Origin of the sequence: Streptomyces sp. NPDC001851, assembly GCF_040297165.1 — a bacterium.
In the GTDB taxonomy this organism is placed as follows: domain Bacteria; phylum Actinomycetota; class Actinomycetes; order Streptomycetales; family Streptomycetaceae; genus Streptomyces.
Genome location: NZ_JBEOYR010000022.1, coordinates 1 through 113,633 on the forward strand (window position 1 = coordinate 1; position 113,633 = coordinate 113,633).

General features: G+C 72.1%; 103 protein-coding genes and 4 pseudogenes (1 of these 107 running past the window's edge). 53 read left to right on the forward strand and 54 right to left on the reverse strand.

Features of this window, described 5'->3' with window-relative positions:
- Positions 1–57 precede the first annotated feature (57 nt).
- Positions 58–636: a TetR/AcrR family transcriptional regulator gene (locus tag ABT171_RS28760; RefSeq protein ID WP_351248766.1), complete on the reverse strand. Its 579-nt coding sequence runs from the start codon at positions 634–636 to the stop codon at positions 58–60.
- Positions 637–854: 218 nt separating this feature from the next.
- On the opposite strand from ABT171_RS28760, the gene ABT171_RS28765 reads away from it, so the two are divergent.
- From ABT171_RS28765 to ABT171_RS28785, 5 genes are read left to right on the forward strand one after another with little or no spacing between them, the layout of a single operon-like run.
- Entirely contained in the window at positions 855–1,436 is a 582-nt protein-coding gene (locus ABT171_RS28765) for a 2Fe-2S iron-sulfur cluster-binding protein (protein ID WP_351248768.1), read from the forward strand.
- Positions 1,433–2,425 carry an FAD binding domain-containing protein gene (locus ABT171_RS28770; protein ID WP_351248770.1) on the forward strand — a complete coding sequence of 331 codons (993 nt, stop codon included), beginning with the start codon at positions 1,433–1,435 and terminating at the stop codon, positions 2,423–2,425. Before ABT171_RS28765 ends, ABT171_RS28770 begins: the two co-directional genes overlap by 4 nt.
- A complete protein-coding gene (locus ABT171_RS28775) occupies positions 2,422–4,560 on the forward strand; it encodes a xanthine dehydrogenase family protein molybdopterin-binding subunit (protein WP_351248772.1) in 2,139 nt (712 codons plus the stop codon). Before ABT171_RS28770 ends, ABT171_RS28775 begins: the two co-directional genes overlap by 4 nt.
- On the forward strand, positions 4,553–5,716 hold the full coding sequence (locus ABT171_RS28780) for an XdhC family protein (protein WP_351248774.1): 1,164 nt from the start codon (positions 4,553–4,555) through the stop codon (positions 5,714–5,716). The genes ABT171_RS28775 and ABT171_RS28780 overlap by 8 nt, the downstream gene beginning before the upstream one ends.
- Before the next feature lie 34 nt (positions 5,717–5,750).
- Positions 5,751–6,992, forward strand: coding sequence for an FAD-dependent oxidoreductase (locus tag ABT171_RS28785; RefSeq protein WP_351248776.1), 1,242 nt, complete (start codon positions 5,751–5,753; stop codon positions 6,990–6,992).
- Positions 6,993–7,124: 132 nt separating this feature from the next.
- On the opposite strand, the gene ABT171_RS28790 is transcribed toward ABT171_RS28785, so the two are convergent.
- Positions 7,125–7,340: a hypothetical protein gene (locus tag ABT171_RS28790; RefSeq protein WP_351248778.1), complete on the reverse strand. Its 216-nt coding sequence runs from the start codon at positions 7,338–7,340 to the stop codon at positions 7,125–7,127.
- Positions 7,341–7,438: 98 nt separating this feature from the next.
- Positions 7,439–7,681, reverse strand: coding sequence for a hypothetical protein (locus tag ABT171_RS28795; RefSeq protein WP_351248780.1), 243 nt, complete (start codon positions 7,679–7,681; stop codon positions 7,439–7,441).
- Between the two features lie 245 nt (positions 7,682–7,926).
- Between ABT171_RS28795 and ABT171_RS28800 the strand changes: the two genes are divergently transcribed.
- The 4 genes from ABT171_RS28800 (at position 7,927) to ABT171_RS28815 (ending at position 13,709) form a co-directional block, all read left to right on the forward strand.
- Positions 7,927–8,325 carry an effector-associated constant component EACC1 gene (locus ABT171_RS28800; RefSeq protein WP_351248782.1) on the forward strand — a complete coding sequence of 133 codons (399 nt, stop codon included), beginning with the start codon at positions 7,927–7,929 and terminating at the stop codon, positions 8,323–8,325.
- On the forward strand, positions 8,312–12,799 hold the full coding sequence (locus ABT171_RS28805; protein WP_351248784.1) for a caspase, EACC1-associated type: 4,488 nt from the start codon (positions 8,312–8,314) through the stop codon (positions 12,797–12,799). The genes ABT171_RS28800 and ABT171_RS28805 overlap by 14 nt, the downstream gene beginning before the upstream one ends.
- A 53-nt stretch (positions 12,800–12,852) precedes the next feature.
- On the forward strand, positions 12,853–13,332 hold the full coding sequence (locus ABT171_RS28810) for an HIT family protein (RefSeq protein ID WP_351248786.1): 480 nt from the start codon (positions 12,853–12,855) through the stop codon (positions 13,330–13,332).
- 95 nt (positions 13,333–13,427) lie between these two features.
- Complete coding sequence (locus tag ABT171_RS28815; protein ID WP_351248788.1) at positions 13,428–13,709, forward strand: hypothetical protein; 282 nt, start codon at positions 13,428–13,430, stop codon at positions 13,707–13,709.
- 99 nt (positions 13,710–13,808) lie between these two features.
- Here the strand turns inward: ABT171_RS28815 and ABT171_RS28820 are convergent, their stop codons facing one another.
- The 3 genes from ABT171_RS28820 to ABT171_RS28830 all read right to left on the reverse strand — a co-directional run bounded on the left by ABT171_RS28820 (position 13,809) and on the right by ABT171_RS28830 (position 18,405).
- Positions 13,809–13,964: a DUF6131 family protein gene (locus tag ABT171_RS28820; protein WP_351248790.1), complete on the reverse strand. Its 156-nt coding sequence runs from the start codon at positions 13,962–13,964 to the stop codon at positions 13,809–13,811.
- A 62-nt stretch (positions 13,965–14,026) separates the two neighbouring features.
- A complete protein-coding gene (locus ABT171_RS28825) occupies positions 14,027–16,501 on the reverse strand; it encodes a SpoIIE family protein phosphatase (RefSeq protein WP_351248792.1) in 2,475 nt (824 codons plus the stop codon).
- 125 nt (positions 16,502–16,626) lie between these two features.
- Positions 16,627–18,405, reverse strand: a complete 1,779-nt coding sequence (locus ABT171_RS28830) for a glycoside hydrolase family 15 protein (RefSeq protein ID WP_351248794.1) — start codon at positions 18,403–18,405, stop codon at positions 16,627–16,629.
- 132 nt (positions 18,406–18,537) lie between these two features.
- On the opposite strand from ABT171_RS28830, the pseudogene ABT171_RS28835 reads away from it, so the two are divergent.
- The 3 genes and pseudogenes from ABT171_RS28835 to ABT171_RS28845 form a co-directional block, all read left to right on the forward strand.
- A pseudogene (locus ABT171_RS28835) lies at positions 18,538–18,991 on the forward strand (alpha-hydroxy-acid oxidizing protein); the annotation flags it as partial.
- 213 nt (positions 18,992–19,204) lie between these two features.
- Positions 19,205–19,924, forward strand: a complete 720-nt coding sequence (locus ABT171_RS28840; protein WP_351248796.1) for an FAD binding domain-containing protein — start codon at positions 19,205–19,207, stop codon at positions 19,922–19,924.
- A 239-nt stretch (positions 19,925–20,163) separates the two neighbouring features.
- A complete protein-coding gene (locus ABT171_RS28845; protein ID WP_351248798.1) occupies positions 20,164–21,315 on the forward strand; it encodes a carboxylate-amine ligase in 1,152 nt (383 codons plus the stop codon).
- A 151-nt stretch (positions 21,316–21,466) separates the two neighbouring features.
- On the opposite strand, the gene ABT171_RS28850 is transcribed toward ABT171_RS28845, so the two are convergent.
- From ABT171_RS28850 to ABT171_RS28860, 3 genes and pseudogenes are all read right to left on the reverse strand, one after another.
- Positions 21,467–22,402, reverse strand: coding sequence for an MSCRAMM family protein (locus ABT171_RS28850; protein WP_351248800.1), 936 nt, complete (start codon positions 22,400–22,402; stop codon positions 21,467–21,469).
- Positions 22,403–22,799: 397 nt separating this feature from the next.
- Positions 22,800–24,128: pseudogene (locus ABT171_RS28855) on the reverse strand (MDR family MFS transporter); the annotation flags it as partial.
- Between the two features lie 198 nt (positions 24,129–24,326).
- A complete protein-coding gene (locus tag ABT171_RS28860; RefSeq protein WP_351248802.1) occupies positions 24,327–24,701 on the reverse strand; it encodes a VOC family protein in 375 nt (124 codons plus the stop codon).
- Between the two features lie 456 nt (positions 24,702–25,157).
- On the opposite strand from ABT171_RS28860, the gene ABT171_RS28865 reads away from it, so the two are divergent.
- Positions 25,158–25,478, forward strand: coding sequence for a hypothetical protein (locus ABT171_RS28865; RefSeq protein ID WP_351248804.1), 321 nt, complete (start codon positions 25,158–25,160; stop codon positions 25,476–25,478).
- Positions 25,479–25,520: 42 nt separating this feature from the next.
- Here ABT171_RS28865 and ABT171_RS28870 read toward each other — a convergent pair whose 3' ends face one another.
- The 3 genes from ABT171_RS28870 to ABT171_RS28880 all read right to left on the reverse strand — a co-directional run bounded on the left by ABT171_RS28870 (position 25,521) and on the right by ABT171_RS28880 (position 27,825).
- Positions 25,521–26,210: a GAF and ANTAR domain-containing protein gene (locus tag ABT171_RS28870; RefSeq protein ID WP_351249020.1), complete on the reverse strand. Its 690-nt coding sequence runs from the start codon at positions 26,208–26,210 to the stop codon at positions 25,521–25,523.
- 195 nt (positions 26,211–26,405) lie between these two features.
- Complete coding sequence (locus tag ABT171_RS28875; protein WP_351248806.1) at positions 26,406–26,627, reverse strand: ferredoxin; 222 nt, start codon at positions 26,625–26,627, stop codon at positions 26,406–26,408.
- A gap of 7 nt (positions 26,628–26,634) precedes the next feature.
- Positions 26,635–27,825, reverse strand: a complete 1,191-nt coding sequence (locus ABT171_RS28880; RefSeq protein ID WP_351248808.1) for a cytochrome P450 — start codon at positions 27,823–27,825, stop codon at positions 26,635–26,637.
- A gap of 141 nt (positions 27,826–27,966) precedes the next feature.
- On the opposite strand from ABT171_RS28880, the gene ABT171_RS28885 reads away from it, so the two are divergent.
- The 8 genes from ABT171_RS28885 to ABT171_RS28920 all read left to right on the forward strand — a co-directional run bounded on the left by ABT171_RS28885 (position 27,967) and on the right by ABT171_RS28920 (position 37,973).
- Positions 27,967–28,635 (forward strand): TetR/AcrR family transcriptional regulator, encoded by a 669-nt coding sequence (locus ABT171_RS28885; RefSeq protein WP_503077107.1) that lies wholly within the window; start codon positions 27,967–27,969, stop codon positions 28,633–28,635.
- Between the two features lie 367 nt (positions 28,636–29,002).
- Positions 29,003–31,729 carry a phosphoenolpyruvate synthase gene (locus ABT171_RS28890; protein ID WP_351248810.1) on the forward strand — a complete coding sequence of 909 codons (2,727 nt, stop codon included), beginning with the start codon at positions 29,003–29,005 and terminating at the stop codon, positions 31,727–31,729.
- Positions 31,726–33,396, forward strand: a complete 1,671-nt coding sequence (locus ABT171_RS28895) for a hypothetical protein (protein ID WP_351248812.1) — start codon at positions 31,726–31,728, stop codon at positions 33,394–33,396. Before ABT171_RS28890 ends, ABT171_RS28895 begins: the two co-directional genes overlap by 4 nt.
- 37 nt (positions 33,397–33,433) lie before the next feature.
- The gene (locus ABT171_RS28900; protein WP_351248814.1) at positions 33,434–34,528 is read left to right on the forward strand and encodes an SDR family oxidoreductase; all 1,095 of its coding nucleotides are present in this window, start codon (positions 33,434–33,436) and stop codon (positions 34,526–34,528) included.
- On the forward strand, positions 34,525–35,448 hold the full coding sequence (locus tag ABT171_RS28905) for a nucleoside-diphosphate kinase (RefSeq protein WP_351248816.1): 924 nt from the start codon (positions 34,525–34,527) through the stop codon (positions 35,446–35,448). Before ABT171_RS28900 ends, ABT171_RS28905 begins: the two co-directional genes overlap by 4 nt.
- A gap of 10 nt (positions 35,449–35,458) precedes the next feature.
- Positions 35,459–36,442, forward strand: a complete 984-nt coding sequence (locus ABT171_RS28910) for a ScbA/BarX family gamma-butyrolactone biosynthesis protein (RefSeq protein WP_351248818.1) — start codon at positions 35,459–35,461, stop codon at positions 36,440–36,442.
- A complete protein-coding gene (locus ABT171_RS28915; protein ID WP_351248820.1) occupies positions 36,439–37,332 on the forward strand; it encodes a UbiA prenyltransferase family protein in 894 nt (297 codons plus the stop codon). The genes ABT171_RS28910 and ABT171_RS28915 overlap by 4 nt, the downstream gene beginning before the upstream one ends.
- On the forward strand, positions 37,329–37,973 hold the full coding sequence (locus ABT171_RS28920) for a nitroreductase family protein (protein WP_351248822.1): 645 nt from the start codon (positions 37,329–37,331) through the stop codon (positions 37,971–37,973). Before ABT171_RS28915 ends, ABT171_RS28920 begins: the two co-directional genes overlap by 4 nt.
- 25 nt (positions 37,974–37,998) lie before the next feature.
- On the opposite strand, the gene ABT171_RS28925 is transcribed toward ABT171_RS28920, so the two are convergent.
- The gene (locus ABT171_RS28925) at positions 37,999–39,060 is read right to left on the reverse strand and encodes a LacI family DNA-binding transcriptional regulator (RefSeq protein WP_351248824.1); all 1,062 of its coding nucleotides are present in this window, start codon (positions 39,058–39,060) and stop codon (positions 37,999–38,001) included.
- Positions 39,061–39,304: 244 nt separating this feature from the next.
- On the opposite strand from ABT171_RS28925, the gene ABT171_RS28930 reads away from it, so the two are divergent.
- The 4 genes from ABT171_RS28930 to ABT171_RS28945 are packed head-to-tail and all read left to right on the forward strand — an operon-like array spanning position 39,305 to position 44,238.
- The gene (locus ABT171_RS28930) at positions 39,305–40,606 is read left to right on the forward strand and encodes an ABC transporter substrate-binding protein (RefSeq protein WP_351248826.1); all 1,302 of its coding nucleotides are present in this window, start codon (positions 39,305–39,307) and stop codon (positions 40,604–40,606) included.
- Between the two features lie 10 nt (positions 40,607–40,616).
- Entirely contained in the window at positions 40,617–41,693 is a 1,077-nt protein-coding gene (locus tag ABT171_RS28935) for a carbohydrate ABC transporter permease (protein ID WP_351248828.1), read from the forward strand.
- Entirely contained in the window at positions 41,690–42,523 is an 834-nt protein-coding gene (locus ABT171_RS28940) for a carbohydrate ABC transporter permease (protein WP_351248830.1), read from the forward strand. The genes ABT171_RS28935 and ABT171_RS28940 overlap by 4 nt, the downstream gene beginning before the upstream one ends.
- Before the next feature lie 41 nt (positions 42,524–42,564).
- Complete coding sequence (locus tag ABT171_RS28945) at positions 42,565–44,238, forward strand: glycoside hydrolase family 13 protein (protein WP_351248832.1); 1,674 nt, start codon at positions 42,565–42,567, stop codon at positions 44,236–44,238.
- Between the two features lie 12 nt (positions 44,239–44,250).
- Here ABT171_RS28945 and ABT171_RS28950 read toward each other — a convergent pair whose 3' ends face one another.
- Genes ABT171_RS28950 through ABT171_RS28960 form a run of 3 tightly spaced genes read right to left on the reverse strand, consistent with a single transcriptional unit; the run spans position 44,251 to position 47,447 of the window.
- Positions 44,251–45,273, reverse strand: coding sequence for a TolB family protein (locus ABT171_RS28950; protein ID WP_351248834.1), 1,023 nt, complete (start codon positions 45,271–45,273; stop codon positions 44,251–44,253).
- A gap of 23 nt (positions 45,274–45,296) precedes the next feature.
- A complete protein-coding gene (locus ABT171_RS28955) occupies positions 45,297–46,556 on the reverse strand; it encodes an MFS transporter (RefSeq protein WP_351248835.1) in 1,260 nt (419 codons plus the stop codon).
- Positions 46,557–46,583: 27 nt separating this feature from the next.
- Positions 46,584–47,447 carry a glycosyltransferase family 2 protein gene (locus ABT171_RS28960; protein WP_351248837.1) on the reverse strand — a complete coding sequence of 288 codons (864 nt, stop codon included), beginning with the start codon at positions 47,445–47,447 and terminating at the stop codon, positions 46,584–46,586.
- 308 nt (positions 47,448–47,755) lie between these two features.
- Between ABT171_RS28960 and ABT171_RS28965 the strand changes: the two genes are divergently transcribed.
- The 8 genes from ABT171_RS28965 to ABT171_RS29000 are packed head-to-tail and all read left to right on the forward strand — an operon-like array spanning position 47,756 to position 58,850.
- Positions 47,756–49,162, forward strand: coding sequence for an exopolysaccharide biosynthesis polyprenyl glycosylphosphotransferase (locus tag ABT171_RS28965; RefSeq protein ID WP_351248839.1), 1,407 nt, complete (start codon positions 47,756–47,758; stop codon positions 49,160–49,162).
- Between the two features lie 23 nt (positions 49,163–49,185).
- Positions 49,186–50,241, forward strand: a complete 1,056-nt coding sequence (locus ABT171_RS28970) for a Gfo/Idh/MocA family protein (RefSeq protein ID WP_351248841.1) — start codon at positions 49,186–49,188, stop codon at positions 50,239–50,241.
- A 30-nt stretch (positions 50,242–50,271) separates the two neighbouring features.
- Positions 50,272–51,246 (forward strand): NAD-dependent epimerase/dehydratase family protein, encoded by a 975-nt coding sequence (locus tag ABT171_RS28975; protein ID WP_351248843.1) that lies wholly within the window; start codon positions 50,272–50,274, stop codon positions 51,244–51,246.
- On the forward strand, positions 51,243–52,382 hold the full coding sequence (locus tag ABT171_RS28980) for a DegT/DnrJ/EryC1/StrS family aminotransferase (protein ID WP_351248845.1): 1,140 nt from the start codon (positions 51,243–51,245) through the stop codon (positions 52,380–52,382). Before ABT171_RS28975 ends, ABT171_RS28980 begins: the two co-directional genes overlap by 4 nt.
- Entirely contained in the window at positions 52,379–53,068 is a 690-nt protein-coding gene (locus ABT171_RS28985; RefSeq protein ID WP_351248847.1) for an acetyltransferase, read from the forward strand. The genes ABT171_RS28980 and ABT171_RS28985 overlap by 4 nt, the downstream gene beginning before the upstream one ends.
- A complete protein-coding gene (locus ABT171_RS28990) occupies positions 53,065–54,192 on the forward strand; it encodes a DegT/DnrJ/EryC1/StrS family aminotransferase (RefSeq protein WP_351248849.1) in 1,128 nt (375 codons plus the stop codon). The genes ABT171_RS28985 and ABT171_RS28990 overlap by 4 nt, the downstream gene beginning before the upstream one ends.
- A 3-nt stretch (positions 54,193–54,195) precedes the next feature.
- Positions 54,196–57,807: a DUF4082 domain-containing protein gene (locus ABT171_RS28995; protein ID WP_351248851.1), complete on the forward strand. Its 3,612-nt coding sequence runs from the start codon at positions 54,196–54,198 to the stop codon at positions 57,805–57,807.
- Entirely contained in the window at positions 57,804–58,850 is a 1,047-nt protein-coding gene (locus ABT171_RS29000; protein ID WP_351248853.1) for a glycosyltransferase family 2 protein, read from the forward strand. The genes ABT171_RS28995 and ABT171_RS29000 overlap by 4 nt, the downstream gene beginning before the upstream one ends.
- A gap of 17 nt (positions 58,851–58,867) precedes the next feature.
- Here the strand turns inward: ABT171_RS29000 and ABT171_RS29005 are convergent, their stop codons facing one another.
- A complete protein-coding gene (locus ABT171_RS29005) occupies positions 58,868–59,524 on the reverse strand; it encodes a hypothetical protein (protein WP_351248854.1) in 657 nt (218 codons plus the stop codon).
- 70 nt (positions 59,525–59,594) lie between these two features.
- Between ABT171_RS29005 and ABT171_RS29010 the strand changes: the two genes are divergently transcribed.
- Both ABT171_RS29010 and ABT171_RS29015 read left to right on the forward strand, forming a co-directional pair.
- Positions 59,595–61,610, forward strand: coding sequence for an O-antigen ligase family protein (locus tag ABT171_RS29010; protein WP_351248856.1), 2,016 nt, complete (start codon positions 59,595–59,597; stop codon positions 61,608–61,610).
- Positions 61,607–62,506, forward strand: a complete 900-nt coding sequence (locus ABT171_RS29015) for a glycosyltransferase family 2 protein (RefSeq protein ID WP_351248858.1) — start codon at positions 61,607–61,609, stop codon at positions 62,504–62,506. Before ABT171_RS29010 ends, ABT171_RS29015 begins: the two co-directional genes overlap by 4 nt.
- A gap of 3 nt (positions 62,507–62,509) precedes the next feature.
- On the opposite strand, the gene ABT171_RS29020 is transcribed toward ABT171_RS29015, so the two are convergent.
- From ABT171_RS29020 to ABT171_RS29080, 13 genes are all read right to left on the reverse strand, one after another.
- Positions 62,510–63,301: a glycosyltransferase family 2 protein gene (locus tag ABT171_RS29020; RefSeq protein ID WP_351248860.1), complete on the reverse strand. Its 792-nt coding sequence runs from the start codon at positions 63,299–63,301 to the stop codon at positions 62,510–62,512.
- Positions 63,302–63,312: 11 nt separating this feature from the next.
- Positions 63,313–64,254 carry a hypothetical protein gene (locus tag ABT171_RS29025; protein WP_351248862.1) on the reverse strand — a complete coding sequence of 314 codons (942 nt, stop codon included), beginning with the start codon at positions 64,252–64,254 and terminating at the stop codon, positions 63,313–63,315.
- On the reverse strand, positions 64,251–65,738 hold the full coding sequence (locus ABT171_RS29030; protein WP_351248864.1) for an oligosaccharide flippase family protein: 1,488 nt from the start codon (positions 65,736–65,738) through the stop codon (positions 64,251–64,253). The genes ABT171_RS29025 and ABT171_RS29030 overlap by 4 nt, the downstream gene beginning before the upstream one ends.
- Positions 65,701–66,471 carry a YveK family protein gene (locus ABT171_RS29035; RefSeq protein ID WP_351248866.1) on the reverse strand — a complete coding sequence of 257 codons (771 nt, stop codon included), beginning with the start codon at positions 66,469–66,471 and terminating at the stop codon, positions 65,701–65,703. The genes ABT171_RS29030 and ABT171_RS29035 overlap by 38 nt, the downstream gene beginning before the upstream one ends.
- Before the next feature lie 51 nt (positions 66,472–66,522).
- Positions 66,523–67,638 (reverse strand): non-hydrolyzing UDP-N-acetylglucosamine 2-epimerase, encoded by a 1,116-nt coding sequence (gene wecB, locus ABT171_RS29040; protein WP_351248868.1) that lies wholly within the window; start codon positions 67,636–67,638, stop codon positions 66,523–66,525.
- Between the two features lie 3 nt (positions 67,639–67,641).
- Complete coding sequence (locus ABT171_RS29045) at positions 67,642–68,901, reverse strand: nucleotide sugar dehydrogenase (RefSeq protein WP_351248870.1); 1,260 nt, start codon at positions 68,899–68,901, stop codon at positions 67,642–67,644.
- A complete protein-coding gene (locus ABT171_RS29050; protein ID WP_351248872.1) occupies positions 68,901–69,671 on the reverse strand; it encodes a WecB/TagA/CpsF family glycosyltransferase in 771 nt (256 codons plus the stop codon). The genes ABT171_RS29045 and ABT171_RS29050 overlap by 1 nt, the downstream gene beginning before the upstream one ends.
- Positions 69,668–70,840 (reverse strand): hypothetical protein, encoded by a 1,173-nt coding sequence (locus ABT171_RS29055; RefSeq protein ID WP_351248874.1) that lies wholly within the window; start codon positions 70,838–70,840, stop codon positions 69,668–69,670. The genes ABT171_RS29050 and ABT171_RS29055 overlap by 4 nt, the downstream gene beginning before the upstream one ends.
- A 266-nt stretch (positions 70,841–71,106) precedes the next feature.
- Positions 71,107–71,706 carry an acyltransferase gene (locus ABT171_RS29060; protein WP_351248876.1) on the reverse strand — a complete coding sequence of 200 codons (600 nt, stop codon included), beginning with the start codon at positions 71,704–71,706 and terminating at the stop codon, positions 71,107–71,109.
- The gene (rfbD, locus tag ABT171_RS29065) at positions 71,703–72,596 is read right to left on the reverse strand and encodes a dTDP-4-dehydrorhamnose reductase (RefSeq protein ID WP_351248878.1); all 894 of its coding nucleotides are present in this window, start codon (positions 72,594–72,596) and stop codon (positions 71,703–71,705) included. The genes ABT171_RS29060 and rfbD overlap by 4 nt, the downstream gene beginning before the upstream one ends.
- Positions 72,597–72,646: 50 nt before the next feature.
- A complete protein-coding gene (gene rfbB / locus ABT171_RS29070; protein WP_351248880.1) occupies positions 72,647–73,705 on the reverse strand; it encodes a dTDP-glucose 4,6-dehydratase in 1,059 nt (352 codons plus the stop codon).
- Positions 73,702–74,769 carry a glucose-1-phosphate thymidylyltransferase gene (locus ABT171_RS29075; protein ID WP_351248882.1) on the reverse strand — a complete coding sequence of 356 codons (1,068 nt, stop codon included), beginning with the start codon at positions 74,767–74,769 and terminating at the stop codon, positions 73,702–73,704. The genes rfbB and ABT171_RS29075 overlap by 4 nt, the downstream gene beginning before the upstream one ends.
- 126 nt (positions 74,770–74,895) lie before the next feature.
- Positions 74,896–75,483 (reverse strand): TetR/AcrR family transcriptional regulator, encoded by a 588-nt coding sequence (locus tag ABT171_RS29080; protein ID WP_351248884.1) that lies wholly within the window; start codon positions 75,481–75,483, stop codon positions 74,896–74,898.
- Here ABT171_RS29080 and ABT171_RS29085 point away from each other — a divergent pair.
- Complete coding sequence (locus tag ABT171_RS29085; protein ID WP_351248885.1) at positions 75,434–76,168, forward strand: SDR family oxidoreductase; 735 nt, start codon at positions 75,434–75,436, stop codon at positions 76,166–76,168. The genes ABT171_RS29080 and ABT171_RS29085 overlap by 50 nt on opposite strands.
- 224 nt (positions 76,169–76,392) lie before the next feature.
- Here the strand turns inward: ABT171_RS29085 and ABT171_RS29090 are convergent, their stop codons facing one another.
- Together ABT171_RS29090 and ABT171_RS29095 are read right to left on the reverse strand one after the other, a co-directional pair.
- A complete protein-coding gene (locus tag ABT171_RS29090; protein WP_351248887.1) occupies positions 76,393–78,789 on the reverse strand; it encodes a glycoside hydrolase family 65 protein in 2,397 nt (798 codons plus the stop codon).
- Complete coding sequence (locus ABT171_RS29095; RefSeq protein ID WP_351248889.1) at positions 78,786–79,529, reverse strand: HAD family hydrolase; 744 nt, start codon at positions 79,527–79,529, stop codon at positions 78,786–78,788. The genes ABT171_RS29090 and ABT171_RS29095 overlap by 4 nt, the downstream gene beginning before the upstream one ends.
- Before the next feature lie 143 nt (positions 79,530–79,672).
- Between ABT171_RS29095 and ABT171_RS29100 the strand changes: the two genes are divergently transcribed.
- Positions 79,673–80,008, forward strand: a complete 336-nt coding sequence (locus ABT171_RS29100; RefSeq protein WP_351248891.1) for a hypothetical protein — start codon at positions 79,673–79,675, stop codon at positions 80,006–80,008.
- A 627-nt stretch (positions 80,009–80,635) separates the two neighbouring features.
- Here ABT171_RS29100 and ABT171_RS29105 read toward each other — a convergent pair.
- The gene (locus tag ABT171_RS29105; protein ID WP_503077109.1) at positions 80,636–81,115 is read right to left on the reverse strand and encodes a MarR family winged helix-turn-helix transcriptional regulator; all 480 of its coding nucleotides are present in this window, start codon (positions 81,113–81,115) and stop codon (positions 80,636–80,638) included.
- Positions 81,116–81,298: 183 nt separating this feature from the next.
- Between ABT171_RS29105 and ABT171_RS29110 the strand changes: the two genes are divergently transcribed.
- The 4 genes from ABT171_RS29110 (at position 81,299) to ABT171_RS29125 (ending at position 84,949) form a co-directional block, all read left to right on the forward strand.
- A complete protein-coding gene (locus ABT171_RS29110; protein WP_351248892.1) occupies positions 81,299–82,411 on the forward strand; it encodes an NAD(P)/FAD-dependent oxidoreductase in 1,113 nt (370 codons plus the stop codon).
- Between the two features lie 5 nt (positions 82,412–82,416).
- Complete coding sequence (locus ABT171_RS29115; protein WP_351248894.1) at positions 82,417–83,409, forward strand: aldo/keto reductase; 993 nt, start codon at positions 82,417–82,419, stop codon at positions 83,407–83,409.
- A gap of 65 nt (positions 83,410–83,474) precedes the next feature.
- Entirely contained in the window at positions 83,475–84,419 is a 945-nt protein-coding gene (locus ABT171_RS29120; protein WP_351248896.1) for an LLM class flavin-dependent oxidoreductase, read from the forward strand.
- A 398-nt stretch (positions 84,420–84,817) separates the two neighbouring features.
- Positions 84,818–84,949, forward strand: coding sequence for a hypothetical protein (locus ABT171_RS29125; RefSeq protein WP_351248898.1), 132 nt, complete (start codon positions 84,818–84,820; stop codon positions 84,947–84,949).
- Between the two features lie 164 nt (positions 84,950–85,113).
- On the opposite strand, the gene ABT171_RS29130 is transcribed toward ABT171_RS29125, so the two are convergent.
- Positions 85,114–85,692: a TetR/AcrR family transcriptional regulator gene (locus ABT171_RS29130; protein WP_351248900.1), complete on the reverse strand. Its 579-nt coding sequence runs from the start codon at positions 85,690–85,692 to the stop codon at positions 85,114–85,116.
- Between the two features lie 90 nt (positions 85,693–85,782).
- On the opposite strand from ABT171_RS29130, the gene ABT171_RS29135 reads away from it, so the two are divergent.
- A complete protein-coding gene (locus ABT171_RS29135; protein ID WP_351248902.1) occupies positions 85,783–86,229 on the forward strand; it encodes an anthrone oxygenase family protein in 447 nt (148 codons plus the stop codon).
- Positions 86,230–86,332: 103 nt separating this feature from the next.
- On the opposite strand, the pseudogene ABT171_RS29140 reads toward ABT171_RS29135, so the two are convergent.
- The 4 genes and pseudogenes from ABT171_RS29140 to ABT171_RS29155 all read right to left on the reverse strand — a co-directional run bounded on the left by ABT171_RS29140 (position 86,333) and on the right by ABT171_RS29155 (position 90,801).
- Positions 86,333–87,083, reverse strand: a pseudogene (locus ABT171_RS29140) (leucine zipper domain-containing protein).
- Positions 87,084–87,146: 63 nt separating this feature from the next.
- On the reverse strand, positions 87,147–88,391 hold the full coding sequence (locus ABT171_RS29145) for an LmeA family phospholipid-binding protein (protein WP_351248904.1): 1,245 nt from the start codon (positions 88,389–88,391) through the stop codon (positions 87,147–87,149).
- 71 nt (positions 88,392–88,462) lie between these two features.
- Positions 88,463–89,989 (reverse strand): glycerol kinase GlpK, encoded by a 1,527-nt coding sequence (glpK, locus tag ABT171_RS29150; protein WP_351248906.1) that lies wholly within the window; start codon positions 89,987–89,989, stop codon positions 88,463–88,465.
- 44 nt (positions 89,990–90,033) lie between these two features.
- Positions 90,034–90,801 (reverse strand): IclR family transcriptional regulator, encoded by a 768-nt coding sequence (locus tag ABT171_RS29155; protein ID WP_351248908.1) that lies wholly within the window; start codon positions 90,799–90,801, stop codon positions 90,034–90,036.
- A gap of 196 nt (positions 90,802–90,997) precedes the next feature.
- Here ABT171_RS29155 and ABT171_RS29160 point away from each other — a divergent pair, with 196 nt between their 5' ends.
- Complete coding sequence (locus tag ABT171_RS29160; RefSeq protein ID WP_351248910.1) at positions 90,998–91,423, forward strand: ATP-binding protein; 426 nt, start codon at positions 90,998–91,000, stop codon at positions 91,421–91,423.
- A gap of 40 nt (positions 91,424–91,463) precedes the next feature.
- Here ABT171_RS29160 and ABT171_RS29165 read toward each other — a convergent pair whose 3' ends face one another.
- Entirely contained in the window at positions 91,464–92,669 is a 1,206-nt protein-coding gene (locus ABT171_RS29165) for a PP2C family protein-serine/threonine phosphatase (protein ID WP_503077110.1), read from the reverse strand.
- Positions 92,670–92,778: 109 nt separating this feature from the next.
- Positions 92,779–93,537 (reverse strand): IclR family transcriptional regulator, encoded by a 759-nt coding sequence (locus tag ABT171_RS29170; protein ID WP_351248912.1) that lies wholly within the window; start codon positions 93,535–93,537, stop codon positions 92,779–92,781.
- 175 nt (positions 93,538–93,712) lie between these two features.
- On the opposite strand from ABT171_RS29170, the gene ABT171_RS29175 reads away from it, so the two are divergent.
- Both ABT171_RS29175 and ABT171_RS29180 read left to right on the forward strand, forming a co-directional pair.
- A complete protein-coding gene (locus ABT171_RS29175) occupies positions 93,713–93,976 on the forward strand; it encodes a hypothetical protein (RefSeq protein WP_351248914.1) in 264 nt (87 codons plus the stop codon).
- Between the two features lie 177 nt (positions 93,977–94,153).
- Complete coding sequence (locus ABT171_RS29180) at positions 94,154–94,711, forward strand: DoxX family protein (RefSeq protein WP_351248916.1); 558 nt, start codon at positions 94,154–94,156, stop codon at positions 94,709–94,711.
- Here the strand turns inward: ABT171_RS29180 and ABT171_RS29185 are convergent.
- From ABT171_RS29185 to ABT171_RS29230, 9 genes are all read right to left on the reverse strand, one after another.
- A complete protein-coding gene (locus tag ABT171_RS29185; RefSeq protein WP_351248918.1) occupies positions 94,695–95,645 on the reverse strand; it encodes an NAD-dependent epimerase/dehydratase family protein in 951 nt (316 codons plus the stop codon). The two genes, ABT171_RS29180 and ABT171_RS29185, sit on opposite strands and share 17 nt — an antisense overlap.
- A complete protein-coding gene (locus ABT171_RS29190) occupies positions 95,642–96,781 on the reverse strand; it encodes a cytochrome P450 (RefSeq protein WP_351248920.1) in 1,140 nt (379 codons plus the stop codon). Before ABT171_RS29190 ends, ABT171_RS29185 begins: the two co-directional genes overlap by 4 nt.
- A complete protein-coding gene (locus ABT171_RS29195; RefSeq protein WP_351248922.1) occupies positions 96,778–97,539 on the reverse strand; it encodes a glycosyltransferase in 762 nt (253 codons plus the stop codon). The genes ABT171_RS29190 and ABT171_RS29195 overlap by 4 nt, the downstream gene beginning before the upstream one ends.
- Positions 97,536–99,014: a class I adenylate-forming enzyme family protein gene (locus tag ABT171_RS29200; RefSeq protein WP_351248924.1), complete on the reverse strand. Its 1,479-nt coding sequence runs from the start codon at positions 99,012–99,014 to the stop codon at positions 97,536–97,538. Before ABT171_RS29200 ends, ABT171_RS29195 begins: the two co-directional genes overlap by 4 nt.
- Positions 99,014–99,754 carry a glycosyltransferase family A protein gene (locus ABT171_RS29205; RefSeq protein ID WP_351248926.1) on the reverse strand — a complete coding sequence of 247 codons (741 nt, stop codon included), beginning with the start codon at positions 99,752–99,754 and terminating at the stop codon, positions 99,014–99,016. The genes ABT171_RS29200 and ABT171_RS29205 overlap by 1 nt, the downstream gene beginning before the upstream one ends.
- A complete protein-coding gene (locus tag ABT171_RS29210; protein ID WP_351248928.1) occupies positions 99,751–100,779 on the reverse strand; it encodes a 3-oxoacyl-ACP synthase III family protein in 1,029 nt (342 codons plus the stop codon). Before ABT171_RS29210 ends, ABT171_RS29205 begins: the two co-directional genes overlap by 4 nt.
- A 151-nt stretch (positions 100,780–100,930) precedes the next feature.
- The gene (locus tag ABT171_RS29215) at positions 100,931–101,221 is read right to left on the reverse strand and encodes a hypothetical protein (RefSeq protein ID WP_351248930.1); all 291 of its coding nucleotides are present in this window, start codon (positions 101,219–101,221) and stop codon (positions 100,931–100,933) included.
- A 936-nt stretch (positions 101,222–102,157) separates the two neighbouring features.
- Positions 102,158–102,865: a hypothetical protein gene (locus ABT171_RS29225; protein ID WP_351248932.1), complete on the reverse strand. Its 708-nt coding sequence runs from the start codon at positions 102,863–102,865 to the stop codon at positions 102,158–102,160.
- 416 nt (positions 102,866–103,281) lie between these two features.
- Positions 103,282–103,710: a hypothetical protein gene (locus ABT171_RS29230; RefSeq protein ID WP_351248934.1), complete on the reverse strand. Its 429-nt coding sequence runs from the start codon at positions 103,708–103,710 to the stop codon at positions 103,282–103,284.
- 133 nt (positions 103,711–103,843) lie between these two features.
- Between ABT171_RS29230 and ABT171_RS29235 the strand changes: the two are divergent.
- Positions 103,844–104,030: pseudogene (locus ABT171_RS29235) on the forward strand (phosphoketolase family protein); the annotation flags it as partial.
- A 40-nt stretch (positions 104,031–104,070) separates the two neighbouring features.
- Here the strand turns inward: ABT171_RS29235 and ABT171_RS29240 are convergent.
- The 3 genes from ABT171_RS29240 to ABT171_RS29250 form a co-directional block, all read right to left on the reverse strand.
- Positions 104,071–104,694: a histidine phosphatase family protein gene (locus tag ABT171_RS29240; protein WP_351248936.1), complete on the reverse strand. Its 624-nt coding sequence runs from the start codon at positions 104,692–104,694 to the stop codon at positions 104,071–104,073.
- A gap of 72 nt (positions 104,695–104,766) precedes the next feature.
- Positions 104,767–105,456, reverse strand: a complete 690-nt coding sequence (locus ABT171_RS29245; RefSeq protein WP_351248938.1) for a response regulator — start codon at positions 105,454–105,456, stop codon at positions 104,767–104,769.
- A 29-nt stretch (positions 105,457–105,485) separates the two neighbouring features.
- Positions 105,486–106,778: a sensor histidine kinase gene (locus ABT171_RS29250; protein ID WP_351248940.1), complete on the reverse strand. Its 1,293-nt coding sequence runs from the start codon at positions 106,776–106,778 to the stop codon at positions 105,486–105,488.
- Positions 106,779–107,061: 283 nt separating this feature from the next.
- Here ABT171_RS29250 and ABT171_RS29255 point away from each other — a divergent pair, with 283 nt between their 5' ends.
- The 5 genes from ABT171_RS29255 to ABT171_RS29275 all read left to right on the forward strand — a co-directional run bounded on the left by ABT171_RS29255 (position 107,062) and on the right by ABT171_RS29275 (position 110,392).
- Positions 107,062–107,490, forward strand: a complete 429-nt coding sequence (locus ABT171_RS29255; protein WP_351248942.1) for a DUF2690 domain-containing protein — start codon at positions 107,062–107,064, stop codon at positions 107,488–107,490.
- Positions 107,491–107,543: 53 nt separating this feature from the next.
- Entirely contained in the window at positions 107,544–108,404 is an 861-nt protein-coding gene (locus ABT171_RS29260; RefSeq protein ID WP_351248944.1) for an ATP-grasp domain-containing protein, read from the forward strand.
- A 309-nt stretch (positions 108,405–108,713) separates the two neighbouring features.
- The gene (locus ABT171_RS29265; RefSeq protein WP_351248946.1) at positions 108,714–109,247 is read left to right on the forward strand and encodes a transglycosylase SLT domain-containing protein; all 534 of its coding nucleotides are present in this window, start codon (positions 108,714–108,716) and stop codon (positions 109,245–109,247) included.
- Positions 109,248–109,337: 90 nt separating this feature from the next.
- Positions 109,338–109,775, forward strand: a complete 438-nt coding sequence (locus ABT171_RS29270) for a PPOX class F420-dependent oxidoreductase (protein WP_351248948.1) — start codon at positions 109,338–109,340, stop codon at positions 109,773–109,775.
- 107 nt (positions 109,776–109,882) lie between these two features.
- Positions 109,883–110,392: a DinB family protein gene (locus ABT171_RS29275; RefSeq protein WP_351248950.1), complete on the forward strand. Its 510-nt coding sequence runs from the start codon at positions 109,883–109,885 to the stop codon at positions 110,390–110,392.
- Positions 110,393–110,422: 30 nt separating this feature from the next.
- Here ABT171_RS29275 and ABT171_RS29280 read toward each other — a convergent pair whose 3' ends face one another.
- A complete protein-coding gene (locus ABT171_RS29280) occupies positions 110,423–111,613 on the reverse strand; it encodes a glycosyl hydrolase family 28-related protein (protein WP_351248952.1) in 1,191 nt (396 codons plus the stop codon).
- A 169-nt stretch (positions 111,614–111,782) separates the two neighbouring features.
- Between ABT171_RS29280 and ABT171_RS29285 the strand changes: the two genes are divergently transcribed.
- Entirely contained in the window at positions 111,783–112,490 is a 708-nt protein-coding gene (locus ABT171_RS29285; protein ID WP_351248954.1) for an SGNH/GDSL hydrolase family protein, read from the forward strand.
- Between the two features lie 140 nt (positions 112,491–112,630).
- On the opposite strand, the gene ABT171_RS29290 is transcribed toward ABT171_RS29285, so the two are convergent.
- Entirely contained in the window at positions 112,631–113,326 is a 696-nt protein-coding gene (locus ABT171_RS29290; RefSeq protein WP_351248956.1) for a GntR family transcriptional regulator, read from the reverse strand.
- Between the two features lie 95 nt (positions 113,327–113,421).
- On the opposite strand from ABT171_RS29290, the gene glyA reads away from it, so the two are divergent.
- A protein-coding gene (glyA, locus tag ABT171_RS29295) for a serine hydroxymethyltransferase (RefSeq protein ID WP_351248958.1) crosses the window boundary here: on the forward strand, positions 113,422–113,633 show its beginning. It continues 1,093 nt past the right edge of the window; 212 of the gene's 1,305 nt are visible here — the first part of the coding sequence; it begins with the start codon at positions 113,422–113,424; the stop codon falls past the right edge of the window.

The following is a 113,633-nucleotide window of genomic DNA, read 5'->3' on the forward strand; positions in this document are numbered from 1 at the left end:
GCCGCGCGGCGCTCCCCGCCCGCCCCGTCCGTCCGGCCGTGGTCGGCGGAGCCGCCCTCAGGCGCCGGGCGCCCCCGTGCGCAGACCGTCCATGACCAGGTCGAGGAGCCGGGTGGCGCGGGTCCGCCAGTCGTCGTGCGGATCGAGCTGCCACAGGCCCGCGATGGCGAGGAGGAAGTCGTCCCCGGTGACCCCGGGCCGGATGGTGCCCGCCGCGTCGTTGGCGCGCAGCAGGAGTTCCGCCGCGGCCGTCACCGGTGTGGGGGGCGGCTTCCCGGGGCCGCCCGGCGCGCTCGTGGCCTGCCGGATCGCCTCGGCCAGTCCGGCCTTGGTCATGGCGAACTCGGAGAGCCGGTCCATCCACGCCCGCAGGGCCTCCTCGGGTGGCCGGGTGCGCAGCAGATGGGCCGCGGCGTCGGCGACCTGCTGCATCTCGTGGCGGTAGATCTCCAGGACGAGCGATTCCCGGTTGGGGAAGTTCCGGTAGAAGGTGCCCTGTCCGACACCCGCCTTCTTGGCGATCGCGCTGAGCGGGGCGTCCGCGCAGCGCGACAGTTCGGTGACCGCCACTTCCAGGATGCGCTCGCGGTTGCGCTGTGCGTCCGAGCGCCGGGGTGATTCCTTGTGCTGCGGCACTCGTCCTCCTCAAGGGTCGTGGCCGAACCTCGCCCTTGCTAAGCGGACAGTTGTCCGCTACGTTTCCCAGGTACCGGACAGATGTCCGGTTGCGTCCACCATAGCCGCGGACGCCGTCCTACGGCAGTCGCCGGCCCCACGGTTCCGCCCCCGCACCCCGCGCACGTACCGCAACGGGACCGCTCCCGACCTCCCTGGAAACGCGAAAGAAGCAGCTCATGGCCTCATCGACGTCCAGTGTCATCACCCTGAAGATCAACGGCGAGAAGCACACACTGCCCGTCGACCACCGCACCACCCTGCTCGACGCACTCCGCGAACGCCTCGACCTGACCGGCACCAAAAAAGGCTGTGACCAGGGGCAATGTGGTGCCTGTACGGTCCTGCTGGACGGGCGCCGCGCCGTCGCCTGCCTGCAACTGGCCGTGGCGGCCGAGGGCCGTGAGATCACCACCATCGAAGGCGTGGCCGACGGCGACCGGCTGCACCCCGTCCAGCAGGCCTTCCTCGATCTGGACGGTTTCCAGTGCGGTTACTGCACGCCGGGGCAGATCTGTTCGGCGATCGGGGTGATCGAGGAACACGCGGCGGGCTGGCCGAGCGCCGCCACCGCCGACGTCCGGCCCGAAGCGGGACCACCACCTCTGACAGCCGACGAGATCCGGGAGCGGATGAGCGGCAACCTGTGCCGCTGCGGCGCGTACGTGTCCATCGTGGAGGCGGTGGCCCGGGCCGCCGGAGAAGCGGCGGACCGGGGACGTACCGCCCCCGTGACGGGTGCGGAAGAGGTGGCGGCATGAAGGAGTTCGCCTATCAGCGGGCGTCCGACGTCGCCGGCGCCGTCGCGCTGCTCGGTGCCGATCCCGACACCCGCTTCCTCGGCGGCGGCACCAACCTCGTCGACCTCATGAAGACCGGCGTCGAGCGGCCCGCCCGGCTCATCGACATCCGCGAACTCCCGCTCGACAGCGTCGAGTCGACGCCGGAGGGCGGTCTGCGCATCGGCGCCACCGTCACCAACGGCGACCTGGCCGCCCACCCCGAGGTCCGGCGCCGCTACCCGGCGCTGGCCCAGGCGGTGCTGGCCGGCGCGTCCGGGCAACTGCGCAACATGGCCACGGTCGGCGGGAACCTGCTGCAGCGCACCCGCTGCGGCTACTTCACCGACGTCACCAAGCCCTGCAACAAGCGTGTCCCCGGCAGCGGTTGCCCCGCGATCGAGGGCGAGCACCACAACCACGCGATCCTGGGCGCGTCCGGCCACTGTGCGGCCGTACACCCCTCGGACATGGCCGTGGCCCTGACCGCCTTCGACGCCGTCGTCCACTTCGAAACGGCCGACGGGCCGGGGGAGTCGCCGCTCACCGCGTTCTACCTGCCCGTCGGTGACACCCCGCACCGCGAGACCGCCCTGCCGCACGGCGCCCTGATCACCGGCGTATCGCTGCCGCCCGCCCCGGTGGCCGCCCGCTCCCGCTACCGCAAGGTGCGCGAGCGTGCCTCGTACGCGTTCGCGATCGGCTCGGTCGCCGCCGCGCTCGACGTCCGGGACGGTGTCGTCCGCGACGCGCGCCTGGCCTTCGGCGCCGTCGCCTCACGTCCGTGGCGGGCCGTCGCCGCCGAAGGCGTGCTGACCGGTGCGACGGCCGACGCCGCGACCTACGCCGCCGCGGCGGACGCCGAACTGGCGGCGGCCCGGCCGCTGCCGCACAACGGATACAAGGTGGACCTCATGCGCAACCTCGTCGTGGCCGTCCTGTCCGAACTCGCCGAGGAGGCCGCCCGATGACCACCGTCACCACCGGAACACGTGCCCACGCGCCGTCCGTCGGCACCGCCCGCACCCGCGTGGAGGGCAGGGACAAGGTCACCGGAGCGGCGCGCTACGCGGGCGAGGTGCCCTTCGCCGACCTGGCACACGGCTGGCTGGTGCTGTCCACGGTCGCCCGCGGCCGTATCCGGGGCCTCGACACCGACCCGGTCCTCGCCATGCCGGGTGTCCTCGCCGTGCTGGACCACCGCAACGCCCCGCGCGTCGAGACCGACTACACCGGCCTGATGGGCACGCGTCCGGACCCGACCTGCGCGGTCTTCCAGCACGACCGCGTGCCCCATCTGGGCTGGCCGGTGGCGCTGGTCGTCGCCGAGACGTCCGAGCAGGCCAGGGAGGCCGCGGAATCACTCGTCGTGCACTACGAGCAGGAGCCGCACGACACCGACTTCACGGGCGAGCGCACGGACGCCCACCCGGTGGACGGGCACATGCCCGCCCTGACGGAGAAGGGCGACCTCGGCGCCGCACTGGCCTCCTCGGCCGTCGTCCTGGACGCCGAGTACACCACGCCCGAAGAGCACCACAATCCGATGGAACCGCACGCGGCGACCGCCCGCTGGGAGGGCGGTCGGCTGGAGGTGATCGACTCCAACCAGGGCGCCACCTGGGTCGTCGGCGAACTCGCCAGCCTCTTCTCGCTCGATCCGGCCTCGGTGCGCGTGCGCTCCGAACACGTCGGCGGCGGCTTCGGCAGCAAGGGCGTGCGCGCCCACCAGGTGGCCGCCGTGATGGCCGCGACCGTCCTGCAGCGCCCGGTACGGGTGGTGCTGACCCGCCGTCAGATGTTCTCGCTGGCCGGCTACCGCAGCCCCACCGTCCAGCGCGTCCGGCTCGGCGCCGACGCCGACGGACGGCTGCGCGCACTGGAGCACCGCTCGGTCAGCGTCACCTCCACGGTGCACACGTTCGTCGAACCGAGCGCCGGGGTGGCCCGGGTGATGTACGACGCCGACGCCCACCACACCGCCAACCGCGTCGTACGGCTCGACGTGCCGTCCCCGACCTGGATGCGCGCCCCGGGCGAGGCGCCCGGGTCCTTCGCGCTGGAGGCGGCGCTCGACGAACTCGCCGAGCAGTGCGGGATCGACCCCATCGAGCTGCGCCTGCGCAACGAACCCGACAAGGGCCCGGTGTCCGGCCTGCCGTTCGCCGGCCGCAATCTGGCCGCCTGCTTCCGGGAGGGCGCCCGCCGGTTCGGCTGGGCGGACCGTGACCCGCGCCCCGGGCAGCGCCGGGACGGCCGCTGGCTGCTCGGCACGGGTACGGCGGCGGCCTCCTTCCCCTCGGGCGCCGCACCGTCCACCGCGACGGCGACCGCGCACCCGGACGGCACCTTCACCGTCCGGATCTCCGCGGCCGACATCGGCACCGGGGCCCGTACCGCCCTCACCCTGGTCGCCGCGGACGCCCTCCGGGTGCCGCCGGAGCGCGTCCGGGTGCGCATCGGCGACAGCGACTTCGGACCGGCGATGATCGCGGGCGGTTCCATGGGCACCCGCTCCTGGTCCTGGGCCGTCACGGCCGCGGCCGGTGAACTGCGCGAACGGCTGGCGCTCGGCGCCGGCATCCCCGCGGAGGGCATCACGGTACGGTCCGACACCACCGCCGCCATCGGCGCCCTCGCCCCCGCCGAACGGCACTCGTTCGGGGCGCAGTTCGCCGAGGTCGCCGTGGACGCGGCCACCGGCGAGGTGCGGGTGCGGCGCATGCTCGGCGTCTTCGCGGCGGGCCGGATCGTCAACCCGCTCACCGCACGCAACCAGCTGCGGGGCGGCATGATCTGGGGCATCTCCATGGCCCTGCACGAGGAGGCCGTCCGGGACCGCGCCTCGGGCGGCCACATCGGCGCCGACCTGGCGGGTTACCACGTGGCGACGCACGCCGACGTACCGCACATCGACGCGGACTGGATCGAGGACACCGACCCGAACGACCCGGTCGGGATCAAGGGCATCGGCGAGATCGGCATCGTCGGCGCCGCGGCCGCCGTCGCCAACGCGGTCTGGCACGCGACCGGCGTACGCCACCGCAGCCTGCCCATCCGCCCCGACCGGATCCTGTCGGCCACCGCGGGGGCGCCGGATGCTTGACCTCGCCGAGGAGCTGCACCGCTGGATCGCGGAGGGCCGGGAGTTCGCCGTCGCCACCGTGGTGGCGGTCGGCGGCAGCGCGCCCCGCGGTCCCGGCGCCGCCCTCGCCGTCGACCGCGCGGGCACCGTCATCGGCTCGGTCTCCGGCGGCTGCGTCGAGGGCGCGGTGTACGACCTGTGCCTCGCATCGCTGCGGACCGGCGAGGGCGTGCTCGAACGGTTCGGCTACAGCGACGAGGACGCCTTCGCCGTGGGACTGACCTGCGGCGGGACGATCGACGTGCTGGTCACACCCGTGGCCGCACAGGCCGGGTCGGTCCTGGCGTCGGCCCTGGCGGCCGCCGCGCGGAAGGAGCCGGTGGCCCTCGCCCGGGTCGCCCGAGGCCCGGCCGAACTCCTCGGGAACGCCCTGCTGGTCGGACCCGACGGCACCTTCGAGGGCGGCCTCGGCGGCCATCCGGACCTGGACCGGACGGCGGCGGACGAGGCCCGGGCCCTGCTGGAGGCGGGCCGCACCGGCACGGTGGACGTCTCGGTGGGCGGAGCCGGCGGCGGGTCCTCCCGGACGGAGTCCGGGGGAGGTGCCCACTGCCCCGGCGGCCTCACGCTGCTGGTCGAGTCGAACGTGCCGCCACCCCGCATGATCGTCTTCGGTGCGATCGACTTCGCGGCGGCGCTGGCCCGGGCCGGAAAGTTCCTCGGCTACCACGTGACCGTGTGCGACGCCCGTCCCGTCTTCGCCACCCGGGCCCGGTTCCCCGACGCCGACGAGGTGGTGGTCGACTGGCCGCACCGCTATCTGCGGCACACCGGCACCGACGCCCGTACGGTCCTGTGCGTGCTCACCCACGACGCGAAGTTCGACGTGCCCCTGCTGAAGGAGGCCCTGCGCAGGCCGGCGGCGTTCATCGGCGCGATGGGATCACGCCGCACGCACGAGGACCGCAACCGGCGGCTGCGGGCGGAAGGCGTGACCGAACGGGAACTGGCCCGGCTGCGCTCACCGGTCGGCCTCGATCTGGGCGCCCGGACGCCGGAGGAGACCGCGCTGTCGATCGTGGCCGAGATCGTCGCCGCGCGGCGGGGCGGCACGGGCGTTCCCCTCACCGGCTCCGGCACCCCGATCCACCGCGGGAGTATAGTATTCAGCAGGTGATGAATTAAATTCTCTCGTGAAGGGCAGGACTGCCATGGAACAGAGAGAACGGACCACCTGCTGCGTGGTGGGCGGCGGCCCCGCGGGCATGGTGCTCGCCCTGCTGCTGGCCCGGGCCGGCGTCGAGGTGACGGTCCTGGAGAAGCACGGCGACTTCCTGCGTGACTTCCGCGGCGACACCGTCCACCCCTCCACGCTGGCGCTGCTGGACGACCTGGGCCTGGGCGAGCGCTTCGCCCGGCTGCCGCAGCGCCGCGTGCGCACCGTCCAGCTGCCGGTCGGAGCCGGCCGGCAGGCGGTCACGGTCGCGGACCTCACGGTGCTGCGCGGTCCCTACAACTACGTGGCGATGGTCCCCCAGTGGGACCTGCTGGACCTGCTCGCGGACGAGGCCCGGCGCGAGCCGTCCTTCCAGCTGCGCATGGACACCGAGGCGACCGGCTTCCTGATCGAATCCGGGCGGGTGACCGGAGTGCGCTACCGCACCTCCGACGGCCGCACCGGCGAGCTGCGCGCCGTCCTCACCGTCGCCTGCGACGGCCGGGGATCACTGGCCCGCGCCCGGCCGGAACTGGGACTGCACGGCTTCGCCTGCCCGATGGACGCCTGGTGGTTCCGGCTGCCGCGCAAGGAGAGCGACCCGCAAGGACTCGTCGGCGCCGCCGGTGACCGCTTCCTGACCGCCATGATCGACCGCGGCGACTACTGGCAGTGCGCCGGACTCATCCCCAAGGGCACGAACGCCCAGCGCCGCGCCGCCGGCCTCGACCGCTTCCTGGCCGAGTTCGCCGCCGCTGCTCCATGGATGGCCGACCGCGTGCACGCCGTGCACTCGTGGGACGAGGTCAAACTGCTCGATGTGCGCCTGGACCGGCTGCGCCGCTGGCACCGCCCCGGCCTGCTGTGCATCGGCGACGCCGCACACGCGATGTCCCCGGTCTTCGGCATCGGCATCAACCTCGCGGTGCAGGACGCCGTGGCCGCCGCCCGCCATCTCGCCGAGCCGCTGCGCCGGGGAACCGTGGGCCTGCGCGACGTGCGCGGGGTGCAGCGCCGCCGCCGTCCCACCACGGTCGCCACCCAGGCCCTCCAGCGCACGGCCCACGCCCGCTTCATCGCTCCCGTCCTGCAGGGCCGGCCGCCCCTCGGGAGCGCGGACCGGGCCCGGCGCGTCGCGCGCCTGCTCGCCCAGTCGCGGTGGCTCCGCCGGCTCCCCGCGTACTTCGTCGCCTACGGCGCGCTCCGGGAACGCCCGCCCGCCGCGGCCGTCCGGTAGCGGGGCGGCCAGGAGCCCCCGGCCTCCGGGGCAACGACCGTTCCGGGGACGGTACTTGACGCCACTCAGCGGCGGCGTCCGGACCAGGGGAGCGGCACCGGGGAGTCCCTGGAGTCCCTTGTCCCCGGGGTGCTAGCCGGCCCCGCGGTCCAGGACGCGGCGGGCCGCCTCGGCCTCGGCGGCCGGCGGGGACAGCTCGTCGAGCGTGTCGAGCTCGTCATCCGCTTCCAGTTCCCGTTCCCAGGCCGCCGCGAGCCTCTCCTGCTCCTGGCGCGGCTTGGCGCCGATCGCCTCCCGGTGATTCGGGTCGAGGGCTGCCAGGAAGCGCCCTACCGGATCCGTCGGCATGCCGTTCTCCTTGTCGCACGGAGGGGTGCCACTCTGGGCCAGTATGGCCGAATATGCGCGGGTCGGCCGCCCGAATCCGCCGGGGATCGCTCTGCCGGCTACTCGACGGCCGGGTCCTCCTGGGCGTGCTGTACCGCCTTCTTCACGGCCTGCTCCACCTCCGGCCGGCCGGCCCCGGTGGCCGCGGCGTGCGCGGTGATGGCCGCCTGCACCGCCTCGGACGCCTCGCGCCAGCGGCGCACCTGTGCGTCGTACTCGTCACCGGTCAGGCCCGCGAGTTTCGCGCGCTCCACCTCGGCGGATCGTTCCAGCTTGATCAACTCATCGGGGACCTCTGTCACGGGGACGGATCCTAAACGGCGGGTGCGCCGCGTCGGCGCGAGGACTTACCGGCCGATCGGGTAGAGCCGACCGGTCGGCCTTCTCGCCCGGAGGATTCGGCCGGGTACGGGCGCGGCACCGGGCATGCGTCCGGTACGGGATCCCAGGGTGCGGGTCCGCGTCAAGTCACACCAATCGCTCCACTGAGCACCGGTCCCTCTGCCAGGATGACCACGTAGGGGAGCAGGGCCGACGGGAGGACTGCGTGGACGAGCGGTTAGTGGTCGAGGTCGCCGGTGACCGGGCCGCGGATGAGCTTCGGTCGCTGCGTGACTGGCTGGTCGCCGAGGAGGAACTGCGCGGCCGGGTACGGCTGGAGCTGTCTCCGCCGGCGCCGGGTGCGCTGGGCTCGCTGGTGGCGGCACTGACGGTCGCGCTCGGCCCCGGTGGCGTGGCGACGGCCGCCGCGAGCGTACTGATCTCCTGGCTGCGCCGGCGTACCGGCGATGTCTCGGTCAAGGTCGTCCGGCCGGACGGCACGGCGGCGGAGTTCAGCGCCAGCAACGTCCACGGCCTGGACGCGGCGGAGATTCAGCGGATCACCGCCGAACTCTCCCGTTCCCTCGACCCCGCCGGCGACCGGGAAACCGATGACGCAGGCTGAGCCGCCCGGCGCATCCCTGGCGACCGGGCTCGGCTCGCCCGGATCACGCGCCCTGCTCATCGGCACCGGACGTCACCTCCCCGGCTCTCAACTCCCCGACGTGCCCGCGGTGTCGGCCACCATCCGGGAGCTCGGCCGCACCCTGGTCGACACCTGCGGGCTGCGGCCGGAGAACCTCCTCCCGCCGCTCCTCGATCCGAAGGACCCGATCGAGTTCGGCAACGCCGTCGTCACGGCCGCCAGGCAGGCCGAGGACGTCCTCCTGCTCTACTACGTCGGCCACGGACTGGTCAGCCCGGGCAACGAGCTCTATCTGGCCACGGCCGCGACGGACGACCTGGCCGAGGGGCTGGCGTTCAAGGCACTGCCGTACCAGGCGGTGCGCGACGCGTTCAGCAACTGCCGGGCGCGCTCCATCATCGTGGTCCTGGACTGCTGCTTCGCCGGACGCGCCCACGGATCCTTCGGTACGGCGGCGACCGACGCGTTCGCTCTGGCCTCGCTCAGCGGCAGCTATGTGCTGGCTTCCGCCTCGCGGGACGAACAGGCGCTGGCGCTGCCGGACGAGCCGTACACGGCGTTCACCGGAGAGCTGCTGCGCTTTCTGCGCGAGGGTGACCCGGGCGGCCCGCCGGGACTCACCATCGAGGGCGCCTACCGGCATCTGCGCCGCGTCCTGCCGCTGCGGCACCTGCCCGCACCGGAGCGGCACCTCAGCGGCCGGGCCGGAGACCTGGTGCTGGCGGCCAACCCGGCCGCCGCGCCCCGGCACGCCCCGCCGGCCACCCATGCACCGTCCGAGCAGCCCGGCGAACCGATCTGCCCGTATCCGGGCCTCGACCCGTTCACCGCCGACGACGCCAGGTTCTTCTTCGGCCGGGCCCAGACCACCGCCGAGTTGCTCACGAGGCTCGCCGACTGGGCGCAGGACGACGGGCCGGTCGCACTGGTGGGGCTGTCCGGCGCGGGGAAGTCCTCGCTGCTGCGCGCGGGCCTGCTGCCCGCCGTCAAGCGCGGCGAACTCCCGGTGCCCGGCGCCGGTACCTGGCCGCAGTTCGTCCTCACCCCCGGCGAGCACCCACTGGACAGCCTGGCCGGTCAGCTGGCCCGCCCGACCGGGTGCACGAAGGCCGAGCTGATCGCCGAGCTGCGCGCTGATCCGACCCGCTCGGCCGACCTGATGCGCCGCGCCCTGCGCCGGTGGAGCGGCGGCCAGGACGTACCGGGCGGCCGGCTGCTGCTCGTGGTGGACCAGTTCGAGGAGGTGTTCACCGCCTGCCAGGACGAGCAGGAGCGGCGGGACTTCATCAGCGCGCTCCGCTCGGCCGCGACGGGCGACGCCGCCGCCGGCGCACCGGCCCTGGTCGTGCTCGGCATCCGTGCGGACTTCTACGCCTCCTGTCTGGCGCACCCCGGGTTGGCCGACGTGCTCAAGCACCGTCAGTTCCCGGTCGAGCCCATGACGCCGGAGCAGCTGCGCGAGGCGATCGAGAAGCCCGCCGAACTGGCCGGGCTGGAGCTCGAAAGCGGCCTGGTCAACACGCTGTTGCGGGATCTGCGCGCCGACCGCGAGTTCGCCGGCGGCACCCTCCCGCTGCTCGCCTACGCGCTCTGGCTGACCTGGGGCCGCCGCGAGGGCCGCACCCTGACCCTCGCCGGGTACGGCGCGACCGGCGGCATCTGGGACGCGATCACCCGACAGGCCGACCGCACCTACGACAGCCTGACCCCGGACGCCCGGCGGGCCGCCGAACTGATGCTGCTCCGGATGGTCCGGATCAGCGAGAGCACCGAGGACACCCGTCGGCGGCTCGATCTCACCGACCTGCTGGCCCAACGCCCGCCGGACGAAGCCGCCGCCATCGCCGCCGCCCGCGACGCGCTGGCCGGCGCGCGCCTGATCACCGTCGACGGCGACAGCGCCCAGATCGCGCACGAGGCGCTGCTGCGCGCCTGGGACCGGCTGCGCGGCTGGATCGACACCAGCCGTGCCGGTCTGCTGGTCCAGCAGAAACTCCTCGACGCGGCCGAGTCCTGGGAGAGGGACGGGCGCGACCCGAGCGGTCTGTACCGCGGCAGCCAGCTGGAGCTCGTCCGCGACCAGTTCGGCGACACCGGCAGTCACGGGGGCCACGACGGCCAACTCGGGGAACTCGCATCCGAGTTCTTCGCCGCCAGCGTGCGCGCCGACCGGCGGCGCCGCCGCATACGCACGGGCACAGCCGTCACGCTGGTCCTCCTGCTGGTGGCATCACTGATCGCGACCGGCTTCGCCGTCAAGGGCCGCGAACAAGCACAGGCCCAGCAGCGCGCGGCGATCGCCGAGGCGCTGGTGCGCGACGCGGACTCCGCCCGGGCCAACAATCCCAGACTGGCCCTCCAACTGGGCATCGCGGCCGACCGCCTGCACCACACCCCCGCGACCACCGCGAACCTCCTCAGCAGCCTGTTCACGCCGTACGCCAGCACCCTCACGGGCCACAGCGGCGCGGTGGCCGGTGCCGCGTTCACGCCCGCCGGGCGGACCCTGGCCACCGCGAGCCAGGACGGCACCGTCATGCTGTGGGACACCAGTTCCCCGCAGCACCCCCGGAAACTCAGCCGGCTGCAGGGCCCCAACTACGGCGTGTATGCCGTGGCGTTCAGTCCGGACGGGCATGTCCTCGCGGCCGGTGGCAGCGACCGAGCCGGGCTCACCGTACAGATGTGGGACGTGAGCTCTCCGGGACGACCACGCCGGCTCGGCGGGCCGTTGACCGGTCCGGTCAACGTCGACACGCTGGCCTTCACGCCCGACGGACGCACCCTGGCAGCCGGCACACCGGACGGCAAGGTCTGGCTCTGGGACACCGGCGATCCCGGACACACCCACCGGCTCGGACAGCCCTTGACACTCCGGAACACGGACGTGTCGGCGCTGGCGTTCCGGCCCGACGGGCACCTGCTCGCGGCCGGCGACCTCGACGGCACCGCGGCGCTGTGGGACATCACCGACCGCACTCACCCCCAGCGGCTCAAGAACCCGATCAGCCACCCGGACGGGGTGACCGCTCTCGGCTTCACCCCCGACGGACGTACGCTCGTCACCGGCGGCGGAGACGGAAAGGCCAACCTCTGGAACGCCGGTGATCCGGGCCACCCCACCTGGGTGAGCCAGATGTCCGTCGGAGACGCCCCCGTGAAGGCACTGAACGTGTTCCGGCACCAGATCGACGTGGCACTGGCCGACCATTACACGACCGTGTGGAACACCTCGCGGCCCGCCGCTCCCCGTATGATCAACAGTGCCGTCGCCGGGGCGTCCAACTGGACCCAGGCCGTGGCGTTCGCCCCGCACGGCGACCTGCTCGCCACCGGCAGCGCCGACAACACGGTGATCTTGTGGCACGGCAAGAGCGACAACGGAAGCGTTCCGCTCTCCGCCCGTGTCGGAGGCATGGGTGGTGTGCAGTCCATGGCGCTGCGCCCGGACGGCCACGCGGTGGCCACGGGCGGCGTGGACGGCAAGGTGACGCTGTGGGACCTGGCCGACCCGAAGCATCCCCACGGAGTCACAAGCAAGACCGTGCGCCACACGGCAAGCGTGTTCGGGATGGCCTTCAGCCCCGACGGACGCATCCTGGCCAGCGGCAGCCTGGACCACACCGTGATCCTGTGGGACGCCGGTGACCCGCACCATCTCCGCAAGATCACCCAGTTCACCGCCGACAACCGCGGAGTCGACGGGCTGGCCTTCAGCCCCGTCGGACACACCCTCGCCACCGTGGGCGGGGATGCCGCGATCATGCTCTGGGACACATCGGATCCCTCCCGTCCACAGCCCATCGGCCGGCCGATCACGGGCCACCGCGCAGGTGTGGACGCGGTCGCCTTCAGCCCCGACGGACACACCCTGGCCACCGGGAGCTGGGACGGCACGGCCAGACTGTGGGACATCGACGACCTGGCCCGGCCGCATCCCCTGGGCAAGCCGCTCGCCGGCCACACCAACTGGGTGTCCTCCGTGGCCTTCAGCCCGGACGGCCACACCCTGGCCACCGGCAGCCTGGACTCCAGCATCATCCTGTGGGACGTCAAGGACCCGGCCAACGCCCAGCACGTCGGCCAGCCGCTCGTCCAGCACACCAGCTGGGTCCTCGGGCTGGCCTTCGGCCCTGACGGCCACACCCTGGTGTCCGGCAGTGCCGACCATACAGCGATCCTGTGGGACGTCACCGATCCCGTCCACCCCTACGACCTCGGCGTGGTCGGCAGCAACCACACCGACTCGGTCACCTCCGTGGCGATCAGCGCCGACAACAAGACGCTGCTGACCGCGTCCGCGGACGGCATCGTCAACCTGAACAGCCTGGCGAAGCTCAACGACGCGCGTACCCACGCCCGTGACCTCGCCTGCGCCCGGGCGGGTGCCGGGCTGAGCGCCGAGGACTGGGCTCGTTACGTCCACGTGCTCGCGCACCAGCACACCTGCTGACGGTGCGTACGAGGCCGGGGAGCTCCTCGACCGGGTTGTGTAGGTTATGGATCATGGACGATGACTGGCGGTCGGATCGGATCGGCGCCGCGCTGCGGGGCGAGAACCCGACGGTGCTGCGACGGCTTGAGTCGGGGTTCGCGGCGATCGGCGACGTGCAGTTCCTGCCGGGTTACTCGGTCCTGCTCGTGGACGAACCGGGAGTGCAACGGTTGTCCGACCTGCCCCGGGCCGAGCGGCTGGCGTTTCTGTCCGCCATGGACCGGCTCGGAGAGGCGGTCGAGCGGGCCTGCCGGCGTCTGGACCCCGCCTTCCGCCGGGTCAACCTGGAGATCCTGGGCAATACGGACCCGTTCCTGCACGCGCACGTGTGGCCGCGGTTCGAGTGGGAGCCGCCCGAGTTGGTGGGCAAGCCGGTGTGGCTGTATCCGCCCGACCGGTGGCGGGACGAGCAGTTCCGGCTCGGTCCGCGGCATGATGTGCTGCGGGAGACGATCGGCAGCGAACTGGACCGGCTGGGGCACAACGCGTGACAGCGGTACCGCGGGCGGAACCCCGCTGCGGGATCACCCGATGGAACGAGAAGCACCGCCGTGACATGCGGCTGTCCGGGGTCGTTGACCAGGCTATGAAGAAGATCACCGCGCTCGCCGCGCTCACCGTGGCCGGTTTCTCCCTCGCCACCCCGGCCCACGCCGACGAAGACGGCAGCCACCCCAACCACGGTCGCATCAACGTCGCCGGCCGGCCGTTGAACGCCGACAACATCTGCAAGCAGGCACTCGGGCTCGTGGGCATCGCCGCACCGTGGATCGGTGACCCGGGGCAGGACGCCTGTGCCGACCGTGAGCACACCGGCCGTGTCCGCGACGGGAACGTGGAGTCCGGCTCTCCCTCCGGTCTGGAGTGAACGCCGAACGGTAGCCGCCGCTGCGGAGGGCCCGCCCGCGAGGTTCAGCGGGAATCTCGCGGGCGGGACCGCGGTGGGCAGCCGGGCAGGGCTGGATGCCTACCAGTAGTGCCGTCGGCCGGCGACCGCGTGCCCCATCGAGCCGAGGATCCAGAGGATCGCGCCGATGACCACGAGGATGATCCCGATGGTCCACAGGATCGACAGACCCGTGATGAATCCGACGACGAGCAGGATGATACCGAGGGCGATCATGACGCGCCTCCTGTTGGTGAACCGCTCTTATCCTTGCGGGTGCCCCGAAGCGGGCGGTGTCATCATGCGCGGGCCGGAAATCTACGGGAGATGTCGCTCGGCAGCTGCTGCTCCGCCCAGATGGTCTTGCCCGCGGCGGTGTACCGCGTGCCCCAGCGCTGGGCGACCTGCGCGACCAGGAAGAGACCGCGCCCTCCCTCGTCCGTGCTGAGGGCACGGCGCAGGTGCGGAGAGGTGCTGCTGGCGTCCGACACCTCACAGATGAGAGCCCGTTCGTGGATCAGACGCAGACCGATCGGCCCGCAGGCGTGCGTGATGGCGTTGGTGATGAGCTCGCTCACGATCAGCTCGGTGGTGAAGGCGATGTCCTCCAGACCCCAGGCGGCCAACTGACGGGCGGCGTTGTCGCGGGCCTCGTGCACCGCCCGGGGATCGGCGGGCACCTCCCAGGAGGCCACGCGGTCGGGGTCCAGGGCACGCGTCCGGGCGATGAGGAAGGCGACGTCGTCGTGCGGATGGTCCGGCAGCAGGATGCGGACCATCGTGTCGCAGATCTCCTCCAGCGGCCGGTCGGGGTGGGCCAGGGCGAAGCAGAGCCGCTCGAAACCGACGTCGACATCGCGGTCCGAGGCCTCGATCAGGCCGTCGGTGTAGAGGGCGACGACGCTGCCCTCCTCCAGTTCCATTTCGGCCGACTCGAAGGGCAGACCGCCCAGTCCCAGCGGGGGACCGGCGGGGATGTCGGGCAGTTCGACCGGTTCGCTGAGGTGGGCGATGGCGGGCGTGGGGTGCCCGGCCCGCGCCACGCTGAGCTTCCGCGAGACCGGGTCGTAGACCGCGTAGACGCAGGTCGCGCCGATCACCACCGGCCCGTCCGTGGCCGCCTCCGCCTCGTCCGCCAGGCGCACGACGAGGTCGTCGAGGCGGGCGAGCAGCTCGTCGGGGGGCAGGTCCAGGTCGGCGAGTGTCTGTACGGCCGCACGCAGCCGGCCCATGCTGGCCGCCGCGTGGATCCCGTGGCCGACGACGTCCCCGACGACCAGGGCGACGCGGGCGCCGGACAGCGGGATGACATCGAACCAGTCGCCGCCCACGCCGGCCTCGGCATCGGTCGGCAGATAGCGGTAGGCGACCTCGACGGCACAGTGATCGGGCAGATCGGGCGGCAGAAGACTGGTCTGCAGGGCGAGGGCCGCGTGGTGCTCACGGACGAAGCGCCGGGCGTTGTCCACGCACACCGCGGCCCGCGCCACCAGCTCCTCCACGAGCAGCAGATCGTCCTCGTCGAACGGGTTGGGGTTCTCCCAGCGCAGGAGCGTGACCACGCCCATGGTCACGCCCCGGGCCCGGAGCGGCACCACCAGGTGCGTGTGCACACCGAGGGAGACGATCTTGGCCAGGCGCTCCGCATCACCGGCCAGCCACCATGTCGTCGGTTCCAGTACCGGATCGAGGATCGGCCGGCCCGTGGCCAGGCACCGTCGTTGCGGAGAGATGGCCGGGTACCCGGTGGGCTCCCCGATGGGAACGATCGCCTCCGGGACCTCCTCGCGGATCGACCGGTGCACCGCCCGCTGGAGCGTGCCCCCGGCGACTGGTCCAGGCGTGAGATCCCTGGCCGCTAGGACGCCCTGGAAGAGGTCGATCGCCACGAATTCGGCGAGCTGCGGTACGAGGACCTCGGCCAGTTCCTGCACCGTGCGGTCGAGGTCCAGGGTGGTGCCGATGCGCTGTGCCGCCTCGTTGACCAGGGCGAGCCGCTCACGCGCCCGGTCCTGGGCGGTGAAGTCGACGGCGGTGTGACACACCCCCAGGGTCCGGCCGCCGACGTCCCGCAGCGGGAACGACGAGCGGAGCCTGAGATGACCCTGCGCGTTCCTGCGGGACCTGCCGTGCGGGGGAGGCACATGCTCGACCGCGGGCGTCACCCGGCCCGACAGCAGGGCCTGGCGCGCCTGCCAGTCCACGGCCGACGGCACCTGCCCCGGCCCGGACGGCACCTGTTCCGGTCCAGGGGGCGCGGCGACGCGGTCGGACCCGGGCTGGGCCGGCATGCCCTCCATGGCGACCAGCGCCTGGTTCACCCACTGGAAGCGCAGCTCACTGTCGAGGACGGCGATGCCGATCGGTGACTCCTCCAGCAGGCCGCGCACCACTGCCTGATCGAGTTCCCACCGGTGCGCGTCGGAGACCTCGCAGGCCACGGCGAGCCAGGCGGAACCCTGCTCCGCGCTCAGCGGACACGCCCGCAGGGCCAGCTCGACCGGGTGGCCCGCACGGTGACGCGCGGTGATCCGGCCCTCCCAGCCCTGGCCGACCCGCTGCGCCGCGGACAGCGCGGACGCCGGCGAGTCCTCGGCCTTGAGCACGGAGGCCGCGGGCCGCCCCAGCACACTGGCCGCCGGATATCCGAGGAGGTCCTCCGCCCGCTGACTCCAGTAGCGGATCAGGCCGTGTCCGTCCACGAGGGCGACGGCGGCAGAGGTGATGCCGAACGGATCGTCCTGGTGCTTGTTGTTCAGATCCCTCAGACCCATGGTGTCGGCCGCATCCGCAGGCTGGTTTTACACACCACGGTCTCACACGGACCGGGGTGTGTCTCCGCGCGTTGCCCGCGAGGGAGCCCGATCAGCGACACGGCAGGCATCCCCGGGCCCCTGTCTCAGAGCGGAAGCGTCGCGGCGTCGTTGAGGCGGACCGCGCACTCCAGCAGGAGGGCGTGGACGAAGGCCTGGGGCAGGTTGCCGCGCAGCTGGCGCTGACGCACGTCGTACTCCTCCGCGAACAGTCCCGACGGCCCGCAGGCCGCCCGGGTCCGTTCGAACCAGCGCAGCGCGCCGGCGCGGTCACCGAGGTGGTCGGTGGCCAGCGCCATGGTGAACCCGCACAGCAGGAACGCCCCTTCGGCCTCGCCCAGCGGGATTCCCTGGTGGACGAAGCGGTAGAGGTACCCGTCATCGGCCAGCTGCTCCTCGATGAAGCGGCGGGTGATCGCGTTGCTCGGGTCGTCGGCCGGCGGGAAGCCGCGGGCCAGCGGCGTCAGCAGGGCGGCTTCCGGTCCGTCGTCGTCGGCGGCCCGCCGCCACCGGCCGTCTGCGCGCAGGCAGCGGCGCCGGGTCTCGGCGAAGACCGCCTCGGCGAGGTCGGCGCACCGCTGTCCCGTCCGCCCCGGCAGCACCGCGGCCACGCGCCGCAGACCGCAGACCACACTCAGCCGGGACTGGGTCCACCACCGTTCGTCCAGTTCCCACAGCCCTGCGTCGGGCCGCCGCCAGTTGCGTTCCACCGCCCGGACGGCGACCGTGACCGCCTGCTCGGCCTCGGGGGTGAGCCGGTCGTGGTGAGCGGCGGCGGCGAACAGCTGGAGCGCCTCTCCGAACGCGTCCAGCTGGAACTGATCGGCCGCACGGTTCCCGATCCGGTCCTGGCCTCCCGGATAGCCGGGAAGCGGAAGCCCTCTCTCCTCCGGTACGGGCCCGCCGTCGACGGTGTACGCCGGGTGCAGCCCGTCACCGTCGGCGAGCATGCGCTCGGCGGTGAAGCGCACCGCGGTGTCGAGCAGGTCGTGCGGCCCGTGTGCGGCGACCGCGAGACCGGCGTAGCTCTGGTCGCGCAGCCAGGCGTACCGGTAGTCGTAGCTGCGGCCGGTGTTCGCGCGCTCCGGCAACGAGGTGGTGACGGCCGCGACCATACCGCCGGACGAACTCGTCAGGCCGCGCAGGACGGCGTAGGCGTGCCGGGCGTCACGCGGTGCGGCCAGGCCGGAGCAGTCGGGCACGGCCCGCCGCCACGCCTCCTCCGTCCGCGCCCACAGCCGGTCCGCGTCCAGCCGGGCGGTGCTCTCCTTCTCCGACAGCTCCAGGACCAGGTCGTGCTGCTCGCCCTTGCGTAGACGGAAGTCACCCCGCAGGACGGACCCGGCCTCGCACGCGGCCCCCCGCGCCCCGCGGAGCCGCAGCCGCAGACCGTCGGCGTACCCGGTCCACACGTCGCCGTCCAGGCGAAGGCCGCGCATCCCGCCCGCGCCGAAACCCGGACGCGGATCGAGGGTCATCCGCAGGCGCGCCTCACCCTCTTCGACGCGCATCCGGCGCAACAGCACAGGACGGTCCACGCAGGCCGGCATCGCGAGCGCGTCGCGGCACTCGATCACCGCGTCGGCGGTCACCCACCGGCTGACCCGGATCAGCGTGCCGTCCTCGTAGTAGCCACCCGACACGTGCCAGCGGTCCGCCGGTTCGACGCCGAAGTACCCCCCGCCGCCGATCAGGGCGGAGAACACCGCGTCACTGTGCCAGCGGGGAGCGCACAGCCACACGATCCGGCCCTCCGGATCCACCACGGCACCGCGTTCCCCGTCGGCGAGGACGGCGTAGGCCCGCAGCACCCACGGCGGGACGTCGTGCGGCCCATGTGCCGGCTTGTCCGCTGAGTCACCCATGGATCTGCGGTTTTCCCGACCGCCGCGCCGGGAAACGCCCACTGGGCCGGCGGAGGGCCGGGCACGGCCTGCCTTGCGCTGCCCGCAGGGTCGGCGAGCGGCCTCCGATGCGGCGTCGTAGACGAGGAGCCCTTCGGCAACCCGCTCACCTGGGCCGATCTGCCCTGGCTGCGGTCGATGACCGACCTGCCGCTGATTCTGAAGGGCATCTGCCACCCCGACGACGCCCGCCGCGCCGGGGACGCCGGCGCGGACGGCATCTACTGCTCCAACCACGGCGGAGGTCAGGCCAACGGCGGACTCCAGCGCTGCACTGCCTGCCCGGCGTCGTCGAGGCCGCCGGCGACCTGCCGGTCCTGTTCGACTCCGGCATCCGCTCCGGCGCCGACATCGTCAAGGCCCTGGCCCTGGGCGCGACCGCCGTCGGCATCGGCCGCCCCTACGCCTACGGCCTGGCACCGACGGCACCGACGGCATCGTCCACGTCCTGCGCCGCCTGCTCGCGGAGGCCGACCTCCTCATGGCCGTCGACGGCTATCCCACCCTGGCCGACCTCACCCCCGACGCCCTCCGCCGCATCCGCTGACCCGGGACGGTCCGTTCGCCCCCGACGTCCGGTTCGGCGGGGGCCTGGAGACCCCGGCCACCGGGCGGTGCGGTCCGTGCGGCGCACGGCGTGCTCGTGTGAGCCCTGTACGCGCCCCCGGCCGGGCGAGAAGACTTCCTTGGCGGTGGGCGGTTGGCCAGAACACCACCCACCGATCGGGGTCCGAGTTCTCCGGAAGGCAGGTCGGCTGCTGTGCTGTTGAGGCTGCCCACATCCGTGTCCGAAGCCCAGGAGTGCCTGGCCGAGGGGGCCGTTCCGGTCGGCGGGGCGACCCTCGTCTGGGCCACCTGGCAGCGGGACGGGTTCCCCGGACTGGCCATGTCCCTGCGGGAGTTGCCGGAGGCCAACGTACTGGGGCGGGAGACGGTGGGCGGCGCCGTGGTGCTGCACCGGATCGACGACCGGGTACCGGACGTGCTCCGCCTGGCCGCGGCCATGGTGGGCACCGGGGCCGTGCGGCGGACGGCGACGGTCGGCGGCAACGTCGTCGGCAGTACCCTGCGCTGTCTGCTGCCCGCGGCGCTCGTGCTGGACGCCCGGGCGACCGTGCTGGAATCCGACGGCGTCCGGGAGACGGACCTGGCCGAGCTGGTGGCCAAGCGTCCCGTCCTCGTCAGCCTGCGCTGGCGTGCACCGGTCGCCTCCGCGTACCACAAGCCGTCCGGCGAGACAGGCGGACCGCCACCCCTAGTCGTCGCCTCGGCCGTCCACGCCGGCAACGGCGGCCACCGCCTGCGGGTCGCCGTCCGGGACGGCCATGAGGTGCTCACCGGCGCCGTTTCGTGCGGCACCGATGCCGCGGACACCGTGCAGGCGCTGAGCGAGACCGCCCTCGGCGACCTGCCGGCCTCCGCCTGGCAGGCCGTCCGCGCACAGGTCACCGGCCTGCTCGGCGATCGTGGCACGGACTGAGGGGACGGACGGGCGACCGCTCCGCCCCTCGCCGGCTGCTCCGTCGTACCGCACCTCCCGCCGAACGCGCGGTGTATGTGTCCTGAGGGTGGCTTGGCAATCGCTTGCAGCGGCCTCGGCCGAAGGCGCAGCATGACGGTTCCCACCCGTTGTCGAGCTCGGGCGCACAGCCCGCGACGAGTGATGCCGGTGTCCCGTGTCTCCCGAAGGGGATGGACGTGCCAGAGCCACTTGATGCCATGACCCCGGTTACCGCCGGCGGGCCCGCGTTCCCGCCGGAGGCGACCGCACCGCCGACGGTCGGTGTGGAGGAGGAGTTCGTCCTGGCCGACCGGCACAGCAGGTCGGCTGTGTACAGGTCCCTGTCCGTCGTGCCTGCCGCCCGCACGCACCTCGGCGTGCCGCACGCCACCCCCGAACTCTCGCAGTCCCAGCTGGAGACCGTCAGCGCGGTGTGTCGTACGGCAGCCGAACTGGAGGCGGAGATCCTGCGATTACGCGCGGGTGCGGCCGTCGCGGCCGCCGAGTACGACTGCCTGCTGGTGCCCAGCGGCACGGCGGTCCTCGGCCGCACCGGGCCACCACCCCTGCTCGACCAGCCGCGCTACCTCGCCCTCGCCCGCCGCTTCGGGCCCCTGGTCCAGGAACAGGGCGTCAACGCCTGCCACGTGCACGTCGGCGTCACCGACCGGGAAGAAGCCGTGGAGGCGGTCAACCACCTGCGCGGCTGGATGCCCCTGCTGCTGGCCCTCACCGTGAACTCCCCCTACAGCGCCGGGTCGGACACCGGATACGCGAGCTGGCGCTCCATGGTCTGGAGCCGGTGGCCCGCTGCGGGGCCGCCCCCCTATCTGCGGGGCGCGGCCCACTACGCACGGGTCGTCGACCAACTGGTGGCCACCGGAGCGGCGATGGACTCGGGCATGATCTACTGGCATGTCCGGCCCTCGGCGCATCTTCCCACCATCGAGGTACGCATCGCGGACGTGATGCCCGACGCCGCGATCACCACCGCGTACGCCCTGCTCGTCCGCGGCCTCGTCGGGCACGCCGTCGAGGCGGCACGCGCCGGCGAATACGCGCCGGAGGTCCCCGACCTGCTGCTGCGGGCGGCATGCTGGCAGGCCGCCCGGCACGGTCCGACCGGCACCCTGCCCGCCACCCACACCCGCGACTGCGCGACCACGCCCGTCGGGCGGCTGGTCGAGGAGCTGTGGAAACGGGTCGAGCCGCACCTCAGCCGGTACGGCGACGACCAGTGCGTCGGCGACTGGCTGAGCGATGTCCAGCTCAACGGGCCCGGCTCCGCCCGTCAGCGGCGTGTCGCGGAACAGTACGGAGGCCGCCTGGAGGCCGTGGTGGACGACCTCGCTGTCGGGCTTCCCGGATGACGAGGTCGTCGTAGCCTTCGAAGCCGAACCGCCCCTGTGGATCACGGAAGCAGTCGCGTTACCGGCACATGAGGCCCAGGTCCCGCGGGTCGGCCCCGCGTCGGCCCCTGGGCCTCACCCACCCGTGTCATCACGCCCGCCCCGCTGTGAGCTACCGGGGCGAGTCCTCGTGGGACAGTTCCAGGTCGTGGTCGGTGACGCCGCCCGCGTCCACGCGCAGGGACGCGGCGACCGGTGCGTAGCCGCTGGCGATGACGGTGTACTCGCCGCCAGTGAGGTCGGTGAACCCGTAGGCGCCGTCGGGGCCGGTGACCGCCGTGCCGACCACGTTCCCGGCCGCGTCCAGCAGGGTGACCTTGGCGTCGGCGAGCACCCCGCCGGCAGCGGCGCTGACCACACCACTGAGCCGGGCGCCGGGGTCGAGGCGGACGTCGTGCGGCTCCGTCGCTCGCGGGGTGACCTCGACCGGGAGGGCGGCAGGGCGGTGTCCGGGCGCGTTCACCGCGAGGGTGTAGCTGCCGGGGGCCAGGTCGGCGAGCACGAAGGCGCCGTCGGCGGCCGAGGTGCCGGAGGAGACGACCTCACCGCGTACGTCGGTGGCGACGAGCAGGGCACCTGGCAGCGGGTGTCCGTCGACGGCGTCCCGGACGGATCCGGTGAGGGCGGCGCCGCCGCTCAGCGCGAGGTCGCACCGGACGTCCTCGTCGCCGACGAGGACCGTGACGGCCTGCGGCTGCCGCGCTCCGGCGGCGCCGATCAGCACGTAGGTGCCGGGGCGCGGGACGCCCACCGCGTAGCTTCCGTCCTCGCCGGTGGCGGCGCGGTCGAGCTGCCGCCCCTCGATGTCGATCAAGGTGATCACGGCCTGCGGCACCGGCACGCCGGAGCCGTCCAGCACCCGGCCGCGGACGGCGTACGACGGGGCGCCGTGCACGGGTTCGCCCCCCCTCGGCAAAGCCTCCGCCCACGGGCTCGGTCCGGGCGGCGGAACCGGTGACGGCGGCCTCGGCGGGGGCCTGGACGCCACCGGCGACGGCCGCCGCAGGGTCAGCCGCCGACGGGCCGGTCGCCGGGCCGGGCCGCACATCCCGGCCGGGCCCCGCGGCCGGGCCGCCGTTCTCCTCGGCGGCCTGCGCCTCCAGGCCGGAGACCTTGCGCAGCGGCACCTCCTTGGTCCACAGCGCGACCAGGAAGGCCAGCACCGTCACGGCCGCCGCGATCAGGAACACCAGTTGCATCGAGTCGGTGAAGCCGACCTTGAACGGCTGGGCCAGGCGCGGGTCGAGTCGCTGGATGAACGAGGAGTCGTTCAGCACACCCGAGCCGCTCCCGCCGCCCGCCCCGGGGTGCTTGAGCATCTCCAGCACCGGGGCGTTCGCGGGGTCGGAACGTACGGCCGGGTCATGGAGCGCGGCCTGGAAGCCGGGCGTCTCGGACGCGGCCCGGAAGGCCGAGCCGATCTTGTCGCCGACGGTGCTGAACAGCACCGAGAGGAAGACCGCGGTACCGGCGGTGCCGCCCATCTGCCGGAAGAAGGTGGCCGACGCGGTCGCCACACCCATGTCCTTGGGTTCCACGGCGTTCTGTACGGCCAGCGTCAGGATCTGCATGCAGCCGCTGAGGCCGATGCCGAACAGCGCCATGTAGGCCATGGTCTCGGGCAGCGCGGTGTTCCACTGCACCCGGTAGTGGAACAGCAGCATGGCGGCGATGATCAGCGCGGTGCCGACGATCGGGAAGACCTTGTACTTGCCGGTCTGCTGGATGATGCGTCCCACCACGATGGTCCCGGCGATCATGCCGACCATCAAGGGCAGCATCAGCAGGCCGGACCTGGTCGGGCTGACGCCCTTCACGATCTGCAGGTACAGCGGGACCATCATCATTCCGCCGAACATGCCCATGCCGATGAGCACGGACAGCAGGCTCATCTTGCTGAACACCGGGCTGCGGAACAGCCGCATCGGGATCAGGGCCTCCTCGCCCATGGCCCGCTCGACGAAGACCCACACCACCAGGCCGACCACACCGACCGCGTAGCAGACACACGCCTTGGTGGACGTCCAGCCCCAGTCCTGGCCCTGCTCGGCCACGAGCAGCAGCGGCACCACGCCGACGGCGATGGTGAGCGCGCCCCACCAGTCGATGCGGTGCTCGCGCCGGGTGTGCGGGAGGTTCAGCACCTTGGCGACGACGAACAGGGCGATGATGCCGACCGGCACATTGACCAGGAACACCCAGCGCCAGCCGGCGATGGCCAGGATGCTGCTGCGGCCCGCCAGGAAACCGCCGATCAGCGGGCCGAGCACGCTGGAGGAGCCGAACATCGCGAGCATGTAGCCCTGGTACCGGGCCCGTTCGCGGGGCGGCACGATGTCACCGATGATCGCCAGCGCGAGTGACATCAGACCGCCCGCGCCGATGCCCTGGAAGGCCCGGAACGCGGCCAGCTCGGTCATCGAGGTGGCGAACGAGCAGGCCGCCGATCCGACGATGAAGATACTGATGGCTGCCAGGAAGAAGGGCTTGCGCCCGTAGAGGTCGGACAGCTTCCCGTACAGCGGTGTGCTGATGGTGGACGTGATCAGATACGCGGTGGTGACCCACGCCTGCGAGCTGAGTCCGTGCAGATCGTCGGCGATCGTGCGGATCGAGGTGCTGACGATGGTCTGGTCGAGCGCCGCGAGGAACATCCCCAGCATCAGGCCGCTGAGGATCGTCATGATCTGGCGGTGCGTCAGTCGGCCGGCCGGCGGGGCCGGCGGGGATATCGCGGCGGCTTCCCCGCGGGGCGGGGACGCGGGCGTGGTCATGCGTGCAGATCTCCTTGCCTGGCCCCGCCACCCGTGCACTGCCCGGCCGGGAGGCGACCCGTGTCGCTCATCACTCACTATCCGTTGCTTGCGGCTACCAAGTGAGTCTAGATCCCGGCGGCAGGAGGGTGCATCACGCTTCCCGGACCCGGCAGGGAGCCGATGTCCGGGAAGCGCCACGGGAACCGGCGGCGCCGGCTACAGATACGGGCGGGTGATCAGCTCGATCGCATGCCCGGCCGGGTCCTTGAAGTACACCCCTCGGCCCCCGTGCTCGTTGTTGATCTCGCCCGGGCGCTGCATCCGGGGATCGGCCCAGTGCTCGACGCCGCGCTCGCGCAGCCGCCGGTACGCCCGGTCGAACAGCTCGTCGTCGACCAGGAACGCGTAGTGCTGCATCTGGATCTCCACCGGCGGCTCGGCGAACTGGAGCAGCACGCCGTCGGTGAGCTGGATGTTGGTGAACGGGCCCCAGGACGGCGCTTCCGGAAGTTCCAGGAGCTCCCGGAAGAACCGGGCCGACTCACGGCGGTCCTTGGAGGCGATGATGGTGTGGTTGAACGTGACTGTCATGCGGCTGACCTCGCTGTTGTTCGACACGGGCTACGGACTCGCGGTGCACGAGCGCGAGGAGGTCCACGTGCCGAACCGAGGGGGTGCGTTCCGCGCACCCGCCGTGCGATCAGTCTTCCACCGGAAGACCCGTCCGTGTGTGGCGTATCGCCGGTCCGGTGTTCACGTCGGAGGACGTTACTCGATCCGGCAGGCTGTGCCAACCAAGAAAAGCGCGGACGGGTACGCCGCGAGTCGTAGCAAGTCCGGCCCGGAGAAGGGTCCGTGGGCCCGCTCCAGGTACCGCTGGACTACAGCCGCCCCGACGGCAGGACGACCAAGCCGGCCGTCTTCCCACGGCGTTCACCCGCTGGACGACGTGGACCGCCCAGCGCGACCACACCCACGGACTCGGCAACATCCCGGCCAAGATGAAGAAGACGCTCTGCCGCACAGCCGCCGGCCGGCAAGACCTCCGTGGCCTTCTGGACCGCGGTCTGCGGCGACACCGCGGGCTGGCCACGCGATCCCGAGCAGTACCGGCGTGACGCCATGCGGGACAACCACGTCGGTGTGCTCACGGTCCGGAACCAGTGGGACTCCCCGCCCCCCCTGGCCGACGGCGTCTACTCGGCAGCCCCACGCGCCTGCGCCGACCGCACCGTCAACGCCTGCCTGGGCAACGGCAGGCTTCCCGCCCGGGACGTCACCCGCGAGCCGTCCGGGCGCCGGAGCCCCGGCGTGACCTCCCGCATCGTGCCCGCGCCGCCGCACACACCGCGGTCACCCCGCTGCTGACCCGGCCGGCAGAGCCGGTGTCGTGGCCGGCTCTGCCCGCGGTCACGACAGACTGCCCCGCTCGCACACCCGGCGGGCGACCTCCCGGAGCTTGATGTTGTTCTCCTGGGAGTAACGGCGCAGCACGTCGAACGCCTGCTCTTCGGTGAGGTGGTGGCTCCCCATGAGAATGCCCATCGCCTCGCCGATCGTGTGGCGGGTGGCGACGGCATGCTCCATCTGGGCGTGCGTGCGGGCGCTGGAGAACGCGACCGCCGCATGCGAGGCCAGCAGCCAGCCGGCCAGTTCACTGGCCTCCGTGAAGGCGCCGGGCCTGCGCGAGTAGAGGTTCAGCGAGCCCAGTTCCTCGTCCTCGGTGTACAGCAGGAACCCCATCATGCTGCCCACCCCGAGTTGGTGGGCCATGGGGGCGAAGGCGGGCCAGCGGGGCTGCTCCCGGGTGAGGTCGGCGATACGGAAGACCGGCTCCCGCTCCCCGCTGCGCGCCGCGTCGAAGCACGGCCCCTCGGCCAGCCGCTCCTGCAGCCGGTCACTGTCGACGACGAGCTGCCGGGTGGGCGCGAGCGTCTGCACCTTCGCGCCGTGCAGCACCATGATGCCCGCCGCGTCGCAGCCCTCGACCAGCTCGGTGGCCGAGCCGGTGATCCGTTCCAGGGTGGCGCCGAGCGACTCCTGCGCCAGAAGATCCCGCGCCATCGACGCCATCTGCTGTGCGAACCGCGCCCAGTCCATCGTGTCCTCCGCCTCCCCGGTCGTCCCGGCCGGGCCGTCTCCCCAGCATTCCACGCACGCCTTGCCGCGCACGCGTGAGACATTCCGGCTCCCAGGACCCCTTCGGCCCGTATGTCGGCAGAACGGCTCACTGCCCGGGAGGGGGTGCCGCGCTTGCAGGTGGGACGGTACCGAGACGGGACTCGGCGCGGAGGTTCACTCGCGAGGGGCGATCGTCCTCCCGTCGGCGTCGCGGACGGTGATGGCCAGCATCGGGCAGATGTCGGCGGCCTCCAGAGCGCGGTCGTCGTCCCCCGCGATCCGCTCGCGCACGGGCCGGGCACGCTCGCCGTCGAGGGCGAACAGGTCCGGTGCGGCCCCGGCACACATCCCGGAGCCGATACAGCGGTCGGAGGCGATGTGCAGCTGCCAGCTCATGGCCGCCTCACCAGCCCACCGGCATGACGCGGGGCCCGCGTACCAGCATCTCGGTCTTCCAGGTGATGTCCCCGGCCACGTGCAGCCGGGGGAAGCGGGCCACCAGCGCGCCGATGGCCTCCTGCAGTTCGAGGCGGGCCAGGGGAGCCCCGAGGCAGTGGTGGACGCCGTGGCCGAAGCCCAGGTGCGCGTTGCCGCTCCGGGAGATGTCGAGCGTGCCGGCCGCGGTGAAGCGCAGCGCGTCCCGGTTGGCCGCGCCGATGGCGACCAGCACCGGTTCCCCGGCCCGCACCAGGGTTCCGCCGACCTCGACGTCCTCCCTGGCGTAGCGGGGCTGACCGGCGCCGCTGCCCAGCGGCACGAAGCGCAGCAGCTCCTCGATGGCGCTGGTGATGAGCGAGGGCTCGGCACGCAGGCGGGACAGCGCCTCCGGATGGTCGAGAAGGGTGAGTACGAAGTTCGGGATCTGGGTGGCGGTGGTCTCGTGGCCGGCGACGAGGATGCCGACGCACAGGTCGACGAGCTCCAGCTCGGACAGCCGGTCGCCGTGATCGCGCGCCTCGATCAGTGCCGTCATCAGGTCGTCCCGGGGCTGCTCACGATGGGCGGCGATCAGCTGGGCCATGTACGCCCGCAACTCGTCACGGTTGCGGTCGAACTCCTCGGCGGTGAGCGAGCTGGTGGACAGCGCCGCGTCGCTCCACGCGCGGAACCGCGGGCGGTCCTCCTCCGGTACCCCGAGGAGCCGGCAGATCACGGCGACCGGAATGGGCAGGGCGTAGCGGTCGACCAGGTCGGCCGGCGGCCCCGCCGCTTCCATCCGGTCCAGCAGCGTGGACGTCAGCTCCCTGATCTGCGGCCGGAGTTTCTCGACCTGGCGCACGGTGAAGGCTTTGGCCACCAGCGAGCGCAGCCGGGTGTGGTCGGGCGGATCCATGCTGAGGATCCCGCTGTCCCGCCTGCCCTCGGAGGCCCGCGGCTCGTCGTGTTCGAGGCTCAGGGCCCGGCTGAAGCGCTGGTCGCCCAGGACCAGCCGGGCGTCCGCGTAGCGGGTGGCGAGCCACGCCGGCTCCCCGTACGGCAGCTGGACGCGTAACAGCCCCGGCGTGTCACGGGCTCGTTCGTACGCGTCGGACAGGGCCAGGTCCCGGCTGGAGTTGAACGGATAGGCGAGGGGCGCGTGCTCCGTCTCCGTCACTGCTGTCTCCCTTGTGTAAGCACGTGCTTACAACGCTAGGAGGCACTCACCGAGCGGTCAACCACGCTAACCGGCCGTTACTCTGACGGCTCCTCGGCAGGTGCCCGGCGGGCTCACGGCGGACGGCAGAAGGAGCAGAGGGTGGACAGCAGCGAGCACACGCGGCAGCAGGACGGGTCCGGCGGCGGTCCCGTGAGCGAGGACGCCCCGCACCGCCCGCGTGACGCCCGTGGGACCCGCACGCGCATCCTGCACGCGGCCGGCGCGGTCTTCGCCGAGCGGGGATACGAGGCAGCGACCGTCCGTGACATCGCCGGACGCGCCGGGGTGAACCAGGCACTCATATTCCGCTACTTCGGCTCAAAACGAGCCCTGCTCACCGAGGTCATGGCCGAGGGGGGCAAGGAGCAGCTGATCAGCACGCCCGCGGACCGGCTGTTCGAGACCGCGCTGCGCGGTGTCCTGGCCGAAGGCGGCAAACCCGATGCGGACCGGCTGCTGGCCGTCTACCTGCGCTCCATCGGCAGCGCCGACGCTGCCCCGGACACCGTACGCGCCCTGGGGGAGGAGTACGCCGCCGCCCTCGCCGGCCTCTCCCGCGCCGACGACAGCGAGCTGCGCGCGCAACTCGCCATGGCCTGGCTGCTCGGCATCGGGCTGATGCGGGTCGTGGTCGGCCAGGAACCACTGGCGAGCGCGGAACCGGACGAGATCTGCGGCCATGTCCTCGCCGCACTCGAAGGACTCCTGCACGACGAGAACGTGCCCCGGGGCCGGGCAGGGGACCAACGGCCGGAGGGGCGCCGCTAGCCGGGATGCGCTTCGGGCGTCTGCCGTGGAGTATGTCGGCCGCGTCGCTGTCGGCGTTCATGCCCGCCACCTCGTATCCGGTCGTGCCGCGCTCCGGGCGGCGTCGACCCGGTGCCGGGAGCCGCGGTGTCGCGACGGCCGGATGCCCGCGCGGGATCCAGTCGTTCACGACGCGGGCGTGGAGGGTGAGCAGGCCGAGCTGTCACAGCGTGAACGGCGTGGACGGCCAGAAGATTGAAAATGTCACGACGTCCGGAATGCACCCGCGCCGGGCGCACCGAACGTTTTGACACGCCATGCTGTGAAACATTCGGGCGAGATCGCACAACGCGCACCGGTTGTGCAACACCCTTGAAAGGGAAACGAGTTGCCCCTGCACGTTCTCACAGCCTCCAGTGACCATGGCCTGATCGCCGAATGGGGCGGTGGAAAAGCCAAGAACCTGCACACCCTGACCAGGTCCGGATTTCAGATACCGCGCTGGTCCGTCCTCGGCCTGGACGTCTTCGCGGAATTCTGCCGCGGCAGCGGACTGGACGAGCACCTGGCGCGGCTGCTCGCCGACGGCCGGCAGGCGCAGGCCCGGCAGGTCGCCCAGGAGGCCGCCCGCCTGATCGAAGCCGCGCCGCTCGGCGCGCGCGTCACCGAGGCCATCGCCCTGGCCTACCGGCAGGCCGGCGGCGGTGCGGTGGCCGTCCGCTCGTCCGGCGCGGAGGAGGACGGCACCCGGCACTCCTTCGCCGGCCAGTTCGACAGCTTCCTCAACGTCCGGGGCCTGGACGACGTCACCGCCCATGTCCGCCGCTGCTGGGCCTCCGGCTTCTCCGAACGCTCCCTGCGCTACCGCGCCCAGCGGCGGCTGCCGCCCGGCACCGGTGGTGTCGCCGTCATCGTCCAGCGCATGGTGCCGGCCGAGCGCAGCGGCGTGCTCTTCACCGCCGACCCGGCGACCGGCCGTACCGACCGCCACGTGGTCAGTGCCGTCCACGGGCTCGGCGAGGGACTGGTCTCGGGCGCGGTCGACGCGGACACCGTCGTCCTGGACGCCGCCACCGGCCGGCCCCTCACCACGGTGATCGGCGGCAAGCAGGAGCGCCACGACGCCGGATCCGGACCCGGCTGCCGGGTGTCACCCGTCGCCGCCGAGGACCGCGCCGTACCGGCTCTGACCGCCGCCGACCTGGCCCTGCTGCAGGAGACCGGGCGCCGCGTCACCGCGCACTACGGCGCCCCGCAGGACATCGAGTGGGCCCTCGCCGAGGGCACCCTGTGGATCCTGCAGAGCCGCCCGGTCACCGCCCTGGCTCCCGCACCCGAGCCCGGCGGAGAACTGCGGATCTGGGACAACTCCAACATCATCGAGAGCTTCAGCGGCGTCGTCTCCCCCCTCACCTTCAGCTTCGCCGCCGACACCTACGCCAAGGTGTACGACGGCTACGCCCGCGCCCTGGGCGTGCGCGGCGAGCAGCTGCGCGAGGTGGGGGAGTGGACCCCGCACCTGCTCGGATACTTCCACGGCCGGGTCTACTACAACCTGCTCCACTGGTACCGCATGGTGCGCCTGGCTCCGCTGTACCCGCTCAACCGGCGCGTATTGGAGAAGTCCCTCGGGGTCGCCGAGAGCATTTCCGACGAGACCGCCGACGCATTGCATCCGTTCACCCCTCGTTCCGGGCTGCGCGGCCGGCTGTCGCGCCTGGGCCGCACGACCGTGTTCGCCTGGCGATTCCTCACCATCCGCAAATCCGTGGAGACCTTCCAGCGGGATTTCTACCGGGCGTACGCGATCTTCAACAATGTCGATTACGACACCCTCCCCGGCGACGAGACCTACCGCCGCTTTCGCCGGCTGCAGCGCGAACTCATCGGGAAATGGGGCCCGATGCAGGCCCTGGACGCCACCATCCTGCTCTCCGTGGGACTGCTGGCCCTGCTCACCCGCAGCTGGCTGCCGGACGCCCCCGAGTGGTTCACCTGGGCCGCCGCCGCCCCCGGCGGCACCGTGGAATCGGCCGAACCGGCGCGGGCGCTGCGCGAGCTGGCCGCCCGAGCACGCGCCGACCCCGGGATCCTGCACCTGCTGGAGCACACCTCCGACTCCGCGGCCCACCGGGCGCTGCACCAGGCCGGCCACACCCGGTTCCTGGCCGCAGTCGACGCCTACATCGCCGACTACGGCTATCGCAGCCCCGACGAACTCAAGCTGGAGGTCCCGGACCTGCACGAGAACCCGGCAGGACTCTTCGCGCTGCTGCGGGACGCGTTACCGGATACCGCGAACGGGGCCGCCACGGACCGGGGCCGCGAGGCCGACGCCTATCTCGACGAGCACCTGCGCGGCCCGCGCCGGCTGCTGTACGAGCGGGTGCGGGGCAAGGCCCGGGCGGCGCTCGCCGACCGGGAACGGCTCAGGTTCTGCCGCACCCGGGCCTTCGGCGCGGCCAAGCGCATGCTGCGCGCCCTGGGCCGCGACCTGGCGCGCACCGGTGCCCTCGATGCCTGGGACGACGTGTTCATGCTGCGCCTGGAGGAGATCGAAGCGGCCTACGAGGGCATGGCCGGCCACACCGAACTGCGTGAGCTGGTCGCGCTGCGCCGCAGGCGACTCGCCGCCGACACCGCCCTGCACGCGCCGTCCCGCTTCACCACCCACGGCGCCCCGTACTGGTCGGGCAACCTGGAGCGGGCCGGCTGGGCCGGCGGTCCCGCCGCCCGCAGCGGTGTCCGCGAGCTGCGCGGCACCCCCTGCGGACCCGGCGTCGCCGAAGAGACCGCCGTGGTCACCGACCACCCGCACGACATCGGGGGCGGCATCCTGGTCACCTACCGCACCGACCCCGGCTGGGTCGCGGCGCTGCCCTCGGCCGCCGCCCTCGTCATCGAACGCGGCAGCCCGCTCACCCATGTCGCCGTCGTCGCAAGGGAGTTGGGCATCCCGACCGTGGTCCAGGTCAAGGACGCCACCACCGAGATCCGCACCGGCACCCGGCTGCGCGTCGACGGCGCCGCCGGGACCGTCACCGTACTCGCCGACCCGCCCGACGACGACGCGACCGCCACCCGGAGCGGCCCCCGAACGGAGGCACACCCGTGATCCTCACCGAGGACCAACTGCAGGATCTGCTCGACAAGTCCCTCGCCGCACCTCCGGTCGGCGTCGAGTGGGCCGTGACCCTGGAGGGCTCGATCGCGGAAGGGTTCGGCAACCCCTCGTCCGACATCGACTTCCTGCTCGTGGCCCGCTGCGCGGAGGAGCCGCCGACCATGCCGTCACTGCTCTTCGTGGACGGCCGGCGGGTGGAGATCCGCACCCGGTCGGTACGGCAGCTCGCCGACCAGTTCCGCGCGGTGGAGCAGGCGGCCGCACGGCCCGGCCGGCTCTCCGAGGACCTCCTCAACCGCTGCCAGCGACTGCTGCACAGCCACCCGCTGCGCGGGCACGCCCTGGTCGAGGAGGTGAAGGCGCTGCTGCCCGTCGAACGCTTCCGGCGGATCACCGCCGACTGGTGGGCGCACCGGGCCCGCCAGTCCCTCCGGCAGGCGATGGCGCTGCTGTGCCTCGGCGAGAGCGACGAGGCGGTCGACTGGGCCCGCGCCGGACTCCTCCAGACCGTCAAGTCCTGGGCGGCCGGCCTGGGCGAGACCTACCTCGAACCCAAGTGGCTGCCGCTGCAACTGGACCGGACCGGCCGCACGGACGTACGCGACCGCTACTGGGAGCTGGAGGCGCTCACCCCCGCGTCCGGCGACGCGGACGCCGCCCGCGAGCATCTGGACGCCTGCCTCGCGTTCGCCGCGGATCTCGGGCTCACCGGTGCCCCCCGGCGCCCCGAGCGGCTCACCGTCGAACGGGTGGCCGGAGTGACCACCTGGCAGGCCGGCGCACGGGTGCACGTCATCCGCGGCCGGCGCGACGTGTTCGCCCTGGGCGACGACGCGGGTGCCGTCTGGCGCTCCCTCGTCCTGGGCCGGCCGCTGCCCCGCGTGCTGGCCACGGCCGCCGCCACCGGCGTCGCCGACCCCGGCCCGCTGCTCGCCGCCTTCCTGCGCTACGGGCTGGTCCGCCTCGCCTGGAAGGGCGGCGGCACCGTCACCCCCTCGCTGCCGCTCGCCGCCCCGCCCGGTCCCGTCACCCCGCCACCCGCCACCGCTCAGCCGCTGCTGTCGGTGCACGGCGCCGCCGTCCGCGGGCCCCGCGCCGTCGACCTGGTGCCGCTGCCCGCGGACCGGTTCGCCGCCGCGGCCATGGCGCTGGTGTGGTCCAACGTGGTCGTCGAGAACGCCGTCGAGGATCTGACCGGTGCCCTGCGACGAGGCCAGTGGCGAGTTGCCGCACTCACCGCCCGCCGCGCCGTACACGCCGCGCTGCGCGGCCTGTTCAGCGCCCACGGCGTCCATCCGCTGCCCCTCGACCCCGACCTCGTACGCCGCCTGGACCTGCTGCCCGCGGCCACCCGGCCGATCGGGGCACGCGCCGGCGAACTGCTGCGGCGCGCCGTCGACCCGGCGGCACACGGCGACAGCCTGCTCGCCGAGCTGCGCGCCTTCATCGCCCAGACCCGCGCTGCCGCGGGCGCCGACTCCTTCCCGCTCTCCTTCGACTCCGCGGACACCTGGCGCGCCACCCTCCAACTCGGCTACGACTGGCTGCGCATCGGCACCCACCTCGACGCGGAACTGCCCATCGAAGAGGCCCGCGACCTGCTGGCCGGCCACGGCACCCAGCCCCGCCCGGCCCTGCCCCGGCACCAGGCCCCGTGAGCCGCCCCACCCGACCTTCCGTCCGGAGGAGCCACCGATGTCCGACCCGATGACGGTGCTGGTGACCGGCGCCGGCGGTTTCGTGGGCGCGGAGGTGACCGCCCGGCTCACCGCCGAGGGCCACACCGTGCTGGCGCTGCTGCACCACACCCCCGACATCGTCCGCAACAACGGCAGAAAACTCACCCCCGGCCCGGGCACCCTGACCCGGATCACCGGCGACATCACCCGCCCCGGCCTCGGGATGACCGACGACGACCGGCGGCTCGCCGCCATCGCCGACCGGATCGTGCACTGCGCGGCCGTCACCGACTTCGGGCTGCCGGACGAACGCTACGACCGCATCAACGTCGTGGGCACCCGGCACGTCCTGGACCTCGCCCTCGCCGTGCGCACCCCGCTGGTGCACCTCAGCACCGCCTATGTGTGCGGGGAACGCGACGGCATGGCCCGCGAGGACGAACTCGACGTCGGCCAGCACCCCGGCAACGGCTACGAGAAGAGCAAGCTCACCGCCGAGACCATGGTCCGCACAGCCGCGTCGGACGGCCTGCCGGTGTCCGTGGTGCGCCCGAGCATCGTCACCGGCGCCACCCGCAGCGGCCGCGTCCGCGACTTCAAGACCATCTACCCCGTGCTCCGGATCCTCACCCAGGGCCTGGTACGGACCGTGCCCGGTCACTACGACGCCGTCCTCGACCTGGTCCCGGTCGACCGCGTCGCCGCCCTGGTCGCCGAGGCCGCCACCCGCACGAGGGACGCCGAGGGCCGCACCCTGCACGCCGTCGGCCACGAGCTGACCCTGCGGGACTTCTCCGACGTCCTCGCCGAATACCCCTGCTTCCAGGTGCCGCGCTTCGTCCCGCCGTCAGCGTTCTCCGCCGCGGCCCTGTCGGACCGCGAACGCGCCTACTACGACCGTGTCATCTCCCTGTACGACACCTACTTCCGGCGGCGCGTCCACTTCGACGACTCGCAGGCCGCGGCCTTCAGCAGCCGTCCGGCGCTCACCGGCGCACGGCCGTACCTGCGCCGCCTCCTCGACCACTGCCTCGCGACCGGCTATCTCGGCCCGGCCCCGCGCCGGGCGCGGGCCGCCGCGGTCCGACCCGACGGGAGCACCCACCGATGACCCCCGCCCACGCCGCGCACGGCATACCGGTGTCCGCGCTGCTGACCTGCCACCCCGCCAAAGCGCGGCTGTACGGCGCGGACACCTACTTCCAGGAGAGCCACGACCAGCTCGCCGCCCTCACCGACGACGTCACCGGGTTCGCCCACCGGCACGCCGCGCTGCTGCTGAAGCCGGACGCGGTGGTGGCCCGCAGGCTGGAGGCGGCCGTGGACTGGCTGGCCGCTCGGGGGTTCAGGATCGTCGGAGCGGCGGTCACCCGGTTGACCCGCACCATGATCCGCGCCCTGTGGTACTTCCAGTGGAACCTCGCCACGCCCTACCGCAGAAGGCTCGCCGCCCTGTTCCTGGAGGACGCGGACGCCCTCGTGCTGCTCGTCCGCCGCGACCACGACCGGGACATCCCCGCGTCGGTCGAACTCACCCGGCTCAAGGGGCCCACCGACCCCGACGCCCGTCGGCCGGGCCAACTGCGGCACCTCCTCGGCCGCCACAGCTACCTGCTGAACCTGGTGCACACCCCCGACGAGCCCGCCGACGTACTGCGCGAGCTGGCCGTCCACTTCGACGACACCGCACGCGACCACCTCTTCCGCTCCGCCCTCGCCGGCGAGGACCGCACCGCGGACGCCCTACGGCTGACCGGCCGGCTGTACGCGGCCACCAAGCCCCGGGACCTCGGCTTCGACCCCGCCGTCGAACGGCTGCGCGCCACCGTGTCCCGGCACCCGGGCACCGATCCGAGGGCGGCGCCGCGTCCGCTGCTGGAGACCGCGTGGCAGCACGGGATCGAAGTGGACCCCTGGGACACCGTCATCGTCGGCTCCAAGGTGCTCCCCATGCGGCAGCCCGGCCGCGTTCCCGTGCTCGACGGGGCCGACGCCGAAACCTGGCGCCGCCACCTGGACAGCCTGAAGTGAGGAGCGCTCCATGCGGTTCACCCGGACACTCGCCAAGGAACTGGTGCACCGGGCAGCGGTCGCCGAGGTCTTCCTGACCGACGCCGAGCGCACCGGCGAGGACGAGCTGCTGCTGGCCGCGCAACTGCCGCGCCGCCACGCCTACTACCACGACACCCTGGAGCCCCGTACCCGCCACGATCCACTGCTGCTGCTCGAAGCCTGCAGGCAGGGCATCTTCGTGGTGGCCCACCGCTACCTCGGCGTCCCCCTCGGCCACAAGTTCCTGCTGCGCGCGGTCGAGTTCGAGGTGCCCGACCCGACGGCCCTCAGCTGCGGTGACCTCCCCACCGAGGCCGTCATCGCGGTCCGGATCGAGCACCGGTTCGGCACCCGGGCCGCGGTGACGGGACTGCGGCTGCGCTTCACCTGCACCATCGGCACCCAGGAGGCCCTGCTGGCCCGCATCGACTACTCCTGGATGCCCCCCGGGGACTGGACGCGCCTGCGGGCACGTCAGCGGGCCGCGCTCGGCCTGCCCGACGTGCCCGTCGCCCTGCCCGGCCCACGCGTCGACCCCGCCCTCGTCGGGCGGCGTGACCCGGCCAACACGGTCATCTCCGCACCGCGCACCGCGGGCGACGGCAGCCGCACAGCCCACCTGATCGTCGACACCACGCATCCGGCCCTGTACGACCACTGGGTCGACCACGTGCCCGGCATGCTGGAGCTGGAGGCCTTCCGCCAGCTCGCCCTCACCGCGGCCGTCGCCGCCGGCGCCGTCCGCGCACCCACGGCGCTGCCGGTCGGCCTGACCGCGCGGTTCCGCTGCTTCGCCGAGATGGACCTGCCGCTCCGGTGCCGGACCGCCCCGGTGCGGCCCGGCACCGACATCGCGTGCACCCTGCGCCAGCCCGGCGCCGTCGCCGCCGAGGCCCGGATCCGGCTGGCCGATCCGCACGGCTCCGGCAGCGCGGGAGTCCTCGCGGGCCGGGCAGCCCACGGAGCCGTATGACGTCGCTTCCGCGGACCCTGGCCCGACTGGGCCGTTTCGTGCTGCACAGATTCCAGCCGCACCGCTATGTCACCTACGGGCTGCTGTGGGTTCTCGCCCTGGAGGGTACGGCGGTCGTTGCCACCGGTACCTCCTGGCGGCCCTCCGGAGCCACCTGGGTGCGGGTCACCGGCGTCGTACTGGCGCTGCTCTTCCTGCGGATGCTGGACGAGCAGAAGGACCTCGGCCACGACCGCGTGCACCACCCGGACCGGCCGCTCGTCACCGGCGCGATCACCGCGGCCGAACTGCGCGGGGCGATGACGGCGATCACCGTCGCGGCGACGGCCCTGAACGCCGTCCTCTCCGTCACGGCCGCCCTGCTGCTCCTCGCGGCCCTCGGCTACGGACTGCTCCTCGCCGCGCTGGAACGGCTGTCACCCGCGGTACGCGACCGCCCGTTGCTCAACCTGTCGGTCGCCTACCCGGTCCAGGTGCTGCTCGGCGCCTATGTGTACGGCTCGCTCGCCGCCGCGGGGACCGTCACCGCCGACTGGCGCGGCGCGGCGCTGCTCGCCCTCAGCGCCTGTGTGTTCCTGCACGTCGAGTTCGCCCGCAAGACGGCGTGGGAGGCGCCGCCCGGTGCCCGGCTGTACGCGGCGGACCTCGGGCCGCGCCGCAGCGCGGCGGTGACCGCGGGGCTCGCGGCCGGTGCGGTCGGCTGTCAGATACTCCTGTGCGCGCCGGACGGCCCGCTCGGGCTGCTGCCCTGCCTGGCGGCGGTCCTGCCCGCCTGGGGCACCCGGCGGTTCCTGTCCGCGGGACGCGGCGGCTGGCCCATGCCGACCGCGACCGGCTTCGTCGTGGTCACGTACCTCGGGCTGGTCGCGCGGGCGGTGCTGCGTCCATGACCGACGAACTCACGCTGTCCTGCGAGGAGTTGCTGACCACCACGCGGTGCGTGCGGCGCGGCCTCGATCTGGACCGGCCGGTGGATCCGGAACACGTGAAGGACTGCCTGCGCATCGCCCTGCAGGCGCCCAACGGCAACAACCGGCAGAACTGGCGCTGGCTGCTGCTCACCGACCCGCCGCTGCGCGCGAAGGTGGCCGAGGTGTACCGGGCCGCCTTCTACGACCGCAACGCCGCCGCACTGGAGCGGCCGGCACGGCTGCCCGGCGCCGCGCGCTCCCTGCTCACCTCCGCACGGTCGCTGGCCGACCGGCTGCACCGGGTCCCCGTGCTGGTCATCCCGTGCCTCGAACTGGCCGGCGGACGGCTGCCGGCGGGCAACCAGGCCGGTCTGTGGGCGTCGTTGCTGCCCGCCGCCTGGAGCTATGCGCTGGCCGCCCGCAGCCGTGGCCTGGTCACCGCATGGACGACGGTCCATCTGGACCGCGAGCGGGAGATCGCCGAGCTGCTGGGCCTGCCGCCCACCGTCCGTCAGGGCGTGCTGCTGCCGACGGCGTACCCGCTGCGCACCACCTTCCGGCCGGGGCCCCGACTGCCGCTGGAGCAGGTCCTGCACCATGACGGCTGGCAGGGCGCCTGACCGGAAGGCGGTCGCGGACGGGGACTCACGGGGGTGTCCGTGCCGTCTCCTCGTCCTGCCGAGGCGTCGCCCGAGGGGCCGTGGTGGCGCGCGGGATCAACTGGGTGGGCAGGACGATGTGCGGGGCGTGGCCGACGGCCGTGTCGTCGATGAGCCGCAGGGCGAGTTCGCCCGCGAGCCGGCCCATGTCGCAGGGCGACTGGGCGACGGTGGACAGATCGAACCACCGGGCCACCTGGTGGTCGTCGAAGCCGATGACGGACATCCGCTCGGGTACCTGGATGCCGGCCCGGCGCAGGGTGTGGATGACGGCCACGGCCAGCTCGTCCTGTTCGGCGAAGAGAGCGGTGGGCGGCTCGCGCAGGCCCAGCAGCTGTCCGATACCGGTGACGAGGCTCCGCGTGTCGTCGGCCGACATGGTGACCACGAGCTCGTCGTCGACGGGGATGCCCGCCTCGGTCAGCGCCTGCCGGTAGCCGAGCAGCCGTTCGCGCGAGCTGAAGCTGAAGCCGGTGGCCCCGGTGGTCGGCGCGAACGCGATCCGGCGGTGCCCGAGGTTGAGCAGGTGCCGGGTCGCCTTCAGGGCACCGGCGACGTCGTCGACGTACACACTGGGCCGGCCCTCTGCGTGCTGGCTGACGTAGATGACCGGCATCCCGAGGTCGTCCAGGCGCGCGGTCTCCTCGTCGGTGAGGTCGAAGCCGAAGACGAGCAGCGCGTCGGCGTTCCGGCGGGCCGGCAGACGCTCGAAGAACGCGGTGCGCTCGGCCATGTCGGGGATGACGTAGACGTTCAGTTCCCGGCCGGCCGCGCGCAGCAGGGGGCCCAGGCTGGACAGCGCCGATCCCATGAACCACGAGTTGAGCGTCGGTACCAGCACCGCCACGACCCCGGTCTTTCCCGTGACGAGGCTCGCCGCCTGGCGTGAGACCGCGAAGTTCAGCTCCCTGGCGGCCTGTTCGACCCGGGCGCGGACCTCCGGCGAGACGGTCGGAAGGCCGCGCAGGGTGCGCGAGACGGTGGACGGTGAGACGCCGGCCCGTTCGGCGACGTCGGCCAACGTGGGGTGCCGTTGAGCGGGTGACATGAGCGGAAGTTAGCACAGGGGCGAGGCTCACTCCCCCCTGTTGAGACAGCGCTGTCACGACGGCAGCGTCCCATGTTCATGTCCCCGTTTACCCATAACTGAGACGTTCTGCCTTCGAGATGCGTTCGAGCTACCGGCAAGTTACGGATTGACTGCGCCCGAGTGCACTCCTAGCGTGCAAGCGTTGTCTCGACGGCCTCGAACTTTTCATTCCTTCGGTTCCCGCACGACCAGGAGAGAGCCAGTGAAGACCAGGACCACCACCAGAGCCCTCCGGTGCCCGGCGACGCTCGCCGCCGCCGGGCTCCTCCTCACCGCCTGCGGCGCGAGCGGGGGCGGTGACTCGGGCGAGCCGGCCGGGAGTACGTCCTTCGAGGGCCGGGGCCCCATCACCTACGTGGCCGGAAAGGACACCTCCGGCGTCGTGCCGAAGGTCATCGACCGCTGGAACAGGCTGCACCCGAAGGAGAAGGTCACCTTCGTCCAGCTGCCCACGGACGCGGACTCGCAGCGGCAGCAGATGATCCAGAACGCGGAGACGAAGTCCGACGCCTACACCGTGCTCTCCCTCGACGTCGTGTGGACGTCGGAGTTCGCCGCCCACCAATGGATCGACCGCCTGCCCGAGCAGAGGTTCCCGCTGCGCACCATGCTCAGGCCCGTGGTGGAGACGGCGAAGTACCGCGGCGGCCTGTACGCGGTCCCCGCCAGCTCCGACGGCGGACTGCTGTACTACCGCACCGACCTGCTGAAGAAGGCCGGCATCAGCAGGCCTCCGGCCACCTGGTCCGAGATGACCGCCGACTGCGCCAGGGTGAAGAGACTGCCCGAGGCCGAGGGCATGTCCTGTTACGCCGGTCAGTTCCAGAAGTACGAGGGTCTGACGGTCAACTTCGCCGAGGCCGTGAACTCCGCGGGCGGCGTCGTCACCGACGCGAACGGCCGGCCGGACGTCGACACACCCGGCGCCCGCAAGGGCCTGGACTTCCTCGTCGGCGCCGTCAAGCACGGCACGATACCGAAGGAGGCCATCACCTATCAGGAGGAGGACGGCCGCCAGGCGTTCCAGTCCGGCAAGCTGGTCTTCCTGCGCAACTGGCCCTACATGTACGCGCTCGCCGAAAAGAGCGAGCTGGCGGGGAAGTTCGCGGTCGCACCCCTGCCCGGTCTGAACGGACCCGGCTCCTCCAGCCTGGGCGGCCACAACCTCGCCCTGTCCTCCTTCGCCAGGAACAAGGCCACGGCCCTGGACTTCATGAAGTTCTTCAGCAGCCAGGACAGCACGAACACGTTCCTGAAGGACGCATCGCTCGCCCCGCCCTACGCCACGTCGTACGACGACGCCTCCCTGGCCAAGCAGTATCCGTACCTGCCCGTCCTCAAGCAGTCCATCCTGCACGCCGTACCCAGGCCGCGGGTCGTGCAGTACGGCGACGCGACCTCGGCGATCCAGCAGGAGGCGTACGCCGCGCTGACCGGAGCCAAGAGCAGCGCCCAGGCGCTCAAGGACCTGCAGAGCGCACTGCAGAAGTCCACGGCGCAGTGAGGAGCGGGCGATGACGGACACGACGATCCCGCCCGGCACCCCGGTGCGCGAACGCGGCAGCGCCTCCCGGCAGCCGTCCGCGCCGGTCCCCCCGCGCCGCCGTACGCGCGCCCGGGCGACGGCCGGTTCGGGCCGGATGGCGGCCCTGCTGGTCTCGCCGACGCTCCTGGTGCTGGCCACCGTGGTGCTCTATCCGACGCTCATGGCGCTGCACGAGTCGCTCTACGGACCCAAGGGCCTCGATCCCAGGACCGGATTCATCCGCACGACCGAGCCGTTCGTCGGGCTGCACAACTACGCCGACATCCTCGGCGCCGACGGCGAGCGGTTCTGGAACGCCTTCTGGAACACCACCTTCTTCACGGTCGTCACGGTGGGACTGGAAACGGTGATCGGCGTGGTGATGGCGCTGATCATGCACCAGGCCTTCCGGGGCCGCGCCCTGGTGCGGGCCGGCATCCTCGTGCCCTGGGCGGTGCCCACGGCCATCTCCGGGCTGCTGTGGCGGTGGATCTTCAACAGCAACGGCGTGGCCAACGCGCTCCTCGGCCGCCAAGTCCTGTGGACCACCGAAGGCTTCCACGCCAAGGTCGCGGTCGTCGTCGCCGAGGTGTGGAAGACCGCCCCCTTCATCGGGCTGCTGGTCCTGGCCGGCCTGCAGGTGATCCCGAAGGAGGTCCACGAGGCCGCCCGCATCGACGGGGCCGGCGCCCTGCGCCGGTTCTGGCACGTCACCCTGCCCCTGGTGAAGCCCGCGCTGCTGGTGGCGGTGCTGTTCCGCTGCCTGGACGCGCTGCGGATGTTCGACCTGCCCTACATCCTCGTCGGCGCGCAGAAGACCTCGGTGGAAACCCTGTCCATGCTCGCGCAGAACGAGGCCTCCAACGTCCGCTTCGGACCGGCCTCCGCCTACGCGGTGATCCTCTTCCTCTACGTCCTGCTCATCGCCCTCGCCTTCGTCCGGCTGCTCGGCGCGGACCTCGTCGGCGACCGCGACGGCACGAAGGCGAAACGCGGGAGGCTGCGGCTGCGGGGCGTCCTGGCGCCGCGGCCGGCTCCCGCGGGCCGGACGGAGGTGGCGGCATGACCCGCACGGCGACCTGGCGCACCCGGCTGCTGTACCTGGGAGTCGCCGCGGTGGTGGCCTACTGCCTGGCCCCGTTCTACTGGATGGTGGTCTCCAGCCTGCGCCGCACCTCGGACATCTTCGACACCTCGCTGCTGCCCGCCCCGGTGTCGTTCGAGAACTACCGGGCGGTGTTCGACCCGTCCCAGGGGTTCACCCGCGCGCTGCTCAACAGCCTGGTGGTCGCCGGTGTCACCACGGCACTGGCGCTGCTGCTGGCCACGTTCACCGCCTACGCGATGGCCCGGCTGGAGTTCCGGTTCAAGCGGCTGATCCTCACACTGATCATCGCCACCTCGATGTTCCCGGTCGTGTCGATCGTGGTTCCGCTGCTGAAGCTGTTCACCGACATCGGCTGGATCAACACCTACCAGGCGATGATCGTGCCGAGCATGTCGTTCGCGCTGCCGCTGGCCGTGTGGAACCTCACCACCTTCTTCCGGCAGATGCCCGACGAGCTGGAGCACGCCGCGATGATCGACGGCTGCACCCGCGGCCAGGCGTTCCGCAAGGTCATCATCCCGCTCGCCGCGCCGGGCATCTTCACCACCGCGATCATCACCTTCATCGCCGCCTGGAACGAGTTCCTCATCGCCCTGTCGATGACCAACAAGTCCGCCATGCAGACGGCGCCCGTCGCCATCTCCAAGTTCGCCGGCGCGACCCAGTTCGAGACCCCGTTCGGCAGCCAGATGGCCGCGGGCGTCCTGGTCACCGTTCCGCTGGTGGTGCTGGTGCTGCTCTTCCAGCGCCGTATCGTCGCCGGACTCACCGCCGGCGCAGCCAAGTAGACACCCGCTGTCCCGCACTCTCGAAGGGCCCACTCCACACCATGCCCAGCAACGCGCCGTGGTGGCGCAGCGCCGTCATCTACCAGGTCTACATCCGCAGTTTCGCCGACGCCAACGGTGACGGTGTCGGCGACATCGCCGGCATCCGCTCCCGCCTGCCCTACCTCAAGTCCCTCGGGATCGACGCCATCTGGATCAACCCGTGGTACAAGTCGCCGATGGCGGACCACGGTTACGACGTGGCGGACTACCGTACGATCGACCCGCTGTTCGGCACGGTGGCCGAGGCCGAGCGGCTCATCGAGGAAGCCCACCGGCACGGCATCCGCGTCATCCCCGACATCGTGCCCAACCACACCTCCGACCAGCACGCCTGGTTCCGGGCCGCCCTGGCGGCCGGACCCGGCAGTCCGGAACGCGCACGCTACGTCTTCCGCCCCGGCCGCGGGCCCGACGGCTCCGAACCGCCCAACGACTGGGTCTCCTGCTTCGGCGGCCCGGCCTGGACCCGGCTGCCCGACGGCGAGTGGTACCTGCATCTGTTCGCCCCGCAGCAGCCCGACCTCAACTGGGAACACCCGGACGTCCGCGCCGAGTTCGAGTCGATCCTCCGCTTCTGGTTCAGCCGGGGAGTGGACGGCTTCCGCATCGACGTCGCCCACGGACTGGTCAAGCACCCGGAACTGCCCGACCTGCCGCCCCGCACGGAACCGGCGGTGCTGGGCCCCCTCGCCTCCCGGGAACCGGCCGACCCGGCACCCCGGCAGCACGTCGACCACCCCCACTGGGACCGCGACGAGGTCCACGACATCTACCGCGCCTGGCGCAAGGTGGCCGACGAGTTCCCCGGCGACCGGTCGTTCGTCGCCGAGGCCTGGGCCGACACGCCCGAACGGCTCGCCGCGTACGTCCGCCGGGACGGCCTGCACACCGCGTTCAACTTCGACTTCCTGATGTCCAGTTGGAGCGCGAAGGACCTGCGCGCCGTCATCGACGACTCACTCGCCATGCTCGGCGCGGTCGGCGCACCGGCCACCTGGGTGCTGTCCAACCACGACGTCATGCGCCACCCGAGCCGCTACGGCCGCCGGACGGTCACGCGGTGGACCGCCAACGAGCCGTACCGCCCCGAGGGCCCCGCGGACCTGGCCCTGGGCACCCGGCGCGCCCGCGCGGCGGCCCTGCTCATGCTGGCCCTGCCCGGCGGCGCCTACATCTACCAGGGCGAGGAGCTGGGCCTGCCCGAGGTCGAGGACCTGCCCGAGCACGTGCTCCAGGACCCCGTCTGGGAGCGGTCCGGACACACCGACCGCGGCCGCGACGGCTGCCGCGTGCCCATTCCCTGGGGTGGCAGGTCGGCACCGTACGGCTTCAGCCCCGAGGACGCCTCCGCCGCCCCCTGGCTGCCGCAGCCCGCCGCGTGGGCCGAGCTCAGCGTCGAGGCGCAGACCGGCGACGCCACGTCGATGCTGGAGCTCTACCGCGGCGCCCTGCGCCTGCGCCGCGAACACCCCGCGCTCGGCGACGGCACCCTCACCTGGCTGGACGCCCCCGAGGGAGTCCTGGCCTTCGCCCGTGACCCCGGTTTCACCTGCGTGGTCAACCTCTCGCCCGAGCCCTGGCCGCTGCCCGACCACACCGCGGTCCTCGTCTCAAGCACCCCCGTCGAGAACGGCCGCCTCGCACCCGACCAAGCGGCCTGGCTCGCCGTATAGAACAGCGCGCGGCTAGAGCGGTGCGGGAGAAGCGGCCCCCGCGATCAGCAGGCGGGGGGCTCCCGTGCCGTCCGCGGGCACGCTCCACAGGTTACTGCCGCCGACCTCGCCGTCGGCCGGGAGCGCATAGGCGACGGTGTGGTCGTCGAGCCAGACGGCCTGGTCGTCGACGCTGTGGCGTTCGGCGAGCGGCGTCTCGTGCAGGGTGTTCAGGTCGAGGACGTACTCGTGCCAGAGCGCGGCACCGGACAGGACCCGCTTCTTGAAGGCGACGCGGGTCCCGTCGGGGGAGAGCGAGGGGCACTCCACGTTCTGGGCCAGGGAGGTGACCGTACGCCGGGAGAGCGAACCGCGGACCAGATAGGTGCTGTTCGCGGTGTTGAGGGTGGCGTAGAACGTGTCGTCGTCACGGGCGAAGGTGACGCCCCAGAAGTTGACGTCCGAGGCGTGGTAGGGCTTGCCGTCCTTGACGATGGAGTACGTCTCCAGGCTGGGAGTCAGCCGCATGGTGCGGGTGTCCAGGATCGAGGTCCGGGTGGAGAAGAAGGCGGACGCATAGGACTCGCCGGAGACGAAGACGGTCCAGGCGGCGAAGTGGCCGCTGGGCGAGACCCGCGCACGGCTGGGGGTGCCCGCGAGGGGGAAGGCGCGCAGGGTACGGAGACGGGTGTCGAGGAGCAGCGCACGGTTGCTCTGCCTGAGGACGCCGGGGTCGGACTGGAGGCACACGCCCGTGCCGGCCGCCGCGTAGAAGCGCGCGCACTTGAGGTTCGAGGCGGTCCGCCCGCCGCCCGGGTCGGTGGCCGGGACCGAGGCGACCGCGGTGCGGTGCGGGCCGGCGGCCGCGTCGAGGAACGTCAGCCGGCCCCTCTGGTCGAGCGTCACCGTGCCCGCGCTGACGGCGGGACCGCCCGACCGCGGCCGGTTCGCCCGGTCCGCGCGGGCGGCGGCGTGCAGGACCACGCCGGTCGCCAGGCCCGCGAGGAGGAGGACCGCCGTGACGAGGATGAGCAGGCGGCGGCGCAGCGATGTCATCCGGATCCTTGGGGCTGTGGTGGTCATCGGGTCCCGCCCGCCGGTCGCAGCACCCTGCCCGCGACGGCGGCGCAGCACAGCAGGCCGGCCGCCGATCCGGCCAGCGCCGGACCGTCTCCCCACATCGTCCAGGCGGCGCCGAAGGCCAGCGAGCAGCAGAACCGGGCCAGCGCCTGGCCGGTACCGACGAGGGCGAGGCCGCTGGCGCGCAGCTGCTCGGGCACGAGGTCGGCGAGGGCGGCCGGGAGCACACCGTCGGTCGCCGCGTAGAACGTGCCGTGCAGGGCGAGGACGAGAAGGGGAAGGGCCGGCGTGGCGGGGGCCCACAGCAGGAGGGCGTAGGCGGTGAGCAGACTCCCGTGTCCGGCGAGGAACACGGTGCGCCGTCCGGCCCGGTCGGCCAGCCCGCCGACGGGCACCGCCAGCAGCAGGAACACGGCGGCGGTGCCCAGCGGCAGCAGCGTGAACCACTGCTCGCCGACACCCGCGCGCCGCTGAAGCAACAGATAGACGAAGGCGTCGCTGACGGTGGTCAGGCCGAGCAGCGCGGCACAGCCGGCGAGCGCCCGCAGACGCGGCAGGCGCAGCAGCGCCAGCGCCTGCCGTACGCGGACGGGCTGCTCGCCGTCGGCCGCACCTGGCGCGCTGTGCCGCCTGCCGGGAACGAACAGCACCAGCACGAGCACGCCGAGCACGGCGACACACGCGCTCACGCCGAACACGGCGTCGTAACCGCCGGCCGCGGCGCGCAGGATGAGGAAGGCCGCCAGCGGGCCGAGCAGCGCGCCGGTGGTGTCCATCGCCCGGTGGACACCGAACGCCCGGCCCTGGTTCCCGGCCGGCGTCGACAGGGAGATCAGCGCGTCGCGCGGAGCGGTGCGCAGACCCTTGCCGGTCCGCTCCAGGGCCAGGACCGTACCGAGCGTACCGAGGCCGCTCGCCAGCAGGAGCAGTGGCTTGCACAGCGCGGACAGGCCGTAGCCGAGCCCGGCCAGCAGCTTGTGGCCCCGCACCCGGTCGGCGAGGTGGCCGCCGGCCAGCTGCACCAGCGCGCTCACGCCGTTGTAGACGCCGTCGAGGGTGCCGAACCCCAGCGGGCTGAAGCCGAGCGTGGTGACGAGGTAGAGCGGCAGGACGGCGGTGACCATCTCCGAGGAGACGTCGGTGATCAGGCTGACCGCACCCAGCACGAGCACGACCGGGGCGACGCCGAGTCCCGGGCCGCGTCTTCGGCCCCGCTCGGTGTCCGCCCCCGGCGGTGTGGAGCGGTCGGTGAGATACATGATCAGGGACTCCCGGTGCGGTGCGGATCAGGTCTGCCTGCTGCTCTCGTCCCGGAGCCAGGTGCCGAAATCCCGTTCCCGGATGGCCTGTTGGGCCCCGCGCCGGGCGGCCACCGCTGCCGCGACGAAGACCACGACACCGGGGAGCAGCTTCGGCTCCCCGCGCAGCACGGCCAGCAGATCCGCCTTGCTGGTGCGCGCCGACGCTCCGTGCGGACCCTGCCGCTGTTCGACCTGGGCGGTGGAGATCGCGGCCCGGATCCGCCGCTTGACCAGGTCCCGCCAGGTGCGCGGCGGATGGATCACGACCCGGGCCGCGCCGACCACGCGTCGCTCCGCGGGGGCGAAGGCCAGGGACGCGGCCAGGTCGTCCGCCATCAGCGGCGGCAGCGCGGCGATCCGGGCGTGCCCGGCCTGGGAGACCGCGATCACGCCTCGGCCGAACAGCCCCTCGCGTACGGCCGGCAGCCGCTGCCACACCCGGTAGTAGGCACGCACCCGCCAGGCGCAGCCGGCCAGCGGGATCCGCCGTTCGGGGGCGGTGGCGAGAACGCCCGCCGTGTCGTCGTACAGCGGCTCGGCCAGCGCTCGTGCGCCGGCGCTCGTCAGCACGACATCGGCGTCCACGTAGAGGCGGGGGAAGCCGCGCGCGTGATCGTCACCCGTGCGCAGGGCGACGTGCTTGGAAGGGACGGGGATCTCGACCACCCGGACGCGCGGGCCGCGTGCGGCGGCGATCCGCGCGGTGTCGTCCGTACAGCCGTTGCACACGACCACGATGTCCGTCTCGGCCCCGGAGGAATCGGCCCCGGGGCAATCGGCCAGCAGTGAATCGAGGAGCCGGCCGATGACTCGTGCCTCGTTGTGAGCCGGGATCACGATGCTCGTCACGGGGGCAGTATGCAGCCAATATCGCGCATGCGATGCGTGTTTCGTCCAACTGTTCCCGCGACTGAGGCTCGTGGTCTAGATTGAGGACCGCCGGGCCGATTTGGGTGGGGAACATGACCGCATGTCACGGCTCGGCTCGTGAACGGATCCTGCACAGGCAACACCAGCATGCCGGGGGCACCGGGCGGTTGGGGAACCGCTGAAGCTCCCTCGCTTTCCAGTGCCGCTGTGTCGAGGGCACTTCGGTCAGGACAGCCGCGCATGTGGGGGGTGGCATGACCATTGAGGTCACGCATGAGCATGTGGTTGTGGAACACAGAACTCCACAAGGTCGCCGAAGACGTTGGGAGCAGAAGTACCGGATAGCCCTGCTGCTCGCGGACGGCTTAGCGGCCGTTGCCGCGGCCTTCCTGATCCACGCGGCTTACGGCCGCTGGGCGGTGGCGCTGGTCCTGCCCCCGGCGTGGATCGTCGTCATGCTCGTCCATCGCTCCTACGACCGCGGCGCTCTGGGCCTGGGCGGCGAGGAGTACCGACGGGTGCTTCGAGGCGCGGTCGCGCTGCCGGCGCTGGCCGTGGCCGCCTCCTGGTTGTACACGCACGATTCCGGCCTCCTTCATGACATGGCCATGGCTGCCGTGCCGGTCGCCGCGCTCGCCCTGCCCGCCCGGTACACCCTGCGCCGCCGGCTGCACCGACGATGGTCACGGGGCCGGGACCGAAGCGCCACGCTCCTGGTCGGGCCCTCGCACGGCATTGTGGAGCTGGCCGCGGTGCTGCGGCGCGGCGGGGCACAGGAACTGCAGGTCGCCGGAGTCTGCCTGAGCGATCCCGAGAACGCCGCGCGGACCCGCAGGCTGGGGATGCCCTTCCTCGGCGGCCTCGGCGACATGCACGACGTGGTCCGGGCCCTGGGCATCAGCACCGTCGTGGCACTGCCGGTGCCCGGCGCCGACGCCTCCGTCCTGCGCCGGATGTCGTGGACGGCAGCCGTCCAGGGCGTCGACTTCCTGCTGGCCCCCGTGCTGACCGACGTGGCCGCCTCCCGGCTGGCCGTACGGCCCACCAACGGGGTGCCGCTGCTGCGGTTACAGGCGCCGAACCTGTCCCGGATCTCCCGGCTGCCCAAGGAACTGCTGGACCGGACACTCGCGGCGGCTCTCCTCGCGGCCCTCGCCCTGCCCATGCTGCTGATCGCCCTGGTCGTCCGGCTGGACAGCCCCGGCCCCGCGCTGTTCAGACAGCAGCGGGCGGGCCGGTACGGCGACCACTTCACCATGCTCAAGTTCCGCACGATGCGGCCGGACTCGGAGGCCCTGAGGGCGGAACTGGAACACCTCAACCAGAACAGCGACGGCCTGCTGTTCAAAGCGCGGGAAGACCCCCGGATCACCCGGGTCGGCTCGTTCCTGCGCCGCAGCTCACTCGACGAACTGCCGCAGCTGATCAATGTCGTCCGGGGCCACATGTCACTCGTCGGTCCCCGCCCGCCGCTGCCCCAGGAGGTGGAGCAGTACACGCCGGACATCAAGCGCCGGCTGCTCGTGAAGCCCGGCCTCACCGGCCTGTGGCAGGTCAGCGGCCGCTCCGACCTGCCCTGGGACGAGGCGGTCCGGCTCGATCTCGGATACGTGGACAACTGGTCGATGGGCCTCGACCTGTCGATCCTGGTGCGCACCGGGTCCGCAGTGGTGCGAGGAACGGGGGCGTACTGATGGACCAACGGAAGAGGAACCAAGTGACGCAGACCACCGAGCCGTTGGGGGTCGCGGTCGTCGGGGCCGGCTACTGGGGCCCCAACCTCGTCCGCAACTTCCAGGCCAGCGAGCGGTTCCGGCTGCGCCGGCTGTGCGACCTGGACGTGGAGCGGGCCCAGCGGGTCCTCGGCGGGTACTCGACGGTCCAGGCCACCGCGGACTACGCGGCCGTCCTCGCCGACCCCTCCGTCGCCGCCGTCGCCGTCGCCACGCCCGCCGGAACCCACCTCGACATCGCCCTGGCCGCCCTGCGCGCCGGCAAACACGTCCTGGTGGAGAAGCCCCTCGCGGCGACGTACGCCGACGGGATGCGCCTGGTGACCGAGGCGGAGGAACGCGGCCTCACCCTCATGTGCGACCACACCTACTGCTACACACCCGCCGTGGGCCGCATCCGGGAACTCGTCCGCTCCGGCGCCCTCGGCGAGATCCACTTCGTCGACTCCGTCCGGATCAACCTCGGCCTCGTCCAGAAGGACATCGACGTCCTGTGGGACCTGGCCCCGCACGATCTGTCGATCCTCGACTTCATCCTCCCCGACCACGTCGAACCGGTCGCCGTCGCCGCCCACGGAGCCGACCCGATCGGCGCCGGACAGGCCTGCGTGGCCTATCTGACGCTCCAGCTCAACACCGGTGCCATCGCCCACGTGCACGTCAACTGGCTGTCCCCGACCAAGGTACGGACCACCATGGTCGGCGGCGCCAAACGCACCCTGGTCTGGGACGACCTCAACCCCCTGCAGCGCGTGGCGATCTACGACCGGGGCGTGGACCTGGCCGCACCGCAGGAGATCGGCGCGGACGAGCGCCGCGACATGCTCATCTCGTACCGCTCCGGAGACATGGTCGCGCCCGCCATCGGCGAGAAGGAAGCGCTGCGCAGCATGGTCGACGAGTTCGCCGACGCGATCAGGGCGGGCCGGGCGCCGCTGACCGACGGCCGGGCGGGCCTCAGGGTGCTGGACATCCTTGAGGCGGCGTCCCGGAGCCTGGAGTTCCGGGGCGCGGTCGTCGGCCTGCGCGCCGGACGCTGATCCCGTCAATCCACCGAGAGGGCAAGGCACTTGAGCAGCGTACGAGGCAAGAAGATCCTGGTCACCGGGGGAGCGGGCACCATCGGCTCCCACCTGGTCGACCTGCTGGCCGAGGGCGGCGCCCGCGAGATCGTCGTACTCGACAACTTCGTGCGCGGACGGCGGGCCAACCTCGCCCGGGCCCTGCCCAGCGGCGTCGTGGAGGTCGTCGAGGGCGACATCCGGGACGCCGGCACCGTGCGGAAGGCCACCGAGGGCGCCGACCTGGTGTTCCATCTCGCCGCGATCCGTATCACCCAGTGCGCCGAGGAGCCACGGCTCGCCAACGAGGTGCTGGTCGACGGCACCTTCAACGTCCTGGAGGCGGCGGCCGAGGCAGGGGTGGCCAAGGTGATCGCCTCCTCCTCGGCCTCCGTCTACGGCATGGCCGAGACCTTCCCGACGACCGAGCGCCACCACCCCTACCACAACGACACCTTCTACGGCGCCGCGAAGGCCTTCAACGAGGGCATGCTGCGCAGCTTCCACGCCATGTACGGACTGGACTACGTGGCGCTGCGCTACTTCAACGTCTACGGCCCCCGGATGGACATCCACGGCCTCTACACCGAGGTGCTGATCCGCTGGATGGAGCGCATCGGGGCGGGCGAGCCGCCGGTGATCCTCGGCGACGGCACGCAGACCATGGACTTCGTCGACGTGCGGGACATCGCGAGGGCCAACGTGCTGGCCGCCGAGTCGGACCTCACCGACGAGGTGTTCAACGTCGCTAGCGGCACGGAGACCTCGCTGCGCGAGCTCGCCGACGGCCTGCTGGAGGCGATGGGCGCCGAGGGCCTGGAGCCCGTGCACGGGCCGGCCCGCGCGGTGAACGGGGTGACCCGCAGGCTCGCGGACACCACGCGGGCCGCCGAGCGGCTCGGGTTCACGGCGCGGATCGACCTGCGCACGGGGCTCAGGGACCTGGTGGAGTGGTGGCGGGCGGAGCGGGAGGCGGCCGAGTGAGTGCCGATCGCATCCCGGTGATGATCCCCTGGCTCGGCGAGGAGGAGGCCCGGGCCGCCTCCGACGCGGTGCTGTCCGGGTGGGTCGCCCAGGGTCCCCGGGTCGCCGCCTTCGAGCGGGCCTTCGCCGAGCGGGTGGGCGCCGAGCACGCCGTCGCGGTCAGCTCCTGCACCACCGCTCTGCACCTGTCGCTCGTCACGCTCGGCCTCGGGCCCGGCGACGAGGTCGTGCTGCCCTCGCTGTCGTTCATCGCCACCGCCAACGCCGTGCGCCACGTCGGCGCCGAGCCCGTCTTCGCCGACGTCGACCCGGCCACCGGCAACCTGACCACGGCCACCGTGGACACGGTCCGCACCCGCGGCACCAAGGCCGTCCTCGCCGTCCACCAGGGCGGCGTACCGGCCGATGTACACGCCCTGCGCACCGCCTGCGCCGACTGGGACCTGCCGCTGGTCGAGGACGCGGCCTGCGCCATCGGCTCCACCGTCGGCGGCAAGCCGGTGGGTCACGGCGCGCTGCTCGCCGCCTGGTCCTTCCACCCCCGCAAGGTCGTCACCACGGGCGAGGGCGGCATGATCACCACCGACGACGCCGAGTGGGCGGCCCGCCTGCGCAGGCTGCGCGAACACGGCATGAACGCCTCCGCGGCCGAGCGTCACGCGAGCACCCAGCCGGTCCTGGAGAGCTACCTGGAGGTCGGCTTCAACTACCGGATGACCGACATCCAGGCCGCGGTCGGCCTGGTCCAGCTCGGCAAACTCGACGCGATGATCGCGCGCCGCCGGGAGCTGGCGGCCCGCTACGACACACTGCTGCACGACGTCCCGGGCCTCACCCCCGTACGCGACCCCGCGCACGGCCACAGCAACTTCCAGTCGTACTGGGTGCTGTTGGACGAGGACTTCCCGGTCGGCCGGGACGACCTGCTCGCCGTGCTCGCCGAGGCCGGCGTCTCCGCCCGGCGCGGGATCATGGCCGCCCACCTCGAACCCGCCTACGCGGACCACCCCCGCGCGTCGCTGCCGGTCACCGAGCGGATCAGCCGCGACTCACTGATCCTGCCCCTCTTCCACACGATGACCGAGGCCCAGCAGGACCGTGTCGTGGCGGCACTGCGCGAACAGGCCCCGAGATGAACGGGCTGCTGATCGTCGGCGCGGGCGGCTTCGCCCGGGAGACCGCACAGGCCGTACGCGCCGCGGCCGACATCCGGTTGCTCGGACACCTCGACGACAACCCCGCCCTGCACGGCACCGACGTGGACGGCGTGCCCGTCCTCGGCGGCTGCGACCTGGTCCACGACCTGCCCGGCGCCCGGGTGGTGGTCTGCGTGGGCAACCCCGGTGACTACGCGGCCCGCGCCCGTCTGGTCCGCAGGCTCGCCCTGCCCCCGGACCGCTACGCCACCGTGATCCACCCGACGGCGGCGGTGTCATCGACCTCCCGGGTCGGCCCCGGCTCGGTCCTGCTCGCACACTGCGTCCTGACCGCCGCCGTGCGGGTGGGCGCGCATGTCGCGGTGATGCCGCAGGTCGTCCTCACCCATGACGACGTGGTCGAGGACTGCGCCACCCTCGCGTCCGGCGTCCGCCTGGGCGGGGGAGTGCGGCTGGAGCGGGGCGCCTATCTGGGCTCCGGAGCCCTGGTCAGGGAGGGCACGACGGTCGGCGCCTGGTCGCTGGTCGGGATGGGGAGCGCCGTGCTCGGCGACGTACCGACGGGCGAGGTCTGGGCGGGGTGCCCGGCCCGGCGGTTGCGCGCGGCGGACGCGCCCGCGCTTGACGAACTCGCGACGCGCACCAGGGGAGGACCCGTCCTGTGAACCAGATTCCGCTTGTCGACCTCAAGGCGGCCCACGCGGAGGTCGCCGAGGAGGTACGGGCCGGATTCGAACGGGTCCTGGCCGCCACGGCGTTCGTCGGTGGTGACGAGGTCCGCCGATTCGAGCACGAGTACGCGGACTTCGGCGGTGTCGCGCACTGCGTGGGCGTCGCCAACGGCACCGACGCCGTCGAACTCGCCCTGCGCGCCAGTGGGGTCGGACCCGGCGACGAGGTCGTGGTGCCCGCCAACACCTTCATCGCCACCGTGGGCGCGGTGGCCAGGACCGGTGCGCGACCGGTCCTGGCGGACTGCCTGCCCGACACCCACCTGCTCGACCCCCGGGCCGCGCTGGACGCGGTCGGGCCCGCCACCCGCGCGGTGGTCCCGGTGCACCTCTACGGGCAGCTGGCCGACGTGACGGAACTGGCCGGCCACCTGCCCGACCGGGTGAGGGTGGTCGAGGACGCCGCGCAGTGCCAGGGCGCCACCCGCGACGGCCGCTCGCCGGGCAGTGGCGGCATCGCGGCCACCAGCTTCTACCCGGGCAAGAACCTGGGTGCCTACGGCGACGCGGGCGCGGTGCTGACCGACGACGAGGAACTGGCCGGCCTGGTGCGGGCGATCGCGAACCACGGCGGCGTCGCCAAGTACCGCCACGACGTACCAGGGTTCAACAGCCGCCTCGACGGGCTGCAGGCCGTCGTCCTGCGGGCCAAGCTGGCCCGGCTGACGGACGGCAACGCGGCCCGGCGGGCAGCCGCGGCCCGCTACGACGCGCTGCTCGCCGACCTCGCGGCCACCGGCCGGATCGTGCTCCCGACGACGGCGCCCGGCAACGTCCACGTATGGCACCTGTACGTCGTCCAGCTCGCCGGCGCGGACCGCGACGACGTCGTCGGCAAGCTCAACGCCGAGGGCATCGGCGCGGGCGTGCACTACCCCGCCCCGGTCCACCTCACCCCCGCGTACCGCCGTCTCGGCCACGACCGCGGCGACTTCCCGAACGCCGAGAGGGCGGCCGGCCGGATCCTGTCGCTTCCGCTCTACCCGCAGATCACCGCCGACCAGCAGCAGCGCGTCGTGGACAGGCTCACGGACGCGCTCGGAAGCGCTGAGAGGTAACACATGAACAGATGGACCAGACGGATCCGCGGGGTCCGCCTCGCCGTCGTGGCGGCACTGATCTGGGCGGTGCTCCCCCAGGCTGTGCCCGCCCAGGCGGCATCCGATCCCTGCGGAGCGGGTTCGAACCCGGTCGTGTGCGAGAACTCCAGGCCGGGCAGCCCCAAGTCCGACTGGTTCTCGCCCAACGCCTACGGTGACATCCAGGGGTTCTCCACCAGGGAGAGCGTCCAGGCGGGGGACACCGTCCAGTTCAAGGTCCAGTCGAAGGTCTCCTACCACATCGAGATCTACCGCCTGGGCTGGTACGGCGGGGACGGCGCCCGCGAGATGTCCACCGCGGCCCAGGCGGCCGTGACCTATCCGGCCAACTACACCACCAAGCCGGCCGGCTGCACCAGCAAGAGCAGCACCGGCCTGGTCGACTGCGGCAACTGGCCCGTGACCGCGACCTGGACGGTACCCGGCAACGCCGTGTCCGGCCTGTACATCGCCAACCTCTCGCAGACGGACGGCGACGGACTGATGCCGTACCCGTTCGTCGTCCGCAACGACTCCAGCACCTCCGACATCGTCGTACAGACCAGCGACCAGACCTGGCAGGCCTACAACGACTACGGCGGCCAGGACCTCTACGGCGGCGCCGGGCCCGCACCGGACGGCCGCGCCTACGAGGTCAGCTACAACCGGCCCCTGGACATCGGCGGTGACAACGGCATCTACGGCTCCGAGTACATGATGCTGTCCTGGCTGGAACGCAACGGCTACGACGTCAGCTATCTGTCCGGCGTGGACGTGTCCGCCAACGGCGCCACCCTGCTGAAGAAGCACCAGGTGTACATGTCCTCCGGCCATGACGAGTACTGGACGCAGAGCCAGTACTCCAACGTCCTGGCGGCCCGGAAGGCAGGCGTCCGCGAGGCCTTCTTCAGCGGCAACGAGGTCTTCTGGAAGACACGGCTCGCCCCGAGCGTCGACGGCGCCGGCACGGCGAACCGGACCCTGGTCTGCTACAAGATGACCAAGATGGCCCAGAACAACGGCGTCGCCGACCCCGGCGGCGGCTGGACCGGCACCTGGATGGACCCGGCCAGCACCCACTACGGCCAGACCTACCAGCCGCCGAACATCCTCACCGGCTCCATGTTCCAGGTGAACGGCTACCGCAGCGACGCCATCACGGTCCCCGGCTCCTACGGCAGGAACCGGCTGTGGCGCAACACCTCCGTCGCCACCCTCACCGCCGGCCAGACCGCCACCTTCCCGACGGGCACCCTCGGCTACGAGTGGGACAGCGACATCGACAACAGCACCAGGCCCCCGGGGGAGATCGACCTGTCGTCCACGACCGTGGACATCAACGACGGCAAGCTCCGCACGGACTGGGGCAACGTGTACGGCAACGGCACGGCGACACACAGCCTCGTCGAGTTCCGCGACCAGGACTCCGGAGCCCTGGTGTTCGGGGCGGGGACCGTGCAGTGGTCGTGGGGCCTGACCGACATCCCCACCTACAACCCCGAGGACACGGTGGTCACCGAGGACGCCCGGATGCAGCAGGCGACCGTGAACATCCTCGCCGACATGGGGGTCAGGCCACTGACCCTCCAGAACAACCTCGTCACCGCGACGGCGTCCACCGACACAACGGGTCCGGCCGTCACCGTGAAGAGCCCGGCCCCCGGAATCACCGTACCGGCGCTGAAGCCGGTCACCCTCACCGGTACGGCCACCGACTCCGGCGGAGGCGTGGTGGCCCGCGTCGAGGTGTCCACGGACGGCGGAACCACCTGGAAGGCCGCGAACGGCCTGGCGTCCTGGAGCTACAGCTGGACCCCGACGACCCCCGGCCCGGCGTCCGTCGAAGTCCGCGCGGTCGACGACAGCGTCAACACCGGCGCGGTCACCACCGTCCCGGTGACCGTCGGCCCGCAGACCTGCCCCTGCACCGTCTGGCCGGCCTCGGCCGTGCCCGGCACCCTCAACGCGGGCGACGGCAGCTCGGTGGAGCTCGGCGTCAAGTTCCGGACCACCACGGCCGGTTCGATCACCGGCGTCCGCTTCTACAAGTCACCCGCCAACACCGGCACCCACACCGGCAGCCTGTGGACCGCCTCCGGTACCCGCCTGGCCACCGGCACCTTCACCAAGGAGACGGCCTCCGGCTGGCAGCAGCTGAACTTCGCCACCCCGGTCAGCGTCAAGGCCAACACCACCTACGTCGCCTCCTACTTCGCCCCGAACGGCGGATACTCCTACGACGGCGGCTACTTCTCCGGCAGCGACGCCGGCCTGGCCCCGCTCACCGCACTGAAGTCCGGCACCGCCGGCGGCAACGGCGTCTACCACTACGGTGCGACCAGCGCGTTCCCGTCCTCGCAGGCCTCCGGCAGCAACTACTGGGTCGACGTCGTACTGGACACCTCGACGGCCAGTACCACCCCGCCCACCGTCACCTCCACCTCCCCGACGTCCGGGGCGGCCGGAGTGTCGATCACGGCACCGGTGTCGGCCGTCCTCAGCTCGGCCGTCGACGCCGACAACCTGACGGTCACCCTGAAAGGCCCGGACGGCACCACCGTGCCGGGCACCACCACGCTCCCCGCGTCCGACAAGGCGACCTTCACCCCGTCGACGGAACTGGAACTCCACACCACCTACACCGCGTCCGTCCAGGCCTCCGACCTGTGGGGCAACACCATGGCGGACCCGGTGACCTGGTCCTTCACCACCAGTTCCACGCCGCCCGCGGTCACCTGCCCCTGCACCCTGTGGGGCTCCTCCTCCGCGCCCGCGAACACCGGCATGACCAGCGACACCAACTCCGTGGAGCTGGGAACCCGGTTCACCTCCTCGGCGGCCGGCTGGATCACCGGCGTCACCTTCTACAAGGGCACCGGCAACACCGGCACGCACACCGGCAGCCTGTGGACCGACGACGGCACGCTGCTCGCCACCGGCACCTTCACCGGCGAGACGGCCTCGGGCTGGCAGCAGCTGACCTTCGCCACCCCGGTGGCCGTCACCGCGGGCACCCCATATGTCGTCTCCTACCACGCTCCGCACGGCAACTACGCGGTCGACGGCGGCTACTTCGCCGCAGCCCACCAGTCCTATCCGCTGACCGCCACGGCCGACACCGCCGCGCACCACAACGGGCTCTACCGGTACGGCACCGGGCCGGCCTTCCCGAACGCTTCCTACGGCTCCGCGAACTACTGGGTCGGTCCGGTCTTCACCGCCGACAACCCGAGGACGTCCCCGTCGACGGCCAAGGCCTCGGAGGTGACCGCGTCCTCGGTGACACACACCGCCGACGCGCCGGACGCCCTCGTCCTGGCCCTGCCCGCCTCGGCCCGGCTGTCGTCCGTCACGGCGACCGTGACCATCCTGAGCGGCTCCAAGACCGCCGGCAAGCTCCACGTCACCCCCGTCACCTCGTACGACCGGGCCACCCGCGAAGTGTCCGTCCACCTGTCGGCCCCGTTGCCGGACGGCACACGGTTCACGGTCACCGTCACGGCCCGGGACCGGCACCACCACACGGTGAAGTCCCGCGGCTGGACCCTGACCGCCAAGACCGTCCGCAAGAAGATTGGCTCCCTGCATCGATGAGCACCGTCAGTGTCGTGATCCCGTGCTACCGGTACGGCCACTTCCTCGCCGACTGCGTACACAGCGTTCTGGACGAGCAGGACGGCGTCGACGTCCGGGTCCTCATCATCGACGACGCCTCGCCCGACGACTCGGCGGAGACCGCCCGCAAGCTGGCCGCCTCCGACCCCCGCATCGAAGTCCGCGTCCACACGGCCAACAAGGGCCATATCGCCACCTACAACGAGGGCCTCCTGGAATGGGCCGACGGCGACTACGTCGCACTCCTGTCCGCCGACGACCGGCTGGTCCCGGGGGCTCTGGTGCGGGCCGCCGCGCTGCTGGACGCCCATCCCGAGGCGGGGTTCGCCTACGGGCGCCCGCTGCGCTTCCGGCACGGCGGCCCGCTTCCGGCCGCCCGGACGCACAGCACCGGCTCGGTCGTCTACCCCGGGCAGTGGTGGCTGGAGCGGCGCTTCCGCGAGGGCACCGGCTGCATCACCTCACCGGAAGTCGTCGTCCGCACCAGCCTCCAGCGCACGGTCGGCGGCTACGACCCGGCCCTCCCGCACGCCGGTGACATCGCGATGTGGATGCGGCTCGCCGCACACGCCGACGTCGGCTACATCCGCGGCGCCGACCAGGCCTTCTACCGCGTCCACGGCAAGAACATGTCCACCACCGACTTCGGCGGCCAGCTCGACGACCTGCGCCAGCGCCTCCTGGCCTTCGACTCGGTGCTCGCCACGTGCGCCGACCGGCTGCCCCACGCCGACCGCCTCGCCGACGAGGTACACACCCGGCTCGCCCGCTTCGCGCTGCGCCGGGCGTACCGGGCCTACGACCGGGGGCGGACGGGTGTCGTCCCGGTCGACGAGTGTGTGGCGTTCGCCGCGCAGTGCCTGCCGGGATACCGGGCGCTGCCCGAGTACCGTGCGCTGCGCCTGCGCAGGCGGATCGGCCCGAAGGCCATGCCCTGGCTCCAGCCCCTGGTGTGGTCGGCCGTGGCCGAGCGCGGCCGGGAGTGGCTGTGGTGGGAGTCGTGGAAGCGCCGCGGTATCTGATGACCCGTCAGTACGCCTCAGTGGGGCACGGGGACCGGACCGGCGTGACGGCCGGGAGCGACCCGGCGGCGCCCCCGTACGATCCGGTCGAACCACAGCGCGCCGAGGACCCCGGCGGCTGCGCCCAGCAGGGCCATGCCCACCAGACCCCGGCTCTTGTCTCCCCGCACCCGGGCGGCGCTCGGGGAGGTCAGGACGGAGGCGGTGATCCGCGACCCGGCCGGGACTCCCTGGGCACTCTGCAACTGGTCCACATGCCGGGTGTACACGCCGATGACGCGGCGGACCGCCGCTACGGCGGCATCGGCGCCGGACGCCTGCGACTGCACCTGCAGCGAGGGGATCAGATAGCGCGGTGTCGCGCTGGTGCCGCTGTTGCGCGGGACGAGGCGGTAGCTTCCCCGAACGCCCGCGGCACGCAACTCCTCGGTACCGGCGGGGGATCGCAGCTGCTGGATGACCGCGTAGGACACCACGGCGAGCGGCGGCTGGAGATTGGTGAGCTGGTTGGGCTGGTTCCGCGTCACCGGCGGTTCGAGGACGACCACCGCGGAGCCGGTGTACCGGGGAGCGGGTCGCACCACGTGGTACGCCCCGGCGGCCGTCAGCAGCAGCGCGACCACCACGACGTACCAGCGGCGGAGCAGCGCATCGGCGACGTTCCCCGGCGACATGTGAGTTCCTTCCGTCGTCCCGATACTGGCAGGGCACGCGGTGGGACGCCACCGAATGGGGGGATGGTTCATGAGCCTCGGTGAGATATGGGCCATTCTGCGCCGGCGTTGGTATGTCATGGTGCCCTTCACCCTGCTCAGCCTGCTCGGCGGCGCGTATCTGTACGCGACCGTCCCCGTCTCCTACCAGTCGCAGAGCTCGGTCGCCCTGCTGGACTCCTCGGCCGTCGCCCGGCTGGCCCCCACCTTCGGCAACCCCATCTCGAACGCGGGCGGTTCGCTCATCGTCACGGCCGACGTGCTGATCAGGACCCTCGAATCGAGCGACGCCGCCAAGGAGTTGCGCAGCAGAGGCGTCACCGACCCGTACACGGCCGGCTTCGCGCCGCGGAGCGACAGCCCGCTGCTCGTGCTCGGCGTCACCGGAACCGACCGGGCCGAGGTGCTCAGGGAGACCACCACCCTGACCACCTTCGCCGGTGAGCAACTCGACGCCCTGCAGTCCGCCGCCAAGGTCCCGCCCTCGTATCTCGTGCAGACCGCCCCCGTCGTGCTGCCGCAGACCCCGGTGGCCGAGTCGAAGAGCCGCTACCAGGACATCGCCGCCGTCGTCATCCTGGGCGTCGTCAGCGCGTTCCTGCTGTCGATCCTGATGGAGGGCGTCGCGGTGGTCCGCCGCCGGCGCCGCACGGCCCCACGACGGCAGGACGACCGCACCCCGAAGCGGGTACGAGCAGGACCGCTGAGCCGACGGGTGGACGCCACCGTCATCCTCACCGTCTACCTGGCGCTCGCCTTCTTCATCCCGTCGAACCTGGCCCTGCCCGCGCTCGGCGGCGTCGGCACCCCGGCCAACGTCTTCGCCCTGCTCGGACTGCTGTGGTACCTGGCGACCTGGCTCGGCGGCCGTATCCTGCCCGCGCCGGGCACCAGGCTCGCACGGGTCGCGATGTGCGTACTCGGGCTGGCCGTCCTGGCGGCGTACGTCGCGGACGCGACGCGCGAGAGCTCCCACGAGGAGGTTCTCGGGGCCGACCGCGGGCTCATCGGGTTCCTGGTGTGGGTGTCGCTGGTCGTCCTGACCTCGGCGGGTGTGCAGGACCGCGCGCGGCTGGACGTGCTGATGCGCCGGGTGGTGGTCATGGGGTCCGTCGTCGCCGCGATCGGCTTCTACGACTTCTTCGCCGCCACCAACATCGCCGACTCCTTCCGCCTCCCCGGGCTCCAGACCAGCGTGGCGCAGGTGAGCGTCATGGGCCGCGGCGCCTTCACCCGGCCCCGGGCCACCACGGCCCAGCCGCTGGAGTTCGCCGGCATGCTGGCGATCCTCCTGCCCTTCGCGATCCAGCAGGCCTTCGATCCGGTACGCCGCCACGTCCACGTGCTGCGCCGCTGGGCACCGGTGGTGCTCATGGCCGGCGCGCTGCCCCTGACCGTGTCGCGGACCTCGATCATCGGGCTGCTGCTGGTCGCCCTGGTGATGGTGCCGCGCTGGAAGCCGGCCCGACGCTGGGCCGCGATCGGCGTGATGACCGCCTCCGTGGCCGTCTTCAAGGTGCTCGTCCCCGGGTTGATCGGCACGATCACCGGCTTGTTCGCGTCGTTCCTGTCCAACTCCGACAGCAGCACCCAGGCCCGCACGGTCAAGTACGGCGCGATCGTGCCCTATCTGAAGGAGCATCCGCTGTTCGGGCGGGGCTTCGGCACCTTCACCCCGGACCTGTACTTCTTCACCGACAACCAGTACATGCTGGCCCTGGCCGAGATGGGCCTGCTCGGGCTCGTCGCCCTGCTCGCGCTGTTCATCACCGGCGTCCACCACGGCGGTGCCCTCCGCCGGCTGGCCCGCACCGAGTCCGACCGCGAACTGGGGCAGGCCTTCTTCGCCTCGTCGGTGGTCGCCCTGGTCATCAGCGCCACCTTCGACTCGCTGAGCTTCCCGATGTTCGCCGGCCTGTACTTCCTGACGCTGGGGGCGGGGTGCAGCTGTCTGGGCTTCGTCCGGCGCGAGGCCGCTGCCGCCACCGTCCCGGCGCCCCGCAACACCTCCGAAAACCGGCTTCCCCACCTCATGGAGTCCCGTTGAGCACTGTCGCCGTCATCGTCGTCACCTGGAACAGCGCCCCGGTGCTCCCCGGGTTCATCGCCGCACTCGGGGACGGCATGGCCGGCCTCGACTGGCGGCTCGTCGTCGCCGACAACGACTCCGCCGACGACACCGTCGAGGTGCTCCGTGCGCTGGCCCCCGACGCGGCCATCGTCCAGACCGGCCGCAACGCCGGGTACGCCGCCGGCATCAACGCGGCGCTGGCCGCCGCCGGCGCCCACAAGGCCGTTCTCATCTGCAACCCCGACATCCGGATGCGGCCGGGCTGCGCCGGACGTCTCGTCGACAGTCTCGGCGACGGCGTGGGGATCGCCGTACCCCTCCTGTACGAAGAGGGCCGGGACACGCCCCACTACTCACTGCGCCGCGAGTCGAGCGTGTCCCGGGCGCTGGGCGAGGCCGTCATCGGCAACCGCCGGGCCGGGCGCTTCCCGCACGGGAGTGAACTCGTCACCGACCCCGCCGCCTACCGACGGCCGACACGCGCGGACTGGGCGACCGGTGCGCTCATGGCCGTCTCCGCGGACTGCCTGGCCGCCTGCGGTCCGTGGGACGAGTCCTTCTTCCTGTATTCGGAGGAGACCGAGTACTGCCTGCGCGCACGGGACCGGGGATACGCCACGCAGCTGGAACCGACGGCCGAGGCCGTCCATCTCGGCGGCGACTCCCGGGTCTCGCCCCGGCTCTGGACTCTGCTGACGGTCAACCGCGTGCGGTTGTACGGGCGTCGCCACGGGGCCGTCGCAACGGCGTGCTTCAGAGGTGCCGTGTTCCTGCGCGAGGCGTCGCGAGCGGCTCTCGGTAGGAGGGCCAGCCGCGCGGCGGCGGCCGCCCTGCTCAGGCCGGGCGCGCTGCGGGCCACCCCGGGGCCGTGACGCTCAGTCGGCCCACGTCGTGTAGAAGCTCCCGGGGTTCACCAGGTACCGCACGGTGGCATGCGGCACATGCCGCACGCTGTGACTGCGGCTGTACCGGTGGACGAGCTCCCAGTCCTCCCGCGGAAGCACCTCCGGCGTCCGCCGCAGACGACTGAAGTGCAGCGAACCGTCCCGCCGCGCGACGAACGCGTTGGTGTCCAGAAAGGACTCCCTGGCCGCCAGGCGGCGGTCGAACGGCACGGACAGGACGTCCCGCTCGGTCCCGTCCGGCAGGACGCGGCGCAGCGCCGTGTAGACGCCGTCGGGTCCGCGGGGGGACTCCAGAACGGCCAGCGCCCGTTCCAGGTGGTCGGGTTCCCACAGGTTGTCGTCGTCGAGGAAGGCCACGTACCGCGAGCGGGTGAGGCGGATGCCCACATTGCGCACGACGCCGGCCACGCCCGTGTTGCGCGTCAGCGAGACGGCGAACAGCCTTGGGTCGTCGGGCAGTTCGGGGAGCCCGGCACCGTCGTCGACGACCACCACGACCTGGTCGCGGACGGTCTGCGCCAGGGCCGAGCGGACGGCAGCCCGCAGCTCGTCGGGGCGGCGGTGGGTGGCGATGACCGTGGCGACCAGGGCGAAGGGGAGGGGAGCGGCGGCAGCCGCGAGCCGGCGGGTCTCGGCGGTCTCCAAGCGGCGCAGCCGCAGTGCGGAGGGAGCGAGGACGACCTTGTTGCGCAGCTCGAACAGGACGAGCCAGCCGAAGGTGCGCTTGAGGAGCTCCCAGGGGGCGCGGGCGATGCGTCGCATGATCCTCTTCCTCAGCCGGCCGGCTCGGGGGTGATCGGGCGGCCGTGGGAGAACCGGTTGCCGCGCCAGACGTTGCCGGTGCCGGTGGCGTTCCAGGCGGTGACAGCGCCGTAGACACCGCAGTTTCGGTGGTAGCGGGTGGAGAAGACGTTGTCCGTGACCTCGATCCCGGTGGCGCCGTGGCCACCCCCGTACAGGCAGTACGCGCCACCGGCCAGCAGATTGTGGTCGACGACCGTATGCGAGACGGGGCCGGAGTCGGCGAACAGACCCAGGCTGGCAGAGGCTCCCCGGTCGACGGCGACGGGGTTGAGCAGGGTGTTGTGCCGGATGATCAGCTGCCCCTTGTTGCTGCCGCCGCTGATCACCGCGTCGGTGTGCTGCCACTCGCCCCCGTTGTTGCGGAAGGGGACCAGGTCGTGGACGTACGTGTCGTGGATGTGGCCCTGGCCCATGGAGAGCGCGTTGCCGAACACGGAGATGTCGCACCAGCCGACCTCGACGGAGCTGGTGCTCATGTTGGACACGGCGTAGTCCACGCCGCCGTTGTCGGGGCCTTTGCCGGGTACGGCGGTGATGGTGCTGTGGAGGATCCGGAGTCCGCGGTAGCCGGGGCGCAGGTTGACGCCCCACCAGTTGGCGGAGGTGATCTTGCTGTCGGCGATGGTCACGTCGTTCGCGTAGATGTCGAGCGATCCGGTGATGTCCCAGCCCCTGATGACCATGCCGTTGGTCCTGACGCTCATGTTCCCCGTGGCGTGCGGTGTGAGGGGGAGGCGGGGGCCGGTGGTGCGGGCGTCGGGGAAACCGGCTTCCCCGGGCGGCGCCGTGGTGGCGGGAGCCGTGCCGGGGGCAACGCTCCGCTCCGGCGGTGCGGAGTCGCCGCCCGGAGCGGAACAGGCGGCGCACAGCACGAGGGCCAGGACGGCGAGCAGACGGCGGAGCCCGGTCATGTGGTCTCCGGTGCCCGGGAGCCGAGGAGCGACCGGCGGCTGGGCAGGACACACACCGCGTAGCAGACCAGGGCCGCTGTGCCGATGACGAACAGGGCGGGGGTGCCGTCGCCGAGGAACCGCCTCCCGGCGAGGATCGGCAGGGCCATCACGGTCCCCCCGAGGAAGGGCCAGGCGCAGGCCCTGGCGAGGTGGACGAGGCTGATCCCGGCCCGGCCGAGGGCGTGGAGGAAGGCGGGCACGACGAGGCCGGCGGCGACCAGGACGTGGCCCTGGGAGACGCCGACGATGCCGCCGAGGCGCGCGCCGGCGAGGAGGACGGGGACCAGGGCCGCGACCCAGAGGCCCTGGACGAGGATGAGGGCGCGGCGCTGCCCGGTGGCGACGAGGCAGTCGTAGGCGAGTTCGCAGCCGATGCGGATCAGGCCGAGGACCATCAGCCAGGGCAGCGCGTCGGCGGCGGGCAGCCACGTGCCCCCGTACACGAGGCGCACGACCGGAGCGGCCAGGCCGCCGAGCAGCACGCACAGCGGGACGGTGCCGGTGACCAGCACACCCAGGGCGCGGCTGAAGCCCTGGGCGAGGGCCTGCGGCGAGTCGGCGAGGCGCGAGAACCCGGCGAAGGAGACCCGCCGGGCCGCCTCGGAGATGATGCGCACCGGCCAGCCGGACATGTTGAACGCCAGGACGTAGAAGCCGAGGGAGACCTGACCGAGGGTGGAGCCGACGACCATGGTGTCCACGTTGACGACGGCGAGGGCGAGGAGGCTCGCGCCGGCCAGCGGGAGCCCGAACCGCAGCAGCGCCCGGGCCTGTTCGCGGTCCCAGCCGAACCGCAGGGTGCCGGGGGCGGCCAGGGCACAGCCGGCGAGGGCGGCGACGTTGCCCGCGACCGCGCCCCAGGCGAAGCTCATCGCGCCCCAGCCGGCGAAGGCCAGCACCAGGGTCACGGAGGTGCTGAGGACGAAGTTGACCGCGTCGATGACCATCCGCCTGCCCTGGGCGAACTCCCGGGTCAGGAAGCCCGCGGGCACCTGGGCCACGCCGTCGATCACCAGGCACAGGCACATCACCCGCAGTACGCCCGAGGCCTCGGGCGAGTCGAGCAGCCCCGCCACCGGGGGCGCCGAGAGGAAGAGCGCCGCGTACAGCAGGCCGCTGGACGCGGTGGCCAGCGTCAGCACCGTCGGCGCGAAGCGGCGGGGATCACCGTCCCAGCGGACGATGGCCAGGCTGACGCCCAGTTCGTTCGCGGAGAGCAGGACCAGCAGCACGGTCTGGGAGATGCCGTAGACGCCCCACTGGGCGGGCCCGAGGGCGAAGCGCGCCAGCAGGATGCCGGTGGCGAAGTTGCCGAGGCGCATGACGACGGTGTTGATCAGGCTCCAGCGGGCCGCGGAGCGGACCTTGCCGCCCAGGGATGCGGGAGCGGGGGTGTCGCTCGGCTCAGCGGTCCCGCTGTCCGGTGTGCGAACGCTGTCCATGAGTCGACTCCTCGTCGAGCGGCTCGGCGGCGGGTGCCACGGCCATCGCGGGCCGCCCGGCCCCCTGCTCCGTGGCGGGCCCGGTCTCGGCGGACCGCGACCAGGCGGGCGGCGGCCGGAGGGCCGTCGGCTCGTGCGACCGGCGGCGCGCCTCCACGGAGAAGACGGCGACCAGGCTCAGCACCAGTCCCAGGCAACCGGCCATGACCAGGTACTCCAGCCGGGTCTTGGTCTGCGCCACCGGGCTCTGCGGGGCCACGATGGTCGTCATGCGGATCATGGCCTTCGGGGCGACCGACTGCTGCTTCTGGAACTGCTCCAGCCGTTGTCCGGCATACGCGGTCAGGATGCGGTCCGAGGCCAGCACGGCGTCCTCGTCGGTGCCGGTGACCGTGAGCCACATGAGCGGCCCCTGGGCGTTGTCGGCGAGCTTCGCCTCGAACGTACCCGTGGCGCCACGGGACCTGAGCTCCCGGACGGAGACGTCGGAGTTGAGATTGCGGGCCAGGCCGTCGGCCATGCCGGTGAGCGAGGTCTGGGTGCTCAGGAAGGGGTTGCCGTCGTAGGCCACCGTGGCCTTCTGGGAGTTCAGGAGGACCACCGTGCTCTGCGACTGGTAGGTCACCGGAACCAGCAGGTACACGGCGACCGTCAGTCCGGCGGTCAGCAGCAGTCCGGGCAGCAGGACGTACCAGCGCCTGCGCATGACCCGGAAGATCTCAGCGAGATCCATGGCGGTCCCCCCTCGCGACCCGACGTGCGACGAGCATATGCGGCAAACGGATCATTCGGGGAAGGTCCGGTCGGTGGGCCTCGGCCGGGTGCGCGCGGTGCCTCCCTCCAGCAGCACGTCGGCGATGCGGTCGCTCGCGCGGCCGTCCCACAGTCCGGGCCGGCGTGCGGCGGGCGGATCGTCCAGCACCCGGTGCACGGTGGACACGATGCGCGCCGGGTCCCGGCCGGCCAGGACATTGGTGCCCTGCTCGACGGTGACGGGCCGCTCGGTGTTCTCCCGCAGGGTCACACACGGCACACCCAGCGCGGTGGTCTCCTCCTGGATGCCGCCGGAATCGGTCAGCACGAGGCGGGCGGCATCCTGCAGGGCGATGAAGTCCAGGTATCCGGCCGGCGGCACGAGCCGGATGCCCGCGGGGACGCCGATGCCGGCCAGCCGTCCGGCCGCGCGCGGGTGCACGGGGAGCAGGAGCGGGCAGCGGCCGGCGATCTCGCCCAGGGCCTTCAGGAGTCCGGCGAGCACCTCCGGGTCGTCCACGTTGGCGGGGCGGTGCAGGGTGACCAGGCCGAATTCCCCCCTGGCCAGGCCGTATCGGAAAAGGACGTCCGAGGCCCTGGCCCGTTCCAGGTTGGCCAGCAGGGTGTCGATCATGACGTTGCCGACCAGGTGGATCTGGTCGTTCCGGTACCCCTCCGCGCGCAGGTTCTCCACGGCGTCGGGCGAGGGGGCCAGCAGATAGTCGCTGACGCGGTCGGTGGCGACGCGGTTGACCTCCTCCGGCATGCTCCAGTCGCGGCTGCGCAGGCCGGCCTCGACATGCGCCAGCAGCGGTCCGGCCTTGGCGGTGACCAGGGCGCAGGCCAGGGTGGAGTTGATGTCGCCGACCACGACGACGAGGTCCGGGGCCACCTCGTCGAGCAGGGGCTCGAACGCGGTCATCACTCGTCCGGTCTGCTCGGCGTGGGTGCCGGAGCCGACCCCGAGGAAGCGGTCGGGCGGACGGATACCGAGGTCGGCGAAGAACACGTCGTTCATGGCCGGGTCGTAGTGCTGACCGGTGTGCACGAGCACCACCTCGGCGCCCCGGCGCTCCAGGGCGTCCATCACCGGTTTGATCTTCATGTAGTTGGGGCGGGCCCCGGCGACACAGACGATGCGCGGCATGGCTCAGAGCACCTCGATCGCGGGTCCGGACGGCAGCCGCCGACGGCAGTCGAGGACGAACGGGGCGTGCTCCGCGACGAGTTCGTAGTCGAAGCTGTCGTGATCGGTGAGCAGGACCACCACATCGGCCGCCGCCAGCTCCTCGGGCACCGGCTCGACCCGCACCAGCCGGGTGTCCATCGGCAGGCTCTCCACGACGTGCGGGTCCGCCGCCCTGACCTGGGCTCCCATGTCCAGCAGCAGCTGGGAGATGCGCAGGGCGGGCGACTCGCGGGCGTCGCCGGTGTTCTTCTTGTACGCCAGACCGAGCAGCAGGATGCGCGAGCCGTTCACGGACCGGCGTCTTGCGTTGAACAGGTCGCTGATGCGGCGCGCCACGTACTCGGGCATGTGGTTGTTGATGTCGTTGGCCAGTTCCACGAAGCGGAAGCTCTGGCCGAGTTCGCGCTGCACCCGCCAGGACAGGTACGAGGGGTCGATGGGCAGGCAGTGGCCGCCGACACCCGGCCCTGGTGTGAACCTCATGAACCCGAAGGGCTTGGTGGCGGCGGCGTCGATGGCCTGCCAGACGTCGATGTCCAGATGGTGCGCGAACATCGCGATCTCGTTGACCAGCGCGATGTTCACATGACGGAAGGTGTTCTCCAGCAGCTTGGCGAGCTCGGCCTCCTTGGGCGAGCTCACCGGCACAGTGGTGTCCACGAGCCGGGCGTAGAAGTCCTGAACGGCCTTGAGGGACGGTCCGTTGACGCCTGATACGACCTTCGGGGTCTGCTGGAAGCCCCAGACGGCGTTTCCGGGGTCGATCCGCTCCGGGCTGTAGCCGAGGTGGAAGTCCGCACCGGCGGTGAGACCGGAGCCCTCCTCCAGGATCGGGGCGAACAGGTCCTGGGTGGTGCCGGGATAGGTGGTCGACTCCAGGACGACGGTGGCTCCGGGGCGCAGGTAGCGGGCGAGGGTGAGAGCCGACTCCTTGATGTACCGCAGGTCGGGAGTGCCCTCGTGCAGCGGGGTGGGGACGGTGACGACGGCGACGTCGAAACCGCCGCAGTCGCGGGCCGATTCGCTCGGACGGTAGGAGCCGTCGTCCAGTGCCGAGCGGATCCGCTCGGAGGAGACGTCCTCGACGAAGGACTCACCGGCGGCGAGGCTCTTGATCCGCCGGGAGTCGACGTCGTAGCCGATCACCTCGTGTCCGACCTCGGCGGCGCGGATGGCCAGTGGCAGGCCGACGTATCCCTGTCCGACCACGACGACGCGCATCAGTGACTCCTGTTCGCGGAAGCGGGCGGCGGGGTGAGCCGGATGAACTCGCGTGCCGTCATGAGGACGAAGGCGGCGTTGGTGGTGAGATAGCGCCGGCCCAGGCGGCGCGGCTCCTGCAGCGCGCGGTAGAGCCATTCGAGTCCCCACCGCTGCCACGACTCGGGGGCCCGTCGGGTGACACCGGCCAGGATGTCGAAGGAGCCGCCGACTCCGTGGACGACGCGGGCGCCGGTGCGTGCGCCGTGGGCGGCGGTGAAGATCTCCTTCTTCGGCGAGGTCATGCCGAGGAACAGCATCTGGGCGCCGCTGCGGGCGACGGCGCCCGCCACGGCTTCCTGCTGGGAGTCGTCGAAGTAGCCGTTGCGGCTGCCGGCCACCTTCAGACGGGGGAAGCGGTCGGCCACCCGGCGCAGCATCCGCTCCAGCACCTCCTGCCTGGCGCCGAGGAAGTACACGGACACGCCCGCCGATTCCGCCTCGGCCAGCAGCCGCAGGAACAGATCGATACCGGCCACCCGTTCCGGTAACGGCGCACCGAGTAACCGGGCGGCCCAGACCACGGCCTGTCCGTCGGCGAGGACCAGATCGCAGCCGGCCACGGCCTGGGCGAGCCGCTGGTCGCGCCGCATGTTCACCAGCTTCGCGGCGTTGACCACGCCGATCTCCAGCTGGGTGCCGTCCCGCACCGCCTCCAGGCAGCGCTGTACGGTCTCGTCCATGGTCAGCGGGTCCAGCTCGACCCCGAACAGTGACTGACGCGCGCTCATATCCGGCCTCCCTGCCAGGCGTAGAGCATCCAGCCGAATTCGTACGGCCGGCATTCGCGGTCCACGGACACGGGGCGGTAGACCCGGTCCAGGGGCTTCAGCCGGAGGTTCGGAGCGATCCGGGTGCCGAGCCCTCGGGCGGCCCGTACGGCCTTCCCGGGATCGCCCCGGTAGACCTTGCGCCAGGTCGCGCCGAGCCCGTCGAGGATCAACGGCTCCTTCTTCTCGGGGCGTTCGGCCAGTTCGGGCACGTCCGTCATCCAGCCCAGGCCCGTGCGGACCGAGGCGCCGAAGTCGGTGCCGCCGGCGTCGGCGAGATCGAACAGGGCGGTCGGCGCCATCGCGTGCTGATGGACGCTGTAGACCGGGTAGCCCTCCACGACACCACCGGTGCGGGCGTCGTAGTGCCACCACCACTGCCCGCCGTCGCCCTGCAGGGCGCAGATGCGCGCCGCGCAGGCCTCGGCCGCGGCCAGCGCCTCCGGATCGCCGTCTCCGTCACCGCTGGCGTGTGCGCGGGCCAGGGCCTGGAGCGGGTACGTCTGGTCGGCGAAGCAGCCCACATGGGCCCGGTACCAGGGCAGCAGGCCGGGTCCGGTGGCGTGCGGGAACAGCGGGCTGTCCCCGATCCGGGCCCGCAGCAGACGGTCACGAGCTGCGGTGAAACGTCTCTCCACATCGACCGTGCCGCGAGCCGCCGCGAGGGCGGACAGTACCCACGCCGCCTCGACGGTGTACCGCGGCCGGCCGTCCTCGTCGAGGGCTTCGACCCGCGCGACGGCGTCCGACAGTTTGGGGTGCCCGGTCTCGGCTGCGGCCCAGGCGATCAGCGCCGCGTCGCCGAGGTCGGTCACCGCGGGCAGCGACTCCACCAGCAGGCCCGTGAACTCCTGGGCGGTACGCCCGCCGAGCACCGCGCGCTGGCGGCCCTCGGGGAGGAACCGGACCCCCAGGGCGGTGATCGCCGCGTACCGGGTGCTGGTCCCGCGCCGCTCCAGGGCCCAGGATCCGTCGGGTGCCTTCCGCCCGGCCAGGGTGAAGGCGAAGGCCTCTCCGCCGGGGAGGAGCATCGACGGAAGCCCCGACTCCGCGACGGCGAGCAGGCGTTGGGCAAGGGCGAGCAGCTTCGGCTCCTCACGACCGAGCGCCGCCAGACGTGTGATGGTCATCGTTCGGACACACCAACCCCCTGTGGGTCCCCTTGTGCGCAGACTTGTGAGCGCCGCGGCGCGGACGGCCGGACGCGGAAGACAGGCGTCGGACGATCAGACGTCAGGCGTCGGAGCGGTCGTCACTCCTCGCTTCGGACACAGGTGTCCCACCCGGTAACCCCCCTGGGCACTGGTCTGTGTGCTCACTGTGCCGAGCCTGCACAGTTCGCACACATGTTATGCCTGCGCGTGTTCGAAGACCGGTGTTTTGGCAGAATCGGCGGTCAGGCGCGCTCGGCGAGTCCGCCGTCCTTCTCGTCGTACAGCGCGCCCGTCTCGGGGCACTCCCATCCGCCCGGCTCTCCCTCCCGTCCGACCAGCCGGACGCCGGCCCGGCCGACCCAGCCGATCCGGCGCGCCGGCACGCCCGCCACCAGAGCGAAGTCCGGCACGTCCCGGGTCACCACGGCACCCGCCGCGACCAGCGCCCAACGGCCGACCCGTACGGGCGCCACACACACCGAACGCGCCCCCAGCGACGCCCCCTCACCCACCACCACCGCCACGGCCTCCCAGTCACCGCCGCGCTTCAGCCGGCCCCGCGGGTCCACCGACCGGGGGGAGCGGTCGTTGGTGAGCACCGCCGCGGGGCCGACGAACACCCCGTCACCGAGCACCGCGGGTTCGTAGACGAGCGCGTAGTTCTGGAGCTTCACATGGGCGCCGATCCGCACTCCCGGACCGACATACGCTCCCCGGCCCACGATGCACCCGCTGCCCAGCCGGGCGTCCTCCCGGATCTGGGCCAGCTCCCAGACCGTCGTCCCGTCACCGATGACGGCCGTCTCGTCGACCTGGGCGGTCGGCTGGATCCTGGGGTTCACCGGGTTGAACCTTTCTTCTCTTCGAGCAGAGCGGGAAACGCCGCCTGCAGCGCCTCCCGCCAGGGCCGGATCGGTTCCATCCCGGCCTGGCGCCAGCGGTCGTGCCGCAGGACGCTGTACGCGGGGCGGGGAGCGGGCCGGGGAAAGGCGGTGCTGGTGGCCGGCCGCACGCGTCCGGGGTCCGCGCCGAGCAGCCGGAAGACCTCCCGGGCCAGGCCGCACCAGGTGGTCTCCCCACCGCTGGTGCCGTGGTAGACCCCGGCGGGCGCGGTACCGGCGAGGGCTGCCCGTCCGAGCCGGACCAGCCGGTCCGCGAGGTCCACCGTCCAGGTGGGCTGACCGCGCTGGTCGTCGACCACGTCGACGGTCTCCCTCACCGACTCGAACCCGATCATCGTGTCGACGAAGTTCCCGCCCCCCGCCCCGTACAGCCAGGCCGTACGCACGACGTACCCCGCGTCCGGGAGGGTCGTCAGCACCGCCTGTTCCCCCGCCAGCTTGGTACGTCCGTACGCGCTGCGCGGTGCCGTCGGGGCGTCCTCGGCGTACGGACCGGTGCCGTCGCCGGCGAACACGTAGTCCGTCGAGACCTGGATCAGCCCGGCCCCGGTCTTCGCGCACGCCTCGGCGAGGTGCCGGGGCCCGTCGCCGTTGACCCGCAGGGCATCCGCCTCGTGTGCCTCGGCGTCGTCGACGGCCGTCCAGGCGGCGCAGTTGACCACGATCCGGGGCCGGTGCGCGTCGATGGTGTCGTGCACCGTGCCGGCGTCCGTGATGTCGAGATCGTCATGGGCGAGGCCGACGGCCTCCTCACCCTCCCGGCGGAGCCGGGTCAGAAGGTCTCGCCCGAGCATTCCGGTGGCGCCGGTGATCAGCCAAGTGGTGGTCATGGTCCCCTGCTCGTCGTCTGGTTGTCGTCCGAAGGTGGCCGGGGGAGGGCTCACCGGAGCACCGCGCGTTCCTTCAGCGGCTCCCACCAGGCACGGTTCTCCTGGTACCACGTGACCGTCTCCGCAAGTCCCTCGGCGAAGTCCTTGCGGGGCTCGTAGCCCAGCTCCGCCCGCGCCTTGCTGCAGTCCACCGAGTAGCGGCGGTCGTGTCCCTTGCGGTCGGGGACGTACTCGACACTCGTGTCCCAGTCCGCGCCGCAGGCCGCCAGCAGCAGGGCGGTCAGCTCCCTGTTGGACAGCTCGGTACCGCCGCCGATGTTGTAGACCTCACCGGCGCGCCCCTTTGTGCGCACCAGCTCGATGCCCCGGACGTGGTCGTCGATGTGCAGCCAGTCGCGGACGTTGCCGCCGTCGCCGTACAGCGGGACCTTCCCGCCGTCCAGCAGGTTCGTGACGAACAGCGGGATGAGCTTTTCGGGGAAGTGGTGGTGCCCGTAGTTGTTGGAGCAGCGGGTCACCCGCACGTCGAGGCCGTGGGTACGGTGCTGGGCGAGGGCGATCAGGTCGGCGGACGCCTTGGAGGCGGCGTACGGGGAGTTGGGGCGCAGCGGGTCCGTCTCCGGCCAGGAGCCGGAGTCGACGGAGCCGTACACCTCGTCCGTGGAGATGTGCACGAAAGTCCTCGGTCTTCCGTGTCTCGTCCTTCCGCTGTGGCGCAGCGCCGCGTCCAGCAGCGTCTGGGTGCCCAGGACGTTGGTCCGGACGAACGCGTCGGCGCCCAGGATCGAGCGGTCCACATGCGACTCGGCGGCGAAGTGGACCACCTGGTCGTGTGCGGCGAGCAACTCGTCGACCAGTGCGGCGTCGCAGATGTCGCCCCTGACGAAAGCGAATCCCGGGTGATCACGCACCTCGTCGAGGTTGGCCGGATTACCCGCGTAGGTGAGCTTGTCCAGCACCGTGACCGCCACGTCACCCGGGCCTGCCGGACCGAGGAGCGTGCGGACGTAGTGCGAGCCGATGAAACCCGCACCGCCGGTCACCAGAATCCGGGTCGGACGGGCGGGGCTTCCGGCCGGGCGGGCGGGAGAGAACGAGGAGTCCGTCATGACGAGATCTGCACCTTGCTGTGGTCGCCGAGGACGAGACGGTGAGCGGCGGGCTTGCGGCTCGCGGGGGTGACCTCGACATTGCGGCCGATCAGGGAGGCCTCCACCCGCCGGACGCCGCTCAGCGAGGAGCCGCGCAGCACGATCGAGTACTCGATCTCGCTGTCCTCGATCCGGCAGTCGTCGGATATCGAGGTGAAGGGGCCGACGTACGAGTCGGTGATCACGGTGTGCGCGCCGACGACCGCCGGGCCCACGATCCGGCTGCCGATCACCTTGGCCCCGGTCTCGACGCGCACCCGGCCGATGATCTCGCTGGCGGCGTCGACCGTGCCGTCGATCCGGCGCTCCAGGGTCTCCAGCACCGAGCGGTTGACCTCCAGCATGTCGGTGACGTTCCCGGTGTCCTTCCAGTATCCGGAGATCGTGGTGGACCGCACATCCCGCCCGGCGTCGATCAGCCACTGGATGGCGTGCGTGATCTCCAGCTCGCCGCGCCAGGACGGCTGGATCGCGCGTACGGCCTCATGGATCGCCGGGGAGAACAGATACACACCGACCAGCGCCAGTTCGCTCTTGGGATGCCTGGGCTTCTCCTCCAGGCCGATCACCCGGCCCGCCGTGTCCAGCTCGGCCACGCCGAACGCGGTGGGGTCCGGCACCTTCGTCAGCAGGATCTGCGCCTCCGGCCGCTCGGTGCGGAAGGTGTCCACCAGTCCCGTGATGCCGCCGACGACGAAGTTGTCGCCGAGATACATCACGAAGTCGTCCTCGCCCAGGAACTCACGGGCGATCAGCACCGCGTGGGCCAGCCCGAGCGGAGCCGCCTGCCGGATGTAGGTGACGTCGACGCCGAACGCGGAACCGTCGCCGACCGCCTCCCGGATCTCCTCCGCGGTGTCCCCGACGATGATCCCGACCTGCGTGATGCCTGCGTCGGCGATCGCCTCCAGGCCGTAGAACAGCACCGGTTTGTTCGCGACCGGTACAAGTTGTTTCGCCGAAGTATGCGTTATGGGGCGCAAACGGGTACCTGAGCCACCAGATAACAAAAGTGCCTTCATGCGTATCACCCTACTTACGCCGGACTCGCCGACGGAGGGATTCCGCTGGAGGTACCCGGCCCGTCCAATGATCTGCTCCGGCTCGGGCGGCTATTGAGCAAAGCCCCGCGGGCCGAGGGGCTGGTATCAGGGGGTGGCCGGCGTGCCGATGCCGTGCAGCAGGGTGTCGACCACCCGCGTGGCGAGGGTGTCCACGGCGGCGTCCGTGTCCGGTGCTTCGACCGCTGCCTCGTGGATGAGCGCGTAGTACACGCGCCGTGCCCAGTCCAGATCGGTGTCGGGCCGCAGGAGGCCGGCGTCGCGAAGCCGGGTGAACAGCCGCTCGCACTGGGCCAGCACCGCGGCGTGCACGCGTGCGACCTCGGGCGCGTCGATGGGAAGGGCGCCCATGGCGAAGCCCCATCCGATCTTCACGCGCAGCACGTTCGCGGTGACCTGGTAGAGCGCGACGGCAGGCGGGGCGGTGTCCGGCCGGGCGGCTTCGACGGCGTCGTGGAACCGCTGTGTCGCCCATGCGGCCAGCGCTGCGATCAGGGCCTCCCGTGAGGCGAACCGCCGGTGCACGGTGGTCCGGGCGACCCCGGCGGCCTCGGCGATCTGTTCCATCGGCGCCGCCGGGTTCGTGGACAGTACCCGCTCTGCGGCTTCGAGGATCGCGCGGACCGTGCGCTCGGCATCGGCGCGGAGCGGTTTGGCGGAGGCAGGCAGCGCCATGCGAGTACGGCCCCTCGCACGGCCCACCCCGGAACTGGAGGCGGTCGGCGCGACGCTGGTGGCGGTGGACCTGTCCGATCCCGCCGGAGCCGAGCGCCTCGTTACCCAGGCCATGGCCGAGTTGGGCGGCATCGACATCCTGGTCAACAACATCGGCGGTGGTGACGGCGGTCTGAGCGGCGGCTTCCTGGACCTGACGGACGCGCAGTGGGTGCAGGTGGTGGACCTGAACTTCCTCGCGACCGTCCGTGTCACCCGCGCGGCTGTGCCCGCCCTGCTGTCCGCTCACGGCGCGATCGTCAACGTGTCCTCCATGGGCGCCCGCGTCCCGCACGGCGGCCCCATCGCCTACACGACGGCCAAGGCCGCACTGACCGCGTTCGGCAAGGCCCTCGCCCACGAGTTCGGCCCGAAGGGAGTGCGAGTGAACACCGTCTCGCCCGGTCCGGTCCGCACCGACATGTGGGAGAGCCCGACCGGCTACGGCGCTGAGCTGGCCGCATCCATGGGCATCCCGCAAGCCGACCTTCTGGCCGGTCTGCCCACGGCGACGGGCATGCTCATCGACCGGCTCGTCGAACCGGACGAGGTCGCGGCCCTCGTCACCTACCTCGTTTCGCCGCTCGCCGCCGCGACCACCGGCGCCGACCACGTCATCGACGGCGGAGCGATCAAGACCACCTGAACACCTTCCTTCCCATCAACGGCGCCACCAGCGCAGGCTCGTCCTCGGTGCGGAGGAAGGAGGGGATCGGCGGCGACGACCTCGCTGACCTGACTGCCGCTCAGCACTCGCCCCACGCTGGGGGGGAGGGCAGCCGGGGCGCGAAGGGAATCCTGCGGCGAGCAGGTGCTGTCCGCCGTTCCACCAGGCCCGCGGCACTCATTGGACTTCCGGGCGGCCGGATGTCACTCGGGTGTCTCAGCCCGCGGCTCCTCCCCGACGGGCAGGCCCACCGGACGGCGGCCCGGCGGCTGCTGGGGCTCGGGGCGGGACGGTACGGGGGGTGTCGGGCGGTCGACCGGCGTGTCGGTGGTCACCGTCGTCGGCTCTCCGTGGTGCAGCAGAAGCAGCGGTTCGCCTTCCACCAGCTGGTACCGCGTACGGGTCCCGCCGATGTCCACCTTCAGTCGGCGCCCGCGTACCAGCACGGTGAACGCCACCCGGGCCAGTGCTTCCGGCAAGCGCGGTGCGAACGCCAGCCGGTCCGGCTTCCCGTCCTCACCGATGTAGTGGCGCATCCCCCCGAAGCCGCCGACCAGGGCGATCCAGGTTCCGGCCAGGGAGGCGATGTGCAGCCCGTCACGGGTGTTGTGTTCGAGATCGTCCAGGTCCATCAGCGCGGCCTCGCCGAGGTAGGCGTAGGCCAGCCGCAGGTGCCCCGTCTCGGCCGCGAGCACCGCCTGGCAGCACGCCGAGAGGGAGGAATCGCGCACGGTCAGGGCGTCGTAGTAGGCGAAGTTGCGTGCCTTCTGCTCCTCGGTGAACACGTGCGGGCACTCCATCATCGCCAGCACCAGGTCGGCCTGCTTCACCACCTGCTTGCGGTACAGGTCGAAGTAGGGGTAGTGCAGCAGCAGCGGGTAGTTCTCGGGTGGAGTCGCCTCGAAGTTCCAGCGCTGGAAGGTCGTGAAACCGGCCGACTGTTCGTGGACGCCGAGAGACGCGTTGTACGGCATCGCCATACGGGTCGCCGCGTCCCGCCACGCCGCGGCCTCCTCGTCGTCGACGCCGAGCTCCGCGGCCCTCTCCGGGTGTCGTACCGCCACTTCCGCGGCGGCCAGCAGGTTCTGGCGCGCCATCAGGTTGGTGTACAGGTTGTCCCGGGCGAAGGCGCTGTACTCGTCGGGGCCGGTCACCCCGTCGAGGTGGAAGACGCCTTCCGCGTCATGGTGGCCGAGGGAGCGCCACAGCCGAGCCGTGTTGACGAGGAGATCGAGCCCCTCGGCCCGCTCGAAGTCCTCGTCTCCGGTCACCATGACGTACCGTACGACGGCCATGGCGATGTCGGCGTTGATGTGGAAGGCGGCCGTCCCGGCGGGCCAGTAGGCGGAGCACTCGGCGCCGTCGATGGTCCGCCAGGGGAACGTCGCGCCGCCCAGCCCGAGTTGGCGTGCCCGTTCCCGTGCCGCGGGCAGCGTCCGGTGCCGCCAGCGCAGCGCCGACGCGACGGCCTCCGGCGCGGTGAACGTCAGGACGGGCAGCACATAGGACTCGGTGTCCCAGAAGGAGTGTCCGTCGTACCCGGTTCCGGTCAGGCCCTTCGCGGGAATCGCCCGGTTCTCGCCGCGGGCCGCCGCCTGGAGCACATGGAACAGGGCGAACCGCACCGCCTGCTGGATCTGCGCGTCGCCCTCCACCTCGACGTCCGCGCCGGCCCAGAAACGGTCCAGGTACGCCCGCTGCGCTGCGACCAGTCCGTCCCAGCCGGTGCTGACCGCGGCCGCCACCGCCCCGTCCACCTGATCGTGCACGGCCGGCAGCGAACGCTCCCCGGACCAGCCGTACGCCACGAACTTCACCAGCCGCAGCGGCTGTCCGGGCACCAGGTCCGCGGTCACCGTCAGCCGGCTGACGTCGGGCTCGCTCTGCGCCGTCCACCTCGTGCTCGCGGGCCCCTCGACGAGGTGGTCGGCCGCCGCCCCCACCCGCAGTGCGCTGCGGGCGGTGCAGTGGACGAGCCGCAGCCGGGTGTCCTGCGCGAAGTGCTCCTCGGACACGAGCGGGGATCCGGTCGCCGCGGCGACGCGGGGGTCGCCCTCGAACCGGGGGAGCTGTTCGTTGGCGACGAGCTCGGACTGTACGGCCACCGTGGTCGGCCCGTCGACCGGCTCCACCTCGTACACCACCGCGGCCACCGCTCGCTGGGTGAAGGACACGAGCCGCCGTGCGGTGATCCGGACGGTACGGCCGCCGGGCGAGGTCCACCGCGCGGTCCGGCTGAGCACACCGGAGCGGAAGTCCAGCACCCGCTCGTGCGCCAGCAGCCGGCCGTACCGCAGATCGCACGGGTGGTCGTCGACGAGCAGCCGGATGATCTTGCCGTCGGTGACGTTGATCATCGTCTGGCCGGACTCGGGATATCCGTAGCCCGCTTCCGCGTACGGCAGCGGGTGTCGCTCGTAGACGCCGTTGAGGTAGGCGCCGGGCAGTCCGTGCGGCTCCCCCTCGTCGAGGTTCCCGCGCCACCCGACGTGCCCGTTGGACAGCGCGAACACCGATTCGCTCTGGGCGAGCACATCGAGGTTCAGCTCGGTCTCGCGCAGGCACCACGGCTCGACCGTGTAGCTGGGATGGGTGATCACCGCGACTCCAGGAGCTCGGCCAGGTCCCGGACCACCACGTCGGCCCCGTGCGCCCGCAGTTGCTCCGCCTGGCCCACCCGGTCGACCCCGACGACCACGCCGAACCGTCCCGCCCGGCCCGCCTCGACGCCGGCCAGGGCGTCCTCGAACACGGCCGCCTCGTCCGGTCGGGTGCCCAGCCCGCGCGCCGCCTCCAGATAGGTGTCCGGGGCGGGCTTGCCGCGCAGCCCGCGCTCGTGGGCCACCACTCCGTCGATCCGCTCGTCGAACAGGTCCTCGATCCCGGCCGCCACCAGGACATCCCGGCAGTTGGCGCTGGACGACACCACCGCGCAGCGCAGGCCGGCCTCGCGCGCCGCGTGCACGAAACGGACCGAGCCCTCGTAGGGTTCCACCCCGTCCTCGCGGATCCGCCGCAGCACCAGGTTGTTCTTCCGGTTGCCCAGTCCGTTCACGGTCTCGGCCTCCGGCGGGTCGTCCGGCGACCCCTCGGGCAGGTGCACCCCGCGCGCCGCGAGGAACGTGCGCACCCCGTCCTCTCGGGGGCGCCCGTCCACGTACTCGTCATAGTCGTCGACCGCGTCGAAGGGCACGAACGCGGTCCCCTCACGGGTGGCGCGCTCGCGCAGATAGCCGTCGAACATCTCCTTCCAGGCGGCCGCGTGCACTTTCGCGGTCTGGGTGAGCACCCCGTCGAGGTCGAAGAGGCAGGCACGGACGTGAGCAGGAAGCCCCAGCATGTCGCCGAGGCTAGAAGGCGGGCGCGGCCGGTGGCGGCAGGACACCGCCCGGCGGGCCGGAAGGCACCCACTCGGTGGAGGCAGCCTCTGAGGTTCCTCAAGTGGTTTGGCCGAACGGGAAGGTGGCAGGCACAGTGATCCACATGAAGGCATTCACGGGGCTGACCAAGAAACACGACGCCGTACTGCTCATCCGGGACTCCGACCTGGTCACGGCGGCCCTCCGCCAGGCGCTGGCCGAGGCGTCGCCCGAAGAGCGTCCGGGCCTGGAACGCGCCGCCGCACTCGTCGAGTCCACGGCCGCCGCCACCGAAACGCAGCTGCGCGCCCGCTGGGTCCGTTCCCGGCTGGCCGCCGTCGGCTTCACCGGGGACATCGACTCGGTCGCGGCGGTCAAGGCGCTGCGCCAGGCAGAACCGGCGCTGAGTCTTCTGGCGTCGGTACAGCTGCAGAGAGACGCAGTGACCAACCCCGAGTGATCGGCCGGTGACGTCGCCCGGGAATCCGTCCCCCAGGACCCGCGAGGCCCACACCCGCCGGCTGCCGGTCGTCACCCGCGCGCAGAGAATCGCGAAAGCTGCGTTCTGTGCGCGCCGAGCCGGCCGAGGTGGACGGCCACCGAGGGCGGTGACGGTGATCGCACGGGACCCTCGCCGGCTTCGCTCGGGTGCGGTACCCCCGCCGGGGCCGGGGCCGAGGGGCAGGACGGCCGGAGCCGGCCGGTCAGTGCCGGGAAGGCCACGAACGCGCCGGTGACGGTCCAGCCGGGCCAGCCGGCCATACCCATGTGTATGGGTCCAGTGCCGCATGGGGACCGGCGAACTCCTCGCGACGGCTGCACGGCCCGGCTGGTCGCCGCGGACCTGGAGGCGGAGCGGTCCTGGTCCGCCACGTCAGACACGTGCAACGCGCCCTTGGTGCGGTGCTTCCGTCATCGCCGTTTCCGGCCGTGACGGCCCCGCGCCTCAGGCGGCTCTGCGGGACGTGACATCCGGCAGCCAGGCGCCGAAGGAGTCGTGGCCCTCTCACCCATGAGCGGTTCACGCGTACACGCGGCCGAAGCCGCTTCGGGCTTCCCATGCGAGACGCCGCGCTCCGGCGGGAGGTCAGGCGCTGTCGCTCGGCTCGCCGGCGCCGGTGTCGGTGAACACGGCGGGAACCTCGTTCTCCGAGACCACTCGGGCGAGCAGTGCCGCCAGGCGGGTGCGGTCGGTGTCGCCCAGGCAGCGGGTGAGGGCGTAGAGCCGCCGGCAGGTCTCGGTGTAGAAGTCGTCCGCGAGCTCGGCGCCGGCTTCGGTCAAGGCGATCACGACCGCGCGGCCGTCGTCGGGGGACGGCTCGCGCCGCACCAAGCCACGCCGGGCGGTGCGATCGACCAGGCCGGTCAGGCTGGACTTCGCCAGCCGGAGCATCCCGCCGAGTTCGCTCATCCCGTACGGCTGCGCCATGAGCACACAGAGCAGCTGCCCTTGCTGGTGCGTGATGCCGTACTCCCGGGCGGACTCGCCGTAGACCGCGTCCACCAGGAACGAGGACCGCACCAGTCCGGCGACGACTCCCATGGCCTCATCCGAGGGTTTACTCATGCCTCCATCATACATTCGTGCCACGAACTAGTTGTGAACTCTGGTATCCCTGCCGCCGGTCAAGGATGTCCGGCGCGGGACCCCTCTTGCGGTTCGTGATACGAACTATTAGGTTCTGATTCGTGAGGCGAACTAGTTAAGTTCGTGCAACGAACGTGATTTTGTATCGAGAGAGGTCATGCCGTGAAGCGAAAAGTCGTGGTCATCGGCGGAGGCTACGGAGGCGCCGCGGTCGCCAAGGCGCTCGAGTCCGAGCCCGAGGCGGATGTCGTGCTCATCGATCCGCGGGAGGGCTTCGTCAACGCGGCCGGGTCGCTGCGGGCGCTGGCCCAGCCCGACTGGGCGCCGAACATGTTCTTCCCGTTCGAGACGCTGCTGCCGAAGGGCACGGTGATACGCGACCGCGCGGTCTCCGTCGATCCCCACGGTGTCACCCTGGCATCCGGCGAGCGGGTCGGGGCCGACTACGTGGTCCTGGCCACCGGCTCCAGCTACACGTTTCCGGCCAAGCCCGTCTCCGATTCGATCGGTGAGGCGCTGGACGATCTGCGCCGCACGCACAAGGAACTGCTGCGGGCACAGCGGGTGCTGATCCTCGGCGCCGGCCCGGTCGGGCTGGAACTGGCCGGGGAGATCAAGGAAGTCTGGCCGGACAAGCACGTCACCATCGTCGACCCAGCGAAGGAGCTGCTGCCCGGCTTCCGGCCGGAGGTCGTCGCCGACCTGCACCACCAGCTGGCGGCCCAGGGCATCGAGGTGCGCCTGGACACGACCCTGACGGAGCCGCCGAGCACCGAGTCCGGCCGGGCCGAGACCGTCACCGTCACCACCGCCGGAGGCGAGACGACCACCGCCGACATCTGGTTCCGCGCCTACGGCACCACCGTCAACAGCGACTACCTCGCCGACGGCAGGCTCACCCCCCGTACCCCCGAGGGACGGGTGCCGGTGACCGGACACCTCACCGTCCAGGGCTACGAGCACGTCTACGCGGTCGGCGACCTCACCGATGTCCCCGAGGCCAAGATGGCCGGCTACGCGATGCAGCACGCCGAGGTGGTCGCGCAGAACATCACGGCCCAGCTGAACGGGAGGCCGCCCACGGCCACGTACCAGCCGCTGGGGCACCCGATGATCCTGCTGCCGCTCGGTCCGAACGGCGGCGTCGGCCAGCTGCCCTCGCCCGAGGGCCCGTTCATCGCCCCGGCCTCGATGGTCGCCGAGTTCAAGGGCGCGGATCTGTTCACCGGCCGCTTCACCGGCCAGTTCGGCCCGACCGCCGCCGAAGGGTGGTGACTGCCATGCAGTACACCCGCCTCGGCCGCAGCGGCCTGTCGGTCTCCCGGCTGGTCCTGGGCACCATGAACTTCGGGACCGAGACCACCGAAGCCGACAGTCACACGATCATGGACCGTGCGCACGAGCACGGCATCAACTTCTTCGACACCGCCAACGTCTACGGCACGCGGCCGGGGGAGGAGTCCACCGAGGAGATCATCGGCCGGTGGTTCGCCGCAGGTGGCGGCCGACGCGAGAAGACCGTGCTGGCGACCAAGGTCTATCTGCCGACCGGCCAGTGGCCCAACGACGGTTTCCTGTCCGCGCTGAACATCCGGCGCGCAGCCGACGCCTCCCTCAAGCGGCTGGGGACCGACTACATCGACCTGCTCCAGATGCACCACATCGACCGGAACACGCCGTGGGAGGAGATCTGGGAGGCGTTCACCGTCCTGCGCCAGCAGGGCAAGGTGCTCTACTTCGGCTCCTCCAACTTCGCCGGCTGGCATCTGGCGCAGGCGCAGGAGGCCGCACGCTCCCGGCACTTCCTCGGACTGGTCTCCGAGCAGTCCCGGTACAACCTGATGACCCGCTGGGCCGAGCTGGAGGTGCTGCCCGCGGCCCGCCACTACGGCATCGGCGTGATCCCGTGGGGCCCGCTGAACGGCGGCGTCCTCGGCGGCGTCCTGCGCAAGCAGCGGGAGGGCGCCGCCGCCCGCGGCAGCTCGCCGCGCTCGGCCGCCGCCCTCGCCGAACACCGCGATGCCATCGAGGCGTACGAGAAGCTGTGCGCCGACCTCGGCGAGCACCCCGCCCACGTCGGGCTCGCGTGGCTGCTCGCACAGCCCGGCGTGACCGGGCCGGTCATCGGGCCGCGTACAGCCGGGCAGCTCGACGGCTCACTGCACGCCCTGAGGATCACCCTCGACGACGCCGCCCTGGCCGCCCTGGACCGGCTGTTCCCGCCGCCCGCGCCGAACGGGGCCAAGCCCGCGCCCGAGGCGTACGCCTGGTAGCCATGTCCTCAAGCTGATCGACCAGCGGCACGGCCTCGCCGCCGCATCGAAGGAAAGGCAGAGCAATGTCCGTACCACCAGTGGTCTTCGGCTTCGGCGCGCACAGCGTCGTCGATGACACGGCCGAGCTGCTGCGCATGACGCAACAGGCCGACCGCGACGGGCTCGACCACTTCTCGCTGTCCGACCACCCTTACCTCGGGGAGCGCCTGGACGCCTACGCCACCATCGGCTTCATCCTCGGCCGCACCCAGCACATCGCGGGCTTCGCCAACGTCACCAACCTGCCGACCCGGCCGCCGGCCATGCTCGCCCGCACCATAACGACGCTGTCCGCGCTCTCCGGCGGCCGCATCATGCTCGGTATGGGCGCCGGCGGACTGTGGGACCGAATCGCCGACATGGGCGTGCCGCGCCTGACACCGGCCGAGGCCGTGGACGCCTTCGAAGAGGCCATCGTCCTGGTCAAGAAGCTGTCCGGAGGCGGCCCACCGGTCACCCACCAAGGCCGTCACTACCAGGTGAACGACATCGAACCGGCCCCCGTGGCCGCACCCGCGGTGTGGACCGGCTCCGTCGGCCGCAAATCCCTGGCCGCCACCGGCCGGGTCGCCGACGGCTGGATCCCCGGCCACGCCGCCGACTGGCAGAGCGAGCGCTACCGCACTTCGCGGCCGGTCATCGACGAGGCCGCGGCGGCCGTGGGCCGCGATCCGGGCGAGATCCGCACCGTCTTCAACCTGCCCGGACGCATCACCGACCGTCCCCTGCCCGCCACTCGCGACCGTGACGGCCGCTGGCTCGGCGGCTCCACCGGCCAGTGGACCGAGGAACTCATCCACGCCGTGCTGGAACACGGCGCCGCGGGCTTCACGCTCTTCTCGCCCCGCGGCGGAACGCCGGACCCTGCCTCCGTCCGCCGCTGGGCCACCGAGATCGCCCCAGCCGTACGCGAAGCCGTCACGAAGCAATCCCCATACCCGGCACCGCCAGGGAGCCCCAGGACCTGACGACCGCAGGAGCCGGTATGCCGCACATCAGCAACCGGCATCCCCGCGTGCACCATCACCCTCGCCGTCGGGAACGCACAGCGCTGCCCCCACGATCGGTGTCCGATCAAGCAGCCAACGAAGCTGCTGCCGTCCCGTCTGTTCATGACCACCGCGTCAGCGCACCACGTTGCCGACACCGCCGTCCTTGCCCGCCGCGTCCGCGGCCGATGGGCCATCGAGGCACAGCACGCATCACGCCTGGTCCGATGGGTGAGCCTCTTGGGTCGGCTCGGGGCCGCGCAACGCTTCCGCCGCGTGGAGGGCCTCCTGTCGCAACTGCACACCGGTGATTACGGGTGAGAACGGTTTCCGTGTCAGCGCCACCGAGGTCGAGGCGGCCGCCCGCCGCATCCCCGGTGTCGGAGGAATTCAAGATTCCGCGCCACTGCCTCGTCGTCGACGCGCTGCCGCTGGCCGGCAGCGGCAAGGCCGACCGCAAGGCGCTGGCCGACCTCGCGCAGGAGGCCACCCGTGTCCGAGCCCGCTAGGTGTATTGATCACGAGCGTTGTTAACGCCGGGTCGGGTGCCCCGTCCGGGGCGCGGGGCCCGGCGATCTGCTGCTGCGCCGTGTGGACGCGAGTGACCGGGAGCGTTGCCGCAGGCGGCGGCGGGGCCCGAGGACCCCGGCTGCGTGCCCGCCGGGACGGTGTGTCAGACCATGGCGAGCCGGTCCACCAGCAGCTCCACCCTCGGCTCGGCGTACTCGGGCAGCAGGCGGCCCGCGCGGGTCAGGGTCGCCAAGCCGTGCAGGGACGCCCAGAACACCTCGGTGAACAGCCCCGGTTCGACGCCGTCCCCGGCGACCTCGCCCAGGCTCTCCATCAGCGCGGCGAAGGCGTCCTTCAGAGGCTCCGGGGTGTCCTCCTGCGCGTACGCCAGCCCGCCGTCGAGCTGGAACAAGGCGTCGTAGACTGCCGGATTGCGCGCGGCGAAGTCGAGGTAGGCGCGGGCCAGGGCGACGACCCGGGCGCGCGGGTTGTCCTCGGCGGAGGTCGCGGCCCGCACCGCCGCGGCCATCTCGGTGGCGCCCTCCAGGGCCACGGCGCCGATGATCTCCCGCTTGCCCCGGAAGTGGCTGTAGAGGACGGGCTGACTGTATTCGATGCGCTCGGCGAGCCGGCGGGTGGTGACCGCGTCCCAGCCCTGCTGCTCGGCGAGTTCGCGGGCTGTCGACACGATGAGGCGCTCGCGCTCCGCCCGTTCGCGCTCCTTGCGTTCCTGTACTGACATGAATCGATTCTAGCACCGCTAGACAACCGAGCGACAGCAGCGCTAGCGTTGCCTCATCATCTAGCAATGCTAGTTCACGGAGGGATCGTCATGTTCAGCACGCTTGAGGTCGTGACCACTGTCGTCGTCGGCCTGATGGTGGGGGTGGAGTTCTCCGTCGCCTTCATCATGAACCGGATCCTGGACGCGCTTCCCGAGGACAGCGGCCAGCTCGGCCACGCCCACGGCGGCCGGATGCTCGGCGCCCTCATGCCGTTCTGGTACATCGGCTCGCTCGTCCTCAGCGCGATCTGGGCCGTCGCCGGATGGCACCACCACGGCGCCGGACTCGTCGTCACCGCCGCCGGGCTGCTGATCCTCAGCGTGGTCATGTCGATCCTGCTGCTCGTCCCGATCAACAACCGAAACAAGACCTGGACACCCGACACCCGGCCGGCCGACTGGAAGCAGCAGCTGCAGCGCTGGAACCGCTACCACTACGTCCGCGTCGCCGTCATCATCGCCGCGTTCACCCTGCTGGTCGCCGCCCTCACCTGATACCACCGCTGCCCCGACATGCACTGGTTCGCCCCTGCATGCCGACGGCTTGCGCCCCGTCGGGGTGAGCCGGCGAGGGCATCGGATTTCTGACCGCGCGGGCCTAGGTGTATTGACCTGAAGCGTTGTTCGCGCGGCTGATGGGTGGGTGGCCGCCGAGTGCGGTGTGGCAGCGGTGGTGGTTGTAGGTCTGGAGGAATTGCCGGCCGCGCCGAGGTCGGTCAGGGCCTGCCGCCAGGCGAAGCTCTTGCGGTAGGGCCAGGGGTTGTCGGTCAGGATGCGTTCGATGCGGGTGGCGAAGAAGGCTGCGGCCCGGGTCAGGAAGGCCGCCCAGGTGGCGGCCTTCCTGACCGAGTGGACCTCGCTGCAGGCCAGGCGGCTGTGGTCATCGACGATGGAGTGGATGTAGTCGAAGACCATCCCGCCGCCCTCGGGGATGCGGCCGAGTTTCTTCACGTCCACGTGGAACAGATCGCCGGGCCAGGCCCGTTCGTATCGGCGGATCGGCTGGCCGGTGGGGCGATCCAGGTGGGCAAGCCGGATCAGGCCGTGACGGGCAAGGACTCGGTGCATGGTCGAGGCGGGCAGCTCCAGGACGGGGCCGATGGGAGCAGGACCGAGTTTGCGGGTCTGCCGCAGCCGGCATGTCCGGCCTCTGTCGCTGCCGGGGTCCGGTGCGGTGTCCTGTGCGGCCTGCTGGAGCGGTCGATGAGCCTGGTCTCGCCTTCGGATCGCCAGCGGCGGATCCACTTGTGGGCCGTGGGTCGCGAGATGCCCATCTCAGCGGCGACATGGGCGACGGGACGACCGGAGCGGACACGTTCGACGAGCAGTCGCCTGCCGTGGACGGTCAGCCGGGCATTTACGGTGGGACACGAAAGGCCTCCGTGCGGTAAAGATTCGCTCGAAGAGCGCTGTCAGTGGCCCAGGAGCAGTCCTGTTCCCGACACCTCGGCGCGGATGCCGTCCTTGCCCACCGTCACGCTCTGCAGGCGCAGGGAACCCCCGGGCGGTTTCGGCAGCTGGAAGGCGAAGGAGAAGCGGTCGGCGATCTGGGGGCGGGTGAGCTTGGTCAGTGCGGTGAGCAGGGACGGGTCCAGGCCCAGCCTTTTGAGGAGTGCCGGATGGGCGAGTGCGGCGTCCACGAGGTTGATGCGGGTCAGCTGGTGCAAAAAGCGCGGGGCGCCGGTGAGTTGATGGAGCTTGTCCTCGTCGTGGAGCGCGGCGCGCACCGCGCTGTCGGGGACGCCCAGGCGGTGCACGATCTCGGGGAGTGCCAAGAAGGCCTTGATCTTCTCTGCCTCCCGGCTGAGTTGTCTCGCCGACGAGGGGGTCAGGTGGAGGCCCTCGTCGGGCCTGGTGCCGGGCCGGTAGGTCGCGAGGTCGTCGATGTCGAGTCGTATGCCGCCCACCGAGGTGGCGATGCCGCGGTCCCCTTCGAGCCGGATGCGCGCGTCGGCCCGTACGCTCAGGTCACGGCCCGCCATGTGCAGGGAGCCGAGGGCCCGGACGCCTCCCGGTCCGTGCGCCGTGAAAGCCACCTGGGACGCACCGAGTTCGCGGTTCATGTCGGCGAACGACAGCAGGACTTGACCGTGCACCTGCCGGACGAGTGCGCCGCGCACCGCGGTGGGTCCGTCGCCGTCGATGCGTATGTCGTGCGCGGTGGCGGTGACCTGGGTGAGGGTGACCCGGCGGGCCGGGATGTCGGGGACGGTCACCCTGACCGAGTCCAGGCGCTGGGCGGCCAGTTGGGTGAGGAAGGGAAAGCCGCCGATCTGTACTTCGGGGGCGGCTGCGAGATGCAGTGTGTCCTTCAGCCGCTCCGCGGCCTTGTGCTCGGCGTACAGCAACGCCCAGCGGTCGGCAAGGGTGACGAGGCAGGCGAGGGTGAGCACCCAGGCGAGGCCCCGGACCACGGTGGGTAGACCGGTGGCACGGTTGCGACGGCGGCTGCCGCGCCGGTGGTTGGGGGGTGCCCAGGGCTCCTCGGCGTCGTCCTCCTGCCGGGTCGGCGCGCTGTCCTCGGTGAGGAGGTCGTCCAGTGGATGGTCTGCCAGCGAGGCCAGTTCGTCGTACGGATTCCGGCGGGGTGGAACCTCTTCGGCGGGAGGCCCGTCCGACTGAGCAGCACGATGCGTCTTTATGTGGGGGGTACGCATCGGTAGATTTGATCACATAGTGGCACCCAGTGCGCAAGTCCTACCTGAAGTAAGGCGGGAAATGCGTCACTTCATGAGCCAGGCTCGGCTGAGCGCGGTGGTCGCGCCCACCCCAGGGAGCGTTCGACCGCCCGCTGCCAGTTGTCGTACTCCGCCTCCCGCAGCCGGGGATCCATGGCGGGCAGCCACTGCGCCGCCCGGTGCCAGTTGCGGCGCAGCACTTCCAGGTCCGGCCAGTAGCCGGAGGCGAGGCCGGCCGCGTAGGCGGCGCCGAGGGAGACCGTCTCGGCGACCAGGGGCCGTACCACGGGCACGTCGAGGACGTCGGCCACGAACTGCATCAGCAGGTTGTCCGCGGTCATGCCCCCGTCCACCTTCAGCTGCTGCAGGGGGACCGAGGAGTCCGCGTTCATGGCGTCGACGACCTCGCGGGTCTGCCACCCGGTGGCCTCCAGGACGGCGCGCGCCAGGTGCCCCTTGGTGATGTAGGAGGTGAGGCCGACGATGACCCCGCGGGCGTCGCTGCGCCAGCGGGGCGCGAACAGGCCCGAGAAGGCGGGGACGATGTAGCAGCCGCCGTTGTCCTCGACCGTCCGCGCGAGCGTCTCGATCTCCGGGGCGCTGCTGATCAGGCCCAGGCGGTCACGGAACCACTGGACGAGTGCGCCGGTGACGGCTATGGACCCTTCCAGGGCGTACGTAGGCCGCTGGTTCCCGATCTTGTAGGCGACGGTGGTGAGGAGACCGTGCCGGGAGCGCACGACGTCGCCCCCGGTGTTCAGCAGCAGGAAGCTCCCCGTTCCGTATGTGCATTTCGCCTCGCCCGGTGAGAAGCAGGTCTGGCCGAACAGCGCGGCCTGCTGGTCGCCGAGGGCGGCGGTGAGGGCGACGCCCGGGAGCAGCGATCGGGCGTCGCCGTACGTCTCGGCGGACGACCTGATCTCGGGCAGCATCGGGCGGGGGACCCCGAAGAAGGCCAGCAGCTCTTCGTCCCAGGCGAGCGTGTGCATGTTCATCAGCATCGTGCGGCTGGCGTTGGTGGCGTCGGTGATGTGCAGGCCGCCGTCGGTGCCTCCGGTGAGGTTCCAGATCAGCCAGCTCTCCATCGTCCCGAACAGCACCTCCCCGTCGGCGGCGCGCTGCCGCAGGCCCTTGACGTGGTCGAACAGCCAGCGGAGCCGCAGCGCCGAGAAGTACGTGGAGGGCGGCAGACAGCACCGTTGGAGGAAGAACTCCTCACCGGGGTCCTTTCTGAGGTCCTCGACGAGCGGCGCGGTGCGGGTGTCCTGCCATACGATCGCCCGGCCCACCGGGGCGCCGGTCCGGCGGTTCCAGAGCACGGTCGTCTCGCGCTGGTTGGCCAGGCCGACGGCGGCGACCTGCTCCGTGCCGACACCGGCGTCGGAGAGCGCCTCGGGTACGACACGGCGCAGGTTCTGCCAGATCTCGACGGCGTCGTGCTCGACCCAGCCCGGCCGGGGGAAGTGCTGCTGGTGCTCCTTCTGCGCGACCGAGACCAGCCGCCCACGGTGGTCGAAGAGGATGCAGCGGGTCGAGTTGGTGCCCTGATCGATGGACATTACATACCGTTCAGCCATGATCGGGTCTGCCTTCCGACGGATCGAGGGGCGGCTGTCCTGGCCTACCAGCGGGCGGCTCCCAGGTCTCTGGAGATCGCGCGCGCCGCCTCACGGATCAGGGTGATCAGGTTCGGGTGGGGACGGCCCTGGCTGTCGCAGATCCGCTCGACCGGTCCGGACAGGCCGATGGCGCCGACGACGAGGCCGCCGTGGCCGCGGATCGGCGCGGCGAGCCCGGCCTCGCCCATGCTCATCTCCTGGATCTCGGCGGCCCAGCCGAGTTCCCGCACCTCGGCGAGTGCCCGGGTGAGCCGCTCGCGATCGACCAGCGTGTGCCGGGTGTACGCCTCCAGGCCCGGCCCGTCGCCGGGCTCGATCGCCGCGGTCCCGAACGCCAGCAGCACCTTGCCGAGCGAGGAGGCGTGCAGCGGCAGCAGCGAGCCCACGTCCAGGGTCTGGAAGGTGTCGTCCGGCCGGAACACATGGTGGACGATGAGCACGCTGCCCTCCAGGGGGGTGCCCAGGCGTACCGCCTCCCCGCTGCGGGCGGCGAGCGCATCGGCCCAGTTCAGGGAGCGCGAGCGGAGTTCGTTGACGTCCAGGTAGCTGGTCCCGAGGTGCAGCAGGGCGGCTCCGAGCTGGTATTTGCCGGTCGCCGCGTCCTGCTCCACGAAGTCCACGTGCTGGAGGGTGCGCAGGATGCCGTGGGCGGTGCCCTTCGCCAGCCCGAGGGAGGCCGCCACCTCGCCGAGCCCGAGTCGGCGGGGCCCGCCGGCGAGCAGGCGCAGGATCGCCGCCGCCCGTTCGATCGACTGGACTGGGCCGGCCATGAGGCGAGCCTATTACCGCCGCGGATGGTTCGCTCCGCGGGCGGCCGGCGCTTCGGGGTCGTGGGGACGGAGGGGGCGTTCGGCAATGCCGACCGCCGTTCATTGACGTGCCGGATTTGTCTCCATAGCTTGCTGGGAGGCCGGTATGCGTGAGGACACAGCGCCGGACCGGCGGTACACACCATGGGGAGAGACCATGACGGCTCAGCTCGACACGCTGCTCCGGGCGGCTTGCGAACACGTGTGTCCGGTGCTGCCCGCCGCCGGCGCCGTTTCGGCCGTACGGCGACGTGTCGCGGCGGTTCTCGCCGACTGGAGCGTGTTCCCGGAGCTGGTCGAGGACTCTCTGCTGGTGGTGTCGGAGCTGGTCACCAACGCGCTGCTGCACGCCTGCCCCCCGGCCGTACTCCGGTTGTCCTGGGCGCCCGGCGCCGACGCCTGCACTCTTCGCGTCGAGGTCACCGACGCGGGGGCGGTGCTCCCGGCGGGTGAGTCCCGTGCCGGGACCGACCCGGACGAGCACGGCCGGGGCGAGACGATCATCCACGCGCTGGCGACCCGCCATGGCACACGCGTCCACCCGGGCGGGGTCACCCGCTGGGCCGATCTCGTCGCCGTCTAGGACCCCTCTGGCGGACCACCGCGGCGTCTCCGGAGACTCGTCAGGAGGACCCTTCAGAAGGACCCTGGAGTGCGGCCTCCGCCGGTGACGGCACGGTGGCCTGTCCGTTGTCCGCGGTCTGCCTGCGGATCAGGAGCAGGGCGGCGTCGTCGTGCAGCCGGCCGCCCACATGCTCCAGCAACTCGTCGTGCAGCGCGGTGAGCGTGCGGGCCGGCTCGTCGGAGACATGGCGGGCCACCCCCTCGGCGAGTGGATAGAACCGGCGCGCCTGATCGCGGGCCTCGGTGACCCCGTCGGTGTACAGCAGCAGCTGCTCTCCCACCCCGAAGGGCAGCCGCTGCAGACGAGGGGCCTGGCCCGACAGGGCACGCAGCCCGAGAGGCGGCGCGGGGCGGGTGGAATCCACCGCCCTCACCTCCCCGGACGCGGATATCAGCAGCGGAGGCGCGTGTCCGCAGTTGACGATCTCCAGGTCTCCGGACCGGGGACATCCGGCCACCACGGCGGTGACGAAGTCGTCGGGGCCCAGGTTGCGGGCCAGGCTCCGCTCGATCCTGCCCACGACGGCGAGCAGATCGGGCTCGTCATGGGCGGCCTCGCGGAACACCCCGAGCACGAGTGCGGCGGTCCCCACGGCGGGCAGCCCCTTGCCGCGCACGTCGCCGACGATCAGCCTGACGCCGTGCGGAGTGGGCACCAGGGCGTAGAGATCCCCGCCGATCCGGGCCTCCGCCGCCGCGGCGCTGTAGCGGACGGCCACCCGGAACGGCCCGACGGCCTCCGGGACCGGCTGGAGTACGGCGTGCTGGGCGGCCTCGGCGACCGAGCGGACGGCCGCGAGGACCCGCTCACGCCGCCCGTGCAACGCGCTGGCCAGGCCGCTCGCCGCCGTGACGGCCAGCAGCGCGGACAGTACGGCCATCAGTTCACCGGCGGGAACGCCGTTGCCGATGCCCAGCGCCGCGCCCAGCGCGGTGGCGAGGAGACCGGCACAGAGCACCCCGGGCGGCCCGTTGGTGGCGGCCGCCAGCGCGGGTCCGGCCGCCAGCAGCGGCAGCCAGACCGTGCCCGCCCCCGCGGCGATGTCCCCGGGGCCGACGACGGCGAGCACCAGAACCGGCAGCACGGGCGTGCTGAGGGCCGGCCGACCGGCGGCACATCGGCGGACCGATGCCCAGATACCGGAAGCACGCCTCCTGAACAGCCTCGGCTCGTGGTCGCCGCCATGGTGTCGGGCCTGACTCATGTTTCGTCCGCAGTCCTCGCCTGTACCGGGGGGGACGGGGGCGCACACCCGGAACGTCCCTTTCGTTCCAGGAAACGGGCTGGGCGTGGCAGCCACAAGGAGCGGAATTTCAGATAGTGAGCGAGAGAGTTCTGGTGACACGGCTCGCGACAGGCAGCAGCCGTGTCCGGATCTCCTGGATCTGGGCCTGCCGTTCCGCGGGCAGGGAGACGCCGAGCGAGCCGAGCGTACCGCCACGGTAGACGGGCACGGCGACGCACACCGTGCCGAGTGAGTACTCCTCCAGGTCCGTGACGGCGGGCGCCAGGGGGGACGACTCGATCCTGCGCAGCAACTCCGGAAGACTGGTGATCGTCCGTGGTGTGAGGTCGGGGCGCTGGTGGCGGGACAGATAGTCCCGGCGGGCGTCCTCGTCCAGCTCGCGCAGCACGGACTTGCCCAGGGCGGTGGCATGTCCGGCGTCCTCGAACCCCACCCAGAGATCCACCCGTGGGGTACGGGGCCCGTCGACGATCTCGGCGACCCTGATCTCACCGTCCTCGTAGAACGTGAGGTACGTGGCGGTGGACAGCTCGTCCCGCAAGGCCGCGAGCGCCGGGCGGACGCGGCTGAGCAGCGTCTGTGTGTGGCCGGCCGAGTGCAGGGAGTCCAGTCTGTCGCCCAGGACGAAGCCGCCGTCGTCCAGCTTCCGCACGTATCCGTCGTGCACCAGGGTGCGCAGCAGGTGATAGGCGGTGGCCAGGGGCAGCTCGGTCTCGCGCGCCAGCTGTTTCGCCGGTGCGCCGTTCTCGTGTGCGCTCACCGCCTCCAGCAGACGGAAGGCCCGCTGCACGGACGTGATGAGCGTGGGGCCGTCCTGCGCGCTCACAGGACCAGACTGCGCCGGGCGCGCGGCCCGGGCAAGGCAGGTCTCACGGCCGGAACCACCGGTGGACCGGCCGCGCGTCGATACGCCGATCCTCACCTCGGATCGGCGAAGGTCGTGCCCAGAGAACGCGCCCAGGGAACGTGCCCGGGACAACGAAACGCCTCGAAGGATCGCAATGATCAAGTCTTTCCGGATCGCGGCTGCCACTCTCCTCGCTGTCGGCGGCCTCGGTGTGTCCGCGGTCGGCACGTCGGCTGCCGCTCCTCGTGCCGGCTCCGCTCCGATCGGCGGCCTGGCTTCCGGCCCTGCGCGGTTCCCGGCGCCGCCCACGGGTGACAGCGCGGACCGGGCGTCCACCGGCGGAGCCCTGGGCGGCCCCGCCGATCCCCTCGGCTTCGGGCCCCTCAACGTCGCGGTCCCTGCGGTGGGCCTGCTGTAGCAGGCGGAAGCACTTCGAGCGGCGGCGTGACCGACCGCAACGGCGCGCTCGCGACCACGGCGTCCGCGACCTGCTCAGCATGCGCCGCTGTCCCCGGTGGGCCGCCGCCCAGATGCACGACGCTCCGCTCAGCGCAAGGATCGTGTGGAGAGCGGCGTTCCGACCGGAGCATGTGCCATGTTGAGCAAGCGCATCCTGAACCGTGCTGCTCGTTCCAAGGAACCGGTAGCGCATCCCACCACCGCCACCACGGTGACCGCCGCCGATGTCGGCCTGCTTCTCATCAGACTGACCTTCGGCCTGCTGATGGCCGCCCACGGGGCGCAGAAGGTCTTCGGGCTCTTCGGGGGCCCGGGCCTGACCACGACCGGCAAGGGATTCGCGGCCCTGGGCTATCACCCGGGAAAGCTCTTCGCCGCCATCGGGGGCCTGTCCGAATCGCTCGGCGGCCTCGGCCTGGCCCTCGGGCTGCTGACGCCACTGGCGGCTGCCGCCCTGATCGGCGTCATGATCAACGCGATGGCCACGGTCACCGGCGCGCACGGTCTGTGGGAGGAGGACGGCGGCGTGGAATACAGCGTGTGTATCGCCGTCGTCGCCCTGGCCGTCGCGGCCATCGGTCCCGGCCGGCTGGCCGCGGACCGCTTCTTCCGCTGGGGCGGGGGCGGCTGGAAGGAGGCGGCCCTGGCCCTCGGCCTCGGCGGCGCCGCCGCCGCGGTCACGCTCGCGCTCTGAACGGACCGGCGATCCCCCGTACCTGCCTGGCCGGCAAGGCCGCCGTGTAGTCCCGCAGCACGCGACCGGCCGTCCACCCCCGGGCCTCGGCCCTGGACACGTCCAGGACAACGGAGTGGGCCAGCTGGTCGACCGCGTAACGGGTGAGGAACGGCTCTGTGCGCGGGCGCAGCCGGGCCAGCGACTGGGCGGTGCTCGCCGCGGCCTGGGCGACCGCCGTCGGGATGTGGTGGATCCGGGCCCGTATGCCGTGGGCGTGCAGGACCGCCCGTACGGCCCGGTCCCGGTCGTACGGTGCCGGGTCGGCGATGTTGTAGGCGCCCGGCGGCCAGCCGGCGGCGGCCAGGCACGCCTCGGTGAGGTTCTCCACGGCCGTCAGGCTCAGCCGGACGCTCGGACCGGGCAGCAGAAGCAGGCCGCCGCGGACGCGGGACAACAGCCGCGGCACCAGATGCGGGTCCCCGGCGCCGTAGACCGCCCGGGGGCGCAGCACCACGGCACCGGCGGCGAGCGCCAGCGCCTCCCCGGCGGCCTTGGTACGGCCGTACGCGTTCAGCTGGCTGTGCACCGGATGGTCCTCGGTGATCCGGGCCCGGCCGGGGCCGGGCGCGTAGACACTGGCGCTGCTCACCCAGACCACCGGTCGGCCGGCGGCGGCCTGGAGGAGACGTGCCGTGCCGTCGACGTTGACGGCACGCATCGCCGCCTCGGCGGGGGAGCCGGGCACCGGATCGCCGACCGCCGCCGCGCAGTGCACCACGACGTCGGCGCCGGCGAGGTCCGGCACCTCCCGGGCGGCGTCCCACGGCACATGCCGGCCGACCGGGCCGGGGCGGCGCCCCACACACAGCACCTCGGCACCCCGGGCGGCAGCGGTGGCGGCGACATGGGAACCGCAGAAGCCGCTCGCCCCCGTGACGGCGATCGTGGTCATCGGTCCTCCGAAGAGCCGGTGGTGGAGCGGACGGTGAGGGAACGCCAGCCGGGCAGGGCCGCGGTCCGGTCGACGCGGGCCCGTACGACGCGGGGGCGGTGGACCGCGAGTGCGGCGAGGGCGTCGTCGAGCTGCGCGCGGGCCAGGCGTGCGCCGGGGCAGGCGTGGGATCCGGCGCCGAAGACGAGCTGGGCCACGTCGGGCGGTGCGGGCCTGCGGGCGTCCGGGGGATTCGTGTGGGCTCGGGCCGCGTGCCGTGCCACCAGGACCAGGCGGTCCCCCGCCCGGACCGGGCACCCGTCGAGAGCGGCGTCGCCTGCCGCCGCGCGCGGCAGCAGCGGGGAGGGAGCGATCACCCGCAGCAGTTCGGTCACCAGGGCCGGCCGCAGCCGGTCGTCGGCCGCCTGGTCCCACCATGCCGCGTCGGCACACCAGGCTGCGGCGCGTGGCAGGGCCGCCACCGTGGTGTTGACGGCGGCGACCGCGAGCATCGCCCGCAAGGCCGATTCCCCCTCCTCGCCGGGCGCGGTGCCCCGGGTGAGCAGGGCCTCCAGGCGGGCCGTCGCCGTGGCCGCCGCCCGGGCGGTGCCGGGCAGCCGTGGCCCGGGCAGGTGGTCGCGCACGGCGGCGGCCGCCGCGCGGGCGGCCGCCGCGGCGACACCCTCCGGGTCCCCGCCCGCACCGAGCAGCGCACAGACGGTGGCCCCGGCCAGTTCGCGTGCCAGCGGTACCAGGTCGACCGTGCGGCCGGTGCCGAGTGGGGCGAGACGGCGGGTCAGCACCTCCCGCCACACCGGGCGCAGCCGCTCCACCCCGGCCGCGCCGAGGCCTTCGGCCACCGCACGGCGGGTGGCGCGGTGCCCGGCGCCCTCCTGGTCGAACAGCGTCCCGCCGGCGGACAGCTCCCGCGCGGCGCCGCCGGTGGTGCCGGCCGCGGTGCGGTCCAGCGGAACCCGGGTGAGGGCATGCCGGTAGGCGTCGCTGCCGTGCACCAGCACCGTTCCTCCGAGCCGGATCACCGTCCGCCGGCGGCCGGCCGCGAGCAGGGCGAACAGCACGGGGTGCGAGCGGGTGTACACGCGCCGGTCGCGGCGGCGTGCCGCCCGGACACCGGGCGGGACGGGCGCTGCGGTCATCGGATGTGCACCTCTCTCGTGTCGGCGGGGCAGTAGCGTCGGTCCCACGACCACAGGAGGGTCCGGCGCGCACCCCACGCCCGCAGCCGGCGCAGGCTGGAGTGGACCACCATCCGCTCGGCCCGCGCGATCCGGCCGCTGTACGCGCGCGCCCGGTTGAGGAAGACCACGTCCTCGGGCGGCCCCTGCAGCGGGACGCGCGGTGTGCCCCCGCAGCGCAGGTACAGAGCCGCCGTGACCGCGAGGTTGTGGCCGTGGCACAGCACGTACGGCGCGCGGAAGCGCGGGTGGCGGTGCTCCCTGCGGTACCGCCCGTACAGCGCGGTCGCGCGGATCACCGCCGGCAGCAGGTACCGCTCGGCGACCGAGGGGTGCTCGTCCCGGCGGGGCACGCTCCGGCCGCAGGCGAGCTCCGTGCCGCGCCCGAACTCCCCGCGCACCTGCGCGATCCAGTCCGCGGCGGGAACACAGTCGGCGTCGGTCCGGGCGAGCAGCGCGGCGCCCCGCCCGATGGCGTACCGGAATCCGGTGTCGGCGGCGGCCCCGGCGCCCGGCTCCTCCTCATGGACGAGGTGCACGGGAAAGGGCGCGGCGGCGGCGAAGCGGCGCACGACATCCGTGGTCGCGTCCGTGGAGGCGTTGTCGACGACGACCAGGGTGAAGCCGGTGTCGGTCTGGGCGGCGAGCGCGGCCAGGGTGGCCCCGATGCCGGCCTCCTCGTTGTAGGCGGGTACGACCACCCACAGCGGTGCGCTCATCCCCGGTCCCGTTCCGCGAGGCGGGCGGCGGCCAGGCGTGCGGTGGCGGCGCGGTCCGGCTTGCGGGAGCGCCCGGACAGCGGGATGTCGGCCAGCAGCACCGCATCGGGCCGGGCGGACCCCATCCGCTCCAGCGGGCCGGTCAGCGCGGCCCGCAGCGCCGCACGGTCGGCACCCGGGCCCGGCTGCACGACGGCGACCAGGCGCTCGTCGCCGTCACCGGCCGGTACCCCGACCAGCAGGGCCAGTTCGACGCCGGGCACGTGCAGCGCGGGCTCGTACAACCCCGGGTAGATGTTCTCCGCGTGCCGGAGCACCATGTCCTTCAGCCGGCCCTGCAGCACGATCCGGCCGCCCGCCAGGTGCGCACGGTCACCGGTGGCGACCCACGGGTCCGGTTCCTCGCCCAGGTAACGGTCCCGGGCAGCCGGACCGGACAGCAGCAGTTCACCGGCGGCGTCCGTCCTGGCCGCCACCCCCGGCAGCGGAGCGCCCACCAGATCGCCCCCGCCGGTGAAAGCGGCCTTGTCGGCCTGTTCCACCGCGGCGGCGGGGAACAGCTCGGTCAGCGCGTACACGCCCCACGCCTCCTGCGCCCCCGCCTGCTTGACCCGGGTGAGCAGATCGGCACTCGCCGGAGCCGACCCCGTCCACACCCGCCCGGTGAACCGGGCCCCCGCGGCGAGCAGCGTCCGCAGCTGCGGTGGCGTCAGATAGGTGGCCTGCGGGTCCAGTCGGCGCAGCTGCCGGGCCAGCACGCGCGGCGAGCGGGCGGGCAGCGCGACCGGTGCGCCGTGCGCCAGGGACGGCACGAGGACGAAGAACGTCCCGCCCAGCACCGGCCGCTCGGCCTCCACCCGGACCAGGCCGGTCACCGTGGCCATCCCCGCGGCGAGCGAGGAACGGGTGTGCACCACCGCACGCGGCCGGGACGTGGTGCCCGAGGTGAAGACGATGACCGCGTCGCCGTCCTCGTCCACCGGACGCGGCAGGACCACCGACCGGACACCGGTCTCCAACTCCTGGGCACAGCCGGGCAGTCGGGGCCCGACCGTGGCTACCGGCCCCAGCGCCGCGAGGTCCGGCAGGGCCAGGCGCGCCCGGCGGGCGAGCGGGCGGGCCCAGCCGGCGACGGCCTGGGCGGCGGCGTCGGCGAGGACGACATCGGGCCGGGCGAGGGCGAGCCGGGCACGCAGCACGTCCGGTCCCGCGCCGGGGTCGAGCACCGCGGCCCGCGCCCCGAGCCGGTGTACGGCGAGCATCACGGCCAGCGCCCGGGGCCCGGGCCGTACCGCGACGCCCACGGTGCTGCCGCGCGCGACGCCCCGTGCGTGCAGGGCCGCGGCGTAACGGTCGGCGAGGTCGGCCAGCTCCCCGCAGGTGGCCTTGACGCGTACGGACCCGTTCCGGGCCGTACCGAGGACAGCGGGCCGGTCCGCGCTCTTGCGCAGGGCATGGGTCAGTGTGTCGAGCATCAGCGCGGGTCCTCCGGGTGCCGGCCCGGGCCCCGGTCGAGGTACCAGCGGGCCGTGCCGAGCAGCCCGTAGGCGCGCAGCCGCCGGGTGGAGTTCTCGACGACCATGGCGCGGGCGTGGACGATGGCGGTGGTCCGGCGCCGGACCCGGTTGAGGAAGAGGCGGTCGGTGGGGGAGGGGCGGCGCGGCATACCGCCGACGGCTTCGTACAGGGCGGCCGTGACGGCCATGTTGTTGCCGGCGTGCATCCGGTACGGCGTGAGGTAGCCGTGCCGGCGTCCGTGCGCGGGGCGCACCCGGCCGAAGAACGCGGCGACGCGGACCAGTGTGCGGAAGGCGGCACGCCCGAGCGGCCCGTGCTCGTCACGGCGTGCGTCGATACGGCCGCACACCAGGTCCGCGCCCTGCCGCAGGGCGTCGCGGGCGGCGGCCGTCCAGCCGGGGCGCGGCAGGCAGTCGGCGTCCGTGCGGGCCAGCAGCGTCGCGCCGTTGCCGATGGCGTACCGGAAGCCGGTGTCCACGGCGCAGCCGACGCCCTTCTCCGGCTCGCTGAGGACATGGACCGGGAAGGGCGCCCGGCGGGCGAAGTCGTACGCGATCGCCGCCGTGGCGTCGGTCGAGGCGTTGTCCACGACGACGAGCGTGAAGTCACGGTCCCGCTGGGCCGCGAGCGCGTCCAGCGTGGCGCCGATCCGCGTGGCCTCCTGGTGTGCGGGCACCACCACCCACAGGGCACTCACGCCTTCTCCCACACCATCGTCATCAGGCTCACGCCACCGCCCAGGCCCACGAACAGCACCCGGTCGCCGGGAAGCAGACGCTGGTGGACCCGGTCGAGCTGCACGCCCAGCGTGGCGCTGGCCATGTTGCCGAGCTCGGGGACCGTGACGACGAGCCGGTCCCGGGGTATGCCGGTGAGCTCCACGAACCGCTCCAGGTACGGCACGGTGACCTGGTGCACCAGGATGTACCGGAAGTCGCCCCAGGCCAGCCCGGTGCGCAGCCTCATCCGGTCCAGCACCGACGTGCCGATCTTCTCGAACACCTCGCGCAGCTCGGTCCCGTCGCCGCGGAAGTACGTGTGCTCGTCCCCGCGGGGGTGGCGCGAACCGCCACCGAAGATCCCGCCGACCTGCCAGTGCTCGGAGTGCGTCTCGGTGTCGACGTCGAGGATGCCGCCCCGCTCCACGGCCTCCAGCACGACCGCGGCTCCCGCGTCACCGAAGGTGTAGCCCGCGAAGCCGTCCCGGAGCTCGCCGGGACCGGAAGGGGCGTGCCGCACCGCCCGGCTCGGGGTCTCCCCGGTGACCACCAGAGCCCGGCGGGCCCGGCCGGCCAGGATCATCGCCCGCGCCGTGTCGATTCCGTTGACGAAGCTGTTGCACGCGTTCGCCACATCCAGCGCGTGCGCCCGGGACCCGAGTTCCGCCTGGACGACGTGGGCGGTCGCCGGTTCGGCCATGTCCCGCGTGGCGGAGGCGAACACCAGCAGATCCACGTCGTACGGAGCCAGCCCGGCCCGGGCCAGCGCGGTACGCGCCGCACGCACCGCGAGCGTCGAGGCGTACTCGCCCTCCGCCACGGTCCGGCGCGAGACGATCCCGGTGACGCGTTCGAGCATCCGCGCGGGCAGCCGCAGCCCGGATGCCGTGCAGATCTGCGCCTGCAACTGCTGGGACGTCACCTTGAGCTCCGGCAGGCAGGACGCCACTGATGTGATGCCCACCCGGAGCTCCGGGCCTCGAACGGCGTGGTCTGTGTGCATGGGGTGGACGCTATGGGCGGACCCGGACGGCTTGCCTGAGCACGCGTACTCAACTCGCGTAGGTAGACGGCCGCCCGCCAGGCGGCCCGCGCACCCGCCGCGCCGCGGAGGGCGCGCCCGTGGGCGCGCCCTCGATCTCCTGCGGTGACCGCTAGCGGACCAGGATGATCACAACGCCTCCGTTGCCGAACCGGTGGTCGAAGCGGTGGTCGAAACAGAACCAGGGGTGGTGGAAGCAGAAGCCCCGGTGGTCGAAGCGGAACCCGCCGTGGTCGAAGCAGCGCCAGTCGCTGTGGCCGAAGCACTGGTCGGTGATCACACCGGTGTGTACGGCCGGGACTGCTGCTGCGGCCGTGCCTGCTGTGCCGATCGCAGCGCCGCCGGCCATCAGCAGGCCGGCCGCGGACGCCGCGACGAGACGCCTCGCGCCTTGTACTCGCATGATGGATGCACCCTCTTCTCTCCGGACTACGCCCGTACTCTCAGTACGTCAGCGGAGCCTTTCGGGATTGCGTCCCGGCAACACGGTCACGGGCGCGACGGCCGGCCCGCGGCCGGCACGGACGAGGAGGGCGGGGCCGCGGTCCTGTGCCTCATGCCGGCCGCCCGGTTCGACGACACGAGCCGGTGGCGGTACGACCGCGACGGCGGATACCGCCCACGCTCCCTGGGCACCCCGTTGAGCGACCGCGCCAAGACCCCTCCGACACCGGAACTTGCGGATCTGCCACGGCACTTGCCGAGCCTCGCCGGCCTGCGCCCCGCGCGGGGGTGGCGGCGGACGTGCCTCGACCTCGCGGCCGGCGTCCTGCTTCGTGCCGGCCGGTGATCAAGCTCGTCGCCCTCGTCGGCGGCTGAGGAACCGGCGCCTGTCAGCGGCCTGCTTCACCGGTTCCTGCGGTGAAGCAACGGGCGCCTCCATGGGTTTCGGGGCGGTGGGCGCGGCGGAGTCCTCCAGTAGTTCCGCCAGGGTGAACCGTGTGGCGAAGGACTGCCATGCCCCGTCTATGACGACGAGGAAACCATCGCCTTCCCGAAGGAGCCGACGCCGCTTCGGGCTTCTGGGATGCTCGGGTGAATGGCTCCTGGCCCGCCGCTCCAGCTCCGCGAGTGCCTCGGCACGCGTTCCGGACACGTGCGCCACCACGTGTGCCTCCATGTGCTTGTGCTCGCCCGAACCCACGGTCGTCTCGACAACAAGGGCCCACGTCGTCATACCCTCCGCCCCCTTCATGTGCGTACGGCTGCCCACAGTAGAAGGCGCCGGCAACCTGTGGCTGGGCTGGGACCCTCTTTCGGATCGCGCACCGCGGTGCCCCGCTCTCGGACCGCCCTGCGCGCCGACGCCCGGCGCAACGGGGTGGCCGGACCGGAGGGCCTAGGCGTCTTTGCGGCGGAACCAGCCGCGTCGAGGTGCGGGCGGGGTCGGGCCGGGGAGGGGGGCCGGAGGCGGGCCGGGATGGGTGTGGGGTGGCGTCGGGCCGGGGAACGGCGGCAGGGTCTTGAACTGCTCGTGGAGGGTGACTGTCGGCGTGATCCTGCGCAGGGCGGAGCGCACCAAGGTGAGCGGGTGGTCGGGGAACTGGGGATCCCACTGCTCCAGGTCGGCCACGTGGTACGGCAGACCGCCGAACTGCCCGCCACCGGCGTAGGGGTGGGGCTGGAAGTAGTCGGCCGGCCCCACCTGGTTCATCACCATGGCCTCCCGCAGGCCGGTCGTGGCGCCCTCCGCGGCCTGCACCTTCACCACGGTGCTGCAGCGGTCCTTCGGCAGCGTCCAACTGCCGATGAAGGCCTGCCCCTGCCTGCTCTGCAGCGGCATCTTGATCAGCTGGCGCAGCGCCGGGACGCCGTCCACGCTTCCCACCACCGCCTCTATGAGGCCGCCCCCGGACCCGGCTGCGCCCTGCGCGCTCCCGTACCGCAGCCGCTCCTGCTCGTGCAGCGGAGCCGGCAGGTCCGGGACGAGGGGAAAGAAGTGGACCGACAGGACGAGCCCCGCCGCATCGGTCCACAGGCCGGGCTCACGCTCGGTGAAACCCGCGAGGTCCAGGCCGGTGATCGGGGTCTGGGCGATCGTAGTCATGTTGATCATCATGCCGGGTCGGTTGAGCGGCGCCGTGGCCGGGGCCCGGGCAGGCGGCTGCCAGGGTCTCGTGCGCGCTCCGGCCGCTTCGGCGGGAGAGGGGCTGCTCCTCGCCCAGCGGGCCCGAGTGCCGTCGCAGATGTGTGCAGATTTGGCCCCCGCTGGTCCGCCGCCCGGGACTGGCGGACCAGCGCCTTGGAGGCGCCGTCGCGGGGTAAGTGGAACCTACGCCTCCATCGGTGGCGGTGGAAGACCCGTAGGCGTGTGGTCCAGGTCATATTGACTCGGTCGGGCGTGGCGTGGGCGGCTGGTGCGACCGGAGTGGATCCCGGCCGTCTCCTGCCCCCTGGACGGGGCGTCGATCAGCAGGTTCTTCCAAGGAAGCCCGCCTCAGCGGGGGAGGCCCCGGAACGGGCTCAGCCGATGAGTGACCGGAACTGTTCGATCGTGCGGCGCCGCATGGTGAGGAAGGCCAGCCAGGAGCCGTCGGCGAAGTGCAGCCGGAAGCGGGCCATCAGCTGTGTCCGTGGCCGGCGTTCGACCCGGCTCACCCAGGCTCGCGGCATTTCCCACACCGGGGTGCCGTCCAGGGGCTGGACGAGGCCGATGCGCTGGTCGGTCACGCGCAGCAGCAGCGCGCCGGAGGTGCCCGGCATCTGCGCGGCGATGGTGCCGGCTCCGCCGGACTGGGCGCCGACACTGTTGACCAGCTCGTTCCCGAGCGACCGGCCGATGGTCGGGCCGATGCCCTTGGCGCTCTTGGCGGGAACGACGGTGCCGTAGCCCAAGAGCCGCTCGCCGGGGGCCAGTTGGTTGAGGGCGGAGCGTTCATGGAGGACCGACATGCCCGTGATCATATGCCGGGTGGGTGGAGGAGGCGGCACCGGCCCCCACATCCCCCGGTCGTTCCGGGAGCCGTCACCGCTCGGCGGGGTGGACAGGCGACACGCCGCCACCGCAGCCGGCCACCGAGCGTGCCCGGTGGTCTTCGCTCACCACGGCTGTCCGTGGCTGATCCACCGCCGCGCCTACCGGCGCACCGGTCACCGCGATCCGCAGGCGCGCGGATACAAGGAGATCGGCAACACGACCACGCCGTCACGTGTGGATCCGCGAGCACGGGACGGCCCTGCCCGAGGTGGCGGACTGGTGGCGGGAGGGCTGACCACCGGCGCCGGTGACCCACCGCCGGGCCTGACGCGCCTTCAGATGTGCAACTCGGGGGGAAAGCCGGTCCAGCGCAGCTCGGCCGGCAGATGGCGCATGTCGTTGGAGACGAGGACGGAAGCCGGCCGGCCGGGCGCGTAGCGGATCACGGTGAGCGCGGCGTTGCCGTGATGGAGGCCGAGCCAGCGCCACTTCGGCGCGTGCATGGCGTCCCGGACGAGCCAGGCGACGAGGAAATTGTGGGTGACGACCAGTTCGTGCCGCTCCTCCTCTCCCTCCACCGGCCCGGTGAACAGATCCAGCGCCCGGCGGGCCAGCGCGGGTCCGCGCTCCCGCTCCTCAGCAGTGGCGCCGGCGAGAAAGCGGAGGAACAGGTCTGCTGACTCCTTTGGGAGTTCATCCCTTTCCGGCACGTGGGGAACGTAGTCCCCGGCGACTTCCGAGACGTGCAGAGGGACGTTCCTCAGCTGGTCGCCGATGAGACGTGCGGTCTGCTCCGCCCGGGGCAGCGGACCGTGGTGGACAGCGGTGAGAGGGATGTCCCGGAGGCGCCGGCCGAGCAGCGTGGCCTGCCGCCGGCCGCCCTCGGTCAGCCCGCTCTCGTCCGGCGATGCCTCGCCGTGCCGGACGAGGTAGAGGTAACGGGTGGCCGTGCCGGTCATCTCGGCTCCTTTGCGCCCATGAGGTGATCTTCTGCATCGATGGACGCCGCCGCTTCGGACGCCGGTTGCGGATCACAGGGGTGCGCGGTCGGCGTGCGGTACGCGGCGGGGGTGGATGAGGCCGGTCTCGTACGCCACCGTCACGGCCTGCGCCCGGCTGCTGAGGCCGAGCTTGGCCATCATCCGGTTCAGATGCGTCTTCACCGTGGCGACGCTCACCGTGAGGCGATCGGCCACCTCCCGATTGGAGAGCCCCTGCCCGACCAGGGCGAGCACGTCCCGCTCCCGGTTGGTGAGGGAGGCCAGGACGGCGGGGTCGGCGCCGGCGGGTGACGGACGGCTGAGGTAGGTGTCGATGAGCCGCCGGGTGACGGTGGGCGCGAACAGCATGTCACCCTCCGCGATGGTCCGGATCGCGGTGAACAGCCGCTCCGGCGGGGTCTCCTTGAGCAGGAAGCCGCTCGCGCCCGCCCGCAGAGCGGCGTACACCAGCTCGTCGAGGTCGAACGTGGTGAGCATGATGATCTTCGGCTTGGGCTCGTCCGACGCGGTGAGAATCCGCTCGGTCGCGGCGACCCCGTCGAGGCCGGGGAGCCGGATGTCCATGAGGATCACGTCCGGCCGTTTCCCGGCGGCCAGTTCGACCGCCTCCTCGCCGGTCGCGGCTTCCCCGCACACGTCCAGGTCGGGTGTGGCGCGCAGCAGCGCCGAGAGCCCGCTGCGGACGAGTACCTGGTCGTCGACGACGAGTACGCGTGTCATTCCCGTGGTCCCCCCGAACTCGGTGCACCTCACGTGCCTGCGGGCGGCTCCGCGGCCGGCTGGTCACCCCGGTCCGCGCGGTACGGGACGGGCAGGGTGAACGCCACCTCGAATCCCCTCGCCGGCCGGGGCCCTGCGCGGAAGCTGCCGCCGTAAAGCCTCACGCGTTCATACATGCCGATCAACCCGTGCCCGGTTCCCGCGGAGCTTTGTCCGAATGCCGTTGGGCGTTGACCGGTTCCCGCGCCCGGGGCGGTCGCCGGGGCCTCCCGCTCTCCGGGGCCGCCTTCACTTCGGCCTCCGTCGTCCGTCACCGTGACGGTCAGCATCGCGTCGCCGTACACCAGTGATATACGGACACGCGCGGTCGGCCCGGCGTGTTTGAGGGTGTTGGTCAAGGCCTCCTGGACGATCCGGTAGGCGCACAGGTCGGCTCCCGGCGCCAGCTGCCGCGGCGGACCCGTGACGTGGGTGTCGACGGGGAGCCCCGCGGCGGCCATGCGTGCGGACAGTTCGCCCAGGCGGGCCAGTCCCGTGTCGGGGTCCGCCGGCGGTCCGGACACGGCGTCGGTGCCGTCCGTCGTCACCCGCAGCACGTGCAGCAGGCCGCGCATCTCCGCCAGCGCCTCGCGCGTGGTGCCTTCGATGGTGCGCAGTGCCTCCCGGGCCCTCGCGGCGTCCGTGTCGAAGACGTACCGGGCCAGTCCGCTCTGCACCGAGACCACCGAGAGATGGTGGGCGACCACGTCGTGCAGTTCACGGGCGATGCGCACGCGTTCCTCGGTCACCGCGTGCCGGGCACGCGCACCCTCCTCGGCCCGCAGGCGCGCGGTGAGGCGGTCCAGTTCGGCGTTCTGCTGCTCCAGGCGGCGCAGGTTCAGGCCGAAACCCCAGGCCAGCAGCAGGACCACGAGGGTCTGCCCCAGGGCGACGACGGCCGACACCGCATGGGAGGCCATCGTGTTGTGGAGCCATGCGCCCGTGACGGGCAGGGCCGCCAGGGCGGTCTCCCGGGTGGGTCGTGCGGCGGCGATCGTGAAGAACGCCAGCATCGGCGACCACACGTTGACCGACGGCTGGTAGCCGAGAGCGGTGTAGACGGCGAGGCCGGCGCAGGTGCACCACAGCACCGGCCACGGGATCACCCGGCGCACCGCCAACGGCAGATGGACGGCGCAGGTCAGGACGACGGCACGGGTGTCGAAGGGGGGCCAGCCGGCGGGCGTGTACTGCCCGGCGAAGCCCAGGGTCACCCCCAGCATGCCCGCTGCGATCGCCGTGTCGAGACACAGCCGTTGACGTGGCGTCACCCCCACACGCATGCCTGACCCCCTCACGCATGCCTGAAGACTAGCCAGGGCGTCTGCACGGTGCGCGGGCTGGAGGAGCGCGTAAACCTGCGCGGTAGTCGTCGTACCGCCGGAGGCTGACCCGCGCATTGCAACCACCGCGGGATTCGCTCGGGCAGCCGCTCTCGTAGCGTCGTCGACGCAAGCTGGTCCGGAAACGGGGGACGGCTCGCCCGGGGCCCGCCAAGCAGCGATGCCAGCTGCTTCCAGGGCCGGCCGGGCAGCCGCCTCGGTCTGCATCCACGACGGAGGAATCATGTTCACACCGCGCCTCGGCACCCGCGCCGCGGTCCTGGTCGCGACAACGACCCTGCTCACCGGCGTGGGGGGCGCCGTCGCCGCGACGAGCGCTGCCGCCGCCGACACGAGTGCCGCGGGGTCGTGTACGTTCGCCAACCCCAAGACGGTGAAGACGGCGAAGGTCGACTCGATCAACATCCAGCTCCGCTACAGCACCTCCACCCGCTGCGCCTGGGGCCGTATCTACAACGCGGACCCCGGCGACAAGGTCTGGGTGGACCGCTCCTCAAACCACGGCCACCAGTGGGAAGGCCCGCTGAGCCTGACCACGGTGAGGAGCGGCTCGGACACGCACACCGCTTCGCGCTACGACGGCGGCTATGTGATGCGCGCCTGTGCGTGGAACGACTCCACCCACCACATCAAGTGCACCGACTGGTACTGATCCCGCCCGGAGTACATGCCAGGTCAGGAGCGTGAGCGTGCGGAGGTCGCCCGGTGTTCCGGGCGGCCTCCGCCGGACGCTGCCCGTCCCGGCGTACCCCGACGCCGTCCGCCTCGCCGCCCAGGGCATCGGCTACCCCCTCATGGCCAAGCCGCTGTGGGACTCCACCAGCATGGGCATCGGGTTCATCCCGGACCCGGCCGCTCTCGACCGTCACCTGGCCGCGTGCCCGGCGGCGCACGCTGTCCTTGAGAAGTGCGTCAGCGGACGGCTCTGCTCGGTCGACATCGTCGGCGCCGACGGCCACTACACCGTCATGCCGCTCATCTGGACCGGCACCGCGGGAGGCCCTCCCACCTTCACGTTCGAAGACCTGCGGGCACGCCGCACCCGGCCGGGACGAGGACTTCCGGCCCACCGCACAGCGCCTCGTGGACCTCTGTACGGCCCTGGGGGTCGAAGGCTCCGTCAACGTCGACATGATCCTGATCCACGCCGACGGCGTCTACCACGTCCTGGAGATCAACCCCCGCATCGGCGGCGCCACCACCCTCTCCATCGCCGCGAGCGGACTCAACACCTTCGCCGCCCTGCTCGACATCCTCACCGGCGCCTGGCCGGCCCGGGCCGCAGCCCCGGCCGAACGCTTCCCCATCGAGTGCCTCACCGCGAACCCCACGCCCGCGCTGCTCGCCGACCTCCGCGCCCGTATCGACCTGGTCACCTGCCACGACCTGATCATCGACGGCCACAACCACGGCGGCATCCTCACCTTCACCGTGAACCCCGGCGACGAACAGCGGGTGGTCAAGGAGCTCGGCACGCTGTGCGCACGGACCGGCTTCATCCCGGAGCCCATGCTCGACAAGATCCGCCGCCTCCTGGACCCGGGCCGGGAGGGCGCCGGGCGGTGACACACCCCACGAGAGCCACATCACGTCCTATCGCGGATCGTAGTGCCGACCCGCCACAAGCAGGGCGGAAACCTGCCAGAACGGCGAAATTTAGACATTTCTCCGTAGTTGGGTAGTACGTCACATCCTTGCGCCCGCTTCCGCCCCCCGCTAACCATGTCTCTCGTTGCCGGAGCACGGGACGCACCGGGCCTACATCCCCAGGCCCGCCCGCTGTCCCCGGCAGCACGGGGCCTCGCCCCGACGCCCGACAGGCCGCGACCGAACCGGCCGGCGCCTCTACGACGTCCCCACAGGAGAGACCCCTTCATGACCGCGATCACCACCCGCCGCCTTGCCCGCCTGCGCACCCTCGCCCTGACGGGCATCGCCACCACCGGCGCCGCGACCGTTGCGCTCACCCTCATGCCGGCGTCCGCGCAGGCCGCCGAAGCGCCGCAGGCGAACGCCGCCCACAAGGTCGCGGCCCTCCCCAGCGCCAGCCACACCGACTCCAAGGGCACCCATGGCACCACCGGCACCGCGGGCAACGTCGACGGCTGGATCAAGCAGTCCCTGGCGATCATGAAGGCCAAGGGCATCCCCGGCAGCTACGAAGGCCTCAAGCGCAACATCATGCGTGAGTCCGGCGGCAACCCCAACGCCCAGAACAACTGGGACGTCAACGCGAAGCAGGGCACCCCGTCCAAGGGGCTGCTGCAGGTGATCGACCCCACCTTCAACGCCTACCACGTCGCCGGCACGGCCCACAGCGTCACCGACCCGGTGGCGAACATCACCGCTGCCGCCAACTACGCCGCGCACCGCTACGGTTCCATCGACAACGTCAACTCGGCGTACTGACGTACTGACGTACGCCATGACAGGTGCTCCGCCAACTGATCTGCTGTGGCAGGGTGGTTGCGCAGAAGAGGATCAACGGGAGGACCGGTCATGGCGGCGGAGTTGAACGAGCAGGTGCGCAGGCGGCTGGAGGAACCGAACTTCTGGTACGTGGCCACGGTGACGCCGGACGGGGCACCTCATGTCACTCCGATGTGGGTGGGACTGGAGGACGGGCTGATCGTCTTCAACACCTCGGTCGGCCGGGTCAAGGAGGAGAACCTCCGCAACGACTCCCGCGTCCATCTCTCGCACGCCGACGCCGAGAACCCCTACGACCGGGTGCAGATCTCCGGCCGCGCGGTTCGCTTCGTGGAGGGCGAGGAGGCCGGGCGTGGCATGGACCGGCTGGCCCTCAAGTACCTGGGTGTGAACGGATATCCCTGGCTCGTCGAAGGCGAGCAGCGGGTGCATGTCCTGGTCGAGCCGGAACGGGTGCGCCACATCGTCGGCGTCGAACCGTTCCGGCCGGGAGTCATCCCCTCTTGAGCGCGTAGGGCGCTCCGGCCGGCACTCCCCCCACACCCCCGGTGCCGGGCGGCCGACGGGGGCGGTGTACGTTCGACGCCCCAGCTCGTCACCGAGAGGAACCCGCCGTGACTGTCGAACGCATTGGTCCGCCCCTTTTCGGTACGGAGCGTGAGACGCTGCGGGCGTTCCTGGAGTTCCACCGGGCGACCCTGGCGATGAAGTGCGAGGGCCTGACGGAGGAGCAGCTCAAGGAGCGGTCGAGCCCGCCGTCGACCCTCTCCCTGCTCGCTCTGGTCCGCCACATGGCCGAGGTCGAACGGGCCTGGTTCCGCCGGGTGTTCGACGACAACGGCGCCCCGATGGTCTGGTCGGAGAAGGAGTTCGACTTCCAGGCCGCGTACGACACCACGGACGCGAGCGCCGAGGAGGCGTTCGCGGCGTGGGAGGCCGAGGTCGAGCACTCGCGCCGCATCGAGCGCGAGGCAGAGTCCCTGGACCTCGCCGGGCACCAGCCGCGCTGGGGCGAGGACGTGTCCCTGCGGATGGTGATGCTCCACATGATCCTGGAGTACGGTCGCCACAACGGCCACGCGGACTTCCTCCGCGAGGGAGTGGACGGCACGGTCGGCGCCTGACCCGAGCGTCCGCGACGGAACCGGGCGTCCTCATGGGTCGATGCAGGCGACGAATGTGACGAAGTCGGGCCGGGCCGTGCCGTCGGTCACCACGAACCCGCTCGCCGGATGGCTGCGGAGCAGACACGTGTCATAGCGGACGACGGAGGGCAGTGCCGTGCGCGGCTCGGTCCTGCGGTACTGGTGACGGCCGGCCAGCTGGCAGGAGTCGTAACGGATCAGTGGTCCACGCGGCCCCACGGTGTAGCGATGCGTTCGCACGTCGGCTGCGAAGCCCTTGCCGGCGTCGGCGGTGTCATCGCAGTCGTTGAAGTGCACCGTTCCGCTGTTCCACACGCAGTCGATGATCACCACGTCCGGGTTGCGCACCTCGAAGCGGACGTCCTCGGCGTGGAAGCGCTGGACGGCGTCGTAGTGCTGTGCCACGGGGAAGCGGAAGAACGTGCTGGTCCTGCCGTATTCAGGGGTGTTCCGGGGGCGCTGGCCCTCGATGACGTAGGAGCCGCCACGGCAGGTGATCGAGCCGCCGTAGGGGAACTCCAGGAAGTTGCCCCACTCGTACTCGACCTTCATGTCCGTGAACCAGTAGTTCAGGAACTGGTCCTGGTCGTTGAGGTCGGTCTGTCCGCGCCGTGAGAGGCCCGAGTAGAGAAAGGCCCGGCGGTAGCTGCCCCCGACCTGGCACGCCTCCCAGCGCATCTCGGAATTGTTGTTCGTGCCGTCCAGGGCGAGACCGTACTCCCACTCACCCGTCCACTCGCACTCCGAGAAGCGGTAGTCCTGCGCCTGCCCCGTCGAGTAGGAGAGGAAGAAGGAGGCGCCCGGGGTGGCCGAGCGGAACCGCATGCGCTCGAAGGACAGGTTGGACCAGGAGTCCTCATTGCGGCACAAGAAGGAGCCCGGTCCGGTCTTCGGGCGGAAGACGAGGGTGGTCATGCGCTTGCCCGCCCCGCGGAAACGCAGTCCGTTCGCGGGCCGCGGCGGGGCCACACCGTTCATCAGCGCATACGGCCGGCTGATGAGGAAGTCACCGGCCGGAACCTCGATCACCACACGACCGACACCGTCCCTGACCCGGGCGGCGGCGACGGCATAGGCGAGCTCGAAGGCCCCGGTGTCGTCGGTCCGCCCGTCGCCCACAGCGCCCAGGTCGGCCACGTTGATGGTCGACGGCCGTACGGAGGCCGTACTGGAGTCGTCTGCGCCCGATTCCCTCAGCATCCCGGTCGGCTCACTCCCCACGGCACTCCAAAATCACCTCAACAGCGCATCATCCGAACATATCAAAACAAAGGTGCGCTTCATGGCGCTGACGGGGCGGCTGCACGGTGGTACCCCGATCGGACCTATCGCACGGGAGACCCTTCTGCTCGCGCCTTACCCTCGGGCCATGGCGACATCTTCGCGTGCGCGGCGTTCGGCCGGGCTGATACGGCAGCCCGGACGCACGCTGGTCGTCGTGCTGATGGCCGTGCTGGCATGTCTGCCCAGCGCCCCCGCCAGAGCCGGGAGCACCGCGGTCAACGCCACCACGTCGGGCCCGCGGCTGTTCGTCCTGGGTGACAGCATCGCCGGCGGCAGTGACCAGGGCGGCAACGGACGGCACGGCTGGCCCGCGCTGGTCGCCGCCCGGCTGGGGTTGACGCTGACCCTCGACGGGGAGGGCGGCACGGGCTACACCACCGCCGGCACGCGGCCGGGCCGGCGGGCCTACCCCCAACGGGTGGACGCCGCCGTCGCGACGGCACCCGACGTGGTGATCGTCGAAGGCTCCCGCAACGACGTCGATCCGACCCGGACCAGGGCCGCGGCGGTGGACACCCTCCGTCGGCTGCACGCGCGCCTGCCCCATGCGCGGATCCTGGTCATCGGGCCCGTCTACTCCGACCCGCAGCCGGTCGGCTCGCGACCGGTCGACGATGCCGTCGCGGCCGCGGCGGACGAGCTGCCCCTGCCCTATGTGTCCGCGGTGCGGCGTGCGTGGTTCACCGGATCCGCCCACCGGTTCATCGGCAGCGACGGCGTCCATCCCACCGACGCGGGACACGCCTACCTGGCCGACCGGATCACCCCCGAACTGTCCCGGCTGTTGGGGTAGCGCCGGTATCCGCATGCGGTCGGCCGACTGAATCGAGCAGCCCGTGTTCTTCCGGCGTGAGCCGGAGCGCGCCGGCTGCCAGAACGTGGTGGCTCTGGAGTATGCGCAGGTGACAAGCGTGACGGGATGGGGGCGATATGTCAGATGGCGTCCCGGATGGCCTGTTCGAAGCCTTCGACGTGGCTACGGGCGAGCTGTGCCGCCCTGGCGGAGTCACCGGTGACGATCGCCTCGATCAGCGGTCCGTGTTCCTCGATGTGGCCGGCCATGTCGGACAGCCGGTCGACGAACAGACACCAGATGCGGGTGGCCAGGTTGTCGTGGCGGACGAGGGTGTCCTCCAGGTAGGGGTTGTGCGTGGCGGCGTAGATGGCGCGATGGACCTGGAGGTCGAGGCGCATGAGTGCGGCGGCGTCGCGCCCGCGGGAGTCCGGGCCCGCCAGCTCCCGCCGTAGAGCGGTCAGGTTCGCGCGGTCCGTGGCCGTGGCGCGCCGCGCGGCCTGCGCGGCGGCCAGCGGCTCCAGCTCCCGGCGCACCTCGGAGATGTGGGCCAGGTCGGTGATGTTGACGTCGGTGGCGAAGGTGCCGCGTCGGGGGTACGCCGTGATGAGGCGCTCGTACTGGAGCCGCTTGAGCGCCTCGCGCACCGGCGTCCGTCCGACGCCGAGGGACTGGCCGAGCTGCTCCTCGTTGACCGGCGCGCCCGGGCGGATCTCCAGCATGACGAGCCGGTCACGGATGGCCCGGTAGGCGCGTTCGGCGAGGGACAGCTCCTCACTCCCGGGCTCTGCGCTCCCTGGCTCCCTGCTCCTGGAATCGGCCGCCACCTGCTGCATGGATGTCCCCTTGACCTGTCCGGCGCGCTCCCATACCTTACCGCAGAGGCTGATATATCAGTTGCCCATTAGTTGGCTGTCAGGATGGTGCACAGATGGCAACGAACCCGTCGTCCACCCCGCCCGCCTCCCTCCTCTCCCTCCCGCTCAGCGAACTCGACCCGGACGTCGCCACCGCCGTCGACGCCGAACTGCACCGCCAGCAGTCCACGCTGGAGATGATCGCCTCCGAGAACTTCGCCCCGGCCGCCGTGCTGGAGGCCCAGGGCTCGGTGCTGACCAACAAGTACGCCGAGGGCTACCCGGG

Coding starts and splice junctions, on each gene's coding strand:
- ABT171_RS28765 (WP_351248768.1), top strand. CDS start 855: ATGGCCTCATCGACGTCCAGTGTCATCACCCTGAAGATCAACGGCGAG.
- ABT171_RS28770 (WP_351248770.1), top strand. CDS start 1,433: ATGAAGGAGTTCGCCTATCAGCGGGCGTCCGACGTCGCCGGCGCCGTC.
- ABT171_RS28775 (WP_351248772.1), top strand. CDS start 2,422: ATGACCACCGTCACCACCGGAACACGTGCCCACGCGCCGTCCGTCGGC.
- ABT171_RS28780 (WP_351248774.1), top strand. CDS start 4,553: ATGCTTGACCTCGCCGAGGAGCTGCACCGCTGGATCGCGGAGGGCCGG.
- ABT171_RS28785 (WP_351248776.1), top strand. CDS start 5,751: ATGGAACAGAGAGAACGGACCACCTGCTGCGTGGTGGGCGGCGGCCCC.
- ABT171_RS28790 (WP_351248778.1), bottom strand. CDS start 7,340: ATGCCGACGGATCCGGTAGGGCGCTTCCTGGCAGCCCTCGACCCGAAT.
- ABT171_RS28805 (WP_351248784.1), top strand. CDS start 8,312: ATGACGCAGGCTGAGCCGCCCGGCGCATCCCTGGCGACCGGGCTCGGC.
- ABT171_RS28810 (WP_351248786.1), top strand. CDS start 12,853: ATGGACGATGACTGGCGGTCGGATCGGATCGGCGCCGCGCTGCGGGGC.
- ABT171_RS28815 (WP_351248788.1), top strand. CDS start 13,428: ATGAAGAAGATCACCGCGCTCGCCGCGCTCACCGTGGCCGGTTTCTCC.
- ABT171_RS28820 (WP_351248790.1), bottom strand. CDS start 13,964: ATGATCGCCCTCGGTATCATCCTGCTCGTCGTCGGATTCATCACGGGT.
- ABT171_RS28825 (WP_351248792.1), bottom strand. CDS start 16,501: ATGGGTCTGAGGGATCTGAACAACAAGCACCAGGACGATCCGTTCGGC.
- ABT171_RS28830 (WP_351248794.1), bottom strand. CDS start 18,405: ATGGGTGACTCAGCGGACAAGCCGGCACATGGGCCGCACGACGTCCCG.
- ABT171_RS28845 (WP_351248798.1), top strand. CDS start 20,164: ATGACCCCGGTTACCGCCGGCGGGCCCGCGTTCCCGCCGGAGGCGACC.
- ABT171_RS28850 (WP_351248800.1), bottom strand. CDS start 22,402: ATGTGCGGCCCGGCCCGGCGACCGGCCCGTCGGCGGCTGACCCTGCGG.
- ABT171_RS28860 (WP_351248802.1), bottom strand. CDS start 24,701: ATGACAGTCACGTTCAACCACACCATCATCGCCTCCAAGGACCGCCGT.
- ABT171_RS28870 (WP_351249020.1), bottom strand. CDS start 26,210: ATGGACTGGGCGCGGTTCGCACAGCAGATGGCGTCGATGGCGCGGGAT.
- ABT171_RS28875 (WP_351248806.1), bottom strand. CDS start 26,627: ATGAGCTGGCAGCTGCACATCGCCTCCGACCGCTGTATCGGCTCCGGG.
- ABT171_RS28900 (WP_351248814.1), top strand. CDS start 33,434: ATGTCCGACCCGATGACGGTGCTGGTGACCGGCGCCGGCGGTTTCGTG.
- ABT171_RS28905 (WP_351248816.1), top strand. CDS start 34,525: ATGACCCCCGCCCACGCCGCGCACGGCATACCGGTGTCCGCGCTGCTG.
- ABT171_RS28910 (WP_351248818.1), top strand. CDS start 35,459: ATGCGGTTCACCCGGACACTCGCCAAGGAACTGGTGCACCGGGCAGCG.
- ABT171_RS28915 (WP_351248820.1), top strand. CDS start 36,439: ATGACGTCGCTTCCGCGGACCCTGGCCCGACTGGGCCGTTTCGTGCTG.
- ABT171_RS28920 (WP_351248822.1), top strand. CDS start 37,329: ATGACCGACGAACTCACGCTGTCCTGCGAGGAGTTGCTGACCACCACG.
- ABT171_RS28925 (WP_351248824.1), bottom strand. CDS start 39,060: ATGTCACCCGCTCAACGGCACCCCACGTTGGCCGACGTCGCCGAACGG.
- ABT171_RS28935 (WP_351248828.1), top strand. CDS start 40,617: ATGACGGACACGACGATCCCGCCCGGCACCCCGGTGCGCGAACGCGGC.
- ABT171_RS28940 (WP_351248830.1), top strand. CDS start 41,690: ATGACCCGCACGGCGACCTGGCGCACCCGGCTGCTGTACCTGGGAGTC.
- ABT171_RS28945 (WP_351248832.1), top strand. CDS start 42,565: ATGCCCAGCAACGCGCCGTGGTGGCGCAGCGCCGTCATCTACCAGGTC.
- ABT171_RS28950 (WP_351248834.1), bottom strand. CDS start 45,273: ATGACATCGCTGCGCCGCCGCCTGCTCATCCTCGTCACGGCGGTCCTC.
- ABT171_RS28955 (WP_351248835.1), bottom strand. CDS start 46,556: ATGTATCTCACCGACCGCTCCACACCGCCGGGGGCGGACACCGAGCGG.
- ABT171_RS28985 (WP_351248847.1), top strand. CDS start 52,379: ATGAACGGGCTGCTGATCGTCGGCGCGGGCGGCTTCGCCCGGGAGACC.
- ABT171_RS28995 (WP_351248851.1), top strand. CDS start 54,196: ATGAACAGATGGACCAGACGGATCCGCGGGGTCCGCCTCGCCGTCGTG.
- ABT171_RS29000 (WP_351248853.1), top strand. CDS start 57,804: ATGAGCACCGTCAGTGTCGTGATCCCGTGCTACCGGTACGGCCACTTC.
- ABT171_RS29005 (WP_351248854.1), bottom strand. CDS start 59,524: ATGTCGCCGGGGAACGTCGCCGATGCGCTGCTCCGCCGCTGGTACGTC.
- ABT171_RS29010 (WP_351248856.1), top strand. CDS start 59,595: ATGAGCCTCGGTGAGATATGGGCCATTCTGCGCCGGCGTTGGTATGTC.
- ABT171_RS29020 (WP_351248860.1), bottom strand. CDS start 63,301: ATGCGACGCATCGCCCGCGCCCCCTGGGAGCTCCTCAAGCGCACCTTC.
- ABT171_RS29025 (WP_351248862.1), bottom strand. CDS start 64,254: ATGACCGGGCTCCGCCGTCTGCTCGCCGTCCTGGCCCTCGTGCTGTGC.
- ABT171_RS29030 (WP_351248864.1), bottom strand. CDS start 65,738: ATGGACAGCGTTCGCACACCGGACAGCGGGACCGCTGAGCCGAGCGAC.
- ABT171_RS29035 (WP_351248866.1), bottom strand. CDS start 66,471: ATGGATCTCGCTGAGATCTTCCGGGTCATGCGCAGGCGCTGGTACGTC.
- wecB (WP_351248868.1), bottom strand. CDS start 67,638: ATGCCGCGCATCGTCTGTGTCGCCGGGGCCCGCCCCAACTACATGAAG.
- ABT171_RS29045 (WP_351248870.1), bottom strand. CDS start 68,901: ATGCGCGTCGTCGTGGTCGGACAGGGATACGTCGGCCTGCCACTGGCC.
- ABT171_RS29050 (WP_351248872.1), bottom strand. CDS start 69,671: ATGAGCGCGCGTCAGTCACTGTTCGGGGTCGAGCTGGACCCGCTGACC.
- ABT171_RS29055 (WP_351248874.1), bottom strand. CDS start 70,840: ATGACCATCACACGTCTGGCGGCGCTCGGTCGTGAGGAGCCGAAGCTG.
- rfbD (WP_351248878.1), bottom strand. CDS start 72,596: ATGACCACCACTTGGCTGATCACCGGCGCCACCGGAATGCTCGGGCGA.
- rfbB (WP_351248880.1), bottom strand. CDS start 73,705: ATGACGGACTCCTCGTTCTCTCCCGCCCGCCCGGCCGGAAGCCCCGCC.
- ABT171_RS29075 (WP_351248882.1), bottom strand. CDS start 74,769: ATGAAGGCACTTTTGTTATCTGGTGGCTCAGGTACCCGTTTGCGCCCC.
- ABT171_RS29080 (WP_351248884.1), bottom strand. CDS start 75,483: ATGGCGCTGCCTGCCTCCGCCAAACCGCTCCGCGCCGATGCCGAGCGC.
- ABT171_RS29095 (WP_351248889.1), bottom strand. CDS start 79,529: ATGCTGGGGCTTCCTGCTCACGTCCGTGCCTGCCTCTTCGACCTCGAC.
- ABT171_RS29100 (WP_351248891.1), top strand. CDS start 79,673: ATGAAGGCATTCACGGGGCTGACCAAGAAACACGACGCCGTACTGCTC.
- ABT171_RS29105 (WP_503077109.1), bottom strand. CDS start 81,115: ATGAGTAAACCCTCGGATGAGGCCATGGGAGTCGTCGCCGGACTGGTG.
- ABT171_RS29115 (WP_351248894.1), top strand. CDS start 82,417: ATGCAGTACACCCGCCTCGGCCGCAGCGGCCTGTCGGTCTCCCGGCTG.
- ABT171_RS29120 (WP_351248896.1), top strand. CDS start 83,475: ATGTCCGTACCACCAGTGGTCTTCGGCTTCGGCGCGCACAGCGTCGTC.
- ABT171_RS29130 (WP_351248900.1), bottom strand. CDS start 85,692: ATGTCAGTACAGGAACGCAAGGAGCGCGAACGGGCGGAGCGCGAGCGC.
- ABT171_RS29135 (WP_351248902.1), top strand. CDS start 85,783: ATGTTCAGCACGCTTGAGGTCGTGACCACTGTCGTCGTCGGCCTGATG.
- ABT171_RS29145 (WP_351248904.1), bottom strand. CDS start 88,391: ATGCGTACCCCCCACATAAAGACGCATCGTGCTGCTCAGTCGGACGGG.
- glpK (WP_351248906.1), bottom strand. CDS start 89,989: ATGGCTGAACGGTATGTAATGTCCATCGATCAGGGCACCAACTCGACC.
- ABT171_RS29155 (WP_351248908.1), bottom strand. CDS start 90,801: ATGGCCGGCCCAGTCCAGTCGATCGAACGGGCGGCGGCGATCCTGCGC.
- ABT171_RS29160 (WP_351248910.1), top strand. CDS start 90,998: ATGACGGCTCAGCTCGACACGCTGCTCCGGGCGGCTTGCGAACACGTG.
- ABT171_RS29165 (WP_503077110.1), bottom strand. CDS start 92,669: ATGAGTCAGGCCCGACACCATGGCGGCGACCACGAGCCGAGGCTGTTC.
- ABT171_RS29175 (WP_351248914.1), top strand. CDS start 93,713: ATGATCAAGTCTTTCCGGATCGCGGCTGCCACTCTCCTCGCTGTCGGC.
- ABT171_RS29180 (WP_351248916.1), top strand. CDS start 94,154: ATGTTGAGCAAGCGCATCCTGAACCGTGCTGCTCGTTCCAAGGAACCG.
- ABT171_RS29185 (WP_351248918.1), bottom strand. CDS start 95,645: ATGACCACGATCGCCGTCACGGGGGCGAGCGGCTTCTGCGGTTCCCAT.
- ABT171_RS29190 (WP_351248920.1), bottom strand. CDS start 96,781: ATGACCGCAGCGCCCGTCCCGCCCGGTGTCCGGGCGGCACGCCGCCGC.
- ABT171_RS29195 (WP_351248922.1), bottom strand. CDS start 97,539: ATGAGCGCACCGCTGTGGGTGGTCGTACCCGCCTACAACGAGGAGGCC.
- ABT171_RS29200 (WP_351248924.1), bottom strand. CDS start 99,014: ATGCTCGACACACTGACCCATGCCCTGCGCAAGAGCGCGGACCGGCCC.
- ABT171_RS29210 (WP_351248928.1), bottom strand. CDS start 100,779: ATGCACACAGACCACGCCGTTCGAGGCCCGGAGCTCCGGGTGGGCATC.
- ABT171_RS29215 (WP_351248930.1), bottom strand. CDS start 101,221: ATGCGAGTACAAGGCGCGAGGCGTCTCGTCGCGGCGTCCGCGGCCGGC.
- ABT171_RS29225 (WP_351248932.1), bottom strand. CDS start 102,865: ATGACTACGATCGCCCAGACCCCGATCACCGGCCTGGACCTCGCGGGT.
- ABT171_RS29230 (WP_351248934.1), bottom strand. CDS start 103,710: ATGTCGGTCCTCCATGAACGCTCCGCCCTCAACCAACTGGCCCCCGGC.
- ABT171_RS29240 (WP_351248936.1), bottom strand. CDS start 104,694: ATGACCGGCACGGCCACCCGTTACCTCTACCTCGTCCGGCACGGCGAG.
- ABT171_RS29245 (WP_351248938.1), bottom strand. CDS start 105,456: ATGACACGCGTACTCGTCGTCGACGACCAGGTACTCGTCCGCAGCGGG.
- ABT171_RS29250 (WP_351248940.1), bottom strand. CDS start 106,778: ATGCGTGTGGGGGTGACGCCACGTCAACGGCTGTGTCTCGACACGGCG.
- ABT171_RS29255 (WP_351248942.1), top strand. CDS start 107,062: ATGTTCACACCGCGCCTCGGCACCCGCGCCGCGGTCCTGGTCGCGACA.
- ABT171_RS29265 (WP_351248946.1), top strand. CDS start 108,714: ATGACCGCGATCACCACCCGCCGCCTTGCCCGCCTGCGCACCCTCGCC.
- ABT171_RS29270 (WP_351248948.1), top strand. CDS start 109,338: ATGGCGGCGGAGTTGAACGAGCAGGTGCGCAGGCGGCTGGAGGAACCG.
- ABT171_RS29280 (WP_351248952.1), bottom strand. CDS start 111,613: ATGCTGAGGGAATCGGGCGCAGACGACTCCAGTACGGCCTCCGTACGG.
- ABT171_RS29285 (WP_351248954.1), top strand. CDS start 111,783: ATGGCGACATCTTCGCGTGCGCGGCGTTCGGCCGGGCTGATACGGCAG.
- ABT171_RS29290 (WP_351248956.1), bottom strand. CDS start 113,326: ATGCAGCAGGTGGCGGCCGATTCCAGGAGCAGGGAGCCAGGGAGCGCA.